Raw genomic sequence first — 115,343 nt, forward strand, 5'->3', positions numbered from 1 at the left:
AAAGCGGCGTCAGCTGGGTCTTCTGCGCGACCTTCGCTACTTATCTCATCATCATCTTCATCGACAAACTCTGGTACAGGGCTCGGATTGACATTGTCAGGGGCTGGCGCATCTGGGAAGTGATCATAATGAGGCTGTTGTTGCCATGCAGGCGGTTGGTCGGCTTCGATACCGAAGCTTGAAATCGCATCTTTTACCAAACGCATCTCAACTTCACCCTCATCGGCTAAGCGCTTAAGCGTTGCAACCACAATATGTGCGGCATCAACGTGGAAGAAGCTACGTAATTGCTCACGGGTGTCCGAGCGACCATAGCCATCGGTGCCTAAAGTTGTATAAGGGCGATTGTCAGGTAACCATGCACGGATTTGTTCTGGATAATTGCGCATATAGTCTGTCGCCGCCACGACGATACCTTCGTGCGGAGCAAGCTGTTCGGTGACCCATGGCACCACTTCTTCATCCATTGGATGCAGGCGGTTGTAATCATCACAAGCCATACCATCGCGAGTCAGCTCATTAAAGCTGGTCACACTCCAGACGTTAGATGAAATATTAAACTCATCTTGTAATATTTTGGCCGCTTTTTGCACTTCGCGTAAAATAACGCCTGAACCTAGCAGCTGAACTTGGCTTGAACCGTTGTCCTCTAACAAATACATACCACGTTTAATGCCTTCTTGGACGCCTTCTGGCATGGCAGGTTGTTCGTAGTTTTCATTCATCAAGGTCAAGTAATAATAAATGCGCTCGCCCTCACCATACATACGGCGTAGACCATCATGCATAATCACTGCCAGCTCATAACCAAAGCAAGGATCGTAAGTCACGCAATTCGGCACAACGTTAAATAAAATCTGTGAATGACCATCTTGATGTTGCAAGCCCTCGCCATTTAGCGTGGTGCGACCGGCCGTTGCACCAAGTAAGAACCCTTGCGCCTGACAGTCACCCGCCGCCCATGCCAAGTCGCCAACACGCTGGAAGCCAAACATAGAATAGTAAATATAAAGCGGAATCATCGGCAAGGCGTTGACAGAATAACTGGTTGCCAGTGCAATCCATGTACTCATCGCACCCGCTTCATTAATACCTTCTTCTAGCATGTGACCATCGATGGCTTCTTTATATCCCATCAAGGCTTCACTGTCTTCTGGCGTATATTTTTGCCCAGAAGCCGAGTAAATGCCCAATTGACGGAACATACCTTCTAGACCAAAAGTACGCGCTTCATCAGGAACGATAGGCACAACGCGGTCTTGAATGTCTTTATTTTTTAGCATGGCTGATAGCAGACGTACAAAGACCATGGTGGTCGATTGCTCTTTACCATTACTGCCTTTAAGCACACGATCAAAAATAGACAAATCTGGAATATTGAGTGGTATATGACCACTACGGCGATTCGGCAGATGACCACCTAAGGCTTCGCGGCGACCTTTTAGATACTTCATCTCCAGCGAATCTTCTTTTGGACGATAAAACGGTAACGTCTGTAATTCGTCATCGGTAAATGGCAAATCAAAACGGTCACGGAAATACATCAAAGCTTCATGATCGAGCTTTTTGATTTGATGCGATTTATTTACCGCTTGTGCTTGGGTTGACAAACCATAACCTTTAACAGTTTTCACCAAGACAACGGTCGGTTGACCTTTGGTTTTCATGGCTTCACTAAAGGCAGCATAGACTTTCATTGGATCATGACCACCGCGATTTAAGCGCGAAATATCATGGTCAGACAGCTCGTTTGCCATCTCCTCTAACTCTGGATATTTACCAAAAAACTCTTTGCGCGTAAATTCAGGTGTACGGGCTTCATACAACTGATACTCACCGTCGACCGCTTCTTCCATACGATATTTAAGCACGCCGGTGGTATCTTTATCTAACAAGCTATCCCATTGACCGCCCCAAACCACCTTAATCACGCGCCAGCCAGCGCCGCGGAATACCGACTCAAGCTCTTGAATAATCTTGCCGTTACCACGCACCGGTCCATCAAGGCGCTGTAAATTACAGTTGACGACCCAAATTAAATTGTCCAGTTTCTCACGACCGGCGAGAGAAATAGCACCCAAGCTTTCTGGCTCATCAGTTTCGCCATCACCCAAGAAGGTCCAAATCTTGCGATCTTCTTTTTCTAACAAACCGCGGTTTTCCATATAGCGATGCACATGCGCATGGTAAATGGACATAATCGGACCCAAGCCCATCGACACGGTTGGGAACTGCCAATAATCTGGCATTAAGTACGGATGCGGATAGCTTGAGAGACCCTTGCCGCCCACTTCACGGCGGAAGTTTTCCAGCTGTTCTTCGGTCAGACGACCTTCTAGATAAGAGCGCGCATAAATACCAGGCGCTGAGTGACCTTGATAGTAAATCATGTCACCGCCGAAATGATCACTGGCAGCACGGAAGAAATGGTTAAAGCCGGTTTCATAAAGAGTCGCACTTGAAGCGAAGGTCGCTAAGTGACCGCCTAAATCATCATCATTCTTATTAGCGCGCATTACCATTGCCAACGCGTTGTAGCGAATCAAAGCACGAATTTTACGCTCAATCGTCAAATCACCTGGGTACATTGGCTCATCTTCGACGGCGATGGTATTGATATAAGCCGTATCGAGACGGTTAAATGGAAGTCCTTCTTGTACTGCCATGTTATATAACGCTTTTAATAAAAACTGTGCCCGATCCTTATCGGCATGTTTGATAACGGACTCAAACGCTTCCAGCCATTCTTGGGTTTCGGTGCTATCAGCATCCTTATAATAATTCATCTTTCTTAATCCTTTTTATCAGTCAGCCCTGCACGATAACAGGGTGTTATTAAATCAGAGTGTGGTACGTATCTTAATGAGCAATCGATTGACTTGATGCTTTCCTTATAACGTCCTTGCTGCATCTAAGCATTGCATTGCCATTCATGGTTATAACAGAGAATTCTAAATAAATCGTATCACTTTAGATTAGCATAGGCGTAAATAAACATCGTTGTAAAATTAAACGATATCCGCTACGCGATTCTCACTATCAAATGATAATGACACTCTATTATAGGTACTTATTGAGGGTTTGTTTATAGCTATGAATAAATGCCAATATGACAAGTATTTTTGAAATAAATAGTGATTAGTTTTTAAATGAATATTTGTAGGCAAATTAATTAGGGTATGCCTCTACTGTAGGTTTAAGAGCTGCTAACTCATAAAAATCTAAAGGAGCTATAATAGAACTATAAACATACGGCAGTGTTCAAATATATTTTGATTAGATAAAATTATAAACATTATCCACTTTATAATTAAATAGCATATTCCTCAGAATTACCTCATAATCTTTAAATCATATAGTCGCTATATCATCTAATAGTAATACAGTATTTAAAGTACATAATAACCAATGTTAATAGACAATTTGAAGCTCAATCAGCTTGTAGATAGCAACATGAGAATTAAGGAAGAAATATACTATGAAGTGCCTTAGATTTTTAAAGGTTATTTTTTCAGCAGCTCTATTATCTATAATTTCATTAAATATGGCGTATGCTAATAACGGAGTAAAAATGGAGCTAACAACTAATGAAGTAGTTAAGGATCAGAAGGGTAAAGTAGTTTATATACCTGTCAGAACAGCTTCAACTGGTGCTATTATTGAATACAAAGCTACTTACACTAATACCTTAGCACAAGATTTAAATGACTTAATTATCACTTTGCCAATTCCTTCAAGCATGACATTTACTGGTGAGGCACATCCCGCTAGCGCCCAAGCTAGTATCGATGGAAAAAACTATGCCGATATACCATTAATGCGTCAAGTAGCTGGCAAAATTACTAATATGCCACTTTCGGAATACCGTTATGTGCGTTGGAACATCAAACTTTTACCTGCAAAAAAATCTGCTAATGTATCTTTAAATACGACAGTCAATTGAATTCTGTATTACATCCTTTATAACGACACTCTTATAAAAGGTGCTTACTTTAGACTACGCTTCAAATTTGATGAAGACTTATTCAAACGCGAAGATTCACGCAAAAATAAGCCGCTCAGCGCAAATTCTACGTTATAATTCCTCCTAGTTTTCATTTATTCTCATTGTCGTAAGCCATGCTTACGGCAATTTTGTATTAACGGGGCGATATTTTTTATCCCATGACAACTAACCCCCTTAAATACAAACCTCTAATACTTATTACCTTACTATAAGGTTGTTCTTATGCCTCACACTAGCACTCAAGCCGCCGGCTATAAAAAAAATTTATATACTGCGTTATCTGCTGCGTTACTATTATCAATGGTTTCTTGTGTATCAACGCCAAGCACTGCACCAAAAGAAAATGCACTAAAGGCAGCAGATTACTGTCTTAGCAGCAACGATACTGAAACCTTAGCCTCTACTAAAGCTCAAAGCGCCCAACAGCGCGCTATGAATTGCATGTTGAACGAATTGCAAACTTATCAGCAAAAAAACATGAGCGCGCGGCAACAATACTTTGCTTACAAAGCTCAGGCTTGGCTAAACTATGCCACTGATAAAGACAGTATGAATAGTCGTTCAGATGCTGGCGTGGAAGCTGCCCAAACGGCAGAAAATATCTTGCAAGCTTTAAAAAATGATAAAGTTGAAGACCTTGAACTTATAGAGGACATTCCGTCTACTTCTGCGCTCATGCGACCTGATTTATGGGCAACTTTAAACGCTCTTAAAGATAGTGGCGGCATCAATAGTGCGCCACGCGAAATCGCCTTTAGTGAAGTGTCATTAATATGGGCAGCTAGCGACCAATGTGAGCACGGAGCAAAATCATCAAACAGTCACTTTCGGATGGGCGATCGCTGGCTTGAGCAAGCGCACGAGGCTTTCGTTAACACCCACGATTCAAAAGCGAACGTCGCTTTAGAAGCGCTTATCGTGCATTATTATGAAGAATACGCCCCTTTAGATTCAAGCGATGATACTTGTAACGGTCAAGCGCTAAAAACGATTGATAAAAATTAGATGCTTTTGGGGCGATCGCCCTTGATAGCTAAATAAATGTTTAATAAATACGCGCAAAAAAGCCGACATCATGTCGGCTTTTTAATAATATCTGTTATTTGATTTTAAATTCTAGGCTAATTTCATAGGGATTAACAATTAGCGATTTTTACGCGGTAATTTTTCTGGTAAGTAGCAGCGCAGATAAGCGATAGATGCGGTATTGGCTTCTTGTAAATACTTATCGGTAATGCTTTGATGACGGCGGTAAGAAACCGTAAAAATGGCATTGATAATGCTAAAGGTAATCAATAATACATCTTGAATATCTTCAAATTTCGGCATCTCATAACGCTCTGATAGGCGTTTATAGACCAATTGCACCACTTGATTGTCCATATGCTCACCATAACTGTCACCTTCAAAATCAGGCGTATTGGTGTCATAAATCAATTTGGCTTTGGTTTGATCTTCATCAAATATTTGTACGCAACGCTCAATCAGTGCGGTCAAATAAGCTTGCCATCTGTCATAATCAACGGTTTCAACAGTGGTAAGTACTTCTAAGATGTCGATGGCATTTAAAAAACGCAATGCTAAAAATATCGCTTCGATGTTTGGAAAGAAATGATAAGCAGAAGCTCTTGGAATACCTGCTTCTTCACAAACAGCAGCCAAGGTAATATCGTTAATCGCTTGAGTTTCACTCAATTTTTTCGCGCCCATCAATAGCTTTTGACGGCGTGCGCGACCTTGCTGACTGGTAAACTTAAATTTATTAGGCACCAGCTTTTTTGCTAGCTCCGAATCTACCAACACATCTTCAATTTTGTCGTCTTTACTTTCACTCATGATAAATCTCTTAATGTTACGCCCCATCTTTATAAATATAGTCTTCATCGGATAGCATCTGTCCTAAATCGAAGAACATTCTATCAACCGGTAATTTGGGTCAATAGCACCACTACTATACTCAATGAAGAGGCATGATAAACGCTTGTACACAGTCAAGCAAGGGACATGAATAGGTTAAAAATAATCCACTAACTACGCAAAAAATGGGTTTAATTGTGAAGTTTTATTTTCGCTCGTATAATACCATGATCAGTGACTCTATCGGCATAATCCCACTTCAAATGGTCATTAAAATAGTCAACTCGCTCAACATGACCGAGCGAAAACTTACTATCAGGCAAAAACTCTTCTGAAACAAATAGCTGATCAATCACTTCTGGCATACCCTGATAAATATGAGTATACGCCACATCTTTCATCCAACCATAACGGGCTTGGATACGAGCAGCATCAAACAATGCTACGTCACGCATACTCTTATCATAATTGACTTCGCCAGTTTCAGTCATCAATTGGGTGGTAACGCTACCGGTGACATCGTTCATATCACCTAACAAGATCAATGGCTCACGAGTATGATGCAAGCGTTCAATGATAGAAATACGAATAGAGGCGGCTTCTGCAGCGCGCATACATAAACTACGCAGCTTGGCACGAATGCGAATGTTTGGATCGTCCATATCTTCTAATAAGTGACCGTTTTCATCGCGTAAGAAAAAAGCCCGTTTGCTTTTTAAATGCGCGGTAATAATCGTCATCGGCTGCCCATAAGCGTTCACTCGTAATATGAGCGGTGGGCGATTAAAGCGCTGATAAGGTCCAATATCAGGAATATCAATGACCGCTTTTGGCTCTATCTCTTCTAGCAAGGTGCTTTCTAACTGCTCAAAACGAGTGATAATACCGACGGATGGTGTATTTTGCGCGCCCTTTCCTTGGGTATAAGGACTTGCACTATCGTTGCTTGCCAGCGGAATCACTACATGCTCAGGCTCAAATCCCAATGATAGCGCTAATGCTTCGAGGGCATTGCTATCCCATACTTCTTGCACGGCAATGATATCAGCATGTGCTTTTGCCAATAAATCGATAAGGCCGCGCAGCTTATGGTCGTATTCTTTGTTGGTATAAGCAGGTGCGTTTTCGTAATAAATTCGATTAGGATTGGCAAAATTTAGTAAATTGGCAGTCGCTATATAAAATTGTTTAGAAGCACTACTTTGCGCATCATTAATCATAAATTACCTATTATTATTATTTTTAATAACTGTCTTTTATCACCATATATTCATATATAACAATATACATTAAAAAAGCCTCCAAAGGAATCTTTGGAAGCTTTAAAATAACATAAAACAAACTTGTTTTAGCCGTTAGTAGAATAAGCTCTACAATCCGACTAACTCCAGTAATGAGAGAGTAAGCTTTTGTATTGTTTGCTTACTCATATTAAATAAACCATTAATTAACCTTAACTATCAGAATTAACAAATATCAGTTTATTTATCATTACTTTTATTGGCTATCTTAGTGTCTTATTAGCATAGGGTTATACTATGACAAGCGGTTCCAAGCATCACGTGAAGCGCGACGTGCATCGTTCCATTCTAGACGCGACTCACCTTTTACTTCATGCCATGAGCGCTCCAAATCTGACTCGTGGTCTTCAAAACGAGCCTCGGCTGGATAACGTGCGCGGTTTGCATAACCAACAGCATACGCTGGATGTAAATCGCGGTCAAAGTCATGACCTTCACGATAGTAATCCGCCTTAGCATATTCTGCACGCCAGTAAGCTTCTTCACGAGTCGGATCGATGGCTTCCGCTGCTGCATGACCTGCACCGCCGCCAACGATAGCACCAATAGCACCACCGATTAACGTACCAAGTGGACCTGCCATTGTACCAATTGCGGCACCTGCTGCTGCACCACCAAGACTACCGATACCTGTACCGAGTGGATGTGAACCTGGTTCACCTGTGATTGGATCAGCATTCAAATCTTGCTTACTTTCTTTTGACATATGCTTGACGGCAGTACGATCGATGCCATCATGATCATCGATGATATTGTCATTTTCATGTCTAACGATTCGATTGCCATTGATATCATGGTCAGTGCCAGTTAATCGACGTTCATTATCATCGATAATACGCTCTCTATCGCCGACTTCAAGATAGTCATCAGCGATTACACGGTTATTAGGGTCTGTAATGCGTCCATCGTTATTCATAATATTATCCTTAAATTATTTGTTATATATTAGATTTATTAATTGCTAACTTATTAATGAATAGAAAATTAAATATCAGCGGTATTGCTTATTAACTCATCTAAAGTATAGGGATTTATGAATAGCGACAGATAGACAGGTTATGTAAACTCTGTCCAAATTACGATTGCCTTACGTTACAACCTGTATCTTTATCACGAATTTGCATGGATTTGTAGGTCAGTAAAGCATTTTGAGTAATTTTTAACTGATTTTTTATAGCACTTTAGAACTGTTAATTAGAAACTTACATCACTTTTAGCGCCCTATCGATAGCTCCTTGCCATTTATTAAGGTGCTGCTGACGTCTATCGGCAGACATTTTAGGCTCAAAAATCCGCTCAACTTGCCATGACGCTTGCATTATTGATTCATCATATAGACCGGTTTTCAATCCTGCTAATAAAGCCGCACCTTTAGCAGTGATTTCTGTGTCTTTGGGGCGCAGTACCGGTACGCCTAATAAGTCGGCTTGAAACTGCATGAGTAAGTCATTATTAGCTGCGCCGCCATCGACTCTTAGCTCAGTCAATGGATGAGGACTGTCTTTTTGCATGGCAATAAGAACATCGTACGTCTGATACGCCACCGCTTCCAATGCCGCGCGCGCAATATGGGCTTTGGTGGTACCGCGGCTCATACCCGTAATACTGGCGCTGATATCGGAGCGCCAATAAGGGGCGCCAAGTCCTGTAAAGGCCGGCAATAAGACCACCTCTTCACTGCTATCTACTTGCCGCGCTAAGCTCTCAACCTCACTACTTTGTTGAATCATACCGAGATTATCACGCAACCACTGCACGATAGCGCCCGCCATAAACACACTGCCTTCTAAGGCATAAGTGACTTCTCTTTTAGCCGGCTGTAGCATACGTCTGCCAGACTGGACAATTTGATCAAAGGATAGATTTTCTGGACGAGTTGGCGTTGATTTGCGTTGCCAAGCAATAGTAGTTAATAGCTTGTGCTCGCTCAGTTTTGGCTTTTCACCAATATTCATCAGCATAAAACAGCCGGTTCCATAGGTATTTTTTGCCATGCCTGCATCAAGGCAGCCTTGCCCAAACAGTGCTGCCTGCTGGTCGCCCAATACCGCCTGAATAGGAATTTGTTTGGCAAATAATCCTTTTTTGGTTTTACCAAAATCGCCATCAGATGGCAGTACCTTGGGCAATATATTCATTGGTACACCAAAGCAGGTACATAACTCCTCCGACCATGCCAGTTTATGGATATCATACAATAAGGTACGACAAGCATTGGTCACATCGATGACATGCTCGCCGCCGGTTAAATTATAAATAAGCCAGCTATCTATAGTGCCGACAGCGATTTCCCCTTTATTGGCGCGTACTCTTAATTTAGGATCGTTTTCTAACAACCACGCGATTTTACTGGCGCTAAAGTAAGGGTCCAAACGTAATCCTGTGATACGCTGCACTTCACTTGCCATGTCATCATGGTTATTATCGGTCTTAGCTCCCGTGCTTTCTGCAGCAAGCGTTTTACAATAGCTGGCGGTACGGCGGTCTTGCCAAATAATAGCAGGCGCTAGCGGTTTACCCGTTTGCTTGTCCCACATCACGATAGACTCACGCTGATTGGTAATCGCAATACTGGTAACATCGGTTGCCAGCAGCCCTGCCTGATTAATCACATCATGGGCACAGCTAATCTGAGTTTGCCAAATCTGCTGCGCATCTTGCTCGACAAAACTTGCCTGCGGAGTTTTCAAAGTTGTCGGCTGCTGCACCATTTTAATCGGGCGGGCATGGTCGTCATACAGTATCGCCCGACTCGACGTCGTACCTTGATCTAGCGCTAAAATATATCCAGCCATCACTTACATCCTATTTTATATAATGTTTTTCTTGGTTTTTATGCGCTTGTTTGATTCATCTGCTTTTATGGCTATCTATTTATGACCAGTACTTTTGTTTGTCTTAAGCAATTTACTATTTAAGCAACCTTTAGTCACTCATCCATAAACCCTCACCCATAAACAGTGCTATTATCTAGCTTAAAGCTAAACACTTAACATAAAAGCCCCGCTCATTCAACGTAAAATAAGCGAATAGTGAGCATTGACCCGTCACTATTGTGGCACTACAGTGTACGCTTTGTTATGAATAACCAATTTTTGCTTTCTATTAATAGTCTATAATATCGCCCTGTTTGACTATCTTCAAAACACTTTGCGTTCTAAATACTTTGTGCTCGAAACACATTGCATTCTAATTAATGGCTTATGTGACTTATGAAATTTGCTTTATCGACTCTGTCTACTGCTGTGATGACGGTTACGCTCATGGGCTTAGCCGCACCTCACTGCGCTAACGCCAATGATGATACTATCACGCCAGAAAATGAAGTAGCTCCCGTTGTAGTGACGCAAATTATTGACGCGGATACGCCAAACAGCCTTCAAGACAATAGTAATAGTACTCAAAAGAATACAATTCAAGGCAATACAATTCAAAGAAGTGGCACTCAAATAAGTCAGGCTCAAACCTATAAAAACCCTACACAAAAAAGTATTATAAAAAATAAAGCTGCGACGCTGAATATCGAGTTAGATAAAGCAAAGCCCAATATCGCTTTAAGCACCCTTATTGACCCCATCACCCATAAAAGCATTGATAACAGTTATCCCTTAGAAGTGTCTAGCCTGCTCAGTCTTGAGCAAGCGCAAAATATTTTATTGCAAGTTTCGCCAAAAATCGCCGCCAATCAAGCCGCGATTGCTGCCAGTGAATATGAAACCGATGCGCTAAAAACCATTGATCATCCATTGGTATTTGCACGTGTCTCCGCCACTGCTTATAAATTAGACGCCGATATTGACTTATCGTCAATTAAAACGGGCATTATCAAAGATGTGAATAGTAGCGTTGATAATATCGACCCACCCATAAACATAGAAGATTTACCGGATTTTGGTGAGTTGGTCGGTGACCGTATCCCAGATAATTACAACTTAAAGCGCTCAGGTTCAACGACGGGCGCAGGTCTAGGAGTGGTATGGCCCATTTACACCGCTGGACGCACAGCGGCATTAACCGGCGCTTCCACTGCCCGCACTCAAGAAGCCGTCGCCGATAGCATACTGGATACCAACGAGCTTTATAACACCTTAATTGAGCGTTATTTTAAGGCACAATTAGCGATTATTGCCGCTTATTTACGTGAGGATGCTTATGATACGGTGCAGCAAGTTGACCATATGGCGCAGCGGCTTTTTGAAGAAGGGTTTATCTCACGCGTCGATCGCTTAGAAGCCCAATCGGCGCTTGCGGATGCGAAAAGCGAATCGGTCAATGCCAATAATGATGCGCGTCTTGCGATGATGGCACTACAGCGTCTTTTGCGTACCGATTATCGTATTAAACCAAGCACACCTTTATTTGTTTCTAGCCGTCCTCTGCCTGATGTGAACTATTTTCAAGATTTGGCACTGAACAATCATCCAGGTCTACAAAAAGTCGCGGCTAAACGGGCGCAAGCTCAGCAGCTACACGCACTATCCGATACGGGCTACAAACCTACGGTTATGCTTTATGGCTATGGACAAGTTGAAAAAGACCCCAGTTGGGTCGCTGGTATCTCAGCAAGTTGGAAGCTTTGGGGCGGGCTTGATAAAACCGCTACCTTAGCTTCTAGCAATGCAAAGATACGCCAAGCCGATTTGTCTGAGATTGAAGTCAGTGACAATCTATTATTGTTGGTCGAAAAAAACTGGCACGATGTCAATAATGCCCAATCTCGCTATCAGGCATTACAAAGTAATGTGGATTTGGCAGCCGAGGTATTGCGCTTGCGTCAACTCGGACTACAAGAAGGCTTGAATACGCCTATCGATGTGGTACAAGCGCAAACGCAGTCGCTCAAAGCACGTACGGAACAGGCGCAAGCGGCGAATACTTATGTACAATCTCTTGCTGCTCTAATGCAAAGCTGCGGTACGCCCCTTGCCTTTAATGCTTACCTAAACGCCGCTGACATTCGTCTACCAGCCTTATATGACAAATAGCTCATTTAGTAAAAAATATTAAATGCCAAGATTAAATAACGCCAGACCTATTCTGCTTATTCCCGACTTTATCGCTTTAGGAATCTCACTGTCATGACTGAATCTAATAACGAATCAGGCGACTCACGCAAATTAAATGCTTCAGACCAAGCCGCTGAATCAAACAACAGTCAGCATGAGCGAAAGCCTCTTGATGCTATTGATGGCACTCGACCGACTGAAGCCTTCGTTGATAGTGTCGATAGCGCTGATACTGACCAAGAGCAAGCTGTGCCCCCTTATAAGCGCGAGCCTACAAAAGCGAATAAATCTGCCATGATCAAAAAGGTAATTTTGGTGCTTTTTGTGCTGCTCATATTAGGGGCGATTGCTTATGGTCTATATAAAAGCAATCAACACAATGAGCCTGAAGTCATCACCCTACAAGGGCAGATGCAAATGCAGCAGACGTCCATTGCCGCAAAAGTACCGGGGCGTATTGCACAAATCATGGTTACAGAAGGTGATGCGGTGACGGTCGGTCAGCAGTTAATTGAGATGGACTCACCCGAGATTAACGCTAAGATTAATCAGGCGCGTGCTGGCAAACAAATGGCCCAAAGTCAGCTTGATAAAGCAGAAAATGGTGCTCGTCCACAAGAGATTGCGCAAGCAAAAGCCGCCTGGCAAGCCAATAAAGCGGCGTCTGATTTGGCAGAAAACACCTATCAGCGGGTCAATCGTCTTTATGAAGAAGGGCTGATGGCACGGCAAAAACGCGATGAAGCGTATGCGCAATATTTGGCTACTCAAGATCAGACAGAAGCGGCGCGCTTGCAGTATGACTTAGCAATGGAAGGCGCACGCAGTGAAGACAAATCTGCCGCGACGGCGCAAGTTGCCCAAGTCGATGCGCAACTAGAAGAGGCCTTGGTCGCAAAAGAGGAAGCCAATCTAAGAAGCCCGATTGCAGGTATCGTGGATAATGTCATCGTTAATGCTGGCGAAGTGATTGGTCAAGGCGTGCCGCTCCTTACTTTGGTAAATACCAATGATCAATGGGTGGTACTCAACGTCACTGAAACCTATTTAAATCAGTTTGCGATTGGTCAACGCTTTATGGGTACGATTCCCGCTTTGTCATCGCCTGAAAAACCTTATACCAAGCAATTTACCGTTTATGCCACCTCAACATTATCTGATTTTGCTACTTGGCGTCCGACCAATAATAACGATGGTTTTGATGTGCGTACCTTTGAGGTTAAAGCGCGTCCATCAGCGCCTGATCGCCGTATTCGTTCGGGCATGAGCGTGGTTGTCAATATCAATCCAGCCCTTGCTAATCAGAGCCAAGAGTAAACCATGCGCTTGACTAAGCAAAAGAAGCTAGGTGAGCAAAAGGGGTTGATTGGCGCTTTTGTACGCAGTGCTGGCTACGAGCGACGTTTTTTAGCCAAAAACCCATGGGATTTGAGCATGGTGATTTGGATACCGCTTGCAACCGTGCTATTGATTTGGTGGATTTTTTCACAAATACAAATCACCGATTTACCCATCGGCGTGATGGATAAAGATCGCGGTCCTATTGCCAATACCGCCGTGCGTTATTTGGAAGCCAACCCGAATCTCACAGTCAAACAGCTGTATCATTCGCCAGCAGCGGTAGAAGCGGCGCTCCTCCAACGTGATATTTATGCTGTGGTCATTATTCCTGAAGATTTTTCGCGCAATATTTCATCCAGTAAACCTGCGCCTATCGTGCTGCAAGTAAATGCCCAATACGGTACTCACTCTGGCATCATCCAAACCAGCGTGCAATCGGTGATTGGTACGCTATCGGCAGGCGTTGAGATACAGCGTTTGGTAAAAAAAGGGATGGCACCCTCACAAGCAGCGATTGCCTACTCGCCCATTAGTATTCAGCGTATTAGCTTATTTAATGCCGCAACGGATTATCAGCAGTTTTTAGCATCGACCGTTATCCCTGCTCTGCTGCATATTTTAGCAATGGTCATCGGTGCCACGACCATTGGGCGTGAGCTACGTGATAAGCAAATCGGTCGGTGGTATGACTTTATTGAAAGCGGCCATCCTGATTTAACCAACATTGCAAACAGCAAAACCATAGCCGCTTTAACTGCTATTGAAGACCATAACACCTCTATTAAAGATGATAGGCCTAGAAAAGCCAGTATTTCAGTCTTACTATTTGGTTTATTGGGTAAGTACTTTTGGCCAATACTAGCTTATAGCCTATGGTCAGTTCTGGCGTTGTGGCTGGCCGCTCCGCAGCAAACGCTCGCTATTAGCTCTATTACTGCTACTTATATCGGCCTTGTCTTGCTTATGATGCTGTCATTTTGGCTTGGGGCAATATTTACTTTAACCTCATTTTCATTACGTATGGGCTTATCGTCTACGGGGTTTATCTCAGCGCCTTCTTATGCTTTTGCAGGGGTGACATTTCCTTATATCGCCATCAGTGACAGTGCTCAGCATTGGTCAGACGTCTTACCACTCACCCATTATCTTAAGCTGCATATCGCACAATTACAGATGCAAGCACCCGTTGCCATCTCACTCCCAATTGTCTACGGACTGACGTTAGCGACCCTTATTGCTATGTTCTTAGCCACTTTATTGAGCAAACGCGCGCTCTCACATCCTGAACGCTGGGGAGCACGCTAATGTCTATATTAAAAAAACAGCCTGACTCACCAAAAGAATCTGTATCACTAAAAGATAAGTTATCTAACGCAGCAGCAGATTCAAAAGACTGTTCTTCATCGCAAAGCTTTTTAGGCAGTTTTTTGCAAACCATTAAAGACGTCTTTTCTGATAAAGGCGTGCTGTTATTATTAATGATTGCACCGATTATCTATGGCTTTTTTTATCCTTGGCCGTATTCAGCGGAAGTGATTAACCATGTGCCAGTGGGTATTATTGATCAAGACAACAGTAACTTATCTCAAACCATCGTCCGTTACGCCAGTGCCAGCCCACAATTAGATACCAAGCGCTTTCTCAATGAGCAAGATGCCATCAAGGCTATATGGTCAGATGACATCGCTGGTTATATGATTATTCCAAGCGGACTTGAACAGCAAGTACTATCTGGAAAAGCGGCAAGCGTCAGCGTACTGGGTAATGGCGGCTATTTCTTGCTAAATAAAAACGTCCAAATGGGGTTTCTACAAGCGGTCAGTACGGTATCAGCAGGGGTTAAGATTAAAAAAAGCGTGGCGCAAGGAGCTTATTCTGCGACCGCAGCGGCAAGCACGCAGGCGGTACCCTTAAAAATTATTCCTTTATATAACCAAACCGAAGGCTACGGCGCTTACGTGGTGCCAGCGGTCGCTATTCTTATTCTGCAGCAAACCCTTTTAATGTCTACAGCGATGTTGATTGGTACGTGGTATGAGCAGCGTCGTCATGCCACCAGTATTCGCGGCTGGCTCGGACGCATTGCAGCGCTCAGTATGTTCAGCTTTATCATCGGCTGCTTCTATTATGGCTGGACCTTTGAGCTGCATCATTATCCGCGCGGACAAAACATGCTCGGCAGCTTGTTATTTTTGCTACTATTTTGTCCGACTGTAGCCACGCTTGGCTGCGTGTTTGGACTGTGGTTCCGCCAGCGTGAACGTAGTATGCAAATCTTAATTTTCAGCTCACTGCCGATGTTTTTTGTCAGTGGTTATCCATGGCCTGCCCATCAATTGCCAGAGTTTTTACAAATCATACGCTGGTTAATACCGACGACACCTGGCATCAATACCTCTGTTCAGCTCAATCAGATGGGTGCAAGCGTAGCGCAAGTCGCAACCGGATTTTATGCACTGGCAGGATTGTGGCTATTTTACTTTATATTGCTGCTTTTATTTCGCTGGCGTACCACGCAAAGCAAAACCGCCTTTTAAGTTAAAAAGAGCTTTATAGCACTTATGCTATTAGAAAATGCCACAAAAAAAGCGCCTGCTTATTAAGCAGGCGCTTTTTTATGTATCTGACTTTACGGTTTCACAGTTAAAAACCAACCATTAAAAAACGCGATTTAAACCATTGAGGGCTGCCACACGATAAGCTTCTGCCATCGTTGGATAGTTAAAGGTCGTATTGACGAAATACTCAAGGGTATTATTGCTCTTGCACTTCATCACTGCTTGACCGATATGAATAATCTCTGACGCGTGATTTCCGTAGCAATGAATGCCTAAAATCTCAAGCGTATCACGATGGAACAAAATCTTTAACACACCTGAGCGTTCACCAATGATTTGCGCGCGTGCCAGATGTTTAAAAAATGCCTGCCCGACTTCATAAGGAACTTTTTCATCGGTCAGCTCTTGCTCAGTTTTACCGATACAAGAAATCTCAGGAATGGTGTAAATACCTGTTGGCACACTCGATACCGGTTCTGCATCACTATCGCCAACCATAAAGGCCGCCGCACAGCGTCCTTGATCGTAAGCAGCAGAAGCCAATGATGGCCAGCCGATAACGTCACCAGCGGCATAGATGTTTTCCACACCCGTACAATAGGTATCATCAACTTTAAGCTGCCCACGGCTATTGGCTTCAAGCCCGATAGCTTCTAAGTTCAAGCCTTCTGTGTTACCTGAGCGCCCATTTGACCAAAGAATGGCATCTGATTTAATGCGCTTGCCGCTTTTTAGATGCAAAACCACATAATCATCATGCGTTTCAAGATGGTCAATTTCTTCATTGCTGCGAATCAGCACGCCAAATTGTCTAAAGTCATGAGCGATGGCATCACTAATTTCGCTGTCGAGATAACTGAGCAATTGATCTTGGTTATTGATTAAGTCAACTTTATAGCCAAGACCGGTAAAGATAGACGCATACTCACAACCAATGACCCCTGCACCATAAATGATGATTTTCTTGACCACATAATCCATTTGCAAGATTTTATCGGAGTCAAAAACACGCGGATGGTTAAAGTCTAAAATATCAGGACGATAAGGACGGCTCCCAACGGTGATAATGGCTTTATTAAAGGTGACGGTTTCAAAGACACCATCATCTTTTTCGACATTTAAAGTATGCTCATCAATAAAGCTTGCCCAGCCATGAATCACATCAATGCGATTACGCTCGTAAAAACGCGTATGGGTAGTCACCTGATTGCGTATCACCTGACGCGCATTAGCCAACACACGGTTTAGCGGTACTTGCTGATATTCCATCGCTTTGGTAAACATCGGATCACGGCGAAAGTTAATCAAGTTAAAGACTGATTGACGCAATGCTTTACTTGGAATCGTACCCACATGGGTAGAGTTGCCGCCGACCTGTTCGCGTGGGTCGATAACCGCAACTTTTTTACCCGACTTCGTCAGCTTCATGGCTGCCGCTTCACCAGCCGGCCCTGCGCCTAAAACGACAACATCATACTCATACTTATGCTTATCGCCTTTGATACGCTGCGAGTCTTTGGTAAAAGGGGTTTTGATATCAATACGGATATCATCTAGCGGATTGACCAAGTCAGGATGGTGCATGATATCTTCAGTGACTTGCTGATGGGTTTGATCAATTTTTGCTTTTTTAGTTTTACCCTCAGTATGCTCAGGGTTTGGCGCGCGGCCGCTCTCTTTATTAGACACTTCGGTGTGAGTGTCTTTACCAATATCGTTGGTCGCGTCGCTTATAGGTTTGCTTCCCATCGTATCCTCTTTATTAATTTATGAATCTATTTATTTTTTAGGTCATCAATGTCTGCATGTCTACATACAGTCAAGTCATGGCGCTAAAGCGTGCCTACCATACGTTGTGATAGGATATTTTGCAATGTTGGCTATAGTTAGGTTGTTACCGTTACCCTAGCTATTTATTGGACGTTATTAATTACTATGTTTAACCAATCCGGCGTTTAAGACCTGTCATCTGCAAGATACGGGTGGCAATCTCTTCAACAGACATCTCGGATACATCAAGGCTTGGAATGCCTTGCGAGGTATAAATCCCTTGTATTGCACGCTGCTCTTGCTGACATTGCTGATAGCTTGAATAACGACTACCTGCGCGTCGTTCTTGGCGGATCTTCACCAAGCGATCTGTATCGATAATCAAACCAAATAGCTTATGTTTATGCTCACGTAAGGCTTTGGGCAGGTTATTGTCGTTTAAATCTTCTTCAGTTAAAGGATAGTTTGCCGCCCGAATACCAAATTGTAGCGCCAAATATAATGACGTTGGCGTTTTACCAGAGCGCGAAACGCCGATAAGAATAATATCTGCCGCATGGTAATGGCGGGTGCGTGCCCCATCATCATTGTCTAAAGCAAAATGCACGGCATCGATACGCTCTTTATAAGTCTCAGAATCAACGTTATCATGGGCATGACCCGAATGTCCGTCCGGCTCGACACCCGTCTCTTCCGCTACCCGACCGATTAAGCCTTCATACATATCCAAGTTACAGCTATGTGCTGAGTTAATTTTTTCGCGAATCTCGGGGCTGACAATCGTATCGAATACCAATGGCAATAAACCATCGCGTTGATACGCAGTATTGATTTGTTCAACCGCATCTTCGGCACGCTCTAAGCTATCGACATAAGGCAATACTCGAGTCTCAAAAGGCACAGAGGCAAACTGACTTAAAATAGCACGTCCGAGAGTTTCGGCAGTGATTGCCGTGCCATCAGAGATAAAAAAGGCGGTTCTGATATTTTGGTCGTTATCTACTTGCAATGCTTGTTTGTTTTGAATAGTCGGATTGGCTGCTTCGGGCGGATTGTTTGCGAACATAACGTGAACACCTTTGTTAAAACGTTAAAACATCAATAGTCGCTTTTGCTTAGCGCTGAAAAATCTTTAATCGGCTCTTGCTAGCCATTTATGGCAACTTCTAATAAAAACTTATCGTAAAATTTTTTTTATGATATTTATTTGTCATGCTATTTAATAGTCATTGGCTGTTAAATAGCGCTTAATTAGTATAAGCGCGTTTAGCACAATCTATGCGCTATATTATACGCATAATAGCCGTTCAATAGAAATCAATGTTACAGGCGTACACTTAAAAGCTATCATAAAAGCCAGCATCAAAATAAAGCTCACTTTTAAATCTATCATTAAACACTTTAGCAATGCTTTAAGAGTTATCCAGAATTTAACAGTTATATAGTCACCTATATGTAAAAGAAAAATAGAGACACAAATTTTAAGGCTATTTTATGACAGCCTTAAGTTAATTTCGGCTACTTTATCTAATATTAGTGCTTATAAATGAACTAATAGAACCTATCATACCTACATTTTTATTATATTCTAGCAGGCAAATATTATGTTCTTGGCGCGCAAATATGTAGCAATCCCCACAATTTGTATCTTTTTGACGAATTTTTTGGTTCTAGGTATCGAAATTATCCAAATATAGGGGTATAATCGACCATTATAATCTTTACTAAATAACCTTATTTTCTGGAGTTATCATGGCAGCGCAATCTACAGCACTTGTAATCAATCTTGATCAGCTAGGAAAAGATGACATTGATATGGTTGGCGGCAAGAATGCCTCGCTTGGCGAGATGATCAGCCATCTATCTGATTTGGGTGTCAGCGTTCCAGGTGGCTTTGCGACCACTTCAAATGCGTTCAATCGTTTTTTGACAGAAACAGGCTTACTAGACAAAATCAACAACGAGCTTAAAGCGCTTGATGTTAATGATGTCAACAAGCTTGCCGAAACGGGTAAAAAAATCCGTACGTGGATCATTGAGCAAGAGCTGCCAAGTGACCTTGAGCAAGAAGTGCGTCAGTCATTTGAAACCATGAGTGGCGGCGAAGACATCGCGGTTGCGGTACGTTCTTCTGCGACTGCTGAAGATTTGCCAGATGCTTCATTTGCTGGTCAGCAAGAAACTTTCTTGAACATTCGCGGCATTGATAACGTCCTAATTGCGATTAAAGAAGTATTTGCGTCTCTATATAACGACCGTGCTATCTCTTATCGTGTGCATAAAGGTTTTGAGCATGAAGGTGTTGCCCTATCTGCTGCTGTACAGCGTATGGTTCGTTCAGAAACTGGCGCTGCCGGCGTTATGTTCACCCTAGATACCGAAAGTGGTTTTGATCAAGTGGTCTTTATCACCTCAAGCTACGGTCTAGGTGAAATGGTTGTGCAAGGCGCGGTCAACCCAGATGAGTTCTATGTATCGAAAAAATTACTTGCTAATGGTAAACCGGCGATTATCCGTCGCAACCTAGGTAGCAAGCATAAGAAAATGATTTACGGTGATGAAGGTAGCACCACTAAATCTGTAAAAATCATTGATGTTGAAAAAGAAGAGCGCATGCAGTTCTCTTTATCAACTGAAGAGCTGAATTCACTTGCCAAACAAGCGATGACCATTGAAAAGCATTATGGTCAAGCGATGGATATCGAGTGGGCAAAAGACGGCGATACCAATGAAATTTTTATCGTACAAGCACGTCCAGAAACCGTTAAGAGCCGCCAAGACAGCAATGTCATGGAACGTTATATCATCAATACTGGTGATGCTAAAATCCTATGCGAAGGTCGTTCAATCGGTCAACGTATTGGTGCTGGTAAAGTACGTATCGTTAGCAACTTAAACGAGATGGACAAAGTACAAGATGGCGACGTATTAGTATCAGATATGACGGATCCAGATTGGGAACCAGTAATGAAGCGCGCTTCTGCTATCATAACCAACCGTGGTGGTCGTACCTGTCATGCTGCTATTATCGCTCGTGAGCTTGGTGTTCCAGCTATCGTTGGTTGTGGTAACGCCACTGAGTTATTGGTTGACGGTCAAGACGTCACCGTTTCTTGTGCTGAAGGTGATACTGGCTTTATTTATGAAGGTCAGATTGATTTTGAAGTACAGACCAACTCTGTTGAATCTATGCCAGAGCTTGCATTCAAAGTAATGATGAACGTTGGTAACCCAGATCGCGCCTTCTCATTTACCCAAATGCCAAACGAAGGTATCGGTCTTGCGCGTCTTGAGTTTATTATCAACCGTATGATTGGTGTGCATCCAAAAGCGCTACTTAACATGAACAGCTTACCACGTGAAATCGCCCAAGCTATTAATGAGCGTATCGCCGGTTATGCTTCACCAGTTGATTTCTATGTTGACAAATTGGTCGAAGGTATCTCAACCCTGGCTGTAGCCTTTATGGACCAGCCTGTTATCGTTCGTATGTCTGATTTTAAATCAAACGAATACGCTAACTTGCTTGGTGGTAAGTTATACGAGCCATCAGAAGAAAACCCAATGCTTGGTTTCCGTGGTGCGAGTCGCTACGTCTCTGATAACTTCCGTGACTGCTTCGAGCTTGAGTGTAAAGCACTAAAACGCGTCCGTGATGAGATGGGTCTGACTCACGTCGAGATTATGATTCCATTCGTTCGTACCGTTGGCGAAGCCAAAGAAGTCATCGAGCTACTTGAGAAAAATGGTCTAAAACGTGGTGAAAATGGTCTGCGCGTCATCATGATGTGTGAGTTACCAACCAACGCCTTACTAGCAGAAGAGTTCCTAGAGCACTTCGATGGTTTCTCGATCGGTTCAAACGATTTGACTCAGTTAACGCTTGGTCTAGATCGTGACTCAGGTATCGTCTCACATCTATTTGATGAGCGTGATCCTGCGGTTAAGAAACTATTATCTATGGCGATTGAAGCTTGTAATAAAGCGGGTAAATACATTGGTATTTGTGGTCAAGGTCCATCAGATCACCCAGATCTTGCTTACTGGCTCATGGAACAAGGTATCGACTCAGTGTCATTAAACCCTGACTCAGTATTAGATACTTGGTTCTTCTTAGCCGGTGAAGAAGCGAAGTAAGCCGTAACGTTCAGTCACAGCGTTAACTCACATTGTCATGTAAAATATAATCATTAGGGTCTATTTGATTTTTTCAAATAGACCCTAATATAATGTATTACCAAAAGTGACTTAAAAGCCGTTTTTTAAAGATAGCTTTTTAAAAACAGTGACTTAAGATATGACTAACTATGTAGGCAATTATGCAGATTTTCCTTGCTCGAAATAACGTACAAGCCGGTCCATACACCTTGGATCAGCTCAATATTATGCTCACTTCTGGCGAAGTCGTATTAGATGATTTGATATGGCATGAAGGCTTAGATCAGTGGCAGCGTGTTGGTAATTTAACCAACAACCAGCCTTACTACCGTCCTGCTCCTATACTGTCGGCAGATAATAACGATTCTATTATTAATAATGTCACTATCTTTCCAGAAGATTCTGCTAGCAGCACGGGTCAAGATAATAAAACTGTATCGCTAGACAGATTATACGGCAAGCCTGAACGTCCGGCAGAAAATGCTAAAAATAGCAAAGTAGACATGACAACCAATCGTCAATACAAGCCAACTGGCAATGTCTCATTAAATAAATCTAGTATGACTAATGCCACCTCAGCAAAAGATAAAGTCGTAGGTAATGTCGTCCTTGCGCCTATTATGTCACGGGTATTGGCGACGGCACTTAATGCTCTACTATATTTATTAGCGATTTTTCCGCTAGTCATGGCATTAACCAAAATGGATGTGGATTATACCAAGTTTCAAAATATCCAAGATATGGATGCCGCTTATCAGTACTCAATGACGCTGATGGAAAGTATTCCAAGCAGCACCTTGATGATGTCACAAGTGATGGTATTTGGTTTATTTGCGCTGCAACTAGTGTTTATCACCTTGCGTGGGCAATCACTTGGTAAGCTGATTACCGGTATTCGCGTCGTTGATCAAACGACCCATCGTCTGCCATCTTTTACCAAGCTTATCGGCATGCGTACCCTGCTACTGTTTATTATTTATAACTTATTGTTCTCATTTACCAGCTTTTTAGGCTTTGTGGTCATTATTGTTCATTATTATATGGCATCAAAAAGCCCTGAAAATATCGGTTGGCATGACAAACTTGCTAAAACCTTGGTGGTAAAAGCGGATAGCAGCCAATTAATCAAACAGCCAAAAGTAAAATAATTAACTTAATAATTAATTTATAGCCTTGTTATAAACAGATTATTATAAATATCATAAAGTTATATTAAAAAGTGGCGTTTAGGCGCCACTTTTTATTAGTAGAGCAGTATTTGCTGCTTTTATTGTTTATTAACAGCCGCTTAGTGATTAACCTTTGTGTTAAGCACTGAGTACTGTTATAATACGGCGCTTTATAAACTAAGCTTATCCCCTATTGTTTTTCTGTAAAATCCGATAAAATTTGGGCTTACCTTATAAATCTCCTTGCTATTAACATAGGGTTAATAGCTACTAATCCGTAAGGAGTCATAATGCGACATTACGAACTGGTGTTACTTGTACACCCAGACCAAAGCGACCAAGTGGTCGGCATGGTTGAACGCTATATCAAGTTGGTTCAAGACAACGGCGGTGCAATCCATCGTCTAGAAGATTGGGGCCGCCGTCAACTGGCTTACCCAATCAACAAGATTCATAAAGCTCATTACGTTCTTTTCAACATTGAAACTGACGGTGAAACTTTAGCTGAACTTGAAGAATTATTCCGTTATAACGACGCGATCATTCGTAGTCTAGTTATGCGCCGTGACGATGCTGTCACTGAAGAGTCGCAGTTAGCCAAGAATGCCGATGAAAAACGCGCACGCAAAGCAACTACTCGTCGTCCTGACAGTCGTGAAAACGACAGTGACGACAACGACCACAGTGAAGACTAATTAAAGGAGAATACTCATGGCACGTTTCTATCGCCGTCGCAAATTCTGCCGTTTCACTGCTGAAGGCATCACTCACATCGATTATAAAGATGTTGAATTGCTAAAACAGTACATCAGTGATAATGGTAAAATCGTACCAAGCCGCATTACCGGTACATCTACTAAGTATCAGCGTCAACTAGCGACTGCTATCAAGCAAGCTCGTTATTTATCGCTACTTCCATACACTGATAACCATCAGGGTTAACCGTTAACTTTAACTAGGAATGACTCATGCAAATTATTTTGTTACAGCGTATCGTCAACCTTGGTAAACTCGGTGAAACTGTCGATGTGAAACCAGGTTACGGACGTAACTTTCTTATCCCTTTGGGTAAAGCACTACCTGCTACTGCAGCTAACATTGAAAAGTTCGAAGCACGTCGTGCTGAGCTTGAAGCTGAAGAAGCAAAAGAAGTAGCTGTTGCTCAAGAACGTGCTGACGCATTAACTGACGTTAATGTTATCATGCGCGCTAAATCAGGTGACGAAGGCAAGCTATTCGGCTCTATCGGTACTCGCGATATCGCTGAAGCATTGACTAACTCAGGTCTAGAAGTTGACCGTGCTGAAATCAAGCTACCTGAAGGCACTTTACGTCAAGTTGGCGAATATAATGTTGATATTCAGCTACACCACGACGTTACTGCTAGTATCTTAGTAACCATTCTTTCAGAAGATGGCGACACTCAAGATTCAGCAGAAGAAGTTGAAGACGAGAACGAAGATTACTCTGAAGAGTAATATTTAGTACGAGTCTAAAGAAAAGCCAGTAACGTCATGTTGCTGGCTTTTTTGTGTTTTGAATCTCGCCAAGCTGAATCTGATAAACTATTTAATAAAAACTTACAATGATATCTGAGAGCAATAATTGGTAATAAAATACCCATACAATCTATACTTAATAATAAACTACTGCTTATAAAGTCACCTTTAATATCAACATCTTAATTGCTATCCTATACCTATATAAATGTATAACTACGGATAAAATGGGACGCTATGATAAATACTGATGACAAATTAATCTGTATCCAAGGTAATGAATTTTACTCAGAAGGTAAGGTATATACCGTTGGTAGAATCGTGAATAATAAATACTTTCAGTTGCTGACTGGTAGTAATGATGACCATTGGTACGCAACTTTAGATGACGAAGGTATTTATGTTAGCTTTGATTCTATGAGTGCAGCAGATAATAAAGCTTGGTTTGATAAGATTGCTTAGGCAGTTTTTATTTATGTATTGATGACAGACATATAATTATGAAAGATAAATTAGAAAATACCTTATTTCAAGAAACTGGCCATTATAAATGGTCAGTTTTTTTTGGTTAAAAATCTAGTTGAGAATGCTCTAAATAATTGACGGGTCGTGGCCATTCAACGGCTTTCTTCGGCACTTCTTGTCCAGCAACTATCATACTAGCAGCATTTATCCAACCTGCATGACCGACGACCAATATTGGTCTATGACTGCTGTTTTGTCTAGCAATCTCATTTATCCAACTTTCCACACGCTCAAATAACTGCTGTAAACTTTCGCCGTGCTTAGGTGCAAAATCAGCAAAGTTATTACACCAGTCATCAATTTCTTGTTTTGGTATTTGTGCCCAAGGCTGAGCATCCCAGTTACCAAAATCAATCTCTGCAAGCTCAGGGGCGACATGATATTGAAAGCCTTGCTTCGCTAGCATCTCACCCACTTTTAAGGAGCGCTGTAACGGGCTGACCCAAATGAATTTTGGTAATTGATGCAGACGCACAAAGCGCTGTATTTTATTAGCAAGGCGTTTTATTTTGCGTTTATCGACACTGATATCCGTCTGTCCGACACAAAACCCATTGGCCGCAATGGGCTTTGGATGCCGCCAAATATGAAAAATCATTTGCTGTTACTATCCTGTTTTGACCATCACTTTTATATCAGATAAACGGTATAGATATAGAGGCAGCAAGTCCGATATAAATGGCAATCTCACTCAGCTGCTGCGTGGCACCTAATCCATCACCCGTATAACCCTCTAAACGTCTACGTAATAAACGGCGCATATAGTCTGTAGCTATGAGGCCTAATAATAAAGCCAATAGCCATTGCCAGATACCAATTTGCTGCACGGTAGCAGGAAACAGGAGCAGGACGAGTACGCCAGCCAATAGCAACCACCCACTACTCAATATTCCTTGAAAGGGCGTCAGCTGCTGCGCCATCGGTTTGGCCTTGGCATGCTCAATCTCACCGCCATAAGGCAATAGCGCCAGTAAGTTAATACATAATAAGCGTGAGGCGGTATGACCAATAATCAGCGCCACAATAGCCACCGATAGTGGCATGGCAGTCAGTAAACTGATTTTGATAAGTAACGCGCATACCAACCCTAGTACACCATAAGTTCCTAAACGTGAGTCTTTCATAATGGTTAAAGTACGCTCGCGGGTCAGACCACCGCCTAAACCATCGCAACTATCAGCAAGTCCATCTTCATGGAAAGCGCCAGTGAGCCTAATCCCAAAAGCGGTACTTATCACTGCTGCTACCAAGGGCGTAAATAAGATACTGCCTAGCCAAAATACGCCAGCGCAGAGCAGCCCAATCAATAAACCTACTCCAGGAAAATGACGGCTGCTCTGGTGCAACCACTGCGGATCATAATTGACAAATTGCGGTACGGGCAAGCGCGTCAAAAACTGTACCGCCACCAATAATAGACGCCATTCATGCTTTATAAATTGACCAACCCTTGGTTTAGACGATGATTGCTGTGGCGGCTCTAGTTGATTTAATGGGTTTTTTGATGGCTTTTTTGATAATTGTGACATTAGCTATTTTGTCCACTGATACCGGCATCATTAAAACTTGCCATCTCATTTATAATGGCACAAGCTGACTGTAATAGTGGATACGCCAGTGCTGCACCGCTGCCCTCGCCTAGGCGCATACCCATATTAAGTAATGGCTCAGCATTAAGAAGCTTTAATAAATGCGCATGCCCTGGTTCAACCGAGTGATGGGCAAAGATAGCATATTGAGCAACACCGGGCGCTAGACGCTCAGCCGCCAACAACGCGCTACTGGCAATAAAGCCATCAATCAATAAAATACGCCGCTCACTAGCAGCTTGAATCAGTGCCCCTGCCATCATAGCAATCTCAAGCCCGCCTAATGCTGCAAGTACATCGAGCGGCGCTTGCGCTTCACTATGCCGCGCTAATACTTGCGTTAAAATACTTGCCTTGTGTTGTAATCCTGCATCGTCAAGACCGGTGCCGCGACCGATGCAATCATTAATCGGTATATCGCCCAACCTTGCCAGCAATAAACTGGCAGCGGACGTATTACCGATGCCCATCTCCCCAACAATCAGTAGATTGCCTGCCATGTTCTTAACCACGTTCATGCCGTTCTCTAAGGCAGCTAAGCATTCTGCTGTAGTCATCGCAGGCTCAGTTAGCGCATCACGGCTACCGTGACGGACTTTATAATTGAGCAATTGAGCATTAGGTGCAAAGTCAGCGTCGACACCAGCATCGACTACTTTCAGATCAATGTTATGCTGACGCGCTAAGACATTAATGGCAGCGCCGCCTTGCAAGAAGTTGTAAACCATTTGCGCAGTAACTGCACTTGGGAACGCGGATGTACCATGCTTGGTTAGACCATGGTCGGCGGCAAATACTCGAATTTGAGGCTGATTAATATGCGGCGCGGTCGTACCTTGAATCATACCCAACTGCACAGCAAGCATCTCTAAGCGTCCAAGGGCGCCAAGCGGCTTGGTCTTTTGATCGATGATTTGCTGCAACTGCTGACGCAGCTCGTTATTTTCTATATTTGCAATCGTAGGAGCTATAAATGTCTTCAAGGAAACCACCGTAATTTTTATACAGATAAAACAAAACCCACATATTAGAGCGTGGGTTTTACCATTCTTTGAGCGCTTTTTTACTTTAAAGTAGCGGCTATGAATTCAAATAATGCTTAGCTATGTACTCACAACCACAGCTTAAATTTACTCTGCCAAGAGTTTTGCTAGCAACTCATTTATCTCGACTTTAAACTCTCTGTCTTCGATTTTATTAGCGCTGATTTTAGCATTCTCTAGGTTTTTGATGGCAGCATCGGTTTGACCCAATTCGATTTGCAGCTCAGCCATAGAAAAAGCAATCGATGACAAATGGTCTTTTGAATTAATCGCCGCGGCTTTATCTAACGCCTTTTGATAGATAACCAGCGCTTCATCCAAATCCTCGGTAAAGTCAGCCAGTGTCTCCCACTGTTCAGGATGGTCTTTATCGCTTTTTTCATTTTCGATGCAAAGATCTTTTAACTGTGCATATAGAGCATCAAAGGTTTTTTGATCATTTTTACTGTCCGCTTCTAGCAGTTTTTCTGCTAAAACATATATGGATTTATATATTTTGGTATTAATCATAATGGGTGACCTTGTTTGGTTGCGCGTCAAATATGTTAGATGGTGTTGATTATAGACTAATTTGTATAAATAGCTCATAGAAAAGGGCGTGATATCACATCACACCCTTTTACTCTATCTCGCTATCAACCTAAGCACCTAGTATAGCTAATTAAATAGAAGTATTTATTCAGCAGCGATAACGGTAATCTCGACCAATAACTCAGGACGGGCCAGCGCAGACTCACCACAAGCTCGCGCTGGTGGCTGGACGCCTTCGAACCATTTATCCCACACTTCATTCATCGCGGCAAAATCTGACATGCTTTTTAGCCAAACGGTTGCTGATAGAAGCTTTGATTTATCGCTGCCCACTTCCTCTAACAGTGCTTGTATTTTCTCTAAACACGTCAAGGTTTGGGCTTTGATATCATCTTCGCCATTACCCACTTGACCAGATAGATAGATAGTCTGATTATGAATCACAATTTGACTCATACGTTGATTACTATGGAGCTTTTGCATGGATTATTATCCTTAATTTTTTAATGCTCTTAAAGACATGAGCTTTCAAATATATAAACGGCTCATGTTTTATTAAACAGCGCTTAACAAGAACTTAGCGAGAAAAACGCTCTGCACTAAAGGGCTTAATATCGACTAATAACGGCTTGTCATGAATCATCTCTTCGACCAGACGACCTGTCATTGGCCCCAAGGTGAAACCCTGATGGCTATGACCAAAGGCAAACCATAATTTATCATGCTGAGGCGCATGACCGATGACTGGCTTCATGTCAGGCATACAAGGACGTGAGCCTGCCCATGCTTCACTCTCAACGGCATCTTCTAGCGGGAGAATTTTGCGCGCAAGTTTTAATACGGTATTTAATTGACCAAAGTTCTTTGGCGCATCCATCGTGGTCATCTCAGCACCGGTGGTAATGCGGATACCTTGTTGCATTGGCCCCATCACGAAGCCTTTATCCATATCAAACATACTATGATGAATGGTATTTTTTTCATTCACTTTAAAGTGCTGATGATAGCCGCGCATCGGGAACAACGGCAAATCATAACCAAGTGGTTTGATTAAATCATTAGACCAAGGTCCAGCGGCAATGACTAACTTGTCACTGTAATAAGTGTCATTGTCGGTAATGACTTTCCAGCCACCTTCCTCTTGCACAATTTCATTTACGCCGCTTTCTTTAATGATACCGCCCATTTCTTGAAAGTTTTTTGCGTATGATTTAACCAATAAGCTTGGGTTTGACACCTGCCAAGAGTTGAGCCAATGAATCGCGCCTACGAACTCGTCAAAATTGGCACTAGGCTCCATTACTTTTAATTCATCTACTGTCAATACATTGTGCTCAACGCCCTGATTGCGTGCATCAATAGCGGCAGCAATGGCTTCTTTAAAAGTCTCTTCAGAGCGATGCAGCTGCAACCAACCATCACGCGTAATCAATTCATCAGCACCAGAAGCTTCAATCATGGTTTGGTGCTCACTGGTACAATGCTCAATCAGCGTCTGCCACTCGGCTTCTATTTTTTTGACCGAGGCTGGCGTAGAGTATTTCCAGTACTGCAATAGCGCCTGATGATAGCGCAAGATTGCTGGAATACGATAGCGAATATCGGTGCCTTGATTCGGCAGTACGCGTATCATTTCAGATAGATGACGTGGAAACGGATGGGTATGAATCGCCTCGCGTTGAATCAAACCGGCATTGCCGTATGAAGTCTCAGAGCCCGGTAGTTTTTTGTCCAAAAGTAAAACTTGAGCGTTATTTTTTTGTAGATGCCAAGCAACTGAGGTGCCGACCATACCTGCACCGATAACGATCACTTCATAGCGCATAAAATGTCCTTTTTTAAGATCTTAATACAGAATATCAAATATGAGAAATAACAGATAAGGGAGTAATAGTAACGCATTGCGCGCCAGATTAAACCCTTATGATATAAATATTTTTTCTATTCAATACTTTTGGTTATGCGTTTAAGTGGAAGGTATTTTTGATAGGAATAATGAAGATGTGATTAATAAAAAACGCATGTTTTGAATAAATAAAATATCATGAATCAATCACCACCAAATCGGATCCTCACTCTCTAGCGTTTCTAAAAAACTTTTGCTGGTCTCGACCGTCAGCTTATCAGGAGGCAGCTCAGCGATAAACCGTGACGGCTTATCAAAATATCCTGAATAGCTTGAAAAATAATCGGGCGCAGTTAAAAACAATCTACTTTTAGCACGGCTACAAGCGACATAAAAAAGCTTACGTTCTTCTTCTAACTCTTCAAAATCACTGAGTGAGCGATAGTGCGGCGTCATACCATCGACGAGAGAATTGACAAACACCACTGGCCATTCAAGGCCTTTGGCACTATGAATGGTCGAGATAGTTACCTTATCTTTATCGTCATCTTCTGGTTTATCCGTAGTCGCCACTGAATCATTAGGCGGATCGAGGGCAAGATTTTCTAAGAACTTATCGAGACTGTCGTACTCTGTCGCTAGGTTTTTTAACACACGGAAATCTTCACTGCGTTCGCGCCAATTCTCTTCAATCGTTTTTAAAACTGGAATATAAAACTCGAGAATCAGTTCAATCACCATTTCGACCGATTCTGCCTGACTGGCTTTAATTAAAGTCGCGTGCAATGACTTAAGATGAGGGCTTTTTTTCGCAAATGACGGTGCTAATAAAGGCTCGAAAGTGTTGTTATTCAGATTTCTATCGGCATTAATTGCTTGGGTCAAGCGCGTCGCCGTCACCGCCCCCACCCCTTTAAACAAGGTCAAAATACGGTGCCATGCAATCGTATCATTCGGGTTATAGAGTATTTTGACAAATGCTAAGACGTCTTTGATATGGCGTCTTTCAATAAAGCGGATACCGCCTACGACAATAAATGGAATATTGCGCTCCATAAATTCAAGCTGAACGTAGTTAGATTGAAAGGACGTTCGGCACAAGACGGCAAAATCTTGATAATCATAGTCCGGTTTTAATTCAATGATTTTGTCGGCAATATATTTTGCCTCTTTCGTTTCGTCACTGAGACGGCGAAAGACCGGCTTTGTGCCTTCTATTGACACGCCGGAGTACAGCTGCTTTTGATAACCTAAAGTGATTTGAGCCGATAAAGCATTGATATAATCTAAAACTGCTGGCGTACTGCGATAATTTTGCTCTAGCTTAATCAGTTTTGCTTCAGGATAACTTTCACCAAACAATAAGATATTTTCATAATTGGCGCCGCGAAAAGCATAGATGCTTTGGTTATCATCACCAACCACCATCAGCGACACTGACGCAGGCGCACAGATAAGGTCGATCAGCTCTTTCTGCGGGATATTGGTGTCTTGATATTCATCGACCATGATATAACGATGTTGCTTTTGTAGTAGCTGTCGAAAGGTGTCATTGTGCTTTAGATGCCGTACCACTTGGCTGATGATGTCATCGAAATCGTATAAATGATTGGCGCGTTTATATTCATGAAAGTCGACGGCCAATTGCTCAATAATTGGAATATGCACGGCGATATCAGGATAACTGCTTTCGATTAAATCGCGAATATGAATACGACGGTTTCTAGAGGTTGAAAAGATATTTTGCAACGTTTTTTTGCGCGGAAATGCCTGATTGGTTATTTTGGTCGGATACTTCTTTTCTTTATGAATCAAATCAATAGCATCTTCGCTGTCACCGGTATCTAAAATAGTAAAGCGCGGGTTGATACCAAGCAGTCCAGAATATTGGCGTAATAACATGTTGCAAAAAGAGTGAAAAGTGCCGCTAGTGATATCGTTTAGCGCCTTGCCATTTATGTGGTCATTGTTTAACAGACGGCTTGCCAGTAAAGTTCTAGCCCGACTTTTAATCTCATTAGCCGCTTTACGGGTAAAGGTTAATAGCAAAATCTCTTTTGGCGCTACTCCGTTTTCTATCAGATAGCTGGTTCTATAAGTCAACGTTTTGGTTTTGCCAGAACCCGCACCGGCGATGACCAGCACCTTGCCTTCAGTTGTGGTCGCAGCCAATAGCTGATTGGGGTTCAGCTCACTGGCGTAATCCACTTGCAAACCTAAATCACTGGCGAGCCTTTGCTCTAATATTTCAGTATCCACATTTATCAAATTGGCCTCGAGCTTTTTAATCGCCTGCTCAAGCCGCCTAAGCTTGGGTTTCATATCAATGAAATTTTGCGGATAATTATAATGGTGGGTAGCAAAAATGGTGGTCATTATTAACAATTGCCCTCGGTATGGTTTGTCGTGCTATCTATTGATAACAGCGCAGCAGCGTAAATCATCATTTATAGTTAATAGCTTATCATAATAGGCAAAGCTCTGAGCTTCGTTGATAACGAGGATTGATATTAAATGATGATATTAAGTATTGTTATTGACTATAAAAATTGAAACAGTAAGCGCAACAACCTCACCCATTTTGACTGAAATTTGCTACAATACGCCCAATTTTGAGTTACTATTTTACTAAGCTTTATAATGACTAATCACCAAGTCTTATACAGGCTGATTTTATTAATATAATGAGAGCATGTTATGGGTTTTAATTGCGGCATTGTCGGTCTACCAAACGTGGGTAAATCCACCCTGTTTAACGCCTTGACCAAAGCGGGTATCGCCGCTGAAAACTTTCCCTTTTGTACCAAAGATCCCAATACAGGTATCGTACCTGTGCCAGATCCACGCCTGAAAAAACTGGCTGATATCGTCAAGCCTGAGCGCGTATTACCAACGACCATGGAGTTTGTTGATATCGCAGGTTTGGTTGCTGGTGCCTCAAAAGGCGAAGGTATGGGTAACCAATTCTTAGCCAATATCCGTGAGACCGATGCGATCGCCCACGTGGTACGCTGCTTTGATGATGACAATGTCGTCCACGTTGACGGTCGTGTCAGCCCTATTGATGATATCGAAACCATCAATACCGAATTGGCCTTGGCCGATTTGGAAGCCGTTGAGCGCGCTATCCACAACTTAAGCAAAAAAGCCAAAGGCGGTGATAAAGACGCGAGCGCCATGCTTGATATTTTCAAAAAAATCGAGCCATTATTAGCGGAAGGTCAGGCCGCTCGCGGTGCCAATCTAGACAAAGACGAACAAAAACTCATCAGAAGTTATGGTCTTATTACCCTAAAACCAACCATGTATATCGCTAACGTTGCTGAAGACGGTTTTGAAAATAATCCATATTTAGATGCAGTCCGTAACTATGCCACTGGCGAAGACTCTATTGTCATTGCCTTATGTAACCAAATCGAATCTGAAATTGCTCAGCTTGATGAAGATGACAAAAAAGATTTCCTAGCTGAAATGGATATGGAAGAAGCGGGCCTTGACCAAGTGATTCGCGGTGGTTATGATTTGCTTGATATGCAAACTTACTTCACTGCAGGCGTTAAAGAAGTTCGCGCTTGGACAGTCGCTGTTGGCGCAACCGCTCCTGAAGCCGCTGGTGTGATTCATACCGACTTTGAACGTGGTTTTATCCGCGCTGAAGTGATTGCTTATGATGACTTTATCGAATACAACGGTGAAAAAGGCGCTGCAGCAGCTGGTAAATCACGCTTAGAAGGCAAAACCTATATCGTGCAAGATGGCGACGTGATGCATTTCCGCTTTAACGTTTAACTTTTTACATTAACTAGCGTATTGCGTGTTTACACAGTCTTAGTAGAGAACAACCAAAAGCCAGCCTCGTTGCTGGCTTTTTTTATTATAATAAAGGAAGAGCATTGGGATAACTAACCCCACCAAAGCAACAATAAAATAAAATGATAAAAATAATGGACTATAAACTATGACTGCTTCTGTTAATCAAGTACTTAATCCCAGTGACCATTGGGCAAAGCTATTTAGCGCCCAACGTTTAGGTAGTAATAAAAAAGCCCCTGCGCAAGACAGCGCACGTTCCTCCTTTCATAAAGATTACGACAGGCTGGTGTTTTCACACTCCTTTCGTCAGTTGAATCAAAAAACCCAAGTCCATCCCCTGACCAATCAGCTAGGCATTCATACCCGCTTAACGCATTCGCTAGAAGTTTCTTGTATTGGGCGCTCTTTGGGCATCATGGCGTCAGAAAAGCTGCATGATAAATTAGATGGCGGTTTACCAAATGGTGTCGCGCCCGCTGATGTCGGCGTCATTGTCCAAGCCGCATGCCTTGCGCATGATATCGGCAACCCGCCGTTTGGTCATGCCGGAGAGTACGCCATTCGTGACTGGTTTATGCATCCTGACCGTCAAAAAGTTTTGCAAAATCTAAACAGTAATGAGCAGTTAGACTTGCTCGCTTATGAAGGTAATGCGCAGGGATTTCGCATCCTTGCCCGCAATGAGCATCATCCTGATATGGGTGGTATGCGCCTAACCTGTGCCACTTTGGGCGCGTTTATGAAATACCCTTGGCTTGCGACCCATAGCAATGGTGTTTATCAAGACAGCTCTATTTATCAAGGCGGTCCCACCACTAGCATGCAAAAATTTGGCTGCTTTTATAGTGAGGCGGCGCAATTAGAAGAGCTAGCAGCACGTTTACATCTCCCGCGCTCCGAGCAGCACGATGGCTTTGCTCGTCATCCACTGGCTTATTTATTAGAAGCGGCAGACGATATCTGCTATGCGTTGATAGACTTAGAGGATGGTATCAATTTGAATATGCTAACCTATACGGAGGTAGCAGCTATTTTTTATGAGTTGATTGGCGAGCACCCTAATCATCTCAATCTACCAACGCAAGTGTCAGTTAGGCAGCATTTGGCATCGCTGCGAGCACGGGCAATGATGCGTTTGGTCAATGCAGTCACCGATGCCTTTGTAGCCAACAGGGACGCTTTGCTGGCAGGGACGCTACATGGCAGCCTATTTACCCATTGTGATGCAACCGTACAAAGCGGCATCAACCAAGCTAAGCAATTGGCGCGTGAAAAGATATTCAACCACCCAAGCAAAGTACGGATGGAGCTGATGGCCAATCAATGTCTTCAGCGCCTGCTCGATGCTTTTATGCCATTGGCTTGGGTAAATGAGACCAGCACTTCGATGACTCAAATGTCCTTTGAGCAGCAGCGTTTGCTAAAATTACTACAGCCGCATCTTGATGAGCATCGTCGTGTCCTAGCTGATAACACATATGATAATATGCTTAATGTCTTAGACTTTATCACTGGTATGAATGACCATGAAGCGTATCGATTGGCGCAAGAGCTACAAGGACATTGGGGCACCATTGTCTAAGCAGTAAGTTTTAAATCAATAGGTTTTAAATTAATAGCTTTAAAACTCAGTCTAGAAGCAATTTAAAACCGAGCCAAACCTCAGTTTAAGAAAACCATCAACGATAATCATCTATTTTATTCGTATTTTCACAATGAAATGAGTATGATAGACATCTATCAGGTAATTTTGAAATATTATGAGTAGTCGCGAACAAAAGAAACTTCAAACTCGGCACGCTTTTTTCAATGCGGTGCTCGATTTATGTATGACAGGACAGTCTTTTAGCTCAATCAGTCTCAGACAAGTCACGCGCGAGGTTGGTGTGGTGCCGACGGCGTTTTATCGCCATTTTGATGATATGGAATCGCTTGGTCGCGCCTTGGTTATCGAAGAGTTGGGCGGAACGCTTGCAACCTTAAGTGAAAACTTGCAAATTGGGCGCAAACGCAGTTTTGAGCGTCAAATTGCTAAAAGTATTCAGATGTTTTTATATATGGTCAGCGAGCAGCCTTGCTACTGGCAATTTTTAGTGAGTGAACGCTATGGCGGCTCAGAAGCGGTACGTAAAGCCATCAACGAGCTGATTAAAAAGCACGGACAAAGCCTAGCAGAGGATTTAGCCCTCCAGCCTGCCTTTAACCATATCAATACTTATGACCGTCGGCTGCTGGCTGAAGCTGGGGTCAATATGTTCTTTTCTTGGATTATTGACTGGCTAGAGCTGACCTATACCGAAGACCACGATGATGAGGTCGATTTGGCTGAGATAGAAAAGAAAAAGCAGTTGATGCTGCATAACTGTACTCGGCAAGCACAGATGCTGTTTTATGGTGCTTACAACTGGAAGTCTACCGAAGAAACCCGTTTAAGTGATTAATTAGGCTTAATTTTTAAGAGTGGTTTAATAGTGGTTATCTATAACCATCAAAAACTTGGTCGAAATGCCCAAAGTCGTTGCGTTACCACGCGTACCTCTTTGGGCTTTTTATTATCAGTATCTTGAGTGTTTTTAGCATTACCATCAGCGTTATTAGCATTATTACTATTTTCATTACTGTTATTATTACGGCTATTTGCTTTTTCACTATCAGCGGCCGTTTTGCTAATAATAATAGTCGCAAAGCGTTGTCTTGCCTCATCAACAGTCGCATTATCACTTGCGGTAATAAGCGCCATAAAGGCTTGGCTATCAACCGCTAATAATGGTGTTAACGCTTTGCGCTGCTCTTCTTTTACACTACTTAATATCGGCAACTGCCAGACATCATCAATAGAGCTAAATGCTTGTTTTGCTCGCAACTCAATAACGCTCTGCATTTGCTGACTGCTCGCACCCTCTGCCAAAGCGGCCAGCAAGACGGGACTGGCGGTATTAATATTAATGGGTAAATAATACGGCACCGCGGTGATATAGGGACGTAGTGCCGCTAATACTTCCGTATTAACGCCCTTCACCTCGGCTAATTGATCAATACTAAGCAATGCTTGATTGGGTAGATTTTTATCCGCGCCGCGATTAGACTGCTGAGCATAAACCACACTTTCATCACCGCCATCTTGATAGACCTCGCTATCGGCATCTTGATAATCAAGGACAGCAATGGCGATATCAGGTTCTAAATTTAGCTGTGTAAGCAACCTTTGAAAGACTGCCAAGGCAGCAGTATCAACGGCGCCATTGTGATATAAATTATTAATATTAAAACGACTGCCCTCATCGCGTAATTCGATGCCAATGCTATGTCCGCCTAACGTATAAGGCGGTATTGGCTGCGCCCAAATATCCTGCATGCTATCAGTGTCATTTAATTTAGCATCAGCACGAATGAGAGTGACAGCCAAGTGTTGACCTGCATTGATATCTTGTAAGAGTTGGTTTTGATCAAACAATAAGCCGCTGCGCCTAATGGCAATCTTTTGACTGGCAAGCATCGCCCCTGCAACCACAGTAATACTGACTACCAATAATAAGATAGTCAGTAGTGCAACTCCACGTTGGGAGTTGGCATTCATGGGTGCAACTGGCTTCATTGCTAGCTTACTTAGCATAAATAGCCTCTATCATTGACCAAATGGGGCATTTTCATTACTGCTGCCTGAATTATTATCTGCTATATTGCCATCAGCTTCGTTATTAGTGCCGCCATTACTGTTGCCGTTATTGTTGTTACCGCTATTACTATCATTGCCATTAGGGTTATTAGCATTAGGATTGTTAGGAATATTTTTATTACTGGTATTTGTACTGACATTTGGTATTGGCTGCGGAGTAAGTGCCCATTGCCAAGTAATCGGCATATCCTGATAAGTAAAGTTAAGCGCAATCCCTTTTGGTAACAGCATAATCTCAGACGTTTTATTGTCTGAATTCGCCAACTGCCCTGATGCTGCATTGTTATTATTGCTGCTGTCTTTATTGGGAAATTTGGCGCTTACTTCAGGTAAATAAGCTTGCCAGCGCCCAGCCGTCACACCTTCAAGCAATACACTATCTAAGCTTATGCTGTCACTGCCAAGACTGGTATATTGACGGCGAATTAAGCGTTCATCAGCAAAAATGTATTCGATATGCCGCACACTAGCGCTGCTTTGATAACGTGGGTCAGGGTCGGCAAAACGAACAAAGCTGATACGTGCGCCGTCTAGACTCATAAAGGGTTCAGGCGCTAGTGCGTTTTCTTGATTGCTATTATTAGTATTATCGTTTCCGGTATTATTAATTAAGGAATTAGCACCTTGCGTATCCACTGCCTGATAGGGAATCATTTGATTCATGTCTTGTTGTAATTGCAAATAGGCATATTGCAAAACTGCTAAATTATCAGCATGAAATTGCGCACGTTCACGAGCACGGGTAACGCCATCAAATACCTGCCAACCTGCAACCGCCAGCATGGCAAATATCGCCATCGCCACCATCAGCTCAAGCAAGGTGAATCCATGATTTGATTTCATGGATTACCTCCATTAGGGTTTAATGAACTCAAATCCAAACTACCAACCTCTTGCTCAGCGTTACTTAGTATCACGTTGATATCCGTCACCGCGCTGCGTGTCTGTCCATCTATAATGGGAGCAACAGTAATATTCACCTGTTTTAATGCGGGTGTGATGGAATCTGTGGCGGTCATCGTCACTTGCCAATCGCGACCTTGAGCATTGATAGTTTGGGTTTTGTTAGCCGTAAGCCACGTATCTTGAATACGCAAATCTGCTGCGGCGTTTTGTGCCACGAACTGCGCCAGTGTGCGTGTGCGCAATACATCGACTGAGCTTAAATACGCACTACTCGCACGACTAGCAGCGACGGCAACGACGGCTAGAATCGCTAAGGCAACCATGACCTCAATTAGGGTAAATCCGCCCTCATGCTTTGATATAACGGGCTTTGGGTTTATGTAGGTAGGTTTGGCTTTATCGTTATCTATCATTAGCTACAGCCCTTGTCCTATCGACATACTGCCATCAGGCATAATCGTAATGACCTCGCCTACCAAACGTGAATTATGACGCACTTCAATCGTCACTGGCGTTGCTTGCCCTGTGCCGAACCATAGCACTTGTGGTACGTTTTGGTCGGTGAACCACGGCTGCAGCGCTTGCGTTTGTCCTGCGTTTGACCGGTTACCTGCATCTAGGCTTTGGACGCTTAAACTCACGCCATTAGGTAAGGTAGGCAGGCTAACTTCTGGCTCAATATTCCAGCTTGGTATAGGTTCTTTATCTGAAGCGGCAGCTGACATACTTTTCAAATTTGCTGACAACTCCATGGCGTTCTTAGGTGTTCTGTCTCCACTAGAAGAGGTGGAAGCCTGAGTTTGATAAGCAACATAAGGATTAGATAGAGTGACAATGACAGGCGTGACTTGACCTTGCTTATTGGCTTGTAAACTTAGACCCATAGGTTGCATGCGCTCAGCCGATAAAAGCCTTACATAGCTCAATGAATCCGTTAAATGCTCATAAAAAGCACGGTTTTTACGTGATTCACTGCTACCAACTGATAAGCTCATCATGCCAGCAAATATAGATAAAATGACCACCACTACCACGATTTCAACAAGGGTAAATCCCGCTTGCCCGATGCGACTGCGTACGTTAGGAGCTGCTATTGAGAAAATCGAGGAAGTCGGTTTTGACATACAGAAGTCATCTAGAATGGCGTCATTTGATTAGAAATAACACTGAATTGGGTGGTATAAGTATGGTGTAGATAAAACGATAGATATGACTGATTAAAAAAATAAATCTGTACAGATTTTAGAAGATAAATTTAACGTGCTGCCATACAGAATATAACAACACGGATTTTTATAAAAGAATAGCGGCTTATGTTCAAAATATAATAACAAGCTAGTAATTGGTATTACGGTGCTCTTCTGACTCAGTCTCTATTTGCTCTACCAATTCTTGCATATCTTCATCCATCACCTCGTCATCAATAGCTGGATAATGGCTTGGTAACTCAAGCATTTGCTGAACAAAGGCATAACGCAAAGTATCACGGCGACCTAAGTAGCGCTGATAAAAACTTGAGTTTAATAATCCCGCGCCGCCTTGACCCATTGCCCAAATTGAGGACAAATAATCACGCGTACTTAAGCTACTATGCTGCTCTTGTAAATACGCGCTGATAATATCAATCAAACGCTTCATACGCTGACGGCGAATATCATAAAGCTCGCCGAATAAACGGTTCAGACCCGTGACTGATGCTGCCAAACGCTCTTCGATTTGGTTAAGCAGCATGGCTTTTTGTGGATTAAATAACTGCTGAAAAATCATCCGCGCGACGCCTGCCGACGGACAGTCATCAATACGATTAATCTCAAATAACTGCTCTTCATAACGGATAATAATACGCAGGTAGAGCTCATCTTTACTGGAGAAATGCTTATATAAGGTGCCTTTAGCCAAATCAAGCTGGTCCGCCAAACTGTCCAAAGTGATATCACCATCGCCTGACTCAAGTAGCAATTGCTCTGCCATCGCTAAGATATTCTCTTCTCGTACCTTGAACTGGTGCTGACGACTCATAATTTCTCCTAAAAACTGACAATATCATGCATATGACCGTCCCTTATATCAGTATATTGGCAGCGCGCGAATTAACTGTATAACAGCTACGCCAATACCATCAAAGGAAATATGCTTATGTTTGCTAAATAGTCATTAATAATCATGCAGTTAGGTTTAGTCTTAAAAATAATTCAAACACCAAACCCCAAGACTAGTTAATAAATGACTGATTAGTCATAGCATAACCATTTTAGTGATACTGTGCCAGTAAATTTTCAAAGTTTTTTGCAGTCAGTGCGCCGACTTCCTCGCCACTACAGCCATACATCTCAGCAAGATAACTTGCCACGTATGGCACGTATGCTGGCTCATTTGGTCGACCACGTTTAGGGACAGGCGCTAAATACGGGCTATCAGTTTCGATAAGTATTCTATCTTTGGGCATATTTTTTGCTGCATCTTGAATCATTTGCGCACTTTTAAAGCTAACAATCCCTGAGAATGAAATATAAAACCCTAAGTCCAAAGCCCGTTTTGCGGTTTCCCAATCTTCAGTAAAGCAATGAATAATACCGTGTGCAGCGCTTTCTGCTTTTAGGATATCAAGCGTATCTTCTTTGGCGTCACGCATATGCACGACTAGGGGTTTCTTCAAACTTTGGCTGGCATGAATATGACGCACAAGGCTGGCTTGTTGCTCTTTTTTGTTTTCTGTCGACCAATAATAATCCAGCCCGGTTTCCCCTATCGCCCACACATGCTCAGCATCAGCCGTTTTTATCAGGCGCTCGACCGTCGCTGACTGCAATACGCCGATGTCTTCACAAGGATGAATACCGACACTCATACCAAGATGTAGCGTCTCGTCATTATAAGTACTGACAATATTGGCAATCTCATCATATTCAGCGAAATCACACATAATGGCCATTGCACGGGTGACATTGGCTTCTTTCATCGCAGCAATTGCGCCGGACAATTGACCATCATACTTGGTTAAATCCAAACGGTTAAGATGGCAATGGCTATCAGTAAACATAAACAATCTCGTTAATAAAAATCAATAAATGGAATTTTTTAGAATAAGAATTTAGTAATCGTAATAGTATTAATTGTTCTGATAAGCATGCTTTTCAAGTCGTGTTTAAAAACACCTTTATAAGTATTTTTAAATCTTTTTATTATCAGAGTATTTTTTTAAAGAATACCTTTTTAAAGAGCTTACATTTAGAGGGCAGTTATCAATGCAGTTATCAATTTAATGGCACCACGCGCATTACTTCTTCTATGGTGGTTACGCCTTCGCTAATACGCTTTGCTCCTGATAAACGCAGTGGCTGTACGCCTTCACGGTAGGCTTGCTGCTTAAGCACATCTAAATTAGCATCGGCTGCGACCAGTTTCTTTAGCTCATTCGATAATGGCATAATCTCGTATAGCCCAACGCGACCTTGATAACCCGTATGGCGACAGTGCTCGCAGCCCTGCGCCTTATAAACTTGTGCTGGCACTGGGGCGCGCCAAGGCTGTACCAATTCTTGCCATTGAATAGCTATTTCACTATCTGCTTCCACATCAACTGCTTGCTTACAATGCGGGCATAATATCCGTAATAAGCGCTGCGCCATGACGCCCAATATCGTTGCTGAGGTTAAAAACGGCTGAATACCCAAATCGTGCAGACGAGTGATAGAGCTTGGTGCGTCGTTGGTATGTAGCGTTGAGAGCACCAAATGCCCAGTCAAGGATGCTTGTACTGCCATATTTGCGGTCTCAGCATCACGAATCTCACCAACCATAATGATATCTGGATCTTGACGCATCAAAGAGCGAATACCGTCGGCGAAATGCAAATCAACGCCTGGATTGACCTGCATTTGATTAAAGGCTGGCTCAATCATTTCAATCGGGTCTTCAATAGTACAAACGTTGACCTGCTCAGTGGCGAGCTGCTTAAGGGTACTATATAAAGTGGTGGTTTTACCCGAACCCGTCGGACCAGTGACCAATATAATGCCATTTGGATGCGCGGTCAGCTCATGCCAAGTTTCCAACTGCTTACCCGATAAGCCAAGCTGTGCAAATGAGCGCACCAGTACTTCTGGGTCAAATACCCGCATCACAAGCTTTTCACCAAAAGCGGTCGGCATGGTAGAGAGGCGCAGTTCCGTCTCTAACCCTTTTGGTGTCCGCGTCTTTAAACGTCCATCTTGTGGTTTGCGTTTTTCTGCCACATTCAGCCGCCCTAGTATTTTAATACGTGCGGTCACCGCCACTATAATAGCGAGCGGCATCTCATACACACTATGCAGCACTCCATCAATACGAAAGCGCACCTTGCCTGTCTCGCGGCGTGGCTCTAGATGAATATCACTAGCACGCTGCTCAAAGGCATATTGCAACAGCCAATCGACCACTTTGACAATATGTTGGTCATTGGCATCGGGATTGGCATTATCGCCTAGCTGCAGCAAAGCTTCGACGTTGGTGACGTCCGCGGCGGCGCGCTTATGTAAGGAGTTTGCCCCTGCAATCGCTTGCGTGACTTGATAAAACTCTTGCCGATAGCGATTGATTTGCTCAGGATTAATAAAGACCGTACGATAGCTTTTTGACTTTATGAGCTTTTCAATATTGCCATGCCAATCGGTATAAAACGGTTGATCGGTACCAATAACCACCTCATCAAGTGTCACTTCAATCGGTAAAATATGCTGCGATCGCGCATACTCAAACGACATTAGTCGCGTCACTGCCGGTACATCGACCTTTAACGGATCAATACGAACTAGCGGCATATCTGCTTTGGCAGCCAACCATTGATTGAGCCACGCCAGCGTTAATTTATTCTCAGAATTACTATCAAGCGCATGACCATTTGGTAGCCCAAACTCACTAATCGTCAAGAGCGGATGCTGCGCCTTATTACGGCGGCTGGTAATGACGAGATTATAGCCCCGCTGATCAATCACCCTGTCTGCCAACAATTCATCTAGGCACCAACGTAAATCAATCACTATCGAATATTTTTGAGCAGGCATAGTTGTCTTCTTCTATGGTTTAGAGCATTTGGTCGGCGGCGATATTTACTATAACTCTGATATTTACTTTAATTCTATTATGACAATATTCGTTATTTGTAATTCACCTGATTCCAGCAATTGAAAGCTGACATCAACAGACTTATAGCGCATGACAAATGACGTATTTATATCGCTGCGACGATAAGCAGGACGCGGGTCTTGTGCAATTAATGCTTTGATATTATCGAGATCATCTATAAGCAGCTGTTTCTGCGTTTTATAAATAACCGCTTCGACCGTTAGTTTTTCATTTTGAGTATTTTCTATTTTATTATAAATATGTTGCTTATCTATAATTTGTAAAAATTGCTTATAGGCAAATTCAGTGATTACCGCATCTAACAGATGCGGCGCAGCGGGCGCAAAGCCACTTTTTGCTTCAAGTAGCGCATCACTATAAGCCACATAAGGCTTGATATCGATGATTGGTGTACCATCTATCATATCAGCACCGCTAATGATAAGTAACACTCGCCCTTCTACAATCTCAATGCGTTCAATTTTTACCACAGACAATCCAAGCGCGGATGGACGATACATACTGCGACTGGCAAACACGCCGATTTTTTGATTGCCACCCAAGCGTGGCGGGCGAACTTGCGGGCGAAAAGCGCTATCGACTTTCTCTTGCTGATTATGGTTATCTAAACTGGTCTGCTTGTCTTTATATAACTTGTCTTTATATAGATAGTTATGATGAAACTGCCAACTGACCCAAATGTGGCTAAAATCTTCCAATCCGATAAATGCGGCTGGCGTATCATACGGCGTGAGCATCTCAATCACACTGGTAAGCGCCACCAAATTTGGCTGCCTTGGGGCGCCAAATTTTTGCGACAGCGGTGCACGGTGGTAGCCAATAATAGGCGAAATATGATGGCTTAAATGTGCCGTAGTCTGACAAGTCATAAATCCAATCCCAAAAAATAAATGGCTGATAATAAATGGCACGCGCCAATCATAGAAAATTATTCGCTAACGATATTCCATTTTATCATGCTACAGACAGGCAGCCAGACGGATTTTTACTTTAAAGTTTGTTATGATGAGCGAGAAATTTATTGAGAATGGCTTGCATTCATACAGTTGCACTCACAAAGCCTTCATTCATAAAGTACGGGCATCAAGACTTACTCTTATGAACAAGGCTGATTTGATAAAACCTGACGTCTTATAAAACTTGATAATAATGTTAAAATAACGGTTTTTTGCTGGCGTCATTTGCTTGTCTGACTCAATAAACGCTTTATTTTATTAAAACGTTACATAACGTTGAACTTATTAAACTTTTTTATTTAACACAGATTTCAATTGGCGAATACACATTACCACTTACTAACGAGGGCTTTATGTCAAAACTCCGCACCGAAACGGTCACAGAGGTTCATCATTGGAATGACTCTCTATTCAGCATTAAAACCACGCGTGACGATGGCTTACGCTTCCGTAATGGCGAGTTTGCGATGATTGGTATCGTTGTCGATGGTAGACCGCTATTGCGCGCTTACTCGATTGCCAGCCCTAATTATGAAGAGCATCTGGAATTTTTCTCTATTAAAGTACAAGACGGTCCATTGACCTCGCGTTTGCAGCATATCAAAGTGGGCGATGAGTTATTGGTCAGTAAAAAACCGACTGGCACTTTGGTACTAGATGATTTATTACCGGGTAAGCATTTATATATGCTATCAACCGGTACAGGGCTTGCGCCATTTTTAGCCTTGTCACGTGACCCTGAAGTCTATGAGCGTTTTGATAAGATTATTTTGGTACACGGCGTACGTCAGGTCAAAGACTTGGCTTATCGCGAGATGTTCGAAGAAGAACTGCCAAACGACGAAATATTTGGTGAAGAGTTTCGCGAGAAGTTTATCTACTACCCTACGGTCACCCGTGAAGAGTTTAGAAATACCGGCCGTATCACTGACCTGATGAAGTCTGGTAAATTTTTTGAAGATATTGGTCTGCCCCCTATGAATAAAGACGACGACCGTGTCATGATTTGCGGTAGTATGCCGTTTAACGCTGAAGTGTCAGCGATTTTGGACGATTTTGGTCTCACCGTTTCTCCACGCATGGGTGTACAAGCGGATTATGCTGTCGAACGCGCCTTCGTTGGTTAAAATGAATTTTTATCGTAAATATGATAAATAATTCTTGACGCTCGAAAATAGGCTGCTATAATACGCAGCCTATACAGAGATAACCCTGTAGCCCAATTCGATACAGTCTAGCATTAAAGACTTTATCACCTAACACGCCGGTGTGATGGAATTGGTAGACATGACGGATTCAAAATCCGTTGCCTTTAAAAGCGTGTCGGTTCAAGTCCGACCACCGGTACCATATACGAAACCCTCGCAATCTATCGATTGCGAGGGTTTTTTATTGCTTGCTGTTTAAAAATATACTTCTTATCAAAAAAACGACCACGCTAATTAGCTTAGCGTGGTTGTTTTTTAACAGTGGAAAGTATATTCAATTCTACTCGGCTTCATCCAACAATTTATTAACCGCATCTGCCATGGCGTCATCTATGATGCTGTCTTCTATATAGTCCACTAGCTCATGGATAGTGGTCAAATCCATTTCCCGAATACCCAAGCTTGCCAATTGCTCATTAATAGATGCCAAGCTCTCAGTATCTTCAGCATTATCTAATAACTGCTCATCAAAACTGTCACTGACAAACCAGTATATTTTTTCTAACAAACTCTCTCTTTTAGTCAAGGTAGAATAATTATCACCATGAATAAACAAATTAAAATGATAAGGCATTTCTACCTCATTGATAAAAAAAGTACGCTTACATTCTAGGGTATAGGCTTGTACTTGTTTCTCTTCAGCGCTTTCGCTCTCTACTTCGCTGTCATCTTGTTCAATCTCTTCTTCTACCAAGCCTTCTAATATTTGATAGTGCCCGACTTTGACTTTGTGATTATAAATAATGCAAGAGTCAGCAATAGCATCGAAAATCACAGCACTGATATCTAAGGTATGGTCGTCGATATCATAAAAAGCTTTTAAAAAAGGTAAGAACTCTGTAAGTTTGTTTTCTGGCACTTCGGTCAGAAACTGCTGCTCGTAAATGGTAATCATGTCTTCAGGCGAATAGGTATTGGCGGTATTGGTCTCATTTCTGCCCGTTGGTTGCAAAGGTATAAGATTATATGGATTATTATTGGTCATACAGGACTGCCTTTTTATTTAAGTAAAATGTATGGAATTTCTTCTATTAAAAACGCTAGTAGCGTCTAAAACCACGCTTTCTATACGTCTTTTGTGGGCGGAAATCTATGTTATCTATTATCTCTTATTCAGCTACTTTTAGATATATCGTTTACTGGTTCAAATTAACCAAAAAAACCACCCTAATCAGCTTAGAGTGGTTTTTGGTTCAACTAATAGTATTTGAGTTTATCTTAAAATGCCCCTCGCTAATTGGCCATTTGTACTTTATGTTGCTTACGAATGCTGGACCCATCTTTGCAACTGATGGTGATACCTGTGAAGCCAAATAATATCGTGAGCAATAGCGATAAATAACAGAAGAAGGCATAAGGTAAATAATCAAGTACGGGAACACCTAATGCTTGGCTGATAAACACCCCGCACACACTCCAAGGTACTAATGGATTGATAACCGTGCCCGCATCTTCGATGGTACGCGATAGGTTTTTGGGGTGTAAGTTTAAACGCTCGAACGTCGGGCGAAACGCAGTCCCTGATAATAAGATACTCAAATACTGCTCACCAATCAGCACGTTAATGCTTAGAGCCGCCATCGCCGCGGCAAAGATGGCACGACCTGAACTTGTCAGCATATGTCTAATGCCTAACAATAACGCTGGCAAGATGCCCAAGGCACGTAATAAACCGCCCAAACTTAACGCCAATATCACAATAGTCTGCGTAAAGAACATACTTTGCATACCACCACGTGAAATCATACCTGCCACTTCGCCTAGCTCTAAGTTTTCGGCAGGCGTATAACCAGCGAACAGATAGCCGCCTAGCTGACCTATGCTTGGGCTACTATGCAGATAAGTAATCACTAAAGCGGTCGCAATCGTACAAATGATGGTATAGATGGCATTTACTCGGCATAACGCTAACACTACTAGCACGATAAACGGCAGCACCGCATAACCATGGACTAAGCCGCTATCGACCAATTGCGATTGCAATAAGGTCACTTGACCCAAATCGCCAGTACCCGTCTGCCCAGAAAAATACCAAAACAGGCCAGCTGTAATGAGCCACGCTGGTACCGTGGTATACATCATATTGCGAATATGCTCGAATAAATCGATACCGACGACAGAAGAAGCAAGCGTACAAGTATCTGACAAAGGCGACATTTTATCGGCAAAAAAGGCACCCGAAACTACCGCGCCAGCAGCAATGGCGACGTTGGCATCAAAGGCATTGCTCATACCAATAAAAGCCACACCTAGCGTCGCGGCTGTGGTCAAACTACTGCCTAAAGCCACCCCGATAATTGAGGTCAAAACAAAAGCAGAAATATAATAATACTGTGGCGAGATAAGATCGAAACCATAATACATAATGGTAGGAATAGCGCCTGACATCATCAGCGCTGCGACCAGCAAACCAATAAAAAATAATAAATAAATAGCACCGATACCACTGACAACGCCCGACGACATCTGCTCTTGCATCTTCTCAAAGCTTAGACCTTTATACATACCAAGGCCTAATAAAACAACGATAGCAAGCATCAATGACAGATGCGGCACCCAGCCAAAGCCGATCATGGTGACACCCATAATCGCGATGACAACGCTAGCAATGATAAAAGCTACCTTAGGAGATAGCTCGGTAAGTACTTGTGGAGGCATAACACATCCTTATGGTGCCATCATATATATTCTGGCGTTAGGGTTGGTTTTGGGTAGGACAAGTTTAATGAGTTGCAATGATTATTGCCAGTCTCCTCACTTACCCAGTAGGCTATCGGTCTTTGCTGCCATGACAAAATCATTGCGATGCAGACCTTTAATGCTATGTGACCACCAAGTGACGGTCACCTTGCCCCACTCTACCAAAATACCCGGATGATGCCCCTCTGCTTCAGCGATGTCTGCAAGCTCGTTGGCAAATGCCATCGCTGTAACGAAATTCTTGAATTTATATTGACGCTGTAATTGCTTGATGCCGTCGACTTCGATGGGCGACCAATCAGGGATTTGTTGTAATAGCTCGCGTGCCTCTGTGTCATCGACGGTTGGAGCGCCGATACGGCAGGCTTCACAGCTGGCTTGTGATAATGTCGTCATTATAATGTCCTTTTAAGTTAACTATTATTTTTTTAATACAGTTACGTCCGTGTTAATGCTGTTTTTTACAACATCGTTCATTTAACAATGCAGGTTTTTTTATTCATTAAGAGTTTTTTGGCGCATAAGTCGGTTCAAACAATCCAAGTGACATCGCTTGTTTAACTAGTCCCATAATATCGCTATCGACGATATCGAACAGCATATCTAAATCATCAATGACATAATAAATCGGCTGAATATGATCAATACGATAAGGCGTACGTAACACATCAAGCAAATCAAATGGACGGTGTTCTGGCTGATTTTGAGGTTGCTGCTGATGCTTAGATTGGTGTAATTTCTCGCTACCACTAAGCGCATAAACCGTTTCAGAAGGCGAGCTTAAAATACCGCCGCCATAGATACGGCGATTGTCAGGACGACTACCAACCAAACCAAACTCAATGGTAAACCAATAAAGCCGTGCTAAAAACCATCTTTCCTCTTTACTGGCATTCAAGCCCAGCTTGCCATACGTCTCATTAAAAGCCGCAAACGCAGGGTGGGTCAGCAGCGGACAATGGCCAACGATTTCATGAAAGATATCGGGCTCTTCGATATAGTCCATGTCTTCGAAGCGACGAATAAAGGTCGCCACAGGAAAGCGTTTATTTGCTAGCAATTTAAAAAACTTACCAAAGCTGATAAGCGCAGGAACGGCAGCGGTTTGCCAGCCGGTAGTGGCTTGCAGGATTTCGTCAATATCATGTAGCTGCGGGATATGCGTCAATGGCAGGTTTAGCTTTTCTAAGCCTTCTAGATAAGCTGAGCAGGCACGGTTGGGTATTTGCGTGGCTTGACGTTCAAGCAGCGCCTGCCACATAGCATTTTCATCGGCACTATAATGAATATGACCCTGACTGTCTGGCTGGCGCGAGACGTAAGGCTGCTTTTTAGCAGGTGAATCGGTATAGCTAGAACCATTAGCGCCGAGAGCTTTTGAAGTAACACTCTTGGCACTAAGAGCTTGATGGATAGAATTGTTAGCTTGTAGGCGTTCCATGCCTGTGTTCCTTTTATTAGCGTTAGCACATTTACTTTTCGTCAGCAAACCCCAAATCTAGGTGTTTTGGACTTACCCTCTTAAGCCGTACTTTGCTCATTAAGGACAAGACAAATTCCTTTTGCCCTGCCCATTGATTACTTTTATTGATCTAAAATCCGACTAGAAACTATGGCGTTTCAGTCTCTGGCTGACCAACCGTACCGCGACGAACTTGGTCACGCTCGATAGATTCAAACAGCGCTTTAAAGTTACCTTCACCAAAACCATCCTCGTAATCACCTTTACGTTGGATAAACTCAAAGAAAACTGGGCTACCCAGAATAGTTTCAGAGAAAATCTGTAGCAATAAACGTGGTTTGCCACCTTCAGTCGTACCATCTAGCAAGATACCACGCATCTGTAGCTCTGAGACATTCTCACCATGGTTTGGTAAACGCTCGCTTAGCATGTCGTAGTAAGCCGCATTTGGTGCGGTCATTAGCGGAATGCCAGCAGCTTTTAGCTTATCGATACTGGCGAATAAATCATCACTGGCTAAAGCAATATGCTGAATACCTTCGCCATTAAAATGCATCAGATATTCTTCGATTTGTCCGCCGCCTTGCTTGGACTCTTCATTTAATGGGATACGGATTTTGCCATCAGGAGCGGTCATCGCTTTACTGGTCAGCCCGGTATACTCGCCTTTGATATCAAAATAACGGATTTCGCGGAAGTTAAAGATGCGCTCATAAAAGTTTGCCCAATAGGCCATACGACCGCGATAAACGTTATGCGTTAGATGGTCGATGACTTTAAAGCCATAACCGATAGGGTTTCTGTCAACGTCTGGCAAAAACTCAAAATCGACGTCATAGATAGATTCGCCGTCTTTAAAACGGTCAATCAGATAAATGAGAGAGCCACCGATGCCTTTGATAGCAGGCAGTCTTAACTCCATCACCCCTGTTGGCACATCTACTGGCTGCGCGCCTTTTTCAATCGCCAGCTCATAAGCCTTTTTAGAATCCTTGACCCGAAAACCCATGCTGCAAGCCCCTGCTCCATGTTCTTCAACGAAGTAACTGGCTTGACTTTTTGGCTCACGGTTAATGATAAGGTTAATATCACCTTGACGGTATAAAGCAACGTCTTTTGAGCGATGATTGGCCACATGGGTAAAGCCTAGCTGCTCAAATAATTCTGCGACGGCTTGTGGTTGAGGTGAGGCGAACTCGACAAAATCAAACCCTTGCAATCCCATTGGGTTTTCAAATAAATCTGCCTTTAACTCTGACATTGTCATCATCCTTAATTTCAATTGGTGGTATAAATCGCTAAAAATTAGCAAAAAATAAGTTTCATCAAGTATTCCTATTGACGAGTGAGTTATATTAGATTAGCTTGATTTATAAGACTAATCGTTTTTTTTGATTTATTTATCAGGTTTCCTTATGAATATCAGTATTCGCCAATTGACCGCTTTCGTCAGCGTCGCTGACAATGGCAGTTTTACCCGTGCCAGTGAGCAGATGCATTTAACGCAATCTGCCGTCAGTGGTTTGATTAAAGAGCTCGAATCTAGCCTCGGTATCGTGTTGTTTGATCGCACCACGCGCCAGCTGTCTTTATCTGTCGTCGGGCATCATTTATTACCGCAAGCGAGGCGTATCTTAAATGAGATGCAGCTGTTTGAAAATGAAGCCAGTAGTTTGACAAGTTTGGCGCAAGGTCAGGTGCGACTTGCCGTCTCGCAGTTTGCCGCATCTTCCATGCCAGCGGTCATTGCCCAATTTGCTAAAGTCCATCCCGATATCAGCGTATCTTTGCTTGATTGTTCGGCAGAAAATGTCTTAGAACACATTCAGAACATCGAGGTGGATTTGGGCGTCGGTACTGAGCGTGGCTTTATGGAATCAGAGGATGACATCAGCGCCGATTTGTTATATCAGCTGCCTTTTTGTGTGGTAATGCCTGATAGCCACGTGCTAGCGCAAAAATCTGAAATTATTTGGCAAGACTTGGTAGGTATTCCACTTATTACATTACAAGGTCCATTTATTGAGCAAGTGACCGCTGAGCTTGATGAGAGTATCGCCAACCATATCCAGCAGGCGCGCTATAAAGTCAACTTTATGTCCACTGCCCTTGAGATGACCCGTCAAGGTTTTGGTATTACCTTGTGCTTGCCTTATATGCCGGAGGTGATAGATTGGGTTAGCGCCAACGGCTTGCAAATGCGCCCATTGGCACAACCAGTCAAAATGCGCCGCTTTTTTATTTACCAACGCTCCTCACGCGCATTATCACCCGCCAGCATTGCCTTTAAGCAATTTTTGCAGGCTTACTTCGCCAGTCATTTTGATGATTTGCAGAGTGTTTGAGCTCTCTTAATCAAATCATTACTTAAGTTTGGCAAAGGCTCAAATTCAGCAAAAAACTTGCCAATAAACAAAAAAATGCGTTAATTAATCAGTATCACTGAATCTAACGTTGAGTTAATCGCCAAACTGGTTTATGCTTTTTAACGCCTTAACTCATATCCCTTGTAAGGAAAAAAAATGTTTGAACGTATCGATTATTATGCCGGTGACCCGATCTTAGGATTGATGGACAAATTTGCCGCCGACACCAACCCAGATAAAGTCAATTTAGGCGTGGGCGTTTATTATGATGAGGATGGCAAATTGCCAGTCCTTGAGTGTGTCAAAACGGCTGAAGAGCGTATTGCAGACCCAATCTCTCCTCGTCCTTACTTGCCAATGGCCGGCTTACCCGGGCACCGTAAAGGCTGTCAAGAGTTGCTATTTGGCAAAGACGCTCAAATCTTACAAGACGGTTTGGTGGCGACCATCGCCACTATCGGTGGTTCTGGTGCCTTAAAAGTGGGCGCAGAATTCATCCATGAATGGTTCCCGCAGTCTAAGTGCTACGTCAGCGACCCAACGTGGGGCAATCACATTGCTATCTTTGAAGGCTCGGACGTCGAAGTCGGTAAATATCCGTACTATGACAAAGCGACCAGCAGCATCAAGTTTGATGAGATGATTGCTTTTTTTGAAACCTTGAACAAAAACGATGTCGTCTTACTGCACCCTTGTTGCCATAACCCAACCGGTATGGATTTAACTCGTGAGCAGTGGGATACCGTGCTAAATGTCATTCAAGCGCGTGAGCTGATTCCATTTATGGACATTGCTTACCAAGGCTTTGGCGAAGATATGGACAGCGACGCTTACGCTATACGTAAAGCGGTCGAAATGGGTCTACCAGTATTTGTGAGTAACTCATTCTCTAAAAACTTATCGCTATATGGCGAGCGTGTCGGCGGTCTATCAGTCGTTTGCCCAACAGTAGATGAGACTGAGCGCGTCTTTGGTCAGTTGAACTCTACGGTACGTCGTATCTACTCAAGCCCACCATCACACGGTGGTCGCGTGGTCGATATCGTCATGAACGACGAAGCGCTACATGAGCAATGGGTTGGCGAAGTATATGCGATGCGTGACCGCATCAAGTCTATGCGCTCAAAGCTCAAATCAGTATTGGAAGAAAAAATTCCTGGTCGCAACTTCGATTACTTAACTGAGCAAAACGGCATGTTTAGCTTCACAGGTCTAACGCCAGAACAAGTCGAGCAACTACAAAGCAAGTATGGCATCTACATGGTATCGAACTCACGTATGTGTGTTGCTGGCCTAAACAGCAGTAATATCGATTATGTTGCCAATGCGATGGTCGACGTCTTAAAAGATTAATTACCTGACGCGATTAAATAAAAAACTAATTAAGAAAAAGGCTGGGTTATTTCTCAGCCTTTTTTTATGCCTGATACTTTCTAAAAAACTGCATAAAAAAACCTTGCAATGTATCAAGCTATAAATTACATTATGCGTAAGTAGTTAATTATAACGTAATTCAATATATACTTTAGCAAGGAGCTCCCCATGTCAACGATTGACACAAATCTCACTTCATTTATCGATATCGCCGCTGATTCTGACTTCTCAATTCATAACCTGCCTTACGGTATCTTTAGTGATACTGTTGACGGTAAGCGTCGCGCTGGCGTCGCTATCGGTGAGCAAGTGCTGGATTTGTCGGTACTTGAAGCAGAAGGTTTATTGAGTTTAGATGGCGGCTCTTACTTTGATCAGCCAACGCTTAATGCCTTTATTGATTCTGGTCGCGATAATTGGACCAAGGCTCGTACAACCATTCAAATGCTCTTGTCTAATGATAATGATACCTTGCGCGACAATACTGATTTACAGAAAAAAGCCCTGTTTAAGCAAGCAGACGTCACCATGTATCTGCCCGTTCAAGTGCCAGGCTTTACCGATTTCTATTCTTCAAAAGAACACGCAACCAACGTTGGCACCATGTTCCGTGACCCAAATAACGCCTTACTCCCTAACTGGACTGAAATGCCAGTCGGCTATAACGGACGCGCCAGCACCGTTATCGTTAGTGGCACTGATGTGATACGCCCATCTGGTCAGCTGAAACCCAATGCTGATGAACGCCCTATTTTCTCCCCTTGTAAGCGTTTGGATTTTGAGCTTGAAACCGCATTTGTCGTTGGTAAAGGCAATAATATTGGTCAACCGATTGCAGTCGATGAAGCCGCGTATCATATTTTTGGCATGGTATTACTCAACGATTGGTCAGCCCGCGATATTCAAAAATGGGAGTATGTGCCTTTAGGTCCATTTAATGCCAAAACGTTTGCTTCTGAAGTATCGCCTTGGATTGTGACCATGGATGCCTTAGCACCCTTTAAAACCTCATGCCCAACGCAAGAGCCAGAACCACTGGCTTATCTAAACGAAAAAGATTCTGATAATAGCTTTGATATCACTCTATCGGTCGAGCTATTACCTGAAAATGCTGACGAAGCCACTGTGGTTTGTGAGACCAACTTTAAATATATGTATTGGTCAATGGCGCAGCAGCTAACCCACCATACCATCACGGGTTGTAAAGTAGAAGTCGGCGATATGATGGGCTCAGGTACGATTTCAGGACCGACGCCGGACTCTTATGGCTCAATGCTAGAGATTGCGTGGAATGCGACCAAGCCCGTCAGCCTTAAAGGCGGTGAGACACGCAGCTTTATCGAAGATGGCGATACCGTGATTATGAAAGGCTACAGTGAAAAAGACGGAATTCGTGTCGGCTTTGGTGAAGTGCGTGGCAAAGTACTGCCTGCTCTGACATTTGATTTTGACAAATAGCAGTCGAATATAAAATAGGCGTACAAATAAACGGAACACACTGTCAGATAATTATTACCTGTTAATGATGCTCTGACAGTCTATTAAATCGCATGCTTTATCAAAAGGACATTGATATGAGTTTTAAAATAGAAAAAATCCATCATGTGGCCTATCGCTGCAAGGATGCTAAAGAAACCGTCGAATGGTATAAAAAATACCTAAATATGGATTTTATCTTAGCATTTGCTGAAGATCATGTGCCTTCAACCAAAGCCTTTGACCCTTATATGCATGTTTTTTTAGATGCTGGTAATGGTAATGTCTTAGCGTTTTTTGAAGTGCCCAATCAGCCTGAAATGGGCTTTGACCCCAATACGCCAAACTGGGTGCAACACTTAGCCATGAAGGTAAAAGACCGTGATGCCTTAATGGCTGCTAAAAAACATTTAGAAGAAAATGGTATTGATGTGGTTGGCGTGACCAATCACGGTATCTTCCATTCTATCTATTTCTTTGATCCTAATGGCCATCGTATGGAGCTCACCTACGATGATATTACCGCAGAAGAAAAAGTCTCGATGATTACTGAAGAGATGAAGTATGAGATGTTAGAAGAGTGGTCACGTACTAAAAGGGCACCCGCTCACACTCAGTTTTTACATGCAGAGGAACTGGCGCAAGCACGAGAAGTCGCGCCTGCTGGTGAGTAATAGCTCGAACGATATTATAAGGATTAAACCGCATCGGCGCACCACAAATTCATCAACAAATTGCTGAGATTGTCTTAGTTATGCGGCTTAATTACACAATCTGATAACGCTGTGCGATGGCCAATATTTTCTCAACCACATTCTGTTGCTCACTCATTGGTAACTGCTCTGTGGTGCCAATAATAGTGATGGCATATTCTAATGGCAAATTGTCAGCAGATGACTGGTCATTAGCTGATAAATTATTATTAGAGGACTGAGTAACGGTGCTAAGCTGCGGTACGATAATAGGAATGGTGATGGCATTGATGCCCATGAGCATATCACCAGTGACCGTTGCGTAGCCTTGGGTACGAATCTTAGCTTGTAATTGGCTGAAATTCCGCCATTTTTCTGCGATGGCAGCTTGATTGTCTGTCTGCCATTCAGCTATCACCAATGGCTGAATAACGGCATCTGGCTGATAGCTAGCAAATAGCTGCCCTGTCGCCGACGTCGTCAACGGCATACGTGAGCCAATTCTAGTAATGATACTGATTGGACTATCTGGCTCAACAGACTGAATGATAATCGGACCTTCACTAAACCATTTGGCAATCTGCACGCCGCAGTGTAGCGTGTCTTTAATTTCATTAGCGATATGGGTTAGGCGCTCCAAGATATTGTTTTGATTAAACCCAGTATGCCCTAATGCTGCCAGTGCATTAACGCGCACGCCAAGCCCATAACGACCATCGCTGAGCTGGCGCGCATAATTTTTGCGAATAAGACTGACCAGATAGCGATGACATTTGGCTGGATGCATTTGTATCGCTTGAGCAATGTCTTTTAGCATCATAGGCTCATTATGATCAATAAGGACGTCTAATACTGATAATCCAATTTCAAGTGACTGAACGCCACCTTGGTTTTTAGTGGTTGTCGTAGAATGGTCTGTCAGGTTTTCAGATACTGGCATGTTTTGCTCAATCAATGGTTTACTCACGGAAATTTCATAACAATACGACTTAACAATGCTTATCTTTGATTATATAACATAAGCGTGCTATCAATAATTATAACCATTTATGGCATCAACAACCTACCATTATAAAGGGAATTCATAATGATGAAGCTATATAGTTACTTTCGCAGCGGAACATCACATCGCACTCGTATCGCGCTAAACCTTAAAGGTTTGGCGTATGAGTATATCGCTGTTAACTTGGCAGAAGACCAACAGCTTGAGTTAGCGTTCGAAGCTATTAATCCACAAGGATTGGTGCCCGTCTTACAGGTCGGCGATTTACTGTTATACCAAAGCCCTGCTATTTTAGAATGGTTAGAAGAGGTTTATCCTGAGACGCCGCTATTGCCTAAAGACGCCACTGGTCGTATGCAAGTACGTGCGCTAAGTGCCATGATTGGCTGTGATATTCATCCCATTAACAATCGCCGTATTTTACAATATCTGCGTAATGAGCTGTCGTTACACGAAGATAAAGTTATAAAATGGTGTAATCGCTGGATAAATGAGGGTTTTTCGGCGTTAGAAAAACACTTGGCACAAGATAACAGCCGTGGAAAATTTTGCTACGGTGACAGCCCTACTTTTGCAGATTGCTATTTGATTCCGCAAGTCTCATCGGCAAGGCGCTTTAAAGTAGATTTAAGTATTTATCCTAATATCGCCCAGATTGACGCACACTGTCGCACACTTAAAGCCTTTGCAGATGCTGACCCTATGGCTCAACCCGATGCAACCTAATGCACTAAGCGCTTAATATTGACAAAAAAATAGCCTCTATATTAGGAGGCCATTTTTTATAAATGAGTGGTCGCGTAAGATGTTACTCAAATTTTCATCTCATGCTGCGTAACTACACTTATTTTAATCGGTACCGCAAATAGCCAAGGTGTGCCGCAACTACAATAAAAGCAGCCGTTTTTAAAGGATACGATATAAGCGGTAAAATCGTTACCACAATGATCCATCATTGCTTGCTCATCACTTTCATCATCTACCGCACACCAGACTTGTTTATCACCACGCTCAAGTAGCGCACGCGTCAGATCGCTTCCTGTTATCTCACCATTCATGCCGAGCTCCTTAACTATACTGCACCATCGCTAAACCAACTGGCTTTTTGATAGTGGCTTTTATCCCTGCTCGCTCCCTGAGCATGATATGAGCTATAAGAATCTTTTTTCTGCCGATAAATAAAGGCAAAAAAAATGCTATCCATTTATTTGACCGATATTGCCTTTGCTAGATACTGTATTGTAAAACAATAGCAGCAAAACTGTAACATATAATAGCCTTATTCCTGATAAATGGTATTGACATGCCGATAAATGGTAATAAAACCTTTATTCAAACTACAAATAAAATATTGATAATACTGAATTCATTAGTTGCCAAGGTTTACCTTATTTTTAAAGATATTTTCATAAACCATTTTAAACATACTGAAAGACGCTAAAACGACAGATGATAAAATTAAAGGATTGAAATCAAAGCATTAAAAAAAGATATGAAATCAGGTAAAATAGTGGCTATGACTGCTCCTACTCAACCTAGCCTTCGTAAAATTATTCATATAGACATGGACGCGTTTTATGCCAGCGTAGAACAGCGCGACTTTCCTGAGCTGAGCGGTAAGCCCTTAGTCGTCGGTGGCGACCCAAATGGTCGCGGGGTGGTTGCGGCGGCCAGTTATGAAGTGCGTAAGTTTGGTGTACGCTCCGCCATGTCGTGTTATGAAGCACGTAAACGTTGCCCCGACGTCATATTTGTCAGACCACGCTTTGATATTTACCGCGCGGTCAGTCAAGATATACGCCGCATTATGCACAGTTTAACGCCACTCGTTGAGCCCTTATCGTTAGATGAGGCCTATCTTGATGTGACGGGACTCAGTGTGCATCAAGGCTCAGCCACGCTAATGGCAAATTGGCTACGAGCGCAAATTCTAGAGCAGACAGGACTCAATGCCTCTGCAGGAGTGTCCTTTAATAAAATGCTCGCCAAGATTGCTTCTGATATCAATAAACCCAATGGCACGGCAGTGATCACGCCAGCAGATGCCGATGCTTTTATTAGCTCATTACCTATTGAGCGTTTTCATGGGATTGGCAAGGCAACTGCTAGGCGCTTGCATGTAATGGGTATCAGTAACGGTGCTGACCTTCGTCGCACGCCTGCTACAGTATTGGTCAATGAATTTGGTAAGCGTGGACAGTTTTATCATGACATTGCTCATGGCCGTGACGAACGCCCCGTTAAATCGCAGCGTATCCATAAGTCGGTTGGTTCCGAGACCACTTTTAGAGAGAATTTAAGCCGCGATGATGAGCTACGCCTACAAATCTATGAACAAAACGCCGATGCTTTTAACCAGTTGCATAAAAAACAGCTCATCGCCTATACCATTATTCTTAAAATCAAATACGCCGATTTTACCCAAATCACCCGCTCACATACCTTATCTACCGCTTTTGATAGTGCCGAATCTGCCCACTACTGGCTTGATAAGCTGTTTTTAGATATTCCGCGCTTGTTGCCTATCAGGCTAGTCGGTGTGACTTTCTCTTCGTTAACGCTTGCTACTCAAATATTGCCACAATTAAATTTATTTGAATAAAGTCGTTCAACCTTTCTAAGCAAAGCCACGACTTTTCTAGATTCCAAATATTATACTTAGGCTATTTTGATTATTTGTCTTTATTTATGAATGGTAAGCGCTTAGGAAACCGTTCTTTCATATCCGCATTTCTGCTACAATTACCTCAAAATTCCTATCTATTGAAAGACCGACTATGACTGACTCTCAACCTATAAGCTTAGATGTTAATCTTGATAATACGGTTAATAACAGCAGTGATAAAAGCCTAAATAACGATATTAATAAGAACGATGACGTTTTAGACTACCTTAGCGTTGATGATTACGATTATGAGCTACCAGACAGCTTAATTGCTCGTTATCCACTGGCGCAGCGTTCAGCATCAAGATTGCTATATTTAGCCAAGAATACGCAAGCAAATACTAACAGTCAGATTTTAGACAAACACTTTTCTCAGCTGCCTGACTTACTAAATGCAGGCGATTTAATCGTCTTTAATGATACTAAAGTTATGAAAGCGCGCTTGTTTGGGCAAAAAGATACCGGCGGTAAAATTGAAGTACTTATTGAGCGTTTGGTTGATTTCTCAAACTTAGATAGGGCGGCTCTGCATTTACAAACGACAAATGGCCAAATCGTCAAACAAGAGCATATCGCCTTTTGTCATGTTAAAGCCAGTAAAGCACCCAAACTTGGGCAACAGTTGCAGATTGCTGATGGTCATATGCACGCTGTGATGATTGGTCGCCAAGATAACTTATTTATCTTAGCTTTTGAGGCGCCTATCCTGCCTGACTTAGAACGTTATGGTGAGCTGCCTATTCCGCCCTACTTTGAGCGCCACGCCGATGCGACTGACAATACCCGTTATCAGACGGTTTTTCATGATCCAGCCAAACTTGCCAGCGTCGCAGCGCCGACAGCCAGCTTACATTTTGATGAGCTCGTATTAGATAAGCTTGCCGCAAAAGGTATTAACACTGCTTTTGTTACCTTGCATGTTGGTGCTGGTACCTTTGCCCCTGTAAAAACAGACAACTTGCTCAATCATACCATGCATAGCGAATATGCTCACCTGCCCCAAGCCACCGCTGATCTCATTAACCAAACGCACGCTAATGGTAAGCAAGTGATTGCGATTGGAACGACGGTCACTCGAGTACTTGAGACTGCGTATCAAAAAACGGTGGTCAATGGAAAAGCACTTTCTAGTTGGGCGGGTGACACCGATATTTTTATTTACCCTGGGTTTAAGTTTGGCGTGATAGATAAATTGCTCACTAATTTTCATCTACCAAAGTCTACGTTGCTAATGTTAGTCTCAGCCTTTGCAGGTAAAGCAGCCATCGAACAAGCATATCAACATGCTATTAATACGCAATATCGCTTTTTTAGTTATGGTGATGCGATGCTGCTTGATAAAAAATTAAATTTGCCAGCGTAAACATTAAGCAAACAATTCATGTATTGTTGACAACAGCAGTGAAATAAACTGGTAAACTAAACGCTATTTTGTTATAACACCACAGATAACTCTCATTTTAAAGGGCTGCACATGTCTTGTCACTTATCTCATCGCCTGACTACGGTACATCGCTCAGTATCAATGGCGCTGCTTTATTCAGTCGGCTATGCAGCTCTTATGTCTAATGCCCAAGCAGCCACCATTGGCAAGACGGTTATTACTTCGGCTCAGCACGAACCTCTAGCCGCCAGTATTATGGTTACTGATATTAAGACCGCTGATTTTTCAGCAAGTTTGGCGAACTCTAGCATTTATCAGCAAATGGGCTTGACACCAACTGACTCAATGACAGTTCGTTTCCAACCGACTTCAGCCACTAGCGGACAAGTTTTTATCACGACCACCAAACCTATTTCTCAGCCTTTTGCAGATGTCGTTTTAGCGATTAATGATGGTACTCAGCGTAATGTTATTCCTAAGACGTTATTGATGCCTCTGAAAGACAGCTTACCAATTACTCCTACTAGCAGTAACGTTAGAGCAGCAAATAAACCCAACTTACCCATTGTTTCTACCACCAATGCTCAGCCATTAACGGTAAGAAAGGGCGCGCCGCCGCCATTACTATTAGCATCTAAGGCTTCATCTGTTGATTTGTCTGCTTCAAAAGCAACGGCTACAAGATTGCCAGCTTCTAGTATTCAATTACCGAGCAGCCAAACACTGAACCTTCAAACCGCCAATATTCAAGTACCTAAGACATTATCAAGTTTGTCAACAGCATCCACGATGACACTAATTAATACAACGCCCTCTACTGCTAATCGTTTGAATAATACTGCCGATATAAATAAAAATGTGGCTATTCAGGCAAATACGACTAATGCCAGCACCACCAGCGCTTTAGATAATACTAAAACTGCGCCAATTAATGAGCATGCGTTCGATATACTAAATATAAAAATTACTCGTCAGATACAGCTTAAAAATAATGATATTAGTAACAATACCATCATGGTGAATAAACCTATGGCACCAATGCTATATAAAGACGCCTCAACAGCTAAAATAAGCTCTGACAGTACGACGGTTGATAGTAACCCTTTAGGCAAAACATCCTCTAGTGAAGCTCCATATAGCAATAGCTCCTCTAATCAAGCTGCCTCGTCACAGAGCATAGCGTCGAACACATTTTCTATAAGTGCCAATGCTTCAATTGTAGAAAATACCACAGCTAACACTAGCGATAATAGTAGTGATATAAACTATACCGTACAGCGCAACGATAATTTATGGCTCATTGCTCAGCAAATCGCAGATAAAAATAACCTTGATGTACAAATCGTGATGAAAGAGATTCAAACACAAAACCCCAATGCGTTTATCAATAAAAATGCGGACCAGCTCAAAGCCGATGCTCAGTTAAGATTACCCAGATACGATGTCGTACCGTCACAAAAAAAGCTAAAGGCAGCTATCAATGAGCAAAGAAAGTATCATGCTAAGGCAAATACACCCCTTGTCAAGAAAACCACAATAGCAAAAACTGAAAGCGTGCAAGCGAAAGGAACTGAGAAACCAGCTATAAAGAAAACGCAGACACTACCAACTGCCCAGTTTTCTGTTCTCGCTCCTGGTCATGACGGTAGCGCAGATGGCACTAAAACTAAAGCAGGTATGGAAACGGGCAATGGGCTTAGCACAGATGTGTTAGATATTCTTAAGTCATCTCGAAAAAGTACCGCCGACCAAGCACAGCGTTTATCAAAGACCAACAGTACACTTGGCAGTTATACTAAAAAGCTGCAATTACAAAACCAAAAACTGGCGGAGCTACAAGCTCGTCTCGAAAAACTACGCAATCAATAATTGCCTGATCGATCAATGCCTTATGTTGCACTATTGATCTTAGGCGTGGGAGTAACTATGGACAACATGCTATATATTATCGCCGGCTTGGTACTTATTGTACTGATAGCGGTGTTGGTCATGCGCAAAAACAAAGCGCAAAAACCATTAGAACAGCCACGTATAAAGGCAGGAAAAACTGCGCCTAAAGCAGCTCCTACTCTAGCAGAAACAACTACTGACAAAAAATTTGATCATATTGAGATTGCGCAACGTTTCATGGATCAACAGCGTTATGACAAAGCCATTGAAACACTCAATCGCGGTCTCACTGAAACACCTAATAACAGCCAATTATCCCTTAAACTGCTTGCTGTTTATGCCACGATAGATCAATCTGATAACTTTAATAAAGTCTATGATTCTATTAAAGCTCATGCTGACGCAAAAAGCATTGCTCAAGCTGATGAATTAAAGGCCTTGCTGACTGAAGAACAAAATCAAGCAGCCATACGCGCTTTGCCAGCTGATAATGACCAAGATGCAGGTTTTGAAAGTATTGATTTTGATATACCGGCAAATAAAGTTGAAAATCAACACTCAGCTGTCGATGTCGATTTTGAAAAAGATGCTAGTCAGTCTACTACTTATAGCCCCGACTTAGCTGACAGCTCTGAAAACACTTTAGCGACTTCTAATGATTTCGATAATATTGAGCAAGTTTTTGAGCTTAGTCTGGATGACTTAGAAGAAGATAGTAGCGAGCCAGCCGTTACTAGCACGACATCTATTACTGATCTAGCTATCACTGATGAAGAATCTCTATCAACTTCTACTGCTAAAGAGGTAAATAGTAGAGAAAGTGCCAGTGACTCCGATTTTGATTTTGATTTCGACTTAGCGGAATCGCATGATACTTCTTCAGAAGCACCCATCATAACTTTGTCTAATGATTATTCTAACGACATTACATTAGATAATAATGAAGATTTCGTTTTAGATTTAGCGGATTTAGAAATTCAAACTATTGATGAAAACGTCAATAATGAAATCGCTACAGAAGCCACTCTAGTAGAGCAAGAAGATTTTACATTATCTCTCGACCCTAATGCTAGCATTGGTGCTATCGATACCTTTGCTGTAGCAGAGACAACGCCTTCGAGTGAAACCCCTGTTCTTATTGCAGACGATTTTGAAGATTTTAGTTTTGACGACAATGAAGCACAAGAGACGAATGAAGCGATCCATGAAACACCAAACACTGTAGTGTTCGATGACAATACTTTAATCGATGATGATTTTGACTTTGGTTCTTTGTCAGATGCTCCAACAGCGACGACGCCAGTTGACCTTGCAATTGAAATTGAAAGCAACGTTGACAGTGAAGTTATTGCTGAGCATGAGATTGAAAGCGCAGAAGATTTCTCATCACGCTTTGCCGCTGACTTTGATTTTGTCAAAACGTTAGACAGCAATCAAGTGACTTTAGACTTAGCCGGTCAGTACGTACAGCTGGGCGAATATGACAGCGCCAAACGCTTACTTAATGAAGTCATAAGTCAAGGTACGAGCGAGCAACAAAGCCAAGCGCAAGCATTATTAGATCGCACTGCGTAAAGAGTAGCATTTTCTATTATCAGCAAGTATTCTATTATTATAAGAATACTTGCTGATTTTTTTTGTATTGAACCTTTATACTATTTATTATTAAGTTATTATTAAGCGTCCTATCATTACTCATTATTTTTGCTAGAACGCTCTAAGACTTAGCCTCATTTTCTTCTCCCAATTCTCTTTAATGCGCCTATACTATGCCTCCCTCTGCTATGATAAAAACACTCTCAGATCCTATTCGACTCATTTATGCTGGTGGTACGTTTGGTAGCTACGGGCGACCCTTAGCACCGTTATCAGCAGATATTTTTTTACCGACCTTACAGCAATTACTGGCTGAGCAAGATAATGCTAATAATCTGCCTCAGGTTTCATTGCTTGATAATGCTTTAATTAAAGATAGCAGCCAACTTACCGCTAACGACTTTGTACATTTTTACCAGCTTTTGCTAGCGGCTTATGCACAAGGCGACAGGCGTTTTGTGCTTATTACTGGTACGGATACTTTGAGTTATTTGGGGGCGTTTTTAGCAGAGGCTTTTGCGGGTAGTGATATTTGCGTGGTCGTTACAGGTAGTATGCGCCCATTACTAGATAGTGAGATATTACACTCCTACGCGATTGACACTCATAGCGACGCTTGGGATAACCTTACCGACTCATTAAAACTGGCGGCAGCTGGTGAGTCAGGCGTAAAGATTAGTTTCAGCGGTGAGTCTTGGCCTGCGCAAACAGTACAAAAAATCCATAGCCACGATTTAATGGCATTTACCGGTCACTCTCGAGCGGCATATCCTGCCAATAGTTATATCAAAAGCTTACCAGATACCCGCCGCCAGCACTGGCTAGATGATCAGCAAGAATGGGTTAGCAATATTGAAGCTAGCGCTAAATACGCGCGCATTCATGCTTTATATTGCTTACCAAATGATACTGAGGTAATGAGCGACCAGTTACAGGCATTATTATCACAGCCGCCTTGTGGGATTATTTTATTAGGTTTCGGCGCCGGCAACGTTCCTTATTCGCAATCGCTAGCAAAGTCATTAGAGCTTGCTTATGAAAATGGCCACATGGTGGTATGCGCTAGCCAGTCGCCATTTGGTGGGGTAAGCGACAGTTACGCTGCTGGTAGTTGGCAATACGATTATCACGTGATTAGTGGCGGACGTTTAACGATTCCCGCTATCTATGCACGGCTATTATGGTTATTACTGCGTTATGACAGTCCAGCAAGACGTCGTCAGCGTTGGCTTAATAATGTCAATCAAGCTGGCACTACTATCAAAAAACGTTAGATGTTCATTAACCACTCTTTATGTATTAGCGCTAATACTAGAATGTAAGCCCCAATACTGTAATATCCAATATTATCCATGTCTGAGATTAACATGTCCGAGATTAACAGCATCGAAGCTCAAACTCCTCCAACCTACACCTTAGCAATCGCCATTGAGTTTTTAGGTACAAACTATCATGGCTGGCAGCGACAACGAGAAGTATTGGGCGTACAAGCAGCCTTAGAAACGGCCATCAGTAAGGTCGCCAATGAAACAGTAGAGGTCATCGCCGCCGGTCGTACCGATGCAAGCGTCCATGCCAGCAATATGATTGCTCATTTTACGACGCACGCCTATCGTCCCCCTAATAACTGGCTGCGCGGCGTCAATAGCTTATTGCCTGATGATATAGCTCTACGCTGGATACAGCCGATGCCTGATGACTTTCATGCCCGTTTTGGTGCTATTGCCCGTCGTTATCGTTATATCACGCTCAATCAAGCCCAGCGTCCTGCTATCTTAAATCATCAAGTGACTCATATCTATGAGCCGCTGGATTTAGCAGCGATGCAACTGGCTGCTGCCGACATAGTAGGTACTCACGATTTTAGCAGCTACCGTGCTGCCGCCTGTCAGTCTAATCGGCCTGTACGTAACGTCAGTCATGCAAGGCTCTTTGCCCACGGTCAATTTATTGTTTTTGATATTCAAGCGGATGGATTTTTACACCATATGGTGCGTAATTTGATGGGAACGCTATATGCGATTGGTAGGCACGAGTTAGAACCGGCAGACTTTTTGAAGATTTTGGCTAAAAAGGATCGCACGATAGCGCCGCCTACCGCTTCTGGTGATGGACTTTACTTTATTAATGCCTATTATCCTGAGCATTTTCAAACCTTATTGCCTAATGCGCCGCTTACCCCTATTTGGCTAAACCTCCCCGACTAAATCAGTATGAGCTGATATACATATCAATTAAAGGCTGTCAAGCAAAAATCAGGTTCCGTATTGCTTTAATCTGCTAACTTACGTATAATATGGGCTTATTTTAAATTGATTGATGATACAAATTATGGCAAAAGACGAGATTATTGAATTTGAAGGCGAAGTCATTGACACCCTTCCAAATACATTGTTTAAAGTTCGTTTAGAAAACGGACACGAAATCATTGCGCACATCTCAGGTAAGATGCGTAAGCACTATATTCGCATTTTGACTGGCGATAAAGTTAAGGTCGAGATGACGCCTTACGACTTATCAAAAGGTCGCATTACTTACCGTGGTAAAAACTAAATTCTTCTTGACTAAAATGGTTATAACAGCGTTGATATAAATGCTTGAGAGGTTTAACTGATAATAATAATGATACTGCTAACCTACTCATTATTGCCTATCATATTTTAGTCTAATAATATTGTTTTTTGCTTTTACCATAAAAATACCGCTAACTATCAGCGGTATTTTTATGTCTAAAATTTATTGATTATTTAAATTCAACGCTTGCGCCATTTTGTATCACACCCAGCAGCGCAAGCGCATCCCAGTTCGTTAAACGTATACAACCTGCAGATGCTTGGCGGCTGATACGAGCAGGGTCAGGTGAGCCATGAATGCCGTATGATGGCTTACTAAGTCCTATCCATACTAGTCCGACTGGATTATTAGGACCCGGCGGCAAAATAGACTTGCTGCCATTTTCTGCTGTATAAGTATAATTAGGTTCATGGACCTTTACTTCTACCGTATGCGTCCCTGTTGGTGATGGCGTTGCCGTACTGCCTACCGTGGTCGGATAACTGGCAATTAAATTATTTTTATCATCATAAGCGTATAAAGTTTCAGTAGCTTTATCAGCAACGACTCGGCTCACAGGCTTGGTATTAGGATTGCCTGGGTTATAAACGGTAATAGTTTCGCCTACCGCAAATTTAGCGTTTGGATTAAGTTCTTTAAGATAGTTTTCACTGATATGAAACTTTTCTGCCAAACCTTCAATGACCGTTTCATAATACATCCCTTCAAGTTTGGCTTTGGCTTCTGCGCCTGCTGGAATGGTTGTGGTTTTGATATTAACATCTGCATCAGTAAGCTGATAGTTCACTAATACTGGTTGCTGCATCAATTTATCGTTTTTGGTCAATGCCTGCCAGGTCTCAGTATTTAATGTATCAGTCACTGCCAACCCATTTGCCATTTGAAAAGCTTGCATCGCTTTACGAGAGTTCTTTCCCCAAGAGCCATCAACTGCACCAACGCCGTTTTGCTGCCAGTTTAATAGCGCTTGCAGCTTAGTAGTAGTATCACGATCTCTCTTCATACCTTGTTTCCAAGTCGCACTATTTACCTTTTGCGCCTGCACTGGCAGATTTTCAGTTGTATATTTAATAGTAGGTAACAACTTATTTAAAGATACCGCCGTTTTACTATTACCAGCAACCTGTTGACTCACACCATTAGTTACTGGACTTATATCACTAGTATTGCTAGCTGCAGTTTTATTAGCGACATTTGCGTTGTCAGTCGCAGCAATACTTTGATTCATAAACAAAACTGTTGATAAACCAATCGCTGCTATTGCCGCGCTGATTTTCGTTAATTGATACATGTAAAACTCCTAAAATTTTTATTGTTATCAATATTACTTCTTATTAAAATTTTAATGATAGAAATTTATTATTAAGACGTTTATTTTCAGTAATTTTTAATATCTTAATAAAATTTTTCCTTCGTAAAAAATCTAAGGTTAAAAAACAACTCTTATTATGATGACTTATTAAGCTAAGCTATTGTGACACATTAACCTGTGAGCATATAACCGCTTTGTGTTAATTAAACCCATATCCTGCGGTGTCTGTGTTAAAAGAAGCACTTTTTTGCGACTATCTGGTTGAGTGTGTTACGGTATGAAAGAGGTTTTAATAGATATAAAAAAAGCCCATCACTTGCTAAGCAAATGATGGGCTTTTAATTATAAAAGCTTTGAAATAGCAATATTTCTAACTATTAGAACTTCAGATTAACACTATTTGAAAAATGAGCTTATATTAAAGCTGCATTACTAAAGCAATTTTGCCAGTACCGCCTGCCCCATCTCTTGACAACCTACTTGTTTGAGTCCTGTTTCACTACGATCTAGGATATCAATGGTACGTAAACCATCGTCAAGCACATCACTGACTGCTTGTTCAATCGCTTGTGCAGCTTCTTCTTTCTTAAAGGTATAACGCAGCATCATCGCGACAGATAAGATGGTCGCTAATGGATTAGCTTTGTCTTGTCCAGCGATATCAGGCGCTGAGCCATGACAAGGCTCGTACATACCCTTGCCAGCCTCATCAAGGCTTGCTGATGGAAGCATGCCTATAGAACCAGTCAGCATCGCTGCTTCATCAGACAAGATATCACCAAACAGATTACCGGTTACCATCACATCAAACTGCTTAGGATCTTTAATCAGCTGCATACAAGCATTATCAGCATACATATGCGATAACGCCACATCGCTATAATCTGCTTGCTGCATCTCAATCATCGTCTGCTTCCAAAGTTCAGTGACTTCTAAGACATTGGCTTTATCTATCGAACAAACCTTGGCTGGAGTACCCGCTGCTTGGGCGCGAGTTTTTGCCAGCTCAAAAGCGACTTTACCGATACGCTGAATTTCACTGGTGCTATAAACCATGGTGTTATAGCCTTGCTGCTCACCATTCTCTAACGTGCGAATACCACGCGGCTCACCGAAATAGATACCACCGGTCAACTCACGTACAATCAGCAAGTCTAGACCTGAGATAATCTCAGGCTTGATGCTTGATGCATTAACAAGCTGCGGGTAAAGTTTTGCCACACGCAGATTGGCAAACAAACCAAGCTCACTACGGATTTTGAGCAGACCACGCTCAGGACGTTTGCTACGCTCGATAGCATCCCATTTAGGACCACCAACCGCACCTAATAACACGGCATCTGCTGTACGCGCACGTTGTAGCGTTTCTTCTGGCAACGGTTCACCCGTTGCATCAACTGCCACACCACCGATTAGTCCAGACTCAAGGGTAAAGCCTAACGCAAACTTATTATTGACTGCTTCGAGCACATCAATAGCTTGAGTCATGATTTCAGGGCCGATGCCGTCGCCTGCTAATGTTAAAATCGTTGCCATACTAATCCTTGTGGGTAAATGGGTAAGTAAGTTGTTGTTTATGGTATTGCTAGTTATAGTATTGCTAGCAAGGCTTGTAATAGCCTGTTAAAAAACAACTTCTTGGGCAATGAGCTGCACAAGAAGTCGTGGTATATCCATCTAAATGAGTTTTAAGTTGTTAATATTTTAGAAATCTATTCATCAAGCTTTCGTTTTCACTTTGTTTTTTGCTGGTGGCTTTGATGGCGACTGAGAAGGTTCAGCTTTAACCACACGGGCTTCTACAAACTCTCCTTCATGCTCAGTTCCGACCTCTTTACAAAAACGGCGTTGGACATTATTGCCTTGATATAGCTCAACACATAACGGCTCTGGTGAAGCACTATCTAACAAACTACCTGAGTTTGCGCTAGATTTTTTTTGATAAGCACGTAGCTGATACGTACCTGCTTCAGCAAAGTCATGAATCATCGCAAACCGCTCGACATAGCCCAAATTATTTTCTGGATAGAAATTTACTTGCACTTCACGTTTTGCAGGTTTTACCCGCGCATAATAATTGGTTAGCCCAGGCATAGCAGACGCCGACAAAGGGACAATTTTAATCGCGTTTTTATGAATGAGCGGTGACATGTCCATACTCATTGCCGCTGTCGCATGCTTACTAACCGTGCGACTTTTACTGTCTGTATTCACGTTTTGCATCGCTACCAACATGGCAGGATTGATAGGTTCATGAGTATCACTGCCTATAATGCGCGTCTGATCAATGCGAGCAATTTCGCAGTGATAAGTCCCTACGCAGGCAATATTTACTTCTCCAGCGATAGGGGTGATTTTTCCTGTCCATACCTTGGCATTTTGCGCTGTTTCTATTTGTTGATAACCCGTCAATGCCTGACAGCCAGATAATAATAAGCTTGAGGCAATAGCGGTGCTTGTCCATATAGCAAAACGTGTTTTATTCATAATGGCGGCTACTATTTATAAGGTAAAAAATACAATAAGATAAAAAATAGATTACCATTCATTTTAGCCACTTAATTGCCATAACTCAACGCTGTATTAGCGCTGAGCACTTTTATATATTGAATAAGTTTATATTGAATAATATTTTTCTATTAGAGGTTTTTTATCAACCTTATTATGAAAATTCTTATGATTCAAAACTTTGCTGTAAAAGGCTTTGTTGTCAAAAGCTTTTTTTAAAAATCAGGCTCTGACATCATTAAATATCCAAGGTGTTTTTTGCATCATTTTATGCTCGTAGTCTTTAATAGCATCGCTTTGCTGCAAAGTCAGCCCGATATCATCAAGACCATTCAGCAAACAATGCTTACGAAACTCATCGACTTCAAAAGCGTGCTCTTCACCAGTTGGGGTAATGACCATTTGGCGCTCAAGGTCGGCAGTTAACTCATAGCCTTCATTGGCAAGCGTCGCTTTCATCAAGGTATCAACGATGGCTTCATCCAAGACGATTGGCAGCATGCCATTCTTAAAGCAGTTATTATAAAAAATATCAGCAAAGCTTGGTGCAATAATAGTACGAAAGCCATATTCTGAAAGCGCCCAAGGGGCATGCTCACGGCTCGAGCCACAACCAAAGTTTCTGCGTGCCAGCAATATAGTCGCGCCTTGATAACGGGGTTTATTCAAGATAAAATCTGGGTTAATAACGCGAGTGCTATTATCTTGACCCGGATAACCTTCATCGAGATAACGCCAATCATCAAATAAATTGACGCCAAAACCGGTACGCTTAATCGATTTCAAAAACTGTTTGGCGATAATTTGGTCGGTATCGACGTTTGCGCGATCGAGCGGACAAACGATACCGGTTTGGGTGTTATAAGCTTGCATAGGGTTACCTTTTCTATTAAGTTTATATTTTTTTGAAGTTTAGTGATGATGTGAACTATAGATATAGTATGGTCAAGACTATCTATTTTTAATATGACGCATCTGCCTATATTCCAACGGGGTTCAATTAAAATTCACCAAGCATATTTAAAACGAACGCTATTTAATAAATCTAAATGAACCTTACAGCCTTCTTGAAATTGAATACTTCTACACAAATCCTCAGTGACGGTAATAGTAGCGACATGAATACCATTTATTTTACATATCCAATAAACCTTAGGACTTGCTACACTAGCTAATGGATACTTATTCAAAATTGTAGTTACTAACTCTTTTAAAGGTAGGTTAGACTCAAGACTTAATTTAGCATAATGAGGCGCGTCAACGTCATCACCCATACAGACAGAATCTCTAGTTACTTCAAAATCAATCATTGATAATAGGGTCATTAAAACGTGCGTACATCGACAAAGTGACCAGCTAATGCAGCAGCTGCAGCCATCGCTGGGCTGACCAAATGCGTACGACCACCATTACCTTGACGACCTTCAAAATTACGGTTAGACGTTGAAGCACAGTGTTCTTGTGGCTCAAGCTTATCGGCATTCATCGCAAGGCACATAGAACAACCCGGCTCACGCCATTCAAAACCAGCATCCGTAAACAAAGCATCTAAGCCTTCTGCTTCCGCCTGTAATTTCACTTGACCAGAACCGGCTACGACAATCGCTTCTTTAATATTATCGGCAACTTTACGACCTTTAATCACCGATGCTGCATCACGTAAATCTTCGATACGTGAGTTGGTACACGAACCAATAAAAATACGGTCAAGCTGAATATCGGTAATTTTTTGTCCAGCTTCTAAACCCATATAGGTATAAGCGCGTAACCAGCCTTCTTCTTGCGCTTCATCAACTGCTTGATCTGGTGTTGGCACCGACTGAGTAATATCCACGACCATTTCAGGAGAAGTACCCCAAGATACTTGCGGGGCTATCTCGTTACCATCCATCTCAATCACGGTATCAAATACTGCATCATCATCTGAATAGAGGGTGCGCCAATAAGCTTCCGCTTGCTCCCACTGTTCTTCAGTCGGCGCATAAGGACGACCTTTGACATAATCAATAGTCGTATCGTCGACGGCAACCATACCGACGCGCGCACCCGCTTCAATCGCCATATTACAGACGGTCATACGGCCTTCCATGCTCATGTCTTCAAATACTTGCCCAGCAAATTCAATCGCATGCCCCGTCCCGCCAGCAGTGCCAATTTTGGCAATAATAGCAAGCACCACATCTTTTGATGTCACGCCAGCACCAAGTTTACCGGTGACCCGAATTTGCATATTTTTTGATTTCTTTTGAATCAAACACTGCGTTGCCAATACATGCTCAACTTCTGAGGTACCGATACCGTGTGCCAAGCAGCCCAATGCGCCATGAGTAGCCGTATGTGAATCACCGCAAACAACGGTCATACCAGGCAAGACCAAACCTTGTTCAGGACCGACTACATGCAAGATACCTTGACGGGCATCATTAATGGTAAACTCAGCAATATCAAACTTCGCACAATTTTCATCCAAGGTTAATACCTGCAGGCGCGATACCTTATCTTTAATACCAGCCACGCCTTCTGAGCGCTCTTTAGTCACCGTTGGTACGTTATGGTCTGGGCTTGCGATATTAGCCGACAGACGCCACGGCGCACGATTGGCAAGCTCCAAGCCTTCAAATGCTTGCGGGCTTGTCACTTCGTGTAGCAAATGGCGGTCGATATAAATTAGGCTCGAACCATCGTCACGCTTGGTGACTTCGTGAGCATTCCAAAGTTTGTCATATAATGTTTGACCGGCCATACTGCTATCCTTTTTAGTTGCTAATTACTTAATATTTCACTGGCTTACTCGGTGTAAGCAAAAATTTTGTTCAATATTTGATTATATCTACGTCTGATTATCTATATTCTGAATATATATAAAGTTGTGCCCTCGCCTCATTCTTAGATACTTATTGTTGCAATGAACTTTTAAAACAAGGGTGATGCTACTGATTACCAAATTAATAAAATAAATATGTGACAATACGTCTTGATGTCTTGTGATTATAGCAGGCTAATCCTATAATAATAATTGATGATTTTTGCATAGTCACAAACTTTTATTTCTAATTCATTATGATTAGGCTAGCCAACTTTTATTTATAGCTCGCTACGTAGCTAAGGACATCGGTGTGAATACCACAAATTTGACGACATTTGTCACTGTTATGCAAACAGGCAGCATTTCAGGTGCAGCAGAAAAACTGTTTATTACTCAGCCTGCGGTCAGTAAACGCATCAAAAACTTAGAAGATGAATTTAATATCACCCTATTTGATACAGTCGGGCGCGGTATTGTACCGACTCAAGCTGCCAGTGAAATGCTGCCTCACGCCAAACGCTGGCTTGAAGATTATGAGAACTTTAAAATAAATCTCCAGCATTCGAAGCATATCGTATCGGGCAAACTCGTTATCGGCACCAGCCATCATATCGGCTTGCACCACCTCGCCCCTGTGCTCAAGCATTTTATCCAGGCCTATCCTGCCGTACAACTAGAAGTGCATTTTGTCGATTCAGAAACGGCTCATAAAGCGGTACTCGATGGCGATTTGTCACTCGCATTTTTAACCTTACCGCCCGTTTATGATAAGCGTTTAACCTATTATACCTTGTGGTCAGATCCGCTCTATTTTATGACCGGTACTTTATCGCCTTTGGCTACTAAGTCTAACGTGACGCTCGAGCAATTGGCGCGCTACCCTGCTATTTTGCCGTCTGCCAATACTTTTACCAGTCAGATTACCTTAGCGGAATTTGCTAAGCATAATCTAAAACCTTATGCCACCATGAGTACCAACCCATTAGAATCTATCCGGATGTTGGTTTCTGTGGGACTTGGCTGGTCAGTATTACCGCAAACGATGGTCAGTCAAGATTTAGAACGTATCGATATGGCAGATAATATTGAATTGCAACGTTATTTGGGCGTGGTTATTAATCCAAAACTCACCCAATCAAGCAGTGTAACCGCATTGTTAGATTTGCTTGCTCCGATTGACTAGAGCTTGAGCAAGCGATTCTAATTATTTGCTAACAGAGATATTTATTCGACACATTAGCGCGTTCGCATTTGTGCCACTCATACGTTATAATACGGCTGACGTTGTTTAGATAACATTAATTTACCTTAACCACACTGATAATCATATATTGAAGACTTCTAGTAATATATGATAGTAAGTATTAGGTTGAATGGTTTTAAATGATTGGTTATATAAACGACTGATATTTGTAGATGATGAGCAGATGCGAGCAATAAAAATGTAAAATTGAACTATGTATTGCCTCTTGTGTTTCATCATGACTTTATAAGTATCAGCCCTAGAACAGCATCAATCATATAAAACTAATAGAAGCATTTGAATAAAAGCCATTATGTCCTACTTAATGGCTTTTTTCGTCTTCAGATTTTTTATCTTGAGATATTTTGAGATATGGTTTTTAAGCAACGTCTTGTAAGACTTAATTCTTCTCGTTAAAAATAATGACAGCCAACTATGTTGGTTAAGGATAGTTTATATGAACGGAGTTTCTAGTGGCGTGCTGATATCACTCGGCGCCTATTTCTTAGTGATGATTGGTATTGGAATTTATGCTTATTTTAAGCAATCAAACGATACTGAAGGCTATATGCTTGGCGGTCGTAATCTAGGTCCCGCTGTTACGGCACTGTCAGCAGGTGCCTCAGACATGTCAGGTTGGTTATTACTCGGTCTACCTGGTTATATGTATGCTGATGGTGTGGTCAGTATATGGATTGCACTAGGTTTGACCTTGGGTGCCTTTTTAAATTATATCATCGTAGCGCCGCGTCTTCGTGTTTATACCGAGGTCGCTGACAATGCCATCACTTTACCTGATTATTTCGCCAACCGCTTTGAAGATAAATCACACATGTTACGTGTCATTTCTGCTGTGGTTATCATTTTATTCTTTACCGTCTATACCGCAGCAAGTTTAGTCGGTGGCGGTAAACTTTTCGAAAGCTCGCTTAACCTTTCTTATAGCACTGGTTTGTGGGTTACGGCTGGTGTGGTCGTCGCTTATACGCTATTTGGTGGTTTCTTAGCCGTCTCAATGACGGATTTCGTACAGGGTATCATCATGCTGTTTGCGATGGTTATCGTACCTGTCGTTGCCTTTACTGATCTTGGCGGCATTTCAGCTACGACTGAGGCGGTCAGAAACATCGATCCGAACCTACTTAATGTCACCAGTGGCATGACGATCCTTGGTATTGTCTCATTAATGGCTTGGGGCTTGGGATACTTTGGTCAGCCACATATTATCGTGCGCTTTATGGCTATTCGCTCAGTTAAAGATATACCAACAGCACGTAACATCGGTATGAGTTGGATGATTGTAAGTTTAATTGGGGCATTGATGACTGGTTTTGCTGGTCGTGCTTATGTACAAAAAACAGCGATGACCTTAGAGGACCCTGAAACCATCTTCTTAGTATTTACACAGTTTCTGTTCACACCTCTTGTTTCAGGTTTCTTATTAGCCGCTATTTTAGCAGCGATCATGAGTACTATTTCCTCACAACTACTCGTGGTATCAAGCTCATTGACTAAAGATGTTTATAAGTTGTTCTTTGATAGAGACGCGCCAGAAGCACGCCAAGTATTGGTCGGTCGCCTTTCAGTTATCGTGGTCGCAGTCATTGCCATTTTATTGGCTTCAAACCCAGAAAGCTCGGTACTGAGCTTAGTATCTAACGCTTGGGCAGGATTTGGTGCTGCATTTGGACCCTTGGTTATCTTCAGTCTCACATGGCGTCGTATGAACCGTAATGGTGCTGTTGCTGGTATGGTTGTGGGTGCATTGACTGTCATCTTATGGATTTATGGTCCTTTCCAAATGAATGGTGTCGCGTTAAACAGCTGGTTATATGCGATTGTTCCAGGCTTTATCTTAAGTACCATTGCTATCTTTGCAGTAAGTATCATGACTGGCGGTCCAAAACCTTCAGTATCTGCAAAGTTTAAAGAGATGGAAATGAACTTAGATAAATAAGCACTGTTTATTCACTATTTTATTGATAAAAAACCTCGCTAATTGGCGAGGTTTTTTATTATCACTGTATGGTAACAAACTTATTATATTAAAAGGTTTTAGTTAATAATACTGTTGCTGATTTTTCATCACGATCATCATAATAAGCAAAGTTACTAGAAGTTGTTTCATAATCAAATACCAATCTTGGCGTTAATCCGAGTACAGTCAAGTCGCGCTTCCATACTTGTAGACCTAGCGAGGTAGTTTTGTCTTCTCTTCTAGAACCTGGCTCTCCGCCTACCGCATTATAATAGCCTTTCCAAGCGCCACTACCTGCTGGATAAGCATCGGCAGGGTCTTCATACTTTTTGATACCGTAGCCTACTGACGCTAGTGTTGAGATACCGCGTTTCCATTCACGTCCCCAGCCACCGTTAATCGAGTTACGGTCATAGCTGATAATACTTGATTTGGGCACATCATTTTGATAATTACCTAAACCACCGTAAAAATACTCTTTGGCATCTTTAATATAAAAGGCATTTAAACCCAAAAACTGACCATCTGTCTCGCGATTTTGGTTGTCATCGTCTTCAAAGGTTTCATTGGATAAGATACCTGTAGCCGTTAGCTTTAGTTTCGGTTTTACCCAACGTGAGCCACTAATAGTCACGCCTTTTCGTAAGCTATATGCTTCTTCATCATAATACCGTTTAGTCACAAAAGGCGTGAGAGAGAGATCATTTTTGGCATCGTCATAACCAACGCCAGCGGAGGCGGTAAATAGATAATCGTTATAGTCAGTCTCATCCCAATAGCCTTTCAAAGAGGCATTGCCACCTACAGTTGCATAAAAGTTATCAGGTAAATTAAAGCGCTTGTTTGCGCTGCCAGATACTTGAATACCATTGGCTGACTTTTGCTCAATCGAGCGCCCTAAATCAGATTGAATAGACTTAGATGGTGCGTCATTAATATTATTATCTCTGACATAGCTTGCTGAAGCATTAAATTGCCATTTCTCTGAACTATTGATTTGGGCTAACGAGTTTTGAACTCTAGCCATCACAGGTGCTGGCAGGTCAACCGACTGCAGCTTAAGAAATTGCTCTTTTGCGGCGGCATACTGCTTATCAGCTTGCATCGCAATTGCCATGTTTAAACGAACAGGATGAAAGTCTGGGTCTGCCGCTAACATACCGCGATAGATCTCAATCGCTTGTTTGTTTTTAGCCTCACTACGATATATCAAGGCGTCAGCGAATTTGATCAGCATAGGATCATTGGTTTCTAACGCTTTATAGTGTGGCAATATCTGCTTCACTGTCACCATATCTTGCGCAGCTAGGGCATCATTTAAGAACTTGCTAAATGCAGCTGGGTTGGCTTTTAAAGCTGCTAAATTATAAGCGGTGGCGGCAGCAAGTTGCTGACGACTTCTAATAGCACGTTGTGCTTCTGTGTCAGTGACAGTGGTGGAAGGCGCAGTAGGGTCTGCTACAGCGGTTTGACTCTCACGTCTTAAGAGCTCATCAGCTTGGTTAAGCTCGGGCTCTATACCTGGCAGATCGTCTGGTGCAGCCATTGATGGTAGAGAAAACGCCATCATCGATAGCAAAATAGAAGCTGTGATAGGTTTGCGCATATATTGATTATTCATGGGTATCCTTACCTAAGTACGATCACTAGTTTTCTAAACATTTTTTCAACTTCAATTATCCTAAGGGATTTTAATAGTTTAAGCGAGCAAAAAAGCGCCCTAGGACGCTTTTTTGTTTGTTTTATACAGTCATATTACTTTATTGCTTTTCGGCACCAAAGGTTCCTTGGAAAGTTGTGCCAGTACCTGGATCAGTACCAGTACCTGGAACACTACTGTCAGGTCTAGCTTCTTGATAGATTCCACCTAAGAATTTAGCATCTTCACCATAAAAACCACCTGCCGTCGTAACATTGTTAGCCGCATTGGTACCTGTAAAGGTGTTGCCTGTAATATTAGCATTAATGCCAATATTCTTATCACCAGCAAAAGCTAAGTTACCCGTTAGCGAGTCATTGACAAAGTTAACATCAAATGTAGAAGTACCATTCAGGACTAAACCCATTGGACCACCTGCTGCAAGATGCAAGTTATCTGCATAGGTCGCAACACCAGCATACTGTACAATGCCATCATTGATGCCATTAGCAACGTCATACCGAGCTTGAGCTTTTAGGTAATCCATATCTTCTTGGGCAGTACTATTACCCACAACATAGACGTTGGCATAGCGTGATTTGATACCTGAAGCTATACCGCTACGCTTGTCTAAATCGCCATACACATGACCAATCTGCATCTGAGAATCGAAATTCTTATAGACAGATTGATAAGGAAGTGTCAAATCAGCAGTTGGAGATACAGATACGCCTGTATTTACTTCTTTCCATAACACTTCATTTGCTTTTGATGATTTTTTAAAGCTGTCAGTGTTCGCAACAGCGACGTCATCTGCTCTAACCGTAGTGAGTGTAAAGTCCTGTTTGGCAGTATTGAACTTATTAGGCTTAACAATGTCGAGACGCGCCTCTATAGCATTGTAAGTTAGGTTATCAACTTTACTATCTTTAATAATTATTGGCGCCTCATCTTCACCACTACCTCTTGTCGTCTTATAGGTTTCATTGTCTGTAATGAACTTACGGAATCCAATAGCATTACTGGTTCCTAAACCTGCTTGACTACTTAAAGTGTTGCTCATGGTACCAGTAGCATCTGAATTAGCGGCAGCATCTGGATTAACAGGAACAACAGTTGGATCGAATGGTTCTTCGGCTGCTGGCAATACTTTAGTAGCACCATATGTTCCTTTACCTGAGCCGTCTTGATAGACCCCACCTAACAACCCTGCATCTTCACCAAAGAAACCACCCTTAGTATCAAGACCGTTCCAATTACCTGCAAATGTATTACCAGTAATTTCTGCTTTGACCTTTTTGACACCGACATCAGTGAATGACAACGTACCATCGACCTGCTGATCAACAAAATCGACACTGAATTTAGAAGTACCTACAGATGGATCATTACCAATTATTTGGTCATTTTTGAGATAAGTAGCGTCGCCTTCATACTTCACCTTGCCATCATTAATACCATTATCAATATTGTACTGTGATAACGTCTTCATGTACTGCATATCTTCAGCGTTTGTACCATTACCCTGAACATAGACATTAGATAGTGTATCTAGTCGAGTACCATTGTTTGAAGTCTTAAGATCACCGTACAAATGACCTATCTGCATTTGATCATCATAGTTTTTATAGACTGAGGTGTACTTAAAAGTCCTATTTAAATACCCTGCTGGCAGTGAGTAGAGAGAACTCTTTTTGAAACCGTTTAGATAATCTTGATCAGCTACATTGCGCAGAGCAAACTCAGTGGTGGTTTTATTATCATAACGTCCAGAACCAGTTTCTACTAAAAGAACTTTAAGTTTATCGTAACTACTCGAATTATTGGCATTAATAGCACTATTGTCGCTGCCCGAAATAGTATTCTGGAAACCACTGAGTTTTGTATTCACAGGTGCCTGTGGATTAGCCGGTGCTGGCGGTAGCTCTTTCTCTGCAGCTAAGGCGTCTTCGGCAGCTTGCGCTCTATCTTCTGCTTCTTCAGCGCGAGTTTTAGCATCAGCAGCGGCAGTTTTTGCTTTTTCAGCACGTACTTCAGCATCAGCCGCTTGGGCTCTTGCATCAGCAGCTTGTTGATTGGCTGTTGCTACTTTCTTGTCCGCTTCTATTTTCGCGTCACCAATAGCTTTGTCTGCTGCTACTTGCGCTGCAGTGGCTGCAGCTTCTGCTGAAGATTGGGCTAACAATGCAGCTTCTTTGGCAGTTTCTGCTTTGCTTGCAGCTTCTAAAGCAGCAGCTTGAGCCGCTTCTGCTAAGGCGGCACGCTCTAACGCTAATGCTAACTGATCTTGCCCATTACCTGCATTTGCTAGGGCGTCTTCAGCCGCAGCTAAGGCTTCTTGGGCTTTAGTAGCATCCGCTTGGGCTTTAGTAGCCGCAGCTTGTGCTTTATCTGCAGCAGCTTGAACCGCAGCGATAGCAGCATTGGCTTTATCAGCATCCGCTTGCGCTTTCACAGCCGCTTGCTCTGCTGCGGTTTGCTTGTTGCTCTTGGCACCATAAGTACCTTGAGCGCCATTACCTTCGTAAACACCACCTAAGTATTGAGCATCACCACCATAGAATCCACCATCAGCGTTATAACCGCCTTTTTCACCTGAAAACTGGTTGCCTAAAATAGCAGCTTCTAAACCAATGGTCTTATTACTAAAGGTCAAATCACCTTTTAGGTTCTTGGCAACAAAGTCAGCGGTAAATACTGAGGTTCCAAATTGGATGTCTTTTCCTAAACCGATCTCACGATAGGTGGCATCACCTGTATAGCCAACTTTACCTTCTGTTGGCATGTTGATAACTTGGGTTGCGTTACCCACTACTGCAACACCATTGACGGGTAATAGACCAGCAGCGGTGCCATCAATATGAGCGACTCTTAAATCATCACCGAAATCTTTATAGGTTGAGGTATAAACTAAGTCTTGTTCACCTAATGAGGCGGTCACTACTTTGGTGGTGTTTTCGAATGATTTAAATCCATTAGAGCCTGCTACTGCTGCATCATTGGCTCCGCTGACTTTAAGTGCTACAGGGTCTGAGACTAGACCTCCAGAAGCGATATCCGCACGAGCTTGTACTTGTGTTGCATCGGTAATCCCGAAGTCACGAGTGGTGGTTGTCAATGCGCCTTGGCCTAAACCTGAAGCGTCGATACTGACATGCTGCACCCCAGTCTTCTTAGTTTCCGGTGCATTCTTGATTTGCGAGGCGGCTAAGGCATCTTTGGCATCTTTGGCGGCTTGATTGGCTACTGCCACTTGTGCCTCTGCTGCGGCAGTCGCTGCTGCTTGTGCTTGCTCGGCTGCAGTGGCTTTAGCGTTCGCTGCGTCAAGGGCTGCTTGACGACGATCCACCTCTGCTTGTAGCGCTGCTGGATTACCTCCATTGACCAAGGCTTCTGCTAGATCTTTCTCAGCTTTATCTAAGGCAGCTTGTGCGCTCGCTAACTCCCCTTTGGCTTTATCAGCTTCTATTTTGGCATCATTAGCTTTCTGCTTCTCAAGCTCTGCTTGCGCTTTGGCATCTTTGGCTATTTGTTCTGCCTTCTCCTTAGCTTCTTCTGCCGCTTCTTTAGCAGCTGTTTCTGCGTTGAGTGATTCTTCGATTTCTTTAGCCTTGCTTTCTGCTAAATTAGCCCGGATATCTGCAGATTTTACTTTGTCTTCGGCATTTTTAACTTTTTCTACTGCTTCGGCAGCAGTTTTTTTAGCGGCATCTACTTGCTCTTTAGATGCTTTCGCAGCTGCTTCAATTTTCGCTACTGCTTCTGCTCTAGCGGCTTCCGCCGTCGCTTTTGCCTGTACTACTTCTGCTCTTGCAGTTTCTATTGCAATTTTTCCAGCTTCTGCCGCTTTCTCTGACTCTTTGCCAAACCTTTCTTGTGCAGCTCTTAGTGCATCTTCCGCTGCTTTAGTTTTAGCCTCTGCTACTTTAAGTGCTTCTTCAGCCACTTTAGTTTTGGCCTCTGCAGCTTTGATAGACTTTTCTATTTCATTGGTAGTAACAACTATGCCTGTGTTACTACCGCTGGTTCCACTACCACTGGTTCCACTATCACTGGTTCCACTACCACTGGTTCCACTACCACTGGTTCCACTACCACTGGTTCCACTACCACTGGTTCCACTATCACTGGTTCCACTATCACTGGTTCCACTATCACTGGTCCCACTATCACTGGTTCCACTACCACTGGTTCCACTACCACTGGTTCCACCCGCATCCGCTGTTGGCAAAATAGGTGATGGTTTTGGGGTGACGGTGTCATCACTACCGTCTGTTGCACACGACGACAAGATAATAGCGGTTAAGAGAACCACACTCGCTTTGAGCGGGGTGTTTAATTTCTTTACTGTCGATATAGCTGAGATTGAATGACGGTTAGGTGACATTCGTCTTCCTCCATGAAGAGTTTATGATATTTTAGTATCTAATCCATTAGGCACAACATTTATCTAGTAGCTTGTATAGATAAACAAATTAGATACAAAAAGTCAAATTATATTAATGAAATATTGTTTACTGTAATATCTAGTTACTAATTAATATTCATTAAAAAGGATATTCACAAAATAATACGAATTATCAAAAGGGCCGCTGTGTGGATAGGATCAATTTTTTAGTGCATTGTATATAAATAAGACTGAATCAGGAACTGTTTTTGTACGAGAAACTTGCGGATATTATAACGTAAAGAGCATAAGTCAACTGTATTTCTACTGGATAGTTGAATTAAACAAGGTATGGTTAAGTATTACTTATTAGATAGTGGTAATATTGAAGTTATGATCATTGTTTATCAGAGACGCACCAAATGGAATGTACTTCAATAACTTTAAGAATACCTATCGAAACTTGCATAGTAGAAGGATTGTATAGCAAATATCTAAGAGGAAGCCTTTGGATTAAATAAAAAAATTAAAGAATATATCGATAATAATCTGAAATAATGATCACAGCTTTAATTGATATACATTCAGTTGTAACTAAAAAGTAAATAATAATTCACTATTAATATAAAATAACAATTCAATTTTAGAAATCTATCATTTTTTAGTAGATAATAGTCAATTAATATAATGTATATAAAATAGCAATATCACTCCAATTTATTATGTGCAACAAAAAAAGCGCCCTAGGGCGCTTTTTTATTTAAGATTATTTATTTCATAAATTTATTGCTTTTCAGCACCAAAAGTACCTTGGAACTTAGTACCCGTTCCAGCGCCTGCACCTTTACCACCAGCTATATCACCTGCATCTTGGTAAATACCACCCAAGAACTCTGCTTTGTCACCGTAGAACCCACCAGCAGTGTCGATGTTATTCACATTGCCAGCAAAAGTGTTACCAGTAATATCTGCATTTATAGCAATCTTGTTACCAGTAGGCATATATTTATAGTTGCCAGCATCAAATGATAATGTACCTTCAAGCTTGCTGTTAACAAAGTCAACATCAAAATTAGAAGTACCATTCACTGGTGCTATGATAGCGCCTTCTGTAGGAGTAGCAGTCCATTTGAATCCTGAAACAGTAGTTCCGAAATCGTCTAGGTGAATGTTTTCCATATATGTGGCAGAACCAACATATTGAGCTTTACCATCATTCACCTTAGCGAGGGAGTCCATATAAGCTTGGCTGGTTAAGTTCCCTTGAACATAGACATTTGCTACTCTAGATACATCACCGGCAACACTTGAGTTTATGAAACCATAAACATGACCCGTCTGCATTTGTGTGCCAAAGCTTTTATAAACAGCATTGTACTTAAAGTCTGGATTAAAATTGCCTTTACCCGCTTCAACTTTTAGACTACCTAACCCTTCCTGTTTTGGATTTACCGTAAGCGCTTTTTGTACAGACTGCGGTTTAACCATGTCAGCACGCAACGACAATATATCAAATGCAGTGAAGTTATCACCGGTATCTAATACTTTATCGTTAGGAAGAGTTCCATCTGCAGCAACATCTGCTTGGTTGCCGGACCAAGTATCTTTATCACCTCGGATTGCTGAATAGCCAATCGCTGAGTCTAACTGACCTTGATTCAATGGTAGTTCACGCTCTTTACTACTTAGTGCAGTCGATTGGAAACCAGTTATGTTAGTGTCAGCCGGTGGTAGATTTGGATCAACTGGGTCAACTGGTGTACCACCCTTCTCTCCACCGAAAGTACCTTGAGAACCGTTACCTTCATAGATCCCACCGATAAAGTTGGCATCTTTACCGTAGAAAGCACCATTAGTATTGTAACCATTCTTCTCACCAGAGAATTCATTAGCTGCAATGTCTTCCCCTCCAATATTAGCTGAAAGAATAATATCTTCTGTCTTAGCGAACTTAAGCGTACCATCCACTTTTTTAGCAACAAAGTCAGCGGTGAACTCAGAGCTACCGTATTCAACCGCATTATCTATACCAACTTTACGATTGGTGGCATCACCAGCATACTCAAACGTGCCTTCTGTTGGTAGTGTTGCTGTTTTATTACCTACTACCGCTACACCATCTACAGGTACAGCGCCATTGGCTGCTGCGCCATCTATATGGGCAATACGCATCTCACCATTTGCACCAAAGTCTTTATAGGTTGCAATGTAAGCCAAATCACCTTCACCTGTGACGTTGCCAGTGCCTTCATAAGCTTTGAAGCCATTTTCCGTTTCAGCATCATTGTCACCTGACACCTGAATTGCTATTGGTTCTGGTAGAATATCAAGCGCTAAGTCAGCACGGGCATCGACATCTGAATTACTACGAATAGTAAAGTCACGAGTAGTGGTTGTTTTGACGCCTTGCTCTAATAGAATTGCATCAACAGATAAATGCTGTGCACCTGATAATTTAGTTTCTGCTGCAGAGCTATATTCTGCAGGCGTTGGCGTAGGCGTAGGCGTAGGCGTTGGCGTTGGCGTTGGCGTTGGCGTTGGCGTTGGCGTAGGCGTTGGCGTTGGCGTTGGCGTTGGCGTAGGCGTTGGCGTAGGCGTAGGCGTTGGCGTTGGCGTAGGCGTTGGCGTTGGCGTTGGCGTTGGCATGTACGGATAATCACCGCTGTCGCTACCACATGCTGATAACATAATAGCAGTGATTAACAACACACTTGCCTTTAAGGGGGTATTTAATTTTTTTGCTGTTGATACAGCTGAAATTGAATGACGGTTAGGTGACATTCGTCTTCCTCCATGAAGAGTTTATAATAATCCATTAGATAAAGCTTAAAACATAGTACTGCTATAGATAATCAAAATTGTCAAATAAAGTCAACTAAAATTAAGAAACTGTACATTCACTTTAATTGATAGTAAATGATACATGTATATAGTTACTGGCAATCAATATTACATGCGAGCGATAAAAAAGCGCTATAGAGCGCTTTTTTATTAATTCATACGGTTATATGGCTTTATTTCTTTTCAGCTCCAAAGGTACCTTGTGCATTATTACCTGAGAATATACCTCCTAGGTATTTAGCATTATCACCGTAAAAAGCACCTTCAGTAGCATAGCCGCCTTTTTCACCTGAAAACTCACTACCGCTGATAGTACCAGATATACCAATATTACTAGCTTGACTGAACGTTAAAGTACCATCAATTTTTTTGGCAGCAAAATCAGCTGTAAACACAGAACTACCGTACTCGATAGCCTTATCCAAACCGATTGCTCGATAAGTTGCATCACCACCATATGATACACTGCCTTCTGTAGGTAAAGTGAGTGTTTTATTACCATATACTGCTACACCATTTACTGGAAGTTTGGCACCTCCGAATTCAGCAGATAACGTAGCGTCACCATCAATATGACCGATACGCATCTGAGTACCAAAGTCTTTATATACTGAGCTATAAGCTAGAGGTAGCTCACCTAATGAAGTCGGGATTACAACGCTATCATCATGCCGTTTAAAACCGTTTGAAGTACTGGAATCACTACCTCCTGACGTTGTAACTGTGACTTTAGGTAACAAACTTCCAGATGCTAAATCTGCTCTTGCTACTAAACTATTTGAGTTAATATCAAAATCACGAGTTGTTATTTTAAACACGGTCCCTGGTAACGCAGCAGAAGCATCGATATTTAGAGCCTGTGCACCTTTCTTAATAGCTTCAGAGCCAGATTGATAGGTAGGCGTAGGCGTAGGCGTTGGCGTTGGCGTTGGCGTTGGCGTTGGCGTAGGCGTAGGCGTAGGCGTTGGCGTTGGCGTTGGCGTTGGCGTAGGCGTTGGCGTAGGCGTTGGCGTAGGCGTTGGCGTAGGCGTTGGCGTAGGCGTTGGCGTTGGCGTTGGACTACCGTCAAATATATCGCCAAGATTATATGAATTATTGTTATCACTTCCACAGGCAGATAACATAATGACGGTAATCAGTACCACACTAGCTTTTAGAGGGGTATTGAAAGATTTTAACGACGAACTATTAAGACTTGAATGATTATTAGAAAACATTCTTATTCCTCCATGAATATTTAAATGATATTTCTTTGCAACATAGTAGAAAATTAATTTTAACTTTTAAATTTCAACTTTTAAAAAGCTTATCCCGTTTATTAGATAAGCTTTTTAATTCTATCCAATATGATATTTATTAGAATAAGTTATTGACTCTGATATGAAAGCTTTACACCAGCGATGTAACCGTCATTGTCTTCAGCTTTACTAACGATACTACCATTAGGTAATTGTCCTGTAGCGTCACCAAATTTAAGATATTTGCCACCAACCGATACTGCCCATTCAGGTGTTACGTTATATTTGACACCGCCACCAATACTATAAAAACCTTCAATAGTACCCAGTGAGCTCACAGGGTCGCCCGCACCAGAATCATAACCAACAACGACTGAGCCAGCCAGCTTTTCATTAAAACGTTTGGCTAAACCAACATCAACTTTCCATTGGTCTTTTTCGTAAGATAATAATGGAAGCCCTTCTGGCGCTGCAGCTTTAGAGTAAGCGTTATAAAGAGGCGGTACAATACTAAAATCACTCCAAGGTACCCAGCGTACATCTAAGGTACCTAATAACTGATACTTTGCGCTAAGACCAGTTTCAATATTTAGGTTCACTGATTCAGGCGTAGTAACACTAGCCTCAGTCGTTGCATATTGACCAATAGACTTACCAAGCTCAGAGTTTGGATCAATTCCAAGCTTACCTAATGCGACACCTTTTAGAGGTGAACCTAATAAAGGTACTCTTTCTGCTATATCAGCTTTATGCTCAATCTCAGAGCGATAAGTTAAGGCTGCTTTTAACGCTATTTCAGGTTTACTATAAGCAAGACCTGCTACCCAACCATAGTCCGTATCTGCATTGACATTCGCATCATATCCTGTCAGAGGACCATATGCTTGACCGCGCAGATGCACATCCGCTTTAGCTTTTTGCATAACGGGGCCACCATATACTTGGAAGCCATTAGACTTAAAGCCCAATAAACCGGTCCAAGTTTCTGTATGAACGCTTACATTGGTGTTTTTATTATAATCAGGATCTAAAACTGAGGAGTTAATCAGTTCATTTGGAACAGAAGTACCAGTAGACGAATCAGCGATTGTCTGTTTTCCTGCTTTAGATACGAACGTACTATCACCTGAGTACTCTACTTCTGCACCAAATGGTTCATCGTAAAATACACCAATACTGATATTGTCGTTGATATCAGTTTTGACACCGTAACGCATAAAGCTATAGGAATCTGGAGTAGCGTTTCCGGTTGATACGCCTTTTTCGTATGCTGCTTCCGTGGAAGTAATACCATTACGAATCTCTCCAGTTGGAGTGACGATAGCACCCGCATTATCATGAGCAGACACATCGGTATCGATATAAGCAAAATCAACTTCTGCATAAGTACCAGGATTAAAGAAACCTTTGATATCTTGACCCGAACGATCAAGACCAGCCGCTTGCGTAAGCGAGGCAGCAGATAAGGCAAATAAAGCTAAAGCAAGCTTAGAGATAGGGAATTTTTGAGACACTTAACATCCTCCATGAATAAAATAACTGGCAAATAGCTCAATTACTTAGGCAATCTATATAAGTAATCGAAGCTGATGCGGTGCAATCCTTTGCCAAACGACTTTGAACTAATTTTTTAGAAGTAACAAACGATTACTCGATATTACTTTTTCTAGCTATCAGACATTACAGCTATGTAAGATAACGTAACCGATTTAAGTATCATAATTAAAGTTGAGTCTTATAGCAACTCTCTTTTTTAAATTTAAACGAATAGATTTAATTTTATAGTGTATCCACTAAAAAATACAAAGCCATTGACGATGCTTAAAGCTATGTAATTATTACATTATTATTAGAAATTTATGCGTTGTAGTTATAGATTTTAATAGTTCTTTACACCTAATACTCAATATAAAGTTCTAAAAAAAAGCAAAGCAGCCTATATGGCTGCTTTGCTTTTACGAACATTAATCCTCTCAGTTATTGATAGAGAGTATAGTTATTTACCTTGATAAGACAACTTCACACCAACAATATATCCATCATTGTCTTGGAAATCACCAACAATTTGTTGTGTTGGTAATTGACCTTTAGCATCACCGAACCATAAGTATTTACCACCGGCTGATACAGCCCACTCAGGGGTGACATTATACTTAGCGCCCAAACCAACACTATAGTATCCATCAATCGGACCTAATGATGTCGTTGGATCGCCTGAACCACTATCCCAACCAACCGTACCACTTAGCGCCAAAGCAGGCATGATACGTTTAGCCAGACCAAGCTCTACCTGCCATTGATCATCACTATATTCTACTAAAGCTAAGCCATCTGGACCGTATGCAGGGTTATTTTTACTAACGGCATTATATAATGGCGGTACGATAGAAAAATCACCCCAAGGTACCCAGCGTACTTTTGCCGTGGCTAATGTCGTAGGATTAATACCCGTTTGAAAATCAAAGTTTACTGATTTTGGCGTGGTGATTTCCATATTATTGGTTTGGGTAGCTGCCGCTGGATTACCCGCTAAAAGACCTGCTAATGGATATGTTTCAGTGATGTCCATGCTATGGTCAATCTCTGAGCGATACGTCAAAGCTGCTTTTAAAGCGATTTCAGGTTTGCTATATGCCACACCCGCTAGCCAGCCGTAATCTTGGTCTGGGCTAATATGGGAAGTGTAGCCTGTAGCAGGTCCGTATGCACTACCACGTAGCTTTACATCAGCCTGAACGCGCTGAGCGACTGGACCACCGTAAATTTGGAAGTTTTTATTTGCACCAAGCTTCATACCCATTATGGCAGTGATATTCTCAGAGCGAACCTCAACTTTAGTACCTTCAGTATTAGCAAGTTGACTAGCTGCATAGCCATTCAGCCCTTGTAGTGGAGCCAATTGTGCTTCCCCAGCTGCGATTTGTGCTTTCCCGCCTACAATCTGTGGGCGTAAAGTAGCTTCAAGTGCGGGATTTGCTGCAATGGCTGCTTCAGCCTGTCTAACTTGTTCTCTACCAGCTGCGAGCTGTTGTTGAGCACCTTTAACATAGGTATCTAAACCTTGAGCGGTAGTGACTCCCGGTAACTTTCCAGCTAATTGTGAGGCAATCAATCCATCAATCGCAGCCGTTGGCGCACCGACAAAATTGCTATCGCCATTATAAGCCGCTGCTGCGCCAAAAGGTTCATCGTATAAAATACCAACACTAAAGGTATCATTGATATCGGTTTTTACACCATAACGGAAAAAGTCGTAAGACTCAGCAACATCACCCGTACTCTTACCTTGAACATAACCGGCGTCATCAGTGGCAACGCGTTGATTATCATAACCACTAACATCAGCATCGATATAGGTATAGACAGCTTCGGCATAAGTGCCATCTTGTAAGAATGCTGTGACATCCTGACCTGAACGATCGAGACCTGCCGCATTGGTCATGCTGGCGACAGAAAGAGTAGCTATCGCTACGGCAAGAGTTTTTAAATGAAAAGTAGCGCGCATTGTATATCTCCAAACATCCTCGTTGTTTAATCGTTGTAATAATTGATATTTAGCATTGTTACGCGAAATATAAGATTATGTAAACGATGTCCTGAAATGAATAGTAATGACTTTTTGACACTAAAACAACAATTAAAACGCTTTATTTCTTGTTGATGACTGAGCAGTACAAAACGTTAAATCTCTTTTACAAACAATAGTTTACTTAATATACAATCATTAATTTATAATCGATATCACTGGCAAACTTAAATCGGAAATTAAAGATTTTCATTTTTCAGTTAAAAGGTATTTATTATTACACTCTCTTTATTTTAAACATAAAAAAACGACCCATTTAAGGTCGTTTTTTTATGTTTAAAATATAATTTATATAAATATTAGCAATTTCCAGTTTACTTAGCTTGGTAAGACAGCTTCACACCAAGCGCGAAACCATCATTGTCTTCAAAGTTACTAACGACGGCTTTAGTTGGAATTTGACCTTTAGCATCGCCGAACCATAGGTATTTACCACCAGCAGAAATAGCCCAGTTTTCAGTGAAGTTATATTTTGCACCCAGACCAGCGCTGTAGTAACCTTCGATAGGTCCTAGTGACGTGACTGGATTGCCAGCACCACTATCCCAACCAACAGTACCTGTCACTGCCAACGCGGGTGTTAAACGTTTGGCTAAGCCTAATTCTACTAACCATTGGTCCTCATCATAACTGACTAAAGCTAAACCTTCAGGATACTGCACTTTACTCACTTCTGTATAAACAGGGGGTACGATTGCAAAGTCGCTCCATGGTACCCAGCGTACTTTTGCTGTCGCTAAAGTCGTTGGATTAATTCCTGTTTGAAAATCAAAGTTTACAGATTTTGGAGTAGTGATATCTATCTCACCAGCTTTTTCAATACTGGCTGCAGGATAGCTTTCAAATATTGGTAGAGTATGATCAATTTCTGAGCGATACGTCAGGGCAGCCTGTAGGGCAATTTCTGGCTTACTATAAGATACACCTGCTAGCCAGCCATAATCCTGATCTGAGCTAATATGAGCGGTATAGCCAGTCGCAGCGCTATATGCAAGCCCACGCAGTTTTACGTCTGCTTGTACTTGTTGAGCAACCGGACCGCCATAAACTTGGAAATTTTTATTTTCGCCAAACTTCATACCAAGAATTGCAGTGATATTTTCAGTACGAACTTCAACGTTGGTTCCTTCGCCTTTGCTATTAAATTCTGCTTGTGCAGCAGCCACAGCTGGCGCCAATGCTTTATACTGTGCTTGCTCTGTAGGCGTTAATTCAATTTTATTTTCAATTTTATACTTAATTTCACCGACTGTTTTAGCCGTTGATGCAAAATCCTTAATTTTTCCACCTGATACAGCATTGATAGTAGCATTGCGATCACCTTGAGCAACAAAATTATTGTCACCACTATAGTCAGCAGCAGCACCAAAAGGCTCATCATATAAAACACCAACGCTGAAAGTATCGTTGATATCGGCTTTTACACCATAACGGAAGAAGTCATAAGACTCCGCGATATCATCAATTTTATTGCCTTGCTGATAAGCGTTTTTATCACTACCAACATAAGCGTTATCATAACCACTGACATCAGCGTCTAGATAAGTATAAACAGTTTCGGCATAGGTGCCATCTTGCAAAAATGCCGTGATATCTTGACCTGAACGATCAAGACCTGCGGCACTAGCGATACTAGCTACAGAAAGAGCAGCCAAAGCTACCGTAAGAGTCTTTAGATTGAAATTTGCGCCCATTGTGTATCTCCAAACATCCACATTGTTTTACCGCTACACCGAACTTTGTTAGGTAGACAGTATCTAAGGTGAAGGATACTAATGTTTTTTTTACATTAAGACAACCTGAAAACACATTATTTCTCTAATATGACTGAATAGTCATCAGACAGTATATTTATACAAAAATGTGCATATAAATCTATAATAAATAGTAGTTATTATTTCTCGCTTGATCCCGAGTACTCTAGTACTTAATAATGTGGCGGTCTATCTGCCATAACATCAAACGGCGCCACACCGCCCTCCGTATCTTGGCTTTGAACTTGCTTATAGATAAACTGCACTTGACGCTGCAGGGTCTGGATATCTTTGTCTTGGCGCGTAATAACCTCATCAAGCCGCTCTACCGTAACTTCAAGGTGAGAGAGGTTCATCTGTAATTCAATGACCTGTGCCTGTAAATCTGCTTGATTATCTGACAGCTCAGCTTGACGATTAGAGGCGTTTTTTTCTATCGAATTTGGTTCATTCATATTTTTCTCAATATTAGATAATATAGTTATGGTCTTTATCAAATATCAGACACAACCATTTAAAGTAGACTTTATAAAATAGTGTTTATAAAGGCATTTACGCATACTACAGTTAGGTGGCAGCATGTTATACTGCTGGGAATTTTGCAACAACCCCTACCTCACTATTATATAAGCTTAAGATATTCTATGGCATTGATACATTTAAAAGATATTCACTTAGCCTTTGGCGTCGCTCCTGTCCTTGATGGTATTGATTTTGCTATCGATGCAGGTGAGCGCGTGTGTTTAATTGGCCGTAATGGCGAAGGCAAATCTACTTTATTTAAACTGATTAATGGCACATTATTGCCTGATAGCGGCGAAGTTATTATTAATAACAGTGTACGCGTCGCGATGCTTGAGCAGGATGTGCCCGAGACCAGCGGTCGTATCTTGGACATCGTTATGGGCGGTAGCAAACGCACTGCCGAGCTACTGATCAACTATAATGCCCAAACTGATTTGTGTGCCAATGGCGATATGGATGCCTGTGAGCGTATGGCGGACTTGCAGCATGATATTGATGCAGTACATGGTTGGGATTTAGAGCGCGAAGCGACGCGCCTAATTACTACTATGGGACTAGATCCAGAAGATGATTTGTCTTCACTCTCTGGTGGTCGTAAGCGCCGTGTTTTATTAGCGCGCTCTTTAGTGACTAAACCTGATGTCCTACTCCTAGATGAGCCAACCAACCATTTAGACGTTGATAGTATTGAATGGCTTGAGCGTTTCTTACTCGATTGGCAAGGATTAACCTTGTTATTCGTCACCCATGATAGAGCATTCGTTAATAAACTATCCACTCGCATCATTGAGCTTGATCGTGGTCAATTAACTAGCTATGACGTCACTCAAGGTGAAGGTGGCTATGCACGCTATCAAGAGTTAAAAGAGCTACAACTGTTAGCTGAAGAAAAGAACAATGCTAACTTTGATAAAAAACTGGCGCAAGAAGAAGTGTGGATTCGTCAAGGTATTAAAGCACGCCGTACCCGTAACGAAGGTCGTGTCCGTGACTTAAAAGCCTTACGTGAAGAACGTGGTGAGCGCCGTGAACAAGTGGGTAATGTCAACATTACCATGGGTCAAGGCGAGAAAAGCGGCAAGCTGGTCTGTAAAGTTAAAAATCTACATCTACAGTATGATGACCATGTATTGGTCGATAACTTTAGCACCACTATCATGCGTGGTGATAAAATCGGTATCGTTGGTCCGAATGGCGCGGGTAAAACCACGCTTATTAAAGCCCTACTCGATATGTCTGACGATGATGTGATCAAAACTGGTAGTGTTGAGCTTGGTACTAACTTAAAAATCGCATTTTTTGATCAGCTGCGTGATCAGTTAGATCTTGAAGCCAGTGTGGCGCATAACGTCTCAGAAGGTTCAGACTTCGTTGAAGTCGGTGGCCGTAAAACGCACATTATGAGCTATCTGCAAGATTTCTTATTTGCGCCAGAACGTGCCCGTACGCCTGTTAAAGCGTTATCAGGTGGTGAACGTAATCGTGTACTTCTTGCTAAGCAGCTATTAAAACCTGCCAACATTCTCGTACTCGATGAGCCAACCAACGACTTGGATATGGCAACCCTTGAGCTATTAGAAGAATCGGTCGCAAGCTTTGGCGGTACGATTTTACTCATTAGCCATGACCGCTCATTTATGGATAACGTCGTCACCTCTACTTGGGTGTTTGATACGGATGAAGATGGCAAAGGAACCGTCAGTGAGTATGTCGGTGGCTATCAAGAGTATTTGGTACAAAAAACTCGTGAAGAAGCTTCGAAAGCAGCTAAAACTTCTAGTAATAATACGGCTAATAGCAAATCTACTAATAAGTCAGCGACAGCTGTAAAACCTAATAATGCCGCTAAAAAGCTCAACTTTAACGACCAGCGCGAACTTGATAATTTACCAAAAGAAATCGCCGCGTTAGAAGCTGAGCAAACGCAACTACAAGAGAAGCTGGCTGACGGTTCGTGGTTTACAAAAGATATTGACGCCGCTACCGCTGCCAGTGAGCGTTTATTGGTCATCGAAGATGAGATGATGACTAAGCTTGAGCGCTGGCATACCCTTGAGAGTTAGTAGGTAGTATTTAAAAGCTGGTATGAAACATAGGATTATTTATTACTTCTCTACTCTAGCGTATATAGAAATCGCTACCGTTAGAGTGGTAATAAATAGCTTATGCTTATTTACAAGGGTGTGATGTGCTGAAAGTTAGTGAACATTGTCTTGATTTCAAGTATCATTCCCTATTGCTGAATACCCTTATTAATTATAAGGTCATCATTTATAACAGCCTTGCTAGTACAAAGACCTATGTTAAACATTGATAATTAAGGTTTTTTATACCTTTTATCTTGTTTAACCATCTGTTGTGCCCTATCAAGGTTGCTTTATTTTTAACACAATAATTTATTTTATGACCAAAATAGCTTAGAATAGCAACAATTAGTAAAATTAGGCACAGCTAACGTGGCTTGATAATTGTAATTTTTCTAAGCCACAAACCCAGTGTGGGATAATCCCATTTCATTCACCTGGAGGAAGTATTAATGAGCCATGCCGAAGGCGTTAATGTACAACGTCGTAGAGTTCTGATTGCCTCGACTGCCGTAATTGGTGCAGCTGGGGTAGCTGCTGTGGCAACACCTTTTGTCCGCTCTTGGACCCCAAGTGCTAAAGCTGAAGCTGCTGGTGCGGCGGTGACCCAAGATATTGGTTCTATCGAAGCAGGACAAATGATTGTCGTTAAATATCGCGGCAAACCTATCTTTGTGGTTAAGCGCACTGAAGAGATGCTCACCACACTTGATTCTGTAAAGTCGTTATTGTCTGACCCCGATTCTGATGCATCTTTGCAACCTGAATACTGTAAAAATCCTGAGCGTTCTATCTCACCAGAAATACTGGTCGTAGAAGGCGTTTGTACGCATTTAGGCTGTGCACCAAACTATCGTCCTGATGTTGGCGCTGCTGACTTAGGTGGTAATGATTGGTATGGTGGATTTTTCTGCCCCTGTCATGGCTCTAAATACGACTTATCAGGTCGTGTTTATAGTGGTGTCCCTGCGCCGCTTAACTTACCCATCCCAGATTACAACATGGATGGTACCATCTTGACGATTGGGGAGGCTTAATATGAGCATGGGTAAAAAATTAATGCATTGGGTGGACGCGCGCTTTCCTGCGACCGAAACCTATGAATATCACATGTCAAAGTACTATGCACCAAAGAACTTTAACTTTTGGTACTTCTTTGGTGTGTTATCAATGGTGGTATTGGTCAACCAGTTAGTGACTGGTATTTGGCTAACGATGATGTACAACCCAAGTGCCGAAGGGGCATTTGCGTCTGTTGAATATATCATGCGTGATGTCAAAGGTGGCTGGCTCATCCGTTATATGCACTCGACTGGGGCGTCTGCGTTCTTCGTCGTCGTATATTTGCATATGTTCCGCGCCTTGCTATACGGTTCATACCAAAAACCACGTGAGCTTATTTGGCTCATCGGTATGGGTATTTACCTAGCATTGATGGCAGAAGGTTTCTTCGGTTACCTACTTCCTTGGGGCAACATGTCATTCTGGGGTGCACAGGTTATCTTAAACCTACCTGCTGCTCTACCTGTGATTGGCGATGGTCTTGCTGAATGGGTACGTGGTGATTATATTATCTCAGGTATCACGCTAAACCGCTTCTTTGCTTTGCATGTCGTCGCTATTCCACTGGTACTTGTGGGCTTAGTCTTTATGCATCTAGTCGCACTGCATCATGTTGGTTCAAACAACCCTGATGGTATTGATATTAAGAAGCTAAAAGATAAAAATGGTGTGCCATTAGATGGTATCGAATTCCATCCGTACTACACTGTGCATGATATGGTTGGTATTGTGGTCTTCTTTATCTTGTTCTTTGCAGTGGTATTCTTCTTCCCAGAAGGCGGCGGTTTCTTCCTTGAGCCACCAAACTTTGAGACAGCGAACTCACTAAAAACACCTGCACATATTGCGCCAGTATGGTACTACACGCCTTTCTACGCCATTTTACGAGCCGTTCCTAATAAGCTTGGTGGTGTTATTGCAATGGGCGGTGCGATTGCATTCTTGTTCTTAATTCCATGGCTAGACAGATCACCTGTACGTTCTATACGTTATAAAGGTATTTTGTCGAAAATTGCATTGACTGTGTTTGCGATTAGCTTTGTGGTCTTGGGTTATTTGGGTGCGACACCGGCCTCACCAACAGCAACCATTATGGCGCGTATATTCACTGTATTGTATTTCTTATTTTTCTTATTGATGCCGTTCTACACTGCTATTGAGAAGTGTAAACAGCCACCAGAACGCGTTACCGGAGGTCACTAATGAACACGCTAATTAAATCCCTAGCTGGTCTAGGCTTAGGCGCGGCATTGACCTTGACTGCTGGCACAACAAGCGCAGCAGGTGGTGGATGTGGTACTTTTACCAATGCAGATGGTGTGGTTGAACACTTAGCTTGTAGTACAGCTCCTATTGATTTTACCAATAAGGGTTCGCTACAAAATGGTGCGAAAATCTTTATGAACTACTGTGCTGGTTGTCATTCTGCCCAGTACGTTCGTCACTCGCGCATTGCTAAAGATTTAGAGATACCACCTGAGTTGGTCGAGAAGTATTTGATGGTGACTACGGATCAAATCGGTGAGCACATCAATGCTGAGATTGACCCTGAAGTACAAGCGTCATGGTTTGGCGCGGCACCTCCAGACCTGTCTCTTGAGACCCGTCTGCGCGGTGATGACTGGGTATATACTTACTTATTGTCTTTCTATGAAGATCCAAGTCGTCCTTGGGGTGCTAATAACTTAGTGCTTGCAAACGCTGCTATGCCTCACGTCTTGCATAATATGCAAGAAACCTTGAGTGAAGAAGAGTTTGAATCTGAGGTTGGTGACTTGGTTAACTTTATGGCGTGGATGGCTGAGCCTGTTCGTCATGACCGTAAAGTGATTGGTTTCTTTGTGATTTTATTCTTATTAGTACTACTAATTCCAGTTTATTTATTAAATAAAGAATTCTGGAAAGACGTAAAATAATTAAGCAATAAAAGCCAAGATTTTATCTAAAAAAAGCACTACTTCGGTAGTGCTTTTTTATGTTTGAAAAGATTATCAAGCGGCAAATTAACTGTTAAGTGGTCGCCCTACGTGCAATGTTTACGTACGCTGCCTTGATAAACGGAGCGACATTGTTTACGATAACAGGCTTTACTAATACATTAGGCTTTCATGATTGATGCGAATGACATTCCAAGTAGTCAGCTGATTTTATACGCTGATGATGGCTACGACAGTCATGTGGTGCGCCTATTGCTTGAAGAAAAAAAACTGGCTTATTACTTGTCATGTTTGCATTCTGAACGTCCCGAAGATTTAACAGAGCTTAATCCTTATCATACTCTACCTGTTTTACAGCAGCGTGAAATTGCGTTGTATGAGATTAACGTTATCTTTGAATATCTTGAAGAACGTTATCATGCCAATAAGCTCTTACCCGACACGCCGCAAGAGCGTGCACAGTTTCGCCAGTTGGCCTGGCGTATCCAGCGCGATTGGCTGGTACTCGGTAAGCGTCTATTGATGCATCCAGACAGTTTTAATAAAGCCCAAGCTGCTATGGCAAAAAAACAGCTGAGCGATTCACTAATTACTATATCACCACTGTTTGCGCATAAGCCTTATTTTATGGCAGATGAGTTTGGTTGGTGTGATGTGCTGTTAGCGCCTCTGCTATGGCGTTTGGAAGAAATGGGTATTGAGCTACCGCGTGCTATTAGCAGGCCCCTATTTGACTATCAAAAACGTATCTTTGAGCGTGATAGCTTTCAAAAAAGTGTGCGTTAATGAGACAACCGTCTACTGCTACCTTAAAATAGAAGAATGCTAAAATGTGAGCAATTATTCTATAAATCCCCCTTTGTCGCTAAAATTTTTTAATCATTATTTAATATCATGAGTATAGGAAACCAACAATGAGCGAAGAAACCACCTCTATTACCCCAACCCGTCCTTATATGGTGCGCGCGCTATATCAATGGATAGAAGATAATGCACTGACCCCTTACCTGATGGTCGATGCGACTGCTGACAATGTACAAATTCCAAGGGAACATGTACAGGATGGGCGTATTGTGCTCAATATCGCTAGCCGTGCAACCGGTAATATGAGTATGGAAAATGATTATATTCATTTTAGTGCGCGCTTTGGTGGCGTCTCCCAAGAGATTTGGGTACCATTGACGGCGGTAATGGGCATCTATGCCAAAGAAAATTCACAAGGTATGTTTTTTGATCCTAATGAATATGATGACTATGAACCTGAAGATGATGCCGTTGCGAGTAGCAGCTCTAAAACAAACATTGTAGTTCCTAAGCCTAAGCGCGACAATAAAGCTGGTTTAAAAGTCTTAAAATAAGATTAGTATTAAGAATAGTACAAACAAAAAAAGCTGGTCGTATTCAATACGTCCAGCTTTCTCGTTTTTGGTCTACAAGGCTCTGCGTTTAAACTATTAAGTTCTTCGCGCTTAAGTTCTTGACCATTATGTTCTTGGTAGCGTCACACCGCGTTGGCCTTGGTATTTACCACCGCGATCTTTGTAACTAGTCTCGCAGACATCATCAGCATCACTTTGGAAAAACAGCATTTGTGCGACGCCTTCGCCTGCATAAATACGCGCTGGTAAATTGGTGGTATTACTAAACTCTAACGTCACATGCCCTTCCCACTCAGGCTCAAGTGGCGTGACGTTGACGATGATACCGCAGCGCGCGTAGGTTGATTTACCTAAGCAAATCGTCAATACATCACGTGGAATGCGGAAATACTCCATCGTACGCGCCAATGCAAACGAGTTTGGCGGAATGATGCATTCGTCACCGATAACATCAATAAAGCTTTTTTCATCAAAGTTTTTAGGATCTACAATCACTGAATGGACATTAGTAAAGACTTTAAACTCAGGGGCGCAGCGTACATCATAACCATAGCTTGACGTACCATAGCTAACCAAACGCTCACCTGCATCATTAAAACGTACTTGACCCGCTTCAAACGGCTCAATCATGCCGTGTTCTTCGGCCATTTTACGAATCCAGCGGTCAGATTTGATAGACATTGTTATTCCTTAGCAGATATATAATAAAACTTATAATATGAATGGTATTTTGATAGCGACGATTATACGGAATTGGCGGCTGAATTTATAGAGCAGTGGCGACTTTAAAATAAAGCATACTATTAAGGGTTAAGCGTCAGTTAAACGTCTTGCTGATTTTTTGTTCTCATTAATTAGCTACGCTCCCTACACTACCATTTAGCAAAATGATCTTCTGCTAAGCCCATTACCTTATCAAGCTTAATCACTTCATCTCCTAGCCGTATCTCACCACTATAAAAACCAAGCCATTGCTCAAAGATACTGGCAAGCACGCCGAAGTTGTCAGTCTTTTTATAGACAGTGATAGGCGTAAAGGTTAAATCAATATCAACCTTGCTCCAACCTAGATTTTGATGATAAATACGCCAAGTCTTCTGCGCGGCTGCATCCAAATCTTGACGTATAAACATCACAGGCGGCAAATACACTATCTGACCATCAAGCCAGCACGCATTTTCACTGGCTCCGGTTTCATTGACACCCATTGATAAGTTCAATGTAAAATGACGCCCATCGGGTAAATAGCTGTTGATACACGTCCAAAACCAGTTGGTCTCTCGGCGCATGTAGCCGAGCGTCCAATCTAGATTGGCAATAGTGGTGTCAGTAAAGTCTATTTGCTTAGCTTTAGCATCGGGAGAATTAGGAATATGAGTAGCATCAGCGTTAAATCTTGAATTATTTTTAATATGTAAATGCCCAGATACAGCGGTTAATGGCTCTTTTTGAGTGAACGTCCAGCCTCGTCTGCCCGTTGGTGTACAGATAGCTAATGGCTGTGACTGCCTTGCTAAGGTTGCATTAAGCGCAAGGTTTTGACTATCTAGCACAACGTTAATCTGCGAAGGCGTAAAGTCTAAATTAACGGTTAGTTTGGAATGAGTAAATGCCATTTGACCTTGGTAGCAATCGCCTTCTAATAGCGTCTGCCGAGTGAAAGGCTGCAAGGCTTCGCAAACCTCTAGCTCATTAGTTTCATCATTATAAAGATAAACGAAGGCACTGGTCGCAAGTTTAATCGTCGCCAGTGCTAGGCAAACTCGATACGGCGGCTGGATAATTTGGATAAAACAGAATTGGTTGGCTTTTAACTCTTTACGCCAATTTGGCAGCGCTTTTTGCGATATAAGATGACTATGATAGTCAAGATAGTTGATGCTCTTTACATGAGCAAATACGCCAAAATTAGGCTGACCATTTTGAATAAGCTGGTCAAGGTCAACTGGTTTTAAGAGGTTAGATGGGTATTGTTCATTTTGTTCGCTGTCATATCTATTCATCTTTGCGGCATCCTAGCCAAGTTTATACCAAGAGTTAAGGTGTTTATTATGTAATGGCTATCGTTTGCTACTACTTTCTTATAATAGCAAACAATAGCTCACTAAACATTAAAACGCTGCGGCTCCTAGTATCTTAGCAGTAAAGCTTAGCCACTAAAAAATACGCTTATCATCAACAGGTTTGGCAAACTTATTGATATTGGCTTCGATATTTTTAGCAATGCTTAAATAATACGGCGCAAATTCATCATCCACCAACACGCTCGGCTCACCTTTATCTACTTGGGCGCGAATACCGCTAGCAAGCGGCAACTGCCCTAATAGTGGCACATGGTATTGCTCGGCGATTTTTTCACCGCCGCCCGTACCAAAGATAGCCTCGGTATGATGACAGTTGCTACACGTATGCAATGCCATGTTTTCAACCACACCAAGTACCGGAATATTGGTTTTATTAAACATCTCGATGCCTTTTTGTGCATCAAGTAAGGCAATATGCTGCGGCGTCGTCACAATCACCGCGCCTGTCACCGGAATGCGCTGCGCTAAGGTCAGCTGGATATCGCCAGTACCAGGCGGCATATCAATGACTAAATAATCTAGCTGCGGCCAATTGGTCTGGTTATAAAGCTGCATCAAGGCACCAGTGGCTTTTGGTCCGCGCCACGCCACAGGCGTATTATCGCCATCGAGCAAGCTACCTATCGATAGCATTGCCAGACCATGTGCATCGATAGGAACAAACTGCTCATTTTCCAGCTCAGGTTTTACCTTATCCATGCCCAGCATCGTCGGCATACTCGGGCCATATATATCAGCGTCTAGCACGCCAACACGATTGCCTAACTTCTGTAATGCCAAGGCTATATTGACTGTCGTCGTTGATTTACCCACACCGCCCTTGCCTGACGCTACCACGATAATATGACGAATACGTGGATGCGCTGCAAGTGACGCTTGGGTAGGAGCTGCCTTGGTAATCGGTGGTTCGCTGTTGGTATTTGCGTGGTCGCTAGACTTGGATTGACTTGCCATGGCATCTGTGGTTTTTGGCATTTGCTTCGGTAAGGTTGATCCTGCGCCTTTGGCTGGTGCCGGTAAACGGACATTCATATGAATGGTTTTAATACCATGCGGATGCAGCAATTGTCCAAGCTCTTGTTGGATGGTTTCAGGGTTACTGTCTTGTGGCAAGCGCAAGTCTAAAGTAAGCTCTTCACCGTTGCGCTCAAGCCCCGTTACCATGGTGGCAATGCTAATCGTGCCTACTTCATAGCCGAGCAGCACCTTATCCACGGCACTATCGCGTTCTGCCTGCTGCTGCGGGGTTTCAGTTTTTATGGTCGGTTTATTTTTCTTCATAAAGTTAAACATAGCTACCGTTACTGCCTATACAAGTGGGTGGGCATGGTAAAAAACTCAGTTCATACTGTTGCAAATAGGCTAAATCACATTGGCCACGAGCTCTTTAACAAAACCTTTTATCGTGACAGTGTAGCTCAATTGCAAGTATAAAAAAACCACAACGCCAATAGGATGAAGCGTTGTACCACTCATCTATCCTACCGCCTATTATTTCCAATGATTGGTGTTAATAAGTGCTGTCTTTATATTCACCTTATTAAATGGCTAAGAATCGTGAGGCAATGAATAAATAAATCAGTACGCCTGCCGCATCACATACCGAGGTAATCAAGGGTGCACTAGCCGTGGCAGGGTCAAAACCTAGTTTATTGAGCACAAAGGGCAAACTCATGCCAATCACACAACCAATCATGACCACCGACATCATACTCAGGGCCAACACTAGTGATACAACCGCATCACCGCGCACATAGCCGATAAGCGCGATAGCAACGGCCATCGTAGCACCAAGCATAAGCGCAACTAAAGCTTCGCGACCGAGCAGTGAAAACCAGTCGCGCATGACCACATCGCCTGTCGCTAGCGCCCTCACCATCAAGGTTGCAGACTGAGAGCCGGCGTTACCACCACTATCAACCAGCAAAGGTAAGAAAAACACCAATACCAGATTGGCCGCAATGACATCTTCAAAATTTGAGATACTAAGCCCTGAGAGTAAATTTCCAAATACTAAAAATACCAACCAAAATACCCGCTTACGGTATAACATGCGAATGCTGACGTCTTTTAACTTACCTACCATGGTCGAGACACCGCCCGACTTATGAAAATCGTCGGTGGCTTCATCACTGGCGACATCCATGGCATCATCATGGGTGACGATACCGACTAAAGCACCACTGGCATCAGTAATCGGCAAGGCAATTAAGTCATAGCGAGCAACGGTTTTGGCGACATCTTCTTGATCATCGTTTACATCACAAGATATGACCGAGCGCACCATAATGTCATTAATCAGCTGCTCTGGCGATGCTAAAATAAGTACTCTTAATGACACGACACCTAACAGCTTACGGACATCATCGATGACATAAGCATGGTAAATAGTCTCGGCATCGGGTGCTTCTAGTCTAAGAGCGTCTAGGGCTTCAGCAACAGTCATCTCGGCAGCTAATGTCGCATAATCAGACGTCATCAACGCGCCAGCAGTGCCTTCTTCATAAGCGGATAAACGGCGAATATCTTCACGTTTTGCCTGTGCAAGTGCTGGCAGCAATGCATCTCGCTGTTCCTGATTCAGGCGCTTATATAAGTCGGTACGCTCATCAGACGGCATCTCCCCGACTATCTTCGCTAAAACAGCTCGTGGAAATACGTAAGCGAGTGCAACCTGGATATCCGCGTCTAAATAGGCAAATATCGTCGAGCGATTGGGCAGATGCTCTAGTAGCTGCCAAGCAAGTTTGGATTCAATCATCGCCAGCACATCAGCAACATCAATAGGTCGTAGCGCTTTCACCTCATCAATCGCTTGCTCAAACTGCTGCTGCTCGATAGCACGGCTTAATTTTGCAGCAAAGGTCAACGCTAAGTCTTCATTATTCATTATTTTTACTCCGTGCAGCGCAACATTATGCAACAGGCGCTCATAAAAAAGAGCCAATATAATTGGCTCAAGTTAACATAGAATCAAATCCTAATGGATTGGTCTTTTATTAGCAAGCTAATGATTCTTAAACCAATCAAACAACCAGCAGACCAGTTAATTCATAAACCAACCATGACTGGCAACGATAGATTGACCGGTGAATACATTACTTGGGAAAGCTGCTAAGAATAATGCCAATTGGGCAATATCATCAACGGTCGTAAATTCTTTGTCAACGGTATTGACCAACATGATGTCATTCACTACCGATTCTTCACTGATGCCTTTTTCAACTGCTTGTTGCGGGATTTGTTTTTCGACCAACGGGGTTTTCACAAACCCTGGGCAAATCACATGCGCGCGTACATTATGCTCAGCCCCTTCTTTTGCCAGCACACGGCACAGTCCAAGTAGTCCGTGTTTGGCGGTCACATAAGGCGCTTTAAATAATGACGCTTCATGCGAATGTACTGAGCCCATATAGATGACGGTACCGCCTTTATCGCCTTTATACATATGTTGTACAGCAGCTCTGGTGGTCAAAAATGCCCCATCTAAATGGATAGCGAGCATTTTCTTCCAGTCATCAAATGCCATCTTATGAATCGGGTCAATGATTTGAATACCGGCATTGGAGACAAGAATATCTATACCGCCAAAGGTATCCACTAACTGCTGCACGCCATCGTTTACGGCATCCTCTGAAGTCACATCCATGGCAATTGCAAGTGCGCGGCCGCCAGCGGCTTCGATAGCAGCCACCGTTTGCTGTGCGGCTGCAAGATTAACATCAGCAATACCAACTGCAGCGCCTGCCTTGGCATAAGTCTCAGCGATGTCACGTCCAATGCCACTGGCAGCGCCAGTGACTAACGCCACCTTGCCGGTCAAATCTTGTTGTAATGTGGTTGCCATATTTTATAGTCCATTATAAATAGGTTTTTTTGGATGCCTGTCTCAAATATGCGTATTTATTAAACAGGTTTACTGAGCAATGCTTACTGGCGTTTTTTCTTGTAGCTCATCAAAGCTAACGCCATCTGCCAGCTCAACCAGTTTCAATCCATTGTCTGTGACATCTAATACGGCAAGTTCGGTGATAATACGATCAACCACCCCTTTACCCGTTAATGGCAGCTCGCAGTTGGCAAGGATTTTTGGCTCGCCATGTTTATTAACTTGTTCCATGAGCACAATCACCCGTTGCACGCCTGCAACCAAGTCCATCGCGCCGCCCATGCCTTTAACCATTTTTTTGGGAATCATCCAGTTTGCCAAATCTCCTTTTTCTGACACTTCCATCGCACCTAGTATTGCAAGATTGACATGACCGCCACGAATCATCGCAAATGACTCTGAGCTACTAAAGTAACTGGCGCCCGGCTCTGCGGTTACGGTTTGCTTGCCAGCATTAATCAAATCAGCGTCGACATTATCTGCGGTTGGAAACTCGCCAATACCTAATAAACCATTTTCTGATTGCAACCAAACATCCACATCTTCAGGAATATAGTTGGCGACTAGGGTTGGTAGACCAATACCTAGGTTGACATAATAACCGTCTTGTAGCTCTTGTGCGGCACGCTGTGCCATCTGTTCTCTTGTCCATGCCATGGTGATTTCCTTATTGTTACGATATTTTATTTTTAAAATACTTTATTATCATTGCTCTAAGTATTTAATAATTATGTTGATAAACTCTTTATCTAAGCACCTTCAACGGCTTTAGTGGTCGTCTTCTCAATACGCTTTTCAGGATTGCTGTTTAAGACGATACGCTGCACAAAGATACCCGGCAGATGCACTTCATCCGGATCGAAGGTGCCAGTTTCTACGATTTCTTCAACTTCGACAATGGTAATCTTGCCTGCCATGGCGCAATCTGGGTTGAAGTTACGCGCAGTCTTATTAAATATTAAGTTACCCGCTTTATCTGCTTTTTGCGCTTTGATTAATGCCACATCAGCACGTAATGAGTGCTCAAGTACATAGGTGCGTCCATCAAAATCACGCGTCTCTTTACCCTCAGCCACTTGCGTGCCGACGCCCGTCGCCGTATAAAACGCTGGAATACCTGCGCCACCTGATCGTAGCTTTTCTGCCAATGTTCCTTGCGGCGTCAGCTCAACTTCTAACTCACCTGCTAAATATTGACGTTCAAACTCTTTGTTTTCACCGACATACGATGAGATCATTTTTTTAATTTGGCGGGTCTGTAATAGCAGACCTAAACCAAACTCATCAACGCCTGCGTTGTTACTGATGCAAGTCAAATCCTTAACCCCACTATCACGTAACGCTTCGATGAGCGCTTCAGGGATACCGCACAGACCAAAACCGCCGATAGCGAGTGTTTGTCCATCACTAACGATACCTTTTAACGCCTCTTCGGCACTGCTATATACTTTTGAGCGACTCATGCTTATCTCCTTGCACGTCTAGTTTTTGTTATTAATATCCATCATCAATTGAAATTATAATAATACAATTTCTATCGATATATTAGGTATAGCGCTTATACTAACTTAACATATTATTCTGGTAGCGAGAAGAGAATAACCGTAAGAACTTACCGGCCAGCGCAGTATCTCAGTACATACTAAATCGCTACGGCATCAGTCTAGATTTATGTTTAATAAAATATCATCCATCCTATATTTTGATTAATTTTATTGACCCATGTCAATATGCCCTGCATACTCGGGGCTTGAACTTTGCCAAGGAGGGCGATCATGATGAGCACATTTGCTATTGTCATCACTTTATTACTATTGATGTTTTTTGCTTATCGCGGCTATTCGGTGCTGATTTTAGCACCGATTATGGCGATATTAGCCGTATTACTTTCAGGTGATTTTTTAAGTAGTATTCCCGCCTACACCGATGTATTTATGGGGGCGCTAAGCGGATTCTTACTGAAGTTCTTCCCTATTTTCTTATTGGGTGCGCTATTTGGGCGTTTGATGGCTGACTCTGGCGCAGCGACAGCGATTGCCAATACCGTGGTCGAAAAGCTCGGTGCCAGTAAAGCCGTTTTAGCGGTTATCTTGGTTTGTGCCATCTTAACTTATGGTGGCGTTTCGTTATTTGTCGTGGCATTTGCTATTTATCCAATTGCCAAAGATTTGTTTAAAGCCGCGGATATTCCTAAGCGCTTGATTCCAGCAGCGATTGCGTTAGGTTCATTCACCTTTACCATGACAGCGTTACCAGGCACGCCAGCCATTCAGAATGCCATTCCGATTCCCTACTATAATACCAATGTGTTTGCGGCGCCTATTTTAGGTGTTATCGGTGGTACGATCATGTTTATCTGTGGCTGGTTATGGTTGCAGTCACGGGCTAGAAAAGCCAATGCAGCAGGAGAAGGCTATGGTCAGCATGACGAAGAAGATTTAGGGGGCGTTGGTGCCGTTAAGAAAGAATCTGAGACACTGAGTACGCATCACACGTCATTTACCGTGGCTATGATTCCTCTGGTATTGGTCATCGCCCTAAACGCTTTATTAACTTATGCGATTTTCCCCTCGCTCGATTTTAGTGGCTTACAAACTCAATTTCCTGACTTAAATATCGCAGGCTCACTTGGTCTATGGTCAATTATCATCTCATTGGTCGTTGCTTGTACCGTGCTCATTGTACTGCGTATTGGTCATTGGAAAAATCTACAAAAAACCATTAACCGTGGCACTTATGATTCGATGTTACCGATTTTCAATACCGCATCAGAAGTTGGTTATGGGGCGGTTATTGCCTCGCTAGCAGGCTTTCTTATCATTCGTGACAGTATCTTAAACCTAACACCAGGCAACCCCCTCATCTCAGAAGCCGTCGCGATGACCACGCTGGCGGGTATCACTGGCTCATCGTCTGGTGGTTTGAGTATTGCGCTATCGACGTTGGGTGAAGACTATTTAAGAATGGCCGTCGCCGCTGGTATTGATCCAGAACTGATGCACCGTGTTGCCGTGATGGCAGCAGGTGGTTTGGATACCTTGCCACACAGTGGTGCGGTCATTACCTTACTGGCGATTTGTGGTTTGACCCATAAGCAGTCGTATCTAAACGTCGCCATGGTCACAATAATCATTCCACTCATCGCTGTGGTCGCTGTTATTATTTTAGGCACGATGTTTGGTTCTTTTTAAGAAATATCTAGGTGTTCAGGAAAGACTCTAGCTATCAAATAAACATACCTTTTATCAAACCCACTTAGCCAATCGCTTGGTGGGTTTTTTATGGTCACATTATTATCAACCTATCTAAATAAAATCAATTATTTATACCTAATGAGTGAATAACAATCTATATGTGATATAGAGTTAATTACCATATGAGTTACCGTATTAATTACTGAGGAATGTCACAAATTCAGCCGAATTACGGTATCATAGGCACACTTTTTTAATTTTTCGCTTTCTTATAAGTTTTTAGACGTTTTTAGCATTGATAATCTAATGTTGATAATATCGCGCCCGCTCATCATATAGCGCTTGAGACGTTTGATAACCAACCCGTTTATATAAAAATATAGGTGATTTTGTGCGTGAGATTCTAGTAACCAGTGCGCTGCCCTACGCCAATGGCCATATCCATTTGGGGCATCTTGTAGAATACATTCAAACCGACATTTGGGTACGCGCCATGAAAGCGCAAGGTCATCAGGTTACCTATGTTTGCGCAGATGACGCTCATGGTACTGCGATTATGCTCAAAGCAGAAGCCAATGGCGTTACCCCAGAAGAGCAAATCGCCTCGGTAAAAGCCTCACATGAAGCTGACTTTGCCAAATTTTTGATTAACTTTGACAACTATCACAGCACGCACTCAGAAGAAAACAGACATTTCTCTGAGCTGATTTATCGCAGGCTGAGCAGTGCTGGACATATCTCAACCCGCGACGTCAAACAACTTTTTGACCCTGAAAAGCAGCTGTTTTTAGCCGATCGTTTTGTTAAAGGAACTTGCCCTGAGTGTGATTCCCCTGACCAATACGGTGATAACTGCGAAGTGTGCGGTACCACCTATGATGCGACCGATCTTAAAGACCCGCACTCAACGTTATCTGATGCCACGCCAATTCTGAAAACTTCAAAGCATTATTTCTTTGATTTGCCTGAGTTTGAGCAATTCTTAAAAGATTGGACGCGTAGTGACAATCGCTTGCAAGTATCGGTTGCCAATAAACTGCAAGAATGGTTCGACGCTGGCTTAACTAGCTGGGATATCTCGCGTGATGCGCCTTATTTTGGCTTTCAGATTCCAGATACCCCAAGCGATGAGCCAGACAAATACTTCTATGTATGGCTAGATGCGCCAGTCGGTTATATGGCAAGCTTTAAAAACCTATGCGATAAGCGCGAAGGTACAGACCAAGCGCTTGATTTCGACCGTTATTGGCTGCAAGAAAACGAGAACAAGACCGAGGTTTATCACTTCATCGGTAAAGACATCGTTTACTTCCATGCGCTGTTTTGGCCAGCCATGCTAGCCGGTAGTGAATTCCGTACGCCAACGGGTGTCTTCGCGCATGGATTCTTGATGGTCAATGGCGAGAAAATGAGTAAGTCACGCGGCACCTTTATTAAGGCCGAAACTTACGCGGATCATCTGCATCCTGAATACTTGCGTTATTATTTTGCCAGCAAGCTGTCTGACAAAGTCGAGGATATTAACCTTGATTTAGAAGACTTTATGCAAAAAGTCAACTCTGACTTGGTTGGTAAAGTGGTCAATATCGCCAGTCGCAGTGCGGGCTTCTTAGTGAAGAAATACGACGGTATGCTGTCTGAGGTTTGCGTAGAGTCAGAATTATTAGAAGACATTACTAAGACTGGTGATGAAATTGCAGCCGCTTATGAGAATCGTGAGTTCTCGCGTGCGATGCGCTTGATCATGCAATGTGCCGACAAGGCCAACGAATATATCGATGGTAAAAAGCCTTGGTCGCTGGCTAAACAAGAAGGTACTGAGCAAGAAGTTCAAGACGTCTGCTCGGTCGCCATTAACATCTTCCGCCAATTAATGGTCTATCTTGCGCCCGTATTGCCTGAGCTAACGGCCAATGCCAAAGAGTTCTTAAACATTGAAGATTTGAGTTTTGCTAGCCGTAATGAGTGGTTACTTGGTCATAAAATCAATAAATTTAAACCTTTGATGCAGCGTATCGAAGAAAAAGACGTTGCAGCAATGATTGAAGACTCAAAAGCTTCATTGACGCAAGCAGATGCTCCTACTGCTAACGCCGATAGCAAACCAGCAGCGGTAAACACTCAGCAAGCAGAAAAAGCTGATACTGATACAAATGCTGAGCAAACTGACTATATCAGCATCGAAGACTTTGCTAAAGTTGAGATGAAAGTCGCTCACGTCTTAGCCTGTAATTATGTCGAAGGTGCCGATAAGCTTTTACAATTTACCTTGGACGTTGGCGAAGACAAACCCCGTAATGTCTTTAGCGGTATCCGTAAGTTTTATGAGCCTGAGCAATTACTGGATAAAAAGGTGATTTGCGTCACCAATCTTGCGCCGCGTAAGATGAAATTTGGTGTCTCAGAAGGGATGGTGTTATCAACGGGCAATCCAAAAACTCAGCTAACGGTAGTGACATTACCGGATAACTGCGTCATTGGTGATGTGCTCGCTTAGATGTTGTACTTATAGAATAAAAAAGATGCTTTCATGGCATCTTTTTTATTGCCTGAAATTCATTAGTGATTAAGTATAAAAAGTATGCACGAAAAATAAAATCATAAACAAAAATCTGTCCGTATTAACCTTTATAAAATCAATGACAAATGCGTTTTATTTTCTTATTGCCATAAGTTACATTACTGTCATAATATGGACGTAATGATCAATGGATTGATTACCATAATGTTCGCCCGTTATCTCAGCATGCACATAACATTGACTCGGGTAACCTGCATTTTTTAACCTATGAGCCAAAATAAAATGACCTTTGCCACTACTTTACGCCTTAGCCTGTGCGGCGCTGCTATTAGCGCTGCGCTTGGACTAACCGCCTGCTCTAATAATGCTACTGACCCTGCGGTCAACGCTGATGATAGCGCGACTAACGATAAGCCTGCCAAAACCTTGGCCATCACTCAGATTGTCGAACATCCTTCTTTAGACGAGATGCGCCGTGGCATTATTGATGAGTTGGCTGAAAATGGCTACGTAGAAGGGCAAAACCTAACCGTTAATTTCCAAAGTGCGCAAGGTAATACCGCAACTGCTGGGCAAATTGCCAAGCAGTTTGCTGGGGACAATCCGGATGCCATCGTCGCAATCTCAACACCTTCTGCCCAATCAATCGTTGCGTCGACCAAAACCGTTCCCGTTATTTATACTGCCATCTCAGATCCTGTAGCAGCGAAACTTATTGACGAAAATGATGTGCCCATCCAAACTAATGTGACTGGTCTATCAAGCGAATTACCCATCGAGCCACAGTTAGACAACATTCAAAAAATTGTGCCCAATGTAAAAACCATTGGTTATGTTTATAGTCCAGGCGAAGCCAACTCTGTGGTGGTACTTAAACAACTTGAAAAAGCAGCGCCAGCACGCGGACTTAAGATATTGAGCGTCACCGCTAATCGCCCTACCGACGTTGCGATGGCGACTCGTAGTCTTGCAGGGAAGGTAGAGGTCATTTATACCTCACTGGACAATAACGTGGTCTCTGCTTTTGAAGCCATGGCAAGTGCGGCTAATGAGCTTGATATTCCAGTCATTGCCTCAGATGAATTTAGTGTCAGACGCGGTGCGACTGCGGCGCTTGGTGTTAATGATTATGATTTTGGTCGTACCACGGGCAAAATGGTTTATCGAGTATTAAACGGTGAAGCCACAAAAGATATCGCACCACAAGTGATGAATACGTTAACGCTATACGTCAGCCCAAAACATGCCGCTGAACAAGGTACTAGCCTATCAGCAGAGTTACTTAAGAACGCTATTAATGTCGATCAAGAAGCAAAAAAAACCAGTAAGTAGTCACTAGTAAACAGTAATAAATAGAAAGACCGTGATTAACAAGCAGTCAGCGCTACCCTTTATTTATCTTTTATATAATGTACGGACACATTATTATTCTCAGGAGTCAGACCCATGTTGTATCAAAATCGTTTTGCTAAAGCTTTACTATGGGGCGGTGTTTGCACCGCTATCTTGACCGGCTGTAACAAGCCAGCACAAGACGCCAACACCACTGACGGCGCTGCAACTGGTGGTGATGCCAAAGCCGCCATGAAAACGGTCGCTATTACTGCGATTGTTGAGCATCCAGCACTCGATGACGTGCGTAAAGGCGTTATCGATGAATTAAATGACGCCGGCTTTAAAGAAGGCGAGAATCTAACCATCAATTTCCAAAGCGCCCAAGGTAATACTGCGACTGCTGGTCAGATTGCCAAGCAATTCGTCGCTGATGCACCAGACGTTATTGTTGCCATTGCAACACCATCGGCACAGTCTGTTGCCGCCTCTACCAGCACCATTCCGATGGTATTCTCAGCAGTGACAGACCCTGTAGCGGCTAAACTGGTCTCTAAGCTTGATGGTTCTGGTACCAACGTCACTGGCGCCTCTGATGCTCTGCCTTATGCACCGCAAATCGATTTGATGCGCCAAATCATCCCAAGCTTAAAAAACGTCGGTTATGTTTATAGTCCAGGCGAAGTTAACTCAACCATCGTCTTAAAAGCGCTGAAAGATAACCTAACCCCATTGGGTATCAAGGTACATGAAGCGCCTGCGCAGCGTAGTAACGATATCGCGATGGCCGCCCGCAGTCTTGAAGGTAAAGTCGATATGATTTATACCTCAACAGATAACAACGTCGTCTCAGCTTATGAGTCACTGTACCAAATCGCTAAAGAAAGTAAAATTCCATTGATTGCGTCTGATACCAGCTCTGTTGAGCGCGGTGCCGTTGCTGCTTTGGGGGTCAACTATTACGATTTGGGCCGCGAAACTGGTAAAATCGTCACTCGCATTTTAAACGGTGAAAAAGCGGGCGCTATCCCTGTTTATACGCCGCAATCACTTGATTTATATGTCAGTCCAAAAAACGCGAAAGCCGAAGGCATTACTTTGCCACAAGCGGTTATCGATAAAGCAAAAGTAGTGGTAGAATAACTGTGACTTCTGGTATCTAATCTATAGACGGTAATTTTTGTCAATTATCGTTTTGGTTGATTTGATACCGCTATTTATTTAGCGAAGACAACACCCAGCTATCAGTCATTAGGCTGGGCTTGTTTTTTTAAAGGCTTTAAATGAGCAAAACTTACAGTTATCCATAGTAGCGATAAGTTTTGCTTTACCCTAGCTGCAGATAATCCAATCTGTTAAATTCACCGCTTCGTCGTTTGGTTAAAATGGCTACTAGATAACGTGACATGCTTACATTGCGACCTTGGTATATTGGTAACAGTGAATGCCGCCCGTCTCTTTCACTCACTTATCTTGCTATGATTGATTAAATGCTTGGTTATGACTTACTGATCTCTTATGTCTTTAATTGCTTTTTTTGGTGCGCTTGAAAGTGGTCTGATTTATGGCCTAGTGGCGCTTGGCGTCCTAATCTCATTTCGTACCCTCGACTTTCCGGATTTAACCGCTGACGGTAGTTTTCCGTTGGGTGGCGCTGTCGCTGGTATTTCTATCATTGCTGGTATTAATCCTTGGCTTGCTTGCGCCTTTGGTATGCTAGCAGGGTCAGTCGCCGGTATTGTCACCGCATGGCTACACGTCAAACTGGGCATTTTGCAATTACTTGCCAGTATCCTAGTGATGGTTGCCTTATATTCTGTCAATCTGCGGATTATGGGTGCGCCAAACTTGCCGCTGTTGGGTGAAACCACGGTATTTAGTACCTTGGTCAATGATGGCAATGGTTACTGGATGCGCTGTCTGATTATTGGTATCGTCGTGCTGGTTGCCATGTTATTTTTAAATTGGTTTTATAGTACTGAAACCGGTCTTTCGATGCGGGCAACTGGCTCAAACCTACGTATGGCACAAGCGCAAGGTATCAACACCTCATGGATGACCATCATAGGTATGGCAATCTCTAACGGTTTGATTGCTCTAGCAGGTGCACTGTTTGTGCAGACGCAAGGTGGCGCAGATATTTCGATCGGTATCGGTACGATCGTCATTGGTCTGGCAGCAGTCATCATCGGTGAGACCATCATTCCTGCCAAACGTATTTGGCTGATTACCTTTGCTGTGGTTGTCGGTGCGGTGTTGTACAAGCTGTTTATTCAGGTTGCTTTATCGAGCGACACGCTTCGTAGTATTGGTTTTGGTCCACAAGATTTAAACTTGATTACAGCGCTGCTCGTGGTATTGGCCTTGGTATTGCCCAAAGCTAAAAATAAATTTTTAAGTCGTAAAGTTCGGGCTTAATGTCAATGTGCAACCATAAGGAATAATTATTATGATGCAAGCTACAGATTTGCGGTTGACCTTTAATCCTGGAACGCCCATTGAAAACCCTGCACTACGTGGTATCAATCTCAATATCGCCGATGGTGAATTTGTCACTGTCATCGGTACCAATGGCGCCGGTAAATCAACCTTTTTAAATGCAGTCAGTGGCACCACACGCGTCGATAGCGGTTCAATCTTATTAAACGGCATTGACGTCACCAAAAAGACCGCACATCAACGCGCTCATTGGGTGGCTCGTGTATTCCAAGACCCAATGGCTGGGACTTGTGAAGCATTAACCATTGAAGAAAATATGGCGCTTGCCTATAAGCGCGGCGGCAAACGTGGTTTAAAATTTGCCCTAAACCAGAATAACCGTGATTTATTTCGCGAAAAACTATCGGTATTAAAACTGGGTCTAGAAAATCGTCTGACTGACCGTATGGGATTATTATCGGGTGGTCAGCGTCAAGCAGTTAGTCTGCTGATGGCATCATTGCAGCCGTCTAAGATTCTACTGCTTGATGAGCATACGGCT

The 115,343-nt window shown here is 42.5% G+C and carries 92 protein-coding genes and 1 tRNA gene (2 of these 93 cut by a window edge); 43 read left to right on the forward strand and 50 right to left on the reverse strand.

Annotation, left to right across the window (positions count from 1 at the left end; all coding sequences use genetic code 11):
- Nucleotides 1–2,786, reverse strand: partial view of a pyruvate dehydrogenase (acetyl-transferring), homodimeric type gene (aceE, locus tag JMW39_RS01415; protein ID WP_201543142.1) — the 5' portion only. The gene continues 28 nt to the left of window position 1, outside the view; 2,786 of the gene's 2,814 nt are visible here — the first part of the coding sequence; it begins with the start codon at nucleotides 2,784–2,786; the stop codon falls past the left edge of the window.
- Nucleotides 2,787–3,478: 692 nt separating this feature from the next.
- On the opposite strand from aceE, the gene JMW39_RS01420 reads away from it, so the two are divergent.
- Nucleotides 3,479–3,943, forward strand: a complete 465-nt coding sequence (locus tag JMW39_RS01420; RefSeq protein WP_201543143.1) for a hypothetical protein — start codon at nucleotides 3,479–3,481, stop codon at nucleotides 3,941–3,943.
- Between the two features lie 285 nt (nucleotides 3,944–4,228).
- Complete coding sequence (locus JMW39_RS01425) at nucleotides 4,229–5,011, forward strand: hypothetical protein (RefSeq protein ID WP_201543144.1); 783 nt, start codon at nucleotides 4,229–4,231, stop codon at nucleotides 5,009–5,011.
- Nucleotides 5,012–5,149: 138 nt separating this feature from the next.
- On the opposite strand, the gene JMW39_RS01430 is transcribed toward JMW39_RS01425, so the two are convergent.
- The 4 genes from JMW39_RS01430 to glpK form a co-directional block, all read right to left on the reverse strand.
- Entirely contained in the window at nucleotides 5,150–5,842 is a 693-nt protein-coding gene (locus JMW39_RS01430; RefSeq protein WP_201543145.1) for a TetR/AcrR family transcriptional regulator, read from the reverse strand.
- Between the two features lie 212 nt (nucleotides 5,843–6,054).
- Nucleotides 6,055–7,083 carry an endonuclease/exonuclease/phosphatase family protein gene (locus JMW39_RS01435; protein WP_201543146.1) on the reverse strand — a complete coding sequence of 343 codons (1,029 nt, stop codon included), beginning with the start codon at nucleotides 7,081–7,083 and terminating at the stop codon, nucleotides 6,055–6,057.
- A gap of 316 nt (nucleotides 7,084–7,399) precedes the next feature.
- Complete coding sequence (locus JMW39_RS01440) at nucleotides 7,400–7,870, reverse strand: glycine zipper domain-containing protein (RefSeq protein ID WP_227679158.1); 471 nt, start codon at nucleotides 7,868–7,870, stop codon at nucleotides 7,400–7,402.
- Nucleotides 7,871–8,366: 496 nt separating this feature from the next.
- Nucleotides 8,367–9,959 (reverse strand): glycerol kinase GlpK, encoded by a 1,593-nt coding sequence (gene glpK, locus JMW39_RS01445; RefSeq protein WP_201543148.1) that lies wholly within the window; start codon nucleotides 9,957–9,959, stop codon nucleotides 8,367–8,369.
- A gap of 417 nt (nucleotides 9,960–10,376) precedes the next feature.
- Here glpK and JMW39_RS01450 point away from each other — a divergent pair, with 417 nt between their 5' ends.
- The 4 genes from JMW39_RS01450 to JMW39_RS01465 all read left to right on the forward strand — a co-directional run bounded on the left by JMW39_RS01450 (nucleotide 10,377) and on the right by JMW39_RS01465 (nucleotide 16,048).
- Complete coding sequence (locus JMW39_RS01450) at nucleotides 10,377–12,149, forward strand: TolC family protein (protein WP_201543149.1); 1,773 nt, start codon at nucleotides 10,377–10,379, stop codon at nucleotides 12,147–12,149.
- A 315-nt stretch (nucleotides 12,150–12,464) separates the two neighbouring features.
- Nucleotides 12,465–13,487 carry an HlyD family secretion protein gene (locus JMW39_RS01455; protein WP_413786211.1) on the forward strand — a complete coding sequence of 341 codons (1,023 nt, stop codon included), beginning with the start codon at nucleotides 12,465–12,467 and terminating at the stop codon, nucleotides 13,485–13,487.
- 3 nt (nucleotides 13,488–13,490) lie between these two features.
- Complete coding sequence (locus tag JMW39_RS01460; RefSeq protein WP_201543151.1) at nucleotides 13,491–14,816, forward strand: ABC transporter permease; 1,326 nt, start codon at nucleotides 13,491–13,493, stop codon at nucleotides 14,814–14,816.
- Entirely contained in the window at nucleotides 14,816–16,048 is a 1,233-nt protein-coding gene (locus JMW39_RS01465) for an ABC transporter permease (RefSeq protein WP_201543152.1), read from the forward strand. The genes JMW39_RS01460 and JMW39_RS01465 overlap by 1 nt, the downstream gene beginning before the upstream one ends.
- A 120-nt stretch (nucleotides 16,049–16,168) precedes the next feature.
- On the opposite strand, the gene sthA is transcribed toward JMW39_RS01465, so the two are convergent.
- On the reverse strand, nucleotides 16,169–17,818 hold the full coding sequence (gene sthA / locus JMW39_RS01470; protein ID WP_227679120.1) for a Si-specific NAD(P)(+) transhydrogenase: 1,650 nt from the start codon (nucleotides 17,816–17,818) through the stop codon (nucleotides 16,169–16,171).
- 190 nt (nucleotides 17,819–18,008) lie between these two features.
- Entirely contained in the window at nucleotides 18,009–18,905 is an 897-nt protein-coding gene (locus JMW39_RS01475; RefSeq protein ID WP_227679121.1) for a pyruvate, water dikinase regulatory protein, read from the reverse strand.
- A gap of 686 nt (nucleotides 18,906–19,591) precedes the next feature.
- Between JMW39_RS01475 and ppsA the strand changes: the two genes are divergently transcribed.
- From ppsA to JMW39_RS01505, 6 genes are all read left to right on the forward strand, one after another.
- Nucleotides 19,592–21,976 carry a phosphoenolpyruvate synthase gene (ppsA, locus tag JMW39_RS01480; protein WP_201543153.1) on the forward strand — a complete coding sequence of 795 codons (2,385 nt, stop codon included), beginning with the start codon at nucleotides 19,592–19,594 and terminating at the stop codon, nucleotides 21,974–21,976.
- Nucleotides 21,977–22,158: 182 nt separating this feature from the next.
- On the forward strand, nucleotides 22,159–23,145 hold the full coding sequence (locus JMW39_RS01485) for an RDD family protein (protein ID WP_227679123.1): 987 nt from the start codon (nucleotides 22,159–22,161) through the stop codon (nucleotides 23,143–23,145).
- Between the two features lie 311 nt (nucleotides 23,146–23,456).
- Nucleotides 23,457–23,861 (forward strand): 30S ribosomal protein S6, encoded by a 405-nt coding sequence (rpsF, locus tag JMW39_RS01490; RefSeq protein WP_149489873.1) that lies wholly within the window; start codon nucleotides 23,457–23,459, stop codon nucleotides 23,859–23,861.
- A 16-nt stretch (nucleotides 23,862–23,877) separates the two neighbouring features.
- Entirely contained in the window at nucleotides 23,878–24,108 is a 231-nt protein-coding gene (rpsR, locus tag JMW39_RS01495) for a 30S ribosomal protein S18 (RefSeq protein WP_010198808.1), read from the forward strand.
- Between the two features lie 26 nt (nucleotides 24,109–24,134).
- Nucleotides 24,135–24,644, forward strand: a complete 510-nt coding sequence (gene rplI, locus JMW39_RS01500) for a 50S ribosomal protein L9 (protein ID WP_201543154.1) — start codon at nucleotides 24,135–24,137, stop codon at nucleotides 24,642–24,644.
- A 258-nt stretch (nucleotides 24,645–24,902) separates the two neighbouring features.
- Nucleotides 24,903–25,127 carry a hypothetical protein gene (locus JMW39_RS01505; protein WP_201543155.1) on the forward strand — a complete coding sequence of 75 codons (225 nt, stop codon included), beginning with the start codon at nucleotides 24,903–24,905 and terminating at the stop codon, nucleotides 25,125–25,127.
- 106 nt (nucleotides 25,128–25,233) lie between these two features.
- Here JMW39_RS01505 and JMW39_RS01510 read toward each other — a convergent pair whose 3' ends face one another.
- The 7 genes from JMW39_RS01510 to JMW39_RS01540 all read right to left on the reverse strand — a co-directional run bounded on the left by JMW39_RS01510 (nucleotide 25,234) and on the right by JMW39_RS01540 (nucleotide 32,578).
- Nucleotides 25,234–25,788 (reverse strand): histidine phosphatase family protein, encoded by a 555-nt coding sequence (locus tag JMW39_RS01510; protein ID WP_201543156.1) that lies wholly within the window; start codon nucleotides 25,786–25,788, stop codon nucleotides 25,234–25,236.
- A 37-nt stretch (nucleotides 25,789–25,825) separates the two neighbouring features.
- The gene (gene cobS / locus JMW39_RS01515; RefSeq protein WP_201543157.1) at nucleotides 25,826–26,719 is read right to left on the reverse strand and encodes an adenosylcobinamide-GDP ribazoletransferase; all 894 of its coding nucleotides are present in this window, start codon (nucleotides 26,717–26,719) and stop codon (nucleotides 25,826–25,828) included.
- Entirely contained in the window at nucleotides 26,719–27,762 is a 1,044-nt protein-coding gene (gene cobT / locus JMW39_RS01520) for a nicotinate-nucleotide--dimethylbenzimidazole phosphoribosyltransferase (RefSeq protein ID WP_201543158.1), read from the reverse strand. Before cobT ends, cobS begins: the two co-directional genes overlap by 1 nt.
- A gap of 147 nt (nucleotides 27,763–27,909) precedes the next feature.
- The gene (locus JMW39_RS01525) at nucleotides 27,910–28,332 is read right to left on the reverse strand and encodes a tetratricopeptide repeat protein (protein WP_201543159.1); all 423 of its coding nucleotides are present in this window, start codon (nucleotides 28,330–28,332) and stop codon (nucleotides 27,910–27,912) included.
- Between the two features lie 165 nt (nucleotides 28,333–28,497).
- Nucleotides 28,498–28,836, reverse strand: a complete 339-nt coding sequence (locus JMW39_RS01530) for a RidA family protein (RefSeq protein ID WP_201543160.1) — start codon at nucleotides 28,834–28,836, stop codon at nucleotides 28,498–28,500.
- 94 nt (nucleotides 28,837–28,930) lie between these two features.
- Nucleotides 28,931–30,178 carry an NAD(P)/FAD-dependent oxidoreductase gene (locus tag JMW39_RS01535; protein ID WP_201543161.1) on the reverse strand — a complete coding sequence of 416 codons (1,248 nt, stop codon included), beginning with the start codon at nucleotides 30,176–30,178 and terminating at the stop codon, nucleotides 28,931–28,933.
- 228 nt (nucleotides 30,179–30,406) lie between these two features.
- Nucleotides 30,407–32,578 (reverse strand): ATP-dependent helicase, encoded by a 2,172-nt coding sequence (locus tag JMW39_RS01540; RefSeq protein ID WP_201543513.1) that lies wholly within the window; start codon nucleotides 32,576–32,578, stop codon nucleotides 30,407–30,409.
- Between the two features lie 318 nt (nucleotides 32,579–32,896).
- Between JMW39_RS01540 and ychF the strand changes: the two genes are divergently transcribed.
- The 3 genes from ychF (at nucleotide 32,897) to JMW39_RS01555 (ending at nucleotide 36,453) form a co-directional block, all read left to right on the forward strand.
- Nucleotides 32,897–33,988, forward strand: coding sequence for a redox-regulated ATPase YchF (ychF, locus tag JMW39_RS01545; RefSeq protein WP_201543162.1), 1,092 nt, complete (start codon nucleotides 32,897–32,899; stop codon nucleotides 33,986–33,988).
- 169 nt (nucleotides 33,989–34,157) lie between these two features.
- Entirely contained in the window at nucleotides 34,158–35,594 is a 1,437-nt protein-coding gene (locus JMW39_RS01550; RefSeq protein ID WP_201543163.1) for a deoxyguanosinetriphosphate triphosphohydrolase, read from the forward strand.
- Between the two features lie 178 nt (nucleotides 35,595–35,772).
- Entirely contained in the window at nucleotides 35,773–36,453 is a 681-nt protein-coding gene (locus JMW39_RS01555) for a TetR family transcriptional regulator (protein WP_201543164.1), read from the forward strand.
- A gap of 47 nt (nucleotides 36,454–36,500) precedes the next feature.
- Here the strand turns inward: JMW39_RS01555 and gspK are convergent, their stop codons facing one another.
- The 8 genes from gspK to JMW39_RS01595 all read right to left on the reverse strand — a co-directional run bounded on the left by gspK (nucleotide 36,501) and on the right by JMW39_RS01595 (nucleotide 44,587).
- Nucleotides 36,501–37,625, reverse strand: a complete 1,125-nt coding sequence (gene gspK / locus JMW39_RS01560; RefSeq protein ID WP_227679127.1) for a type II secretion system minor pseudopilin GspK — start codon at nucleotides 37,623–37,625, stop codon at nucleotides 36,501–36,503.
- Nucleotides 37,626–37,637: 12 nt separating this feature from the next.
- Nucleotides 37,638–38,531: a type II secretion system minor pseudopilin GspJ gene (gspJ, locus tag JMW39_RS01565; protein ID WP_201543165.1), complete on the reverse strand. Its 894-nt coding sequence runs from the start codon at nucleotides 38,529–38,531 to the stop codon at nucleotides 37,638–37,640.
- Nucleotides 38,528–39,007, reverse strand: a complete 480-nt coding sequence (gspI, locus tag JMW39_RS01570; protein ID WP_201543166.1) for a type II secretion system minor pseudopilin GspI — start codon at nucleotides 39,005–39,007, stop codon at nucleotides 38,528–38,530. Before gspI ends, gspJ begins: the two co-directional genes overlap by 4 nt.
- Before the next feature lie 3 nt (nucleotides 39,008–39,010).
- On the reverse strand, nucleotides 39,011–39,718 hold the full coding sequence (locus JMW39_RS01575; RefSeq protein WP_201543167.1) for a prepilin-type N-terminal cleavage/methylation domain-containing protein: 708 nt from the start codon (nucleotides 39,716–39,718) through the stop codon (nucleotides 39,011–39,013).
- 211 nt (nucleotides 39,719–39,929) lie between these two features.
- Entirely contained in the window at nucleotides 39,930–40,613 is a 684-nt protein-coding gene (locus JMW39_RS01580) for a TetR/AcrR family transcriptional regulator (protein WP_201543168.1), read from the reverse strand.
- A gap of 232 nt (nucleotides 40,614–40,845) precedes the next feature.
- Nucleotides 40,846–41,634 carry a TatD family hydrolase gene (locus tag JMW39_RS01585; RefSeq protein ID WP_201543169.1) on the reverse strand — a complete coding sequence of 263 codons (789 nt, stop codon included), beginning with the start codon at nucleotides 41,632–41,634 and terminating at the stop codon, nucleotides 40,846–40,848.
- A 214-nt stretch (nucleotides 41,635–41,848) separates the two neighbouring features.
- The gene (locus JMW39_RS01590) at nucleotides 41,849–43,636 is read right to left on the reverse strand and encodes a GspE/PulE family protein (protein ID WP_201543170.1); all 1,788 of its coding nucleotides are present in this window, start codon (nucleotides 43,634–43,636) and stop codon (nucleotides 41,849–41,851) included.
- A gap of 63 nt (nucleotides 43,637–43,699) precedes the next feature.
- Complete coding sequence (locus JMW39_RS01595; RefSeq protein ID WP_201543171.1) at nucleotides 43,700–44,587, reverse strand: SAM-dependent methyltransferase; 888 nt, start codon at nucleotides 44,585–44,587, stop codon at nucleotides 43,700–43,702.
- Between the two features lie 440 nt (nucleotides 44,588–45,027).
- On the opposite strand from JMW39_RS01595, the gene JMW39_RS01600 reads away from it, so the two are divergent.
- Both JMW39_RS01600 and JMW39_RS01605 read left to right on the forward strand, forming a co-directional pair.
- Entirely contained in the window at nucleotides 45,028–45,801 is a 774-nt protein-coding gene (locus JMW39_RS01600; RefSeq protein ID WP_201543172.1) for a ferredoxin--NADP reductase, read from the forward strand.
- Nucleotides 45,802–45,937: 136 nt separating this feature from the next.
- A tRNA-Leu gene (locus JMW39_RS01605) sits at nucleotides 45,938–46,024 on the forward strand.
- A 138-nt stretch (nucleotides 46,025–46,162) separates the two neighbouring features.
- On the opposite strand, the gene JMW39_RS01610 is transcribed toward JMW39_RS01605, so the two are convergent.
- The 5 genes from JMW39_RS01610 to hppD all read right to left on the reverse strand — a co-directional run bounded on the left by JMW39_RS01610 (nucleotide 46,163) and on the right by hppD (nucleotide 51,305).
- The gene (locus JMW39_RS01610) at nucleotides 46,163–46,867 is read right to left on the reverse strand and encodes a hypothetical protein (RefSeq protein ID WP_201543173.1); all 705 of its coding nucleotides are present in this window, start codon (nucleotides 46,865–46,867) and stop codon (nucleotides 46,163–46,165) included.
- Between the two features lie 248 nt (nucleotides 46,868–47,115).
- Nucleotides 47,116–48,540: a Na+/H+ antiporter NhaC gene (gene nhaC, locus JMW39_RS01615; protein ID WP_201543174.1), complete on the reverse strand. Its 1,425-nt coding sequence runs from the start codon at nucleotides 48,538–48,540 to the stop codon at nucleotides 47,116–47,118.
- Nucleotides 48,541–48,636: 96 nt separating this feature from the next.
- Nucleotides 48,637–48,978 (reverse strand): 4a-hydroxytetrahydrobiopterin dehydratase, encoded by a 342-nt coding sequence (locus JMW39_RS01620; protein ID WP_201543175.1) that lies wholly within the window; start codon nucleotides 48,976–48,978, stop codon nucleotides 48,637–48,639.
- Nucleotides 48,979–49,084: 106 nt separating this feature from the next.
- Nucleotides 49,085–50,023, reverse strand: a complete 939-nt coding sequence (phhA, locus tag JMW39_RS01625) for a phenylalanine 4-monooxygenase (RefSeq protein ID WP_201543176.1) — start codon at nucleotides 50,021–50,023, stop codon at nucleotides 49,085–49,087.
- Between the two features lie 169 nt (nucleotides 50,024–50,192).
- A complete protein-coding gene (gene hppD / locus JMW39_RS01630; protein ID WP_201543177.1) occupies nucleotides 50,193–51,305 on the reverse strand; it encodes a 4-hydroxyphenylpyruvate dioxygenase in 1,113 nt (370 codons plus the stop codon).
- Nucleotides 51,306–51,459: 154 nt separating this feature from the next.
- Here hppD and JMW39_RS01635 point away from each other — a divergent pair, with 154 nt between their 5' ends.
- From JMW39_RS01635 to JMW39_RS01650, 4 genes are all read left to right on the forward strand, one after another.
- The gene (locus JMW39_RS01635) at nucleotides 51,460–52,389 is read left to right on the forward strand and encodes a LysR family transcriptional regulator (protein ID WP_201543178.1); all 930 of its coding nucleotides are present in this window, start codon (nucleotides 51,460–51,462) and stop codon (nucleotides 52,387–52,389) included.
- A gap of 177 nt (nucleotides 52,390–52,566) precedes the next feature.
- The gene (locus tag JMW39_RS01640) at nucleotides 52,567–53,763 is read left to right on the forward strand and encodes an aromatic amino acid transaminase (protein WP_201543179.1); all 1,197 of its coding nucleotides are present in this window, start codon (nucleotides 52,567–52,569) and stop codon (nucleotides 53,761–53,763) included.
- Between the two features lie 189 nt (nucleotides 53,764–53,952).
- Nucleotides 53,953–55,242, forward strand: coding sequence for a fumarylacetoacetase (gene fahA / locus JMW39_RS01645; protein ID WP_201543180.1), 1,290 nt, complete (start codon nucleotides 53,953–53,955; stop codon nucleotides 55,240–55,242).
- Between the two features lie 116 nt (nucleotides 55,243–55,358).
- Entirely contained in the window at nucleotides 55,359–55,934 is a 576-nt protein-coding gene (locus JMW39_RS01650; protein WP_201543181.1) for a VOC family protein, read from the forward strand.
- 91 nt (nucleotides 55,935–56,025) lie between these two features.
- Here JMW39_RS01650 and JMW39_RS01655 read toward each other — a convergent pair whose 3' ends face one another.
- Nucleotides 56,026–56,919 (reverse strand): IclR family transcriptional regulator, encoded by an 894-nt coding sequence (locus JMW39_RS01655; protein WP_227679128.1) that lies wholly within the window; start codon nucleotides 56,917–56,919, stop codon nucleotides 56,026–56,028.
- A gap of 123 nt (nucleotides 56,920–57,042) precedes the next feature.
- On the opposite strand from JMW39_RS01655, the gene maiA reads away from it, so the two are divergent.
- Nucleotides 57,043–57,681 (forward strand): maleylacetoacetate isomerase, encoded by a 639-nt coding sequence (gene maiA / locus JMW39_RS01660; RefSeq protein WP_201543519.1) that lies wholly within the window; start codon nucleotides 57,043–57,045, stop codon nucleotides 57,679–57,681.
- A gap of 86 nt (nucleotides 57,682–57,767) precedes the next feature.
- Here the strand turns inward: maiA and JMW39_RS01665 are convergent, their stop codons facing one another.
- Nucleotides 57,768–58,013: a hypothetical protein gene (locus JMW39_RS01665; protein ID WP_201543182.1), complete on the reverse strand. Its 246-nt coding sequence runs from the start codon at nucleotides 58,011–58,013 to the stop codon at nucleotides 57,768–57,770.
- Nucleotides 58,014–58,471: 458 nt separating this feature from the next.
- On the opposite strand from JMW39_RS01665, the gene dinB reads away from it, so the two are divergent.
- The 7 genes from dinB to infA all read left to right on the forward strand — a co-directional run bounded on the left by dinB (nucleotide 58,472) and on the right by infA (nucleotide 67,043).
- A complete protein-coding gene (dinB, locus tag JMW39_RS01670) occupies nucleotides 58,472–59,557 on the forward strand; it encodes a DNA polymerase IV (RefSeq protein WP_201543183.1) in 1,086 nt (361 codons plus the stop codon).
- 175 nt (nucleotides 59,558–59,732) lie between these two features.
- Nucleotides 59,733–60,983 carry a tRNA preQ1(34) S-adenosylmethionine ribosyltransferase-isomerase QueA gene (gene queA, locus JMW39_RS01675; RefSeq protein WP_201543184.1) on the forward strand — a complete coding sequence of 417 codons (1,251 nt, stop codon included), beginning with the start codon at nucleotides 59,733–59,735 and terminating at the stop codon, nucleotides 60,981–60,983.
- Between the two features lie 111 nt (nucleotides 60,984–61,094).
- Nucleotides 61,095–62,873 (forward strand): FimV family protein, encoded by a 1,779-nt coding sequence (locus JMW39_RS01680; RefSeq protein ID WP_201543185.1) that lies wholly within the window; start codon nucleotides 61,095–61,097, stop codon nucleotides 62,871–62,873.
- Nucleotides 62,874–62,930: 57 nt separating this feature from the next.
- A complete protein-coding gene (locus JMW39_RS01685) occupies nucleotides 62,931–64,469 on the forward strand; it encodes a FimV/HubP family polar landmark protein (RefSeq protein ID WP_201543186.1) in 1,539 nt (512 codons plus the stop codon).
- Between the two features lie 194 nt (nucleotides 64,470–64,663).
- Entirely contained in the window at nucleotides 64,664–65,764 is a 1,101-nt protein-coding gene (locus JMW39_RS01690) for an asparaginase (protein ID WP_265088428.1), read from the forward strand.
- A gap of 93 nt (nucleotides 65,765–65,857) precedes the next feature.
- Entirely contained in the window at nucleotides 65,858–66,697 is an 840-nt protein-coding gene (gene truA / locus JMW39_RS01695) for a tRNA pseudouridine(38-40) synthase TruA (RefSeq protein WP_201543187.1), read from the forward strand.
- Nucleotides 66,698–66,821: 124 nt separating this feature from the next.
- Nucleotides 66,822–67,043, forward strand: coding sequence for a translation initiation factor IF-1 (gene infA / locus JMW39_RS01700; RefSeq protein WP_010199824.1), 222 nt, complete (start codon nucleotides 66,822–66,824; stop codon nucleotides 67,041–67,043).
- A gap of 190 nt (nucleotides 67,044–67,233) precedes the next feature.
- On the opposite strand, the gene JMW39_RS01705 is transcribed toward infA, so the two are convergent.
- The 6 genes from JMW39_RS01705 to leuC form a co-directional block, all read right to left on the reverse strand.
- Complete coding sequence (locus JMW39_RS01705; protein ID WP_201543188.1) at nucleotides 67,234–68,355, reverse strand: L,D-transpeptidase family protein; 1,122 nt, start codon at nucleotides 68,353–68,355, stop codon at nucleotides 67,234–67,236.
- Nucleotides 68,356–68,808: 453 nt separating this feature from the next.
- Nucleotides 68,809–69,912, reverse strand: a complete 1,104-nt coding sequence (gene leuB / locus JMW39_RS01710) for a 3-isopropylmalate dehydrogenase (protein WP_201543189.1) — start codon at nucleotides 69,910–69,912, stop codon at nucleotides 68,809–68,811.
- 183 nt (nucleotides 69,913–70,095) lie between these two features.
- Nucleotides 70,096–70,863 (reverse strand): hypothetical protein, encoded by a 768-nt coding sequence (locus tag JMW39_RS01715; RefSeq protein WP_201543190.1) that lies wholly within the window; start codon nucleotides 70,861–70,863, stop codon nucleotides 70,096–70,098.
- Between the two features lie 243 nt (nucleotides 70,864–71,106).
- Nucleotides 71,107–71,757 carry a 3-isopropylmalate dehydratase small subunit gene (gene leuD / locus JMW39_RS01720; RefSeq protein ID WP_201543191.1) on the reverse strand — a complete coding sequence of 217 codons (651 nt, stop codon included), beginning with the start codon at nucleotides 71,755–71,757 and terminating at the stop codon, nucleotides 71,107–71,109.
- A 134-nt stretch (nucleotides 71,758–71,891) separates the two neighbouring features.
- Nucleotides 71,892–72,194, reverse strand: a complete 303-nt coding sequence (locus JMW39_RS01725; RefSeq protein WP_201543192.1) for a hypothetical protein — start codon at nucleotides 72,192–72,194, stop codon at nucleotides 71,892–71,894.
- A 14-nt stretch (nucleotides 72,195–72,208) separates the two neighbouring features.
- Nucleotides 72,209–73,627: a 3-isopropylmalate dehydratase large subunit gene (gene leuC / locus JMW39_RS01730; RefSeq protein WP_201543193.1), complete on the reverse strand. Its 1,419-nt coding sequence runs from the start codon at nucleotides 73,625–73,627 to the stop codon at nucleotides 72,209–72,211.
- A 373-nt stretch (nucleotides 73,628–74,000) separates the two neighbouring features.
- On the opposite strand from leuC, the gene JMW39_RS01735 reads away from it, so the two are divergent.
- Both JMW39_RS01735 and putP read left to right on the forward strand, forming a co-directional pair.
- Nucleotides 74,001–74,873, forward strand: a complete 873-nt coding sequence (locus JMW39_RS01735) for a LysR family transcriptional regulator (RefSeq protein ID WP_201543194.1) — start codon at nucleotides 74,001–74,003, stop codon at nucleotides 74,871–74,873.
- A 517-nt stretch (nucleotides 74,874–75,390) separates the two neighbouring features.
- The gene (gene putP, locus JMW39_RS01740; protein ID WP_201543195.1) at nucleotides 75,391–76,890 is read left to right on the forward strand and encodes a sodium/proline symporter PutP; all 1,500 of its coding nucleotides are present in this window, start codon (nucleotides 75,391–75,393) and stop codon (nucleotides 76,888–76,890) included.
- A gap of 88 nt (nucleotides 76,891–76,978) precedes the next feature.
- Here the strand turns inward: putP and JMW39_RS01745 are convergent, their stop codons facing one another.
- The 8 genes from JMW39_RS01745 to JMW39_RS01780 all read right to left on the reverse strand — a co-directional run bounded on the left by JMW39_RS01745 (nucleotide 76,979) and on the right by JMW39_RS01780 (nucleotide 92,811).
- Nucleotides 76,979–78,532, reverse strand: coding sequence for a porin family protein (locus JMW39_RS01745; protein ID WP_201543196.1), 1,554 nt, complete (start codon nucleotides 78,530–78,532; stop codon nucleotides 76,979–76,981).
- Between the two features lie 139 nt (nucleotides 78,533–78,671).
- Entirely contained in the window at nucleotides 78,672–82,937 is a 4,266-nt protein-coding gene (locus JMW39_RS01750) for a transferrin-binding protein-like solute binding protein (RefSeq protein ID WP_201543197.1), read from the reverse strand.
- A gap of 783 nt (nucleotides 82,938–83,720) precedes the next feature.
- Nucleotides 83,721–85,718, reverse strand: coding sequence for a transferrin-binding protein-like solute binding protein (locus JMW39_RS01755; protein WP_201543205.1), 1,998 nt, complete (start codon nucleotides 85,716–85,718; stop codon nucleotides 83,721–83,723).
- 233 nt (nucleotides 85,719–85,951) lie between these two features.
- Nucleotides 85,952–86,995, reverse strand: coding sequence for a transferrin-binding protein-like solute binding protein (locus JMW39_RS13290; protein WP_201543213.1), 1,044 nt, complete (start codon nucleotides 86,993–86,995; stop codon nucleotides 85,952–85,954).
- Nucleotides 86,996–87,144: 149 nt separating this feature from the next.
- Nucleotides 87,145–88,530, reverse strand: a complete 1,386-nt coding sequence (locus JMW39_RS01765; protein WP_201543215.1) for a hypothetical protein — start codon at nucleotides 88,528–88,530, stop codon at nucleotides 87,145–87,147.
- A gap of 482 nt (nucleotides 88,531–89,012) precedes the next feature.
- Nucleotides 89,013–90,521 (reverse strand): outer membrane protein transport protein, encoded by a 1,509-nt coding sequence (locus tag JMW39_RS01770; RefSeq protein WP_201543217.1) that lies wholly within the window; start codon nucleotides 90,519–90,521, stop codon nucleotides 89,013–89,015.
- Between the two features lie 395 nt (nucleotides 90,522–90,916).
- Nucleotides 90,917–92,296, reverse strand: coding sequence for an outer membrane protein transport protein (locus JMW39_RS01775; protein WP_201543219.1), 1,380 nt, complete (start codon nucleotides 92,294–92,296; stop codon nucleotides 90,917–90,919).
- 233 nt (nucleotides 92,297–92,529) lie between these two features.
- The gene (locus JMW39_RS01780; RefSeq protein WP_201543221.1) at nucleotides 92,530–92,811 is read right to left on the reverse strand and encodes a SlyX family protein; all 282 of its coding nucleotides are present in this window, start codon (nucleotides 92,809–92,811) and stop codon (nucleotides 92,530–92,532) included.
- A 189-nt stretch (nucleotides 92,812–93,000) separates the two neighbouring features.
- Between JMW39_RS01780 and JMW39_RS01785 the strand changes: the two genes are divergently transcribed.
- The 6 genes from JMW39_RS01785 to JMW39_RS01810 all read left to right on the forward strand — a co-directional run bounded on the left by JMW39_RS01785 (nucleotide 93,001) and on the right by JMW39_RS01810 (nucleotide 99,322).
- The gene (locus JMW39_RS01785; RefSeq protein ID WP_201543229.1) at nucleotides 93,001–94,944 is read left to right on the forward strand and encodes an ATP-binding cassette domain-containing protein; all 1,944 of its coding nucleotides are present in this window, start codon (nucleotides 93,001–93,003) and stop codon (nucleotides 94,942–94,944) included.
- 473 nt (nucleotides 94,945–95,417) lie between these two features.
- The gene (petA, locus tag JMW39_RS01790) at nucleotides 95,418–96,002 is read left to right on the forward strand and encodes a ubiquinol-cytochrome c reductase iron-sulfur subunit (RefSeq protein ID WP_201543231.1); all 585 of its coding nucleotides are present in this window, start codon (nucleotides 95,418–95,420) and stop codon (nucleotides 96,000–96,002) included.
- Nucleotides 96,003–96,009: 7 nt separating this feature from the next.
- Nucleotides 96,010–97,230 carry a cytochrome b gene (locus JMW39_RS01795; RefSeq protein ID WP_413786212.1) on the forward strand — a complete coding sequence of 407 codons (1,221 nt, stop codon included), beginning with the start codon at nucleotides 96,010–96,012 and terminating at the stop codon, nucleotides 97,228–97,230.
- A complete protein-coding gene (locus tag JMW39_RS01800) occupies nucleotides 97,230–97,943 on the forward strand; it encodes a cytochrome c1 (protein WP_201543233.1) in 714 nt (237 codons plus the stop codon). The genes JMW39_RS01795 and JMW39_RS01800 overlap by 1 nt, the downstream gene beginning before the upstream one ends.
- 192 nt (nucleotides 97,944–98,135) lie before the next feature.
- The gene (locus JMW39_RS01805; protein ID WP_201543235.1) at nucleotides 98,136–98,750 is read left to right on the forward strand and encodes a glutathione S-transferase N-terminal domain-containing protein; all 615 of its coding nucleotides are present in this window, start codon (nucleotides 98,136–98,138) and stop codon (nucleotides 98,748–98,750) included.
- 128 nt (nucleotides 98,751–98,878) lie between these two features.
- Nucleotides 98,879–99,322, forward strand: coding sequence for a ClpXP protease specificity-enhancing factor (locus JMW39_RS01810; protein WP_201543237.1), 444 nt, complete (start codon nucleotides 98,879–98,881; stop codon nucleotides 99,320–99,322).
- Nucleotides 99,323–99,448: 126 nt separating this feature from the next.
- Here JMW39_RS01810 and dcd read toward each other — a convergent pair whose 3' ends face one another.
- The 7 genes from dcd to JMW39_RS01845 form a co-directional block, all read right to left on the reverse strand.
- Complete coding sequence (dcd, locus tag JMW39_RS01815; RefSeq protein ID WP_011513914.1) at nucleotides 99,449–100,024, reverse strand: dCTP deaminase; 576 nt, start codon at nucleotides 100,022–100,024, stop codon at nucleotides 99,449–99,451.
- Between the two features lie 191 nt (nucleotides 100,025–100,215).
- Nucleotides 100,216–101,346: a DUF2804 domain-containing protein gene (locus tag JMW39_RS01820; RefSeq protein ID WP_201543239.1), complete on the reverse strand. Its 1,131-nt coding sequence runs from the start codon at nucleotides 101,344–101,346 to the stop codon at nucleotides 100,216–100,218.
- A gap of 153 nt (nucleotides 101,347–101,499) precedes the next feature.
- The gene (apbC, locus tag JMW39_RS01825) at nucleotides 101,500–102,720 is read right to left on the reverse strand and encodes an iron-sulfur cluster carrier protein ApbC (protein WP_201543241.1); all 1,221 of its coding nucleotides are present in this window, start codon (nucleotides 102,718–102,720) and stop codon (nucleotides 101,500–101,502) included.
- Nucleotides 102,721–102,967: 247 nt separating this feature from the next.
- Entirely contained in the window at nucleotides 102,968–104,317 is a 1,350-nt protein-coding gene (mgtE, locus tag JMW39_RS01830) for a magnesium transporter (RefSeq protein WP_201543243.1), read from the reverse strand.
- Between the two features lie 156 nt (nucleotides 104,318–104,473).
- Complete coding sequence (locus tag JMW39_RS01835; RefSeq protein ID WP_201543245.1) at nucleotides 104,474–105,274, reverse strand: 3-hydroxybutyrate dehydrogenase; 801 nt, start codon at nucleotides 105,272–105,274, stop codon at nucleotides 104,474–104,476.
- Nucleotides 105,275–105,343: 69 nt separating this feature from the next.
- Nucleotides 105,344–105,973: a CoA transferase subunit B gene (locus JMW39_RS01840; RefSeq protein ID WP_201543247.1), complete on the reverse strand. Its 630-nt coding sequence runs from the start codon at nucleotides 105,971–105,973 to the stop codon at nucleotides 105,344–105,346.
- A gap of 92 nt (nucleotides 105,974–106,065) precedes the next feature.
- Nucleotides 106,066–106,779: a CoA transferase subunit A gene (locus tag JMW39_RS01845; RefSeq protein ID WP_149489806.1), complete on the reverse strand. Its 714-nt coding sequence runs from the start codon at nucleotides 106,777–106,779 to the stop codon at nucleotides 106,066–106,068.
- A gap of 312 nt (nucleotides 106,780–107,091) precedes the next feature.
- Here JMW39_RS01845 and JMW39_RS01850 point away from each other — a divergent pair, with 312 nt between their 5' ends.
- The 6 genes from JMW39_RS01850 to JMW39_RS01875 all read left to right on the forward strand — a co-directional run.
- Nucleotides 107,092–108,507, forward strand: a complete 1,416-nt coding sequence (locus tag JMW39_RS01850) for a GntP family permease (RefSeq protein WP_201543249.1) — start codon at nucleotides 107,092–107,094, stop codon at nucleotides 108,505–108,507.
- A gap of 394 nt (nucleotides 108,508–108,901) precedes the next feature.
- Complete coding sequence (gene metG, locus JMW39_RS01855) at nucleotides 108,902–111,007, forward strand: methionine--tRNA ligase (protein WP_201543258.1); 2,106 nt, start codon at nucleotides 108,902–108,904, stop codon at nucleotides 111,005–111,007.
- A 306-nt stretch (nucleotides 111,008–111,313) separates the two neighbouring features.
- Nucleotides 111,314–112,363, forward strand: a complete 1,050-nt coding sequence (locus JMW39_RS01860; RefSeq protein ID WP_201543523.1) for an ABC transporter substrate-binding protein — start codon at nucleotides 111,314–111,316, stop codon at nucleotides 112,361–112,363.
- Between the two features lie 114 nt (nucleotides 112,364–112,477).
- Nucleotides 112,478–113,506: an ABC transporter substrate-binding protein gene (locus JMW39_RS01865; RefSeq protein WP_201543260.1), complete on the forward strand. Its 1,029-nt coding sequence runs from the start codon at nucleotides 112,478–112,480 to the stop codon at nucleotides 113,504–113,506.
- Nucleotides 113,507–113,881: 375 nt separating this feature from the next.
- A complete protein-coding gene (locus JMW39_RS01870; RefSeq protein ID WP_149489802.1) occupies nucleotides 113,882–114,781 on the forward strand; it encodes an ABC transporter permease in 900 nt (299 codons plus the stop codon).
- Between the two features lie 31 nt (nucleotides 114,782–114,812).
- Nucleotides 114,813–115,343, forward strand: partial view of an ABC transporter ATP-binding protein gene (locus tag JMW39_RS01875; RefSeq protein WP_201543262.1) — the 5' portion only. 264 nt of this gene lie beyond the right edge of the window; only the first 531 of its 795 coding nucleotides appear in the window; the start codon lies at nucleotides 114,813–114,815; its stop codon lies off the right edge, out of view.

This window comes from Psychrobacter immobilis (assembly GCF_904846175.1).
GTDB lineage: Bacteria > Pseudomonadota > Gammaproteobacteria > Pseudomonadales > Moraxellaceae > Psychrobacter > Psychrobacter immobilis_E.

Coding starts and splice junctions, on each gene's coding strand:
- JMW39_RS01420 (WP_201543143.1), top strand. CDS start 3,479: ATGAAGTGCCTTAGATTTTTAAAGGTTATTTTTTCAGCAGCTCTATTA.
- JMW39_RS01425 (WP_201543144.1), top strand. CDS start 4,229: ATGCCTCACACTAGCACTCAAGCCGCCGGCTATAAAAAAAATTTATAT.
- JMW39_RS01430 (WP_201543145.1), bottom strand. CDS start 5,842: ATGAGTGAAAGTAAAGACGACAAAATTGAAGATGTGTTGGTAGATTCG.
- JMW39_RS01435 (WP_201543146.1), bottom strand. CDS start 7,083: ATGATTAATGATGCGCAAAGTAGTGCTTCTAAACAATTTTATATAGCG.
- JMW39_RS01440 (WP_227679158.1), bottom strand. CDS start 7,870: ATGTCAAAAGAAAGTAAGCAAGATTTGAATGCTGATCCAATCACAGGT.
- glpK (WP_201543148.1), bottom strand. CDS start 9,959: ATGGCTGGATATATTTTAGCGCTAGATCAAGGTACGACGTCGAGTCGG.
- JMW39_RS01450 (WP_201543149.1), top strand. CDS start 10,377: ATGAAATTTGCTTTATCGACTCTGTCTACTGCTGTGATGACGGTTACG.
- JMW39_RS01455 (WP_413786211.1), top strand. CDS start 12,465: ATGATCAAAAAGGTAATTTTGGTGCTTTTTGTGCTGCTCATATTAGGG.
- JMW39_RS01460 (WP_201543151.1), top strand. CDS start 13,491: ATGCGCTTGACTAAGCAAAAGAAGCTAGGTGAGCAAAAGGGGTTGATT.
- JMW39_RS01465 (WP_201543152.1), top strand. CDS start 14,816: ATGTCTATATTAAAAAAACAGCCTGACTCACCAAAAGAATCTGTATCA.
- sthA (WP_227679120.1), bottom strand. CDS start 17,818: ATGGGAAGCAAACCTATAAGCGACGCGACCAACGATATTGGTAAAGAC.
- JMW39_RS01475 (WP_227679121.1), bottom strand. CDS start 18,905: ATGTTCGCAAACAATCCGCCCGAAGCAGCCAATCCGACTATTCAAAAC.
- ppsA (WP_201543153.1), top strand. CDS start 19,592: ATGGCAGCGCAATCTACAGCACTTGTAATCAATCTTGATCAGCTAGGA.
- JMW39_RS01485 (WP_227679123.1), top strand. CDS start 22,159: ATGCAGATTTTCCTTGCTCGAAATAACGTACAAGCCGGTCCATACACC.
- rpsF (WP_149489873.1), top strand. CDS start 23,457: ATGCGACATTACGAACTGGTGTTACTTGTACACCCAGACCAAAGCGAC.
- rpsR (WP_010198808.1), top strand. CDS start 23,878: ATGGCACGTTTCTATCGCCGTCGCAAATTCTGCCGTTTCACTGCTGAA.
- rplI (WP_201543154.1), top strand. CDS start 24,135: ATGCAAATTATTTTGTTACAGCGTATCGTCAACCTTGGTAAACTCGGT.
- JMW39_RS01505 (WP_201543155.1), top strand. CDS start 24,903: ATGATAAATACTGATGACAAATTAATCTGTATCCAAGGTAATGAATTT.
- JMW39_RS01510 (WP_201543156.1), bottom strand. CDS start 25,788: ATGATTTTTCATATTTGGCGGCATCCAAAGCCCATTGCGGCCAATGGG.
- cobS (WP_201543157.1), bottom strand. CDS start 26,719: ATGTCACAATTATCAAAAAAGCCATCAAAAAACCCATTAAATCAACTA.
- JMW39_RS01525 (WP_201543159.1), bottom strand. CDS start 28,332: ATGATTAATACCAAAATATATAAATCCATATATGTTTTAGCAGAAAAA.
- JMW39_RS01530 (WP_201543160.1), bottom strand. CDS start 28,836: ATGCAAAAGCTCCATAGTAATCAACGTATGAGTCAAATTGTGATTCAT.
- JMW39_RS01535 (WP_201543161.1), bottom strand. CDS start 30,178: ATGCGCTATGAAGTGATCGTTATCGGTGCAGGTATGGTCGGCACCTCA.
- ychF (WP_201543162.1), top strand. CDS start 32,897: ATGGGTTTTAATTGCGGCATTGTCGGTCTACCAAACGTGGGTAAATCC.
- JMW39_RS01550 (WP_201543163.1), top strand. CDS start 34,158: ATGACTGCTTCTGTTAATCAAGTACTTAATCCCAGTGACCATTGGGCA.
- JMW39_RS01555 (WP_201543164.1), top strand. CDS start 35,773: ATGAGTAGTCGCGAACAAAAGAAACTTCAAACTCGGCACGCTTTTTTC.
- gspK (WP_227679127.1), bottom strand. CDS start 37,625: ATGCTAAGTAAGCTAGCAATGAAGCCAGTTGCACCCATGAATGCCAAC.
- gspJ (WP_201543165.1), bottom strand. CDS start 38,531: ATGAAATCAAATCATGGATTCACCTTGCTTGAGCTGATGGTGGCGATG.
- gspI (WP_201543166.1), bottom strand. CDS start 39,007: ATGATAGATAACGATAAAGCCAAACCTACCTACATAAACCCAAAGCCC.
- JMW39_RS01575 (WP_201543167.1), bottom strand. CDS start 39,718: ATGTCAAAACCGACTTCCTCGATTTTCTCAATAGCAGCTCCTAACGTA.
- JMW39_RS01580 (WP_201543168.1), bottom strand. CDS start 40,613: ATGAGTCGTCAGCACCAGTTCAAGGTACGAGAAGAGAATATCTTAGCG.
- JMW39_RS01585 (WP_201543169.1), bottom strand. CDS start 41,634: ATGTTTACTGATAGCCATTGCCATCTTAACCGTTTGGATTTAACCAAG.
- JMW39_RS01590 (WP_201543170.1), bottom strand. CDS start 43,636: ATGCCTGCTCAAAAATATTCGATAGTGATTGATTTACGTTGGTGCCTA.
- JMW39_RS01595 (WP_201543171.1), bottom strand. CDS start 44,587: ATGACTTGTCAGACTACGGCACATTTAAGCCATCATATTTCGCCTATT.
- JMW39_RS01600 (WP_201543172.1), top strand. CDS start 45,028: ATGTCAAAACTCCGCACCGAAACGGTCACAGAGGTTCATCATTGGAAT.
- JMW39_RS01610 (WP_201543173.1), bottom strand. CDS start 46,867: ATGACCAATAATAATCCATATAATCTTATACCTTTGCAACCAACGGGC.
- nhaC (WP_201543174.1), bottom strand. CDS start 48,540: ATGCCTCCACAAGTACTTACCGAGCTATCTCCTAAGGTAGCTTTTATC.
- JMW39_RS01620 (WP_201543175.1), bottom strand. CDS start 48,978: ATGACGACATTATCACAAGCCAGCTGTGAAGCCTGCCGTATCGGCGCT.
- phhA (WP_201543176.1), bottom strand. CDS start 50,023: ATGGAACGCCTACAAGCTAACAATTCTATCCATCAAGCTCTTAGTGCC.
- hppD (WP_201543177.1), bottom strand. CDS start 51,305: ATGTCAGAGTTAAAGGCAGATTTATTTGAAAACCCAATGGGATTGCAA.
- JMW39_RS01635 (WP_201543178.1), top strand. CDS start 51,460: ATGAATATCAGTATTCGCCAATTGACCGCTTTCGTCAGCGTCGCTGAC.
- JMW39_RS01640 (WP_201543179.1), top strand. CDS start 52,567: ATGTTTGAACGTATCGATTATTATGCCGGTGACCCGATCTTAGGATTG.
- fahA (WP_201543180.1), top strand. CDS start 53,953: ATGTCAACGATTGACACAAATCTCACTTCATTTATCGATATCGCCGCT.
- JMW39_RS01650 (WP_201543181.1), top strand. CDS start 55,359: ATGAGTTTTAAAATAGAAAAAATCCATCATGTGGCCTATCGCTGCAAG.
- maiA (WP_201543519.1), top strand. CDS start 57,043: ATGAAGCTATATAGTTACTTTCGCAGCGGAACATCACATCGCACTCGT.
- JMW39_RS01665 (WP_201543182.1), bottom strand. CDS start 58,013: ATGAATGGTGAGATAACAGGAAGCGATCTGACGCGTGCGCTACTTGAG.
- dinB (WP_201543183.1), top strand. CDS start 58,472: ATGACTGCTCCTACTCAACCTAGCCTTCGTAAAATTATTCATATAGAC.
- queA (WP_201543184.1), top strand. CDS start 59,733: ATGACTGACTCTCAACCTATAAGCTTAGATGTTAATCTTGATAATACG.
- JMW39_RS01680 (WP_201543185.1), top strand. CDS start 61,095: ATGTCTTGTCACTTATCTCATCGCCTGACTACGGTACATCGCTCAGTA.
- JMW39_RS01685 (WP_201543186.1), top strand. CDS start 62,931: ATGGACAACATGCTATATATTATCGCCGGCTTGGTACTTATTGTACTG.
- JMW39_RS01690 (WP_265088428.1), top strand. CDS start 64,664: ATGCCTCCCTCTGCTATGATAAAAACACTCTCAGATCCTATTCGACTC.
- truA (WP_201543187.1), top strand. CDS start 65,858: ATGTCCGAGATTAACAGCATCGAAGCTCAAACTCCTCCAACCTACACC.
- infA (WP_010199824.1), top strand. CDS start 66,822: ATGGCAAAAGACGAGATTATTGAATTTGAAGGCGAAGTCATTGACACC.
- JMW39_RS01705 (WP_201543188.1), bottom strand. CDS start 68,355: ATGTATCAATTAACGAAAATCAGCGCGGCAATAGCAGCGATTGGTTTA.
- leuB (WP_201543189.1), bottom strand. CDS start 69,912: ATGGCAACGATTTTAACATTAGCAGGCGACGGCATCGGCCCTGAAATC.
- JMW39_RS01715 (WP_201543190.1), bottom strand. CDS start 70,863: ATGAATAAAACACGTTTTGCTATATGGACAAGCACCGCTATTGCCTCA.
- leuD (WP_201543191.1), bottom strand. CDS start 71,757: ATGCAAGCTTATAACACCCAAACCGGTATCGTTTGTCCGCTCGATCGC.
- JMW39_RS01725 (WP_201543192.1), bottom strand. CDS start 72,194: ATGATTGATTTTGAAGTAACTAGAGATTCTGTCTGTATGGGTGATGAC.
- leuC (WP_201543193.1), bottom strand. CDS start 73,627: ATGGCCGGTCAAACATTATATGACAAACTTTGGAATGCTCACGAAGTC.
- putP (WP_201543195.1), top strand. CDS start 75,391: ATGAACGGAGTTTCTAGTGGCGTGCTGATATCACTCGGCGCCTATTTC.
- JMW39_RS01745 (WP_201543196.1), bottom strand. CDS start 78,532: ATGAATAATCAATATATGCGCAAACCTATCACAGCTTCTATTTTGCTA.
- JMW39_RS01750 (WP_201543197.1), bottom strand. CDS start 82,937: ATGTCACCTAACCGTCATTCAATCTCAGCTATATCGACAGTAAAGAAA.
- JMW39_RS01755 (WP_201543205.1), bottom strand. CDS start 85,718: ATGTCACCTAACCGTCATTCAATTTCAGCTGTATCAACAGCAAAAAAA.
- JMW39_RS13290 (WP_201543213.1), bottom strand. CDS start 86,995: ATGTTTTCTAATAATCATTCAAGTCTTAATAGTTCGTCGTTAAAATCT.
- JMW39_RS01770 (WP_201543217.1), bottom strand. CDS start 90,521: ATGCGCGCTACTTTTCATTTAAAAACTCTTGCCGTAGCGATAGCTACT.
- JMW39_RS01775 (WP_201543219.1), bottom strand. CDS start 92,296: ATGGGCGCAAATTTCAATCTAAAGACTCTTACGGTAGCTTTGGCTGCT.
- JMW39_RS01780 (WP_201543221.1), bottom strand. CDS start 92,811: ATGAATGAACCAAATTCGATAGAAAAAAACGCCTCTAATCGTCAAGCT.
- JMW39_RS01785 (WP_201543229.1), top strand. CDS start 93,001: ATGGCATTGATACATTTAAAAGATATTCACTTAGCCTTTGGCGTCGCT.
- petA (WP_201543231.1), top strand. CDS start 95,418: ATGAGCCATGCCGAAGGCGTTAATGTACAACGTCGTAGAGTTCTGATT.
- JMW39_RS01795 (WP_413786212.1), top strand. CDS start 96,010: ATGGGTAAAAAATTAATGCATTGGGTGGACGCGCGCTTTCCTGCGACC.
- JMW39_RS01800 (WP_201543233.1), top strand. CDS start 97,230: ATGAACACGCTAATTAAATCCCTAGCTGGTCTAGGCTTAGGCGCGGCA.
- JMW39_RS01805 (WP_201543235.1), top strand. CDS start 98,136: ATGATTGATGCGAATGACATTCCAAGTAGTCAGCTGATTTTATACGCT.
- JMW39_RS01810 (WP_201543237.1), top strand. CDS start 98,879: ATGAGCGAAGAAACCACCTCTATTACCCCAACCCGTCCTTATATGGTG.
- dcd (WP_011513914.1), bottom strand. CDS start 100,024: ATGTCTATCAAATCTGACCGCTGGATTCGTAAAATGGCCGAAGAACAC.
- JMW39_RS01820 (WP_201543239.1), bottom strand. CDS start 101,346: ATGAATAGATATGACAGCGAACAAAATGAACAATACCCATCTAACCTC.
- apbC (WP_201543241.1), bottom strand. CDS start 102,720: ATGTTTAACTTTATGAAGAAAAATAAACCGACCATAAAAACTGAAACC.
- mgtE (WP_201543243.1), bottom strand. CDS start 104,317: ATGAATAATGAAGACTTAGCGTTGACCTTTGCTGCAAAATTAAGCCGT.
- JMW39_RS01835 (WP_201543245.1), bottom strand. CDS start 105,274: ATGGCAACCACATTACAACAAGATTTGACCGGCAAGGTGGCGTTAGTC.
- JMW39_RS01840 (WP_201543247.1), bottom strand. CDS start 105,973: ATGGCATGGACAAGAGAACAGATGGCACAGCGTGCCGCACAAGAGCTA.
- JMW39_RS01845 (WP_149489806.1), bottom strand. CDS start 106,779: ATGAGTCGCTCAAAAGTATATAGCAGTGCCGAAGAGGCGTTAAAAGGT.
- JMW39_RS01850 (WP_201543249.1), top strand. CDS start 107,092: ATGATGAGCACATTTGCTATTGTCATCACTTTATTACTATTGATGTTT.
- JMW39_RS01860 (WP_201543523.1), top strand. CDS start 111,314: ATGACCTTTGCCACTACTTTACGCCTTAGCCTGTGCGGCGCTGCTATT.
- JMW39_RS01865 (WP_201543260.1), top strand. CDS start 112,478: ATGTTGTATCAAAATCGTTTTGCTAAAGCTTTACTATGGGGCGGTGTT.
- JMW39_RS01870 (WP_149489802.1), top strand. CDS start 113,882: ATGTCTTTAATTGCTTTTTTTGGTGCGCTTGAAAGTGGTCTGATTTAT.